88 protein-coding genes, 3 pseudogenes and 1 other annotated feature (1 of these 92 running past the window's edge) are annotated in these 103015 nt (G+C 64.3%); of the genes and pseudogenes, 45 read left to right on the top strand and 46 right to left on the bottom strand.

Translation table 11 applies throughout. The features are described 5' to 3' along the window. A protein-coding gene (locus tag G473_RS0100230) for an NADP-dependent oxidoreductase (RefSeq protein WP_035704765.1) crosses the window boundary here: on the top strand, nt 1-169 show its 3' portion. It extends 854 nt beyond the left edge of the window; the window shows 169 of its 1023 coding nt (coding positions 855-1023); its start codon lies off the left edge, out of view; it ends in the stop codon at nt 167-169. Between the two features lie 8 nt (nt 170-177). Beyond that, the gene (locus tag G473_RS28800; RefSeq protein ID WP_051329713.1) at nt 178-570 is read left to right on the top strand and encodes a YciI family protein; all 393 of its coding nucleotides are present in this window, start codon (nt 178-180) and stop codon (nt 568-570) included. A 77-nt stretch (nt 571-647) separates the two neighbouring features. On the opposite strand, the gene G473_RS28805 is transcribed toward G473_RS28800, so the two are convergent. Continuing rightward, nucleotides 648-1913 carry a hypothetical protein gene (locus G473_RS28805; RefSeq protein WP_154667197.1) on the bottom strand — a complete coding sequence of 422 codons (1266 nt, stop codon included), beginning with the start codon at nt 1911-1913 and terminating at the stop codon, nt 648-650. A 235-nt stretch (nt 1914-2148) separates the two neighbouring features. On the opposite strand from G473_RS28805, the gene G473_RS0100245 reads away from it, so the two are divergent. Beyond that, nucleotides 2149-6819, top strand: coding sequence for a molybdopterin cofactor-binding domain-containing protein (locus G473_RS0100245; protein ID WP_084437532.1), 4671 nt, complete (start codon nt 2149-2151; stop codon nt 6817-6819). A 35-nt stretch (nt 6820-6854) separates the two neighbouring features. Next, nucleotides 6855-8324 carry a hypothetical protein gene (locus tag G473_RS24275; protein ID WP_051329714.1) on the top strand — a complete coding sequence of 490 codons (1470 nt, stop codon included), beginning with the start codon at nt 6855-6857 and terminating at the stop codon, nt 8322-8324. A 95-nt stretch (nt 8325-8419) separates the two neighbouring features. Here the strand turns inward: G473_RS24275 and G473_RS0100255 are convergent, their stop codons facing one another. Both G473_RS0100255 and G473_RS0100260 read right to left on the bottom strand, forming a co-directional pair. Further along, nucleotides 8420-9316, bottom strand: coding sequence for a LysR family transcriptional regulator (locus G473_RS0100255; protein ID WP_029011453.1), 897 nt, complete (start codon nt 9314-9316; stop codon nt 8420-8422). Nucleotides 9317-9442: 126 nt separating this feature from the next. Next, nucleotides 9443-10129, bottom strand: coding sequence for a hypothetical protein (locus G473_RS0100260; RefSeq protein WP_029011454.1), 687 nt, complete (start codon nt 10127-10129; stop codon nt 9443-9445). Nucleotides 10130-10379: 250 nt separating this feature from the next. Between G473_RS0100260 and G473_RS0100265 the strand changes: the two genes are divergently transcribed. Both G473_RS0100265 and G473_RS0100270 read left to right on the top strand, forming a co-directional pair. Continuing rightward, nucleotides 10380-11609 (top strand): class I SAM-dependent methyltransferase, encoded by a 1230-nt coding sequence (locus G473_RS0100265; protein ID WP_210163187.1) that lies wholly within the window; start codon nt 10380-10382, stop codon nt 11607-11609. Beyond that, nucleotides 11609-11962: a hypothetical protein gene (locus tag G473_RS0100270; RefSeq protein WP_029011456.1), complete on the top strand. Its 354-nt coding sequence runs from the start codon at nt 11609-11611 to the stop codon at nt 11960-11962. The genes G473_RS0100265 and G473_RS0100270 overlap by 1 nt, the downstream gene beginning before the upstream one ends. Before the next feature lie 228 nt (nt 11963-12190). On the opposite strand, the gene G473_RS24280 is transcribed toward G473_RS0100270, so the two are convergent. Then, the gene (locus tag G473_RS24280) at nt 12191-13162 is read right to left on the bottom strand and encodes a UDP-glucuronic acid decarboxylase family protein (protein WP_035704767.1); all 972 of its coding nucleotides are present in this window, start codon (nt 13160-13162) and stop codon (nt 12191-12193) included. 293 nt (nt 13163-13455) lie between these two features. Here G473_RS24280 and galE point away from each other — a divergent pair, with 293 nt between their 5' ends. Continuing rightward, the gene (galE, locus tag G473_RS0100280; RefSeq protein ID WP_029011457.1) at nt 13456-14460 is read left to right on the top strand and encodes a UDP-glucose 4-epimerase GalE; all 1005 of its coding nucleotides are present in this window, start codon (nt 13456-13458) and stop codon (nt 14458-14460) included. Nucleotides 14461-14530: 70 nt separating this feature from the next. Here galE and G473_RS0100285 read toward each other — a convergent pair whose 3' ends face one another. Next, on the bottom strand, nt 14531-14905 hold the full coding sequence (locus G473_RS0100285; RefSeq protein WP_029011458.1) for a winged helix-turn-helix transcriptional regulator: 375 nt from the start codon (nt 14903-14905) through the stop codon (nt 14531-14533). 122 nt (nt 14906-15027) lie between these two features. Here G473_RS0100285 and G473_RS0100290 point away from each other — a divergent pair, with 122 nt between their 5' ends. Further along, a complete protein-coding gene (locus tag G473_RS0100290; protein WP_029011459.1) occupies nt 15028-16041 on the top strand; it encodes a zinc-binding alcohol dehydrogenase family protein in 1014 nt (337 codons plus the stop codon). 49 nt (nt 16042-16090) lie between these two features. On the opposite strand, the gene G473_RS0100295 is transcribed toward G473_RS0100290, so the two are convergent. Next, nucleotides 16091-16975, bottom strand: coding sequence for an SDR family oxidoreductase (locus G473_RS0100295; RefSeq protein ID WP_029011460.1), 885 nt, complete (start codon nt 16973-16975; stop codon nt 16091-16093). Between the two features lie 94 nt (nt 16976-17069). Here G473_RS0100295 and G473_RS0100300 point away from each other — a divergent pair, with 94 nt between their 5' ends. Further along, on the top strand, nt 17070-17891 hold the full coding sequence (locus G473_RS0100300) for a helix-turn-helix transcriptional regulator (RefSeq protein ID WP_029011461.1): 822 nt from the start codon (nt 17070-17072) through the stop codon (nt 17889-17891). Here G473_RS0100300 and G473_RS0100305 read toward each other — a convergent pair whose 3' ends face one another. The 6 genes from G473_RS0100305 to G473_RS0100330 all read right to left on the bottom strand — a co-directional run bounded on the left by G473_RS0100305 (nt 17892) and on the right by G473_RS0100330 (nt 22793). Next, nucleotides 17892-18215, bottom strand: coding sequence for a hypothetical protein (locus G473_RS0100305; protein WP_029011462.1), 324 nt, complete (start codon nt 18213-18215; stop codon nt 17892-17894). 78 nt (nt 18216-18293) lie between these two features. Then, entirely contained in the window at nt 18294-19067 is a 774-nt protein-coding gene (locus G473_RS0100310; RefSeq protein WP_210163188.1) for a cyclase family protein, read from the bottom strand. 5 nt (nt 19068-19072) lie between these two features. Continuing rightward, nucleotides 19073-19393: a 2Fe-2S iron-sulfur cluster-binding protein gene (locus G473_RS24285; protein WP_154667198.1), complete on the bottom strand. Its 321-nt coding sequence runs from the start codon at nt 19391-19393 to the stop codon at nt 19073-19075. Between the two features lie 195 nt (nt 19394-19588). Then, nucleotides 19589-20752, bottom strand: coding sequence for an alpha/beta hydrolase family protein (locus G473_RS0100320; RefSeq protein WP_029011464.1), 1164 nt, complete (start codon nt 20750-20752; stop codon nt 19589-19591). Between the two features lie 2 nt (nt 20753-20754). Continuing rightward, nucleotides 20755-21657 (bottom strand): VOC family protein, encoded by a 903-nt coding sequence (locus G473_RS0100325; protein ID WP_029011465.1) that lies wholly within the window; start codon nt 21655-21657, stop codon nt 20755-20757. 14 nt (nt 21658-21671) lie between these two features. Beyond that, nucleotides 21672-22793, bottom strand: a complete 1122-nt coding sequence (locus G473_RS0100330; RefSeq protein ID WP_245579958.1) for an FAD-dependent oxidoreductase — start codon at nt 22791-22793, stop codon at nt 21672-21674. A gap of 740 nt (nt 22794-23533) precedes the next feature. Between G473_RS0100330 and G473_RS0100335 the strand changes: the two genes are divergently transcribed. Further along, nucleotides 23534-24913: a M20/M25/M40 family metallo-hydrolase gene (locus G473_RS0100335; protein ID WP_210163189.1), complete on the top strand. Its 1380-nt coding sequence runs from the start codon at nt 23534-23536 to the stop codon at nt 24911-24913. Here the strand turns inward: G473_RS0100335 and G473_RS0100340 are convergent, their stop codons facing one another. Further along, complete coding sequence (locus G473_RS0100340) at nt 24914-25765, bottom strand: HpcH/HpaI aldolase/citrate lyase family protein (RefSeq protein ID WP_035704771.1); 852 nt, start codon at nt 25763-25765, stop codon at nt 24914-24916. It abuts the gene before it with no gap. Between the two features lie 116 nt (nt 25766-25881). Between G473_RS0100340 and G473_RS0100345 the strand changes: the two genes are divergently transcribed. Then, on the top strand, nt 25882-27054 hold the full coding sequence (locus G473_RS0100345; protein ID WP_029011469.1) for an acetyl-CoA C-acetyltransferase: 1173 nt from the start codon (nt 25882-25884) through the stop codon (nt 27052-27054). Nucleotides 27055-27082: 28 nt separating this feature from the next. Here G473_RS0100345 and G473_RS0100350 read toward each other — a convergent pair whose 3' ends face one another. The 13 genes from G473_RS0100350 to G473_RS0100410 all read right to left on the bottom strand — a co-directional run bounded on the left by G473_RS0100350 (nt 27083) and on the right by G473_RS0100410 (nt 42524). After that, nucleotides 27083-29251: a xanthine dehydrogenase family protein molybdopterin-binding subunit gene (locus tag G473_RS0100350; RefSeq protein WP_029011470.1), complete on the bottom strand. Its 2169-nt coding sequence runs from the start codon at nt 29249-29251 to the stop codon at nt 27083-27085. After that, a complete protein-coding gene (locus tag G473_RS24290; protein ID WP_035704774.1) occupies nt 29248-29709 on the bottom strand; it encodes a (2Fe-2S)-binding protein in 462 nt (153 codons plus the stop codon). Before G473_RS24290 ends, G473_RS0100350 begins: the two co-directional genes overlap by 4 nt. Before the next feature lie 70 nt (nt 29710-29779). After that, nucleotides 29780-31465 (bottom strand): acyl-CoA dehydrogenase family protein, encoded by a 1686-nt coding sequence (locus G473_RS0100360; protein ID WP_029011471.1) that lies wholly within the window; start codon nt 31463-31465, stop codon nt 29780-29782. Between the two features lie 3 nt (nt 31466-31468). Beyond that, nucleotides 31469-32356 carry an enoyl-CoA hydratase gene (locus G473_RS0100365; RefSeq protein ID WP_029011472.1) on the bottom strand — a complete coding sequence of 296 codons (888 nt, stop codon included), beginning with the start codon at nt 32354-32356 and terminating at the stop codon, nt 31469-31471. A 200-nt stretch (nt 32357-32556) separates the two neighbouring features. After that, nucleotides 32557-33339, bottom strand: a complete 783-nt coding sequence (locus tag G473_RS0100370; protein WP_029011473.1) for an SDR family NAD(P)-dependent oxidoreductase — start codon at nt 33337-33339, stop codon at nt 32557-32559. 29 nt (nt 33340-33368) lie between these two features. After that, a complete protein-coding gene (locus tag G473_RS0100375; RefSeq protein WP_029011474.1) occupies nt 33369-34601 on the bottom strand; it encodes a CaiB/BaiF CoA transferase family protein in 1233 nt (410 codons plus the stop codon). Between the two features lie 2 nt (nt 34602-34603). Then, nucleotides 34604-35800: an acetyl-CoA C-acetyltransferase gene (locus G473_RS0100380; RefSeq protein ID WP_029011475.1), complete on the bottom strand. Its 1197-nt coding sequence runs from the start codon at nt 35798-35800 to the stop codon at nt 34604-34606. A gap of 148 nt (nt 35801-35948) precedes the next feature. After that, complete coding sequence (locus tag G473_RS0100385) at nt 35949-37097, bottom strand: acyl-CoA dehydrogenase family protein (RefSeq protein WP_029011476.1); 1149 nt, start codon at nt 37095-37097, stop codon at nt 35949-35951. Nucleotides 37098-37113: 16 nt separating this feature from the next. Beyond that, nucleotides 37114-37950: an HTD2 family dehydratase gene (locus tag G473_RS0100390; RefSeq protein WP_029011477.1), complete on the bottom strand. Its 837-nt coding sequence runs from the start codon at nt 37948-37950 to the stop codon at nt 37114-37116. Beyond that, nucleotides 37947-39176 carry a CoA transferase gene (locus G473_RS0100395; RefSeq protein ID WP_029011478.1) on the bottom strand — a complete coding sequence of 410 codons (1230 nt, stop codon included), beginning with the start codon at nt 39174-39176 and terminating at the stop codon, nt 37947-37949. The genes G473_RS0100390 and G473_RS0100395 overlap by 4 nt, the downstream gene beginning before the upstream one ends. Nucleotides 39177-39180: 4 nt before the next feature. Then, on the bottom strand, nt 39181-40182 hold the full coding sequence (locus G473_RS0100400) for an NADP-dependent oxidoreductase (protein WP_029011479.1): 1002 nt from the start codon (nt 40180-40182) through the stop codon (nt 39181-39183). A gap of 17 nt (nt 40183-40199) precedes the next feature. Then, nucleotides 40200-41318: an acyl-CoA dehydrogenase family protein gene (locus G473_RS0100405; RefSeq protein ID WP_029011480.1), complete on the bottom strand. Its 1119-nt coding sequence runs from the start codon at nt 41316-41318 to the stop codon at nt 40200-40202. A 24-nt stretch (nt 41319-41342) separates the two neighbouring features. Further along, the gene (locus tag G473_RS0100410; protein WP_035704778.1) at nt 41343-42524 is read right to left on the bottom strand and encodes an acyl-CoA dehydrogenase family protein; all 1182 of its coding nucleotides are present in this window, start codon (nt 42522-42524) and stop codon (nt 41343-41345) included. A gap of 393 nt (nt 42525-42917) precedes the next feature. On the opposite strand from G473_RS0100410, the gene G473_RS24295 reads away from it, so the two are divergent. From G473_RS24295 to G473_RS0100435, 5 genes are all read left to right on the top strand, one after another. Next, nucleotides 42918-43667: a TetR/AcrR family transcriptional regulator gene (locus G473_RS24295; RefSeq protein WP_210163190.1), complete on the top strand. Its 750-nt coding sequence runs from the start codon at nt 42918-42920 to the stop codon at nt 43665-43667. Nucleotides 43668-43785: 118 nt separating this feature from the next. Beyond that, complete coding sequence (locus G473_RS0100420; protein WP_051329717.1) at nt 43786-44607, top strand: enoyl-CoA hydratase/isomerase family protein; 822 nt, start codon at nt 43786-43788, stop codon at nt 44605-44607. Nucleotides 44608-44637: 30 nt separating this feature from the next. Then, nucleotides 44638-45270, top strand: a complete 633-nt coding sequence (locus G473_RS0100425; protein ID WP_029011483.1) for a flavin reductase family protein — start codon at nt 44638-44640, stop codon at nt 45268-45270. 62 nt (nt 45271-45332) lie between these two features. Further along, on the top strand, nt 45333-47417 hold the full coding sequence (locus G473_RS24300; protein WP_084437536.1) for a PQQ-dependent dehydrogenase, methanol/ethanol family: 2085 nt from the start codon (nt 45333-45335) through the stop codon (nt 47415-47417). Continuing rightward, nucleotides 47404-49482 carry a 3-hydroxyacyl-CoA dehydrogenase NAD-binding domain-containing protein gene (locus G473_RS0100435; RefSeq protein ID WP_029011484.1) on the top strand — a complete coding sequence of 693 codons (2079 nt, stop codon included), beginning with the start codon at nt 47404-47406 and terminating at the stop codon, nt 49480-49482. The genes G473_RS24300 and G473_RS0100435 overlap by 14 nt, the downstream gene beginning before the upstream one ends. 155 nt (nt 49483-49637) lie before the next feature. On the opposite strand, the gene G473_RS0100440 is transcribed toward G473_RS0100435, so the two are convergent. Both G473_RS0100440 and G473_RS24305 read right to left on the bottom strand, forming a co-directional pair. Continuing rightward, nucleotides 49638-52490 carry a TonB-dependent receptor domain-containing protein gene (locus tag G473_RS0100440; RefSeq protein ID WP_029011485.1) on the bottom strand — a complete coding sequence of 951 codons (2853 nt, stop codon included), beginning with the start codon at nt 52488-52490 and terminating at the stop codon, nt 49638-49640. Nucleotides 52491-52696: 206 nt separating this feature from the next. Continuing rightward, the gene (locus tag G473_RS24305; protein WP_210163191.1) at nt 52697-54259 is read right to left on the bottom strand and encodes a carboxylesterase/lipase family protein; all 1563 of its coding nucleotides are present in this window, start codon (nt 54257-54259) and stop codon (nt 52697-52699) included. A gap of 197 nt (nt 54260-54456) precedes the next feature. Between G473_RS24305 and G473_RS0100450 the strand changes: the two genes are divergently transcribed. Genes G473_RS0100450 through G473_RS0100465 form a run of 4 tightly spaced genes read left to right on the top strand, consistent with a single transcriptional unit; the run spans nt 54457 to nt 59144 of the window. Further along, the gene (locus G473_RS0100450) at nt 54457-56526 is read left to right on the top strand and encodes a PQQ-dependent dehydrogenase, methanol/ethanol family (protein WP_210163192.1); all 2070 of its coding nucleotides are present in this window, start codon (nt 54457-54459) and stop codon (nt 56524-56526) included. 22 nt (nt 56527-56548) lie between these two features. Beyond that, complete coding sequence (locus G473_RS0100455; RefSeq protein WP_029011487.1) at nt 56549-57694, top strand: thiolase family protein; 1146 nt, start codon at nt 56549-56551, stop codon at nt 57692-57694. 1 nt (nt 57695) lies between these two features. Beyond that, the gene (locus tag G473_RS0100460; protein ID WP_029011488.1) at nt 57696-58106 is read left to right on the top strand and encodes a Zn-ribbon domain-containing OB-fold protein; all 411 of its coding nucleotides are present in this window, start codon (nt 57696-57698) and stop codon (nt 58104-58106) included. Nucleotides 58107-58118: 12 nt separating this feature from the next. After that, on the top strand, nt 58119-59144 hold the full coding sequence (locus G473_RS0100465; protein ID WP_029011489.1) for an SMP-30/gluconolactonase/LRE family protein: 1026 nt from the start codon (nt 58119-58121) through the stop codon (nt 59142-59144). Here the strand turns inward: G473_RS0100465 and G473_RS0100470 are convergent. From G473_RS0100470 to G473_RS0100485, 4 genes are all read right to left on the bottom strand, one after another. Then, complete coding sequence (locus G473_RS0100470) at nt 59132-60451, bottom strand: MFS transporter (RefSeq protein ID WP_051329718.1); 1320 nt, start codon at nt 60449-60451, stop codon at nt 59132-59134. The two genes, G473_RS0100465 and G473_RS0100470, sit on opposite strands and share 13 nt — an antisense overlap. A gap of 84 nt (nt 60452-60535) precedes the next feature. Beyond that, nucleotides 60536-60856, bottom strand: a complete 321-nt coding sequence (locus tag G473_RS0100475) for a 2Fe-2S iron-sulfur cluster-binding protein (protein WP_029011491.1) — start codon at nt 60854-60856, stop codon at nt 60536-60538. Nucleotides 60857-60859: 3 nt separating this feature from the next. Further along, the gene (locus G473_RS0100480) at nt 60860-61066 is read right to left on the bottom strand and encodes a ferredoxin (protein ID WP_029011492.1); all 207 of its coding nucleotides are present in this window, start codon (nt 61064-61066) and stop codon (nt 60860-60862) included. A 3-nt stretch (nt 61067-61069) separates the two neighbouring features. Continuing rightward, on the bottom strand, nt 61070-62290 hold the full coding sequence (locus tag G473_RS0100485) for a cytochrome P450 (protein ID WP_029011493.1): 1221 nt from the start codon (nt 62288-62290) through the stop codon (nt 61070-61072). A gap of 181 nt (nt 62291-62471) precedes the next feature. On the opposite strand from G473_RS0100485, the gene G473_RS0100490 reads away from it, so the two are divergent. Continuing rightward, entirely contained in the window at nt 62472-63032 is a 561-nt protein-coding gene (locus G473_RS0100490; protein ID WP_029011494.1) for a TetR/AcrR family transcriptional regulator, read from the top strand. A 30-nt stretch (nt 63033-63062) separates the two neighbouring features. On the opposite strand, the gene G473_RS0100495 is transcribed toward G473_RS0100490, so the two are convergent. The 9 genes from G473_RS0100495 to G473_RS0100535 form a co-directional block, all read right to left on the bottom strand. Then, the gene (locus tag G473_RS0100495) at nt 63063-64040 is read right to left on the bottom strand and encodes an NADPH:quinone oxidoreductase family protein (RefSeq protein ID WP_029011495.1); all 978 of its coding nucleotides are present in this window, start codon (nt 64038-64040) and stop codon (nt 63063-63065) included. Between the two features lie 5 nt (nt 64041-64045). Next, complete coding sequence (locus G473_RS0100500) at nt 64046-64699, bottom strand: nuclear transport factor 2 family protein (protein WP_210163193.1); 654 nt, start codon at nt 64697-64699, stop codon at nt 64046-64048. Between the two features lie 32 nt (nt 64700-64731). After that, nucleotides 64732-65736 carry an LLM class flavin-dependent oxidoreductase gene (locus tag G473_RS0100505; protein WP_029011497.1) on the bottom strand — a complete coding sequence of 335 codons (1005 nt, stop codon included), beginning with the start codon at nt 65734-65736 and terminating at the stop codon, nt 64732-64734. A 60-nt stretch (nt 65737-65796) separates the two neighbouring features. Beyond that, on the bottom strand, nt 65797-68190 hold the full coding sequence (locus G473_RS0100510) for a CaiB/BaiF CoA-transferase family protein (protein WP_029011498.1): 2394 nt from the start codon (nt 68188-68190) through the stop codon (nt 65797-65799). Between the two features lie 100 nt (nt 68191-68290). Then, nucleotides 68291-69835, bottom strand: coding sequence for an AMP-binding protein (locus G473_RS0100515; protein WP_029011499.1), 1545 nt, complete (start codon nt 69833-69835; stop codon nt 68291-68293). A gap of 11 nt (nt 69836-69846) precedes the next feature. Beyond that, nucleotides 69847-71232 carry an MFS transporter gene (locus G473_RS0100520; protein WP_084437538.1) on the bottom strand — a complete coding sequence of 462 codons (1386 nt, stop codon included), beginning with the start codon at nt 71230-71232 and terminating at the stop codon, nt 69847-69849. A gap of 74 nt (nt 71233-71306) precedes the next feature. After that, nucleotides 71307-72533 carry an acyl-CoA dehydrogenase family protein gene (locus tag G473_RS0100525; RefSeq protein WP_029011501.1) on the bottom strand — a complete coding sequence of 409 codons (1227 nt, stop codon included), beginning with the start codon at nt 72531-72533 and terminating at the stop codon, nt 71307-71309. 28 nt (nt 72534-72561) lie between these two features. Continuing rightward, nucleotides 72562-73296: an SDR family NAD(P)-dependent oxidoreductase gene (locus G473_RS0100530; RefSeq protein ID WP_029011502.1), complete on the bottom strand. Its 735-nt coding sequence runs from the start codon at nt 73294-73296 to the stop codon at nt 72562-72564. 36 nt (nt 73297-73332) lie between these two features. Next, nucleotides 73333-74316: a phosphotransferase family protein gene (locus G473_RS0100535; RefSeq protein ID WP_281169903.1), complete on the bottom strand. Its 984-nt coding sequence runs from the start codon at nt 74314-74316 to the stop codon at nt 73333-73335. Between the two features lie 116 nt (nt 74317-74432). Between G473_RS0100535 and G473_RS24310 the strand changes: the two genes are divergently transcribed. The 9 genes and pseudogenes from G473_RS24310 to G473_RS31150 all read left to right on the top strand — a co-directional run. Next, nucleotides 74433-75134, top strand: a complete 702-nt coding sequence (locus G473_RS24310) for a helix-turn-helix domain-containing protein (RefSeq protein WP_051329719.1) — start codon at nt 74433-74435, stop codon at nt 75132-75134. Between the two features lie 62 nt (nt 75135-75196). Next, complete coding sequence (gene cofH / locus G473_RS0100545; protein WP_245579959.1) at nt 75197-77641, top strand: 5-amino-6-(D-ribitylamino)uracil--L-tyrosine 4-hydroxyphenyl transferase CofH; 2445 nt, start codon at nt 75197-75199, stop codon at nt 77639-77641. After that, the gene (gene npdG / locus G473_RS0100550; RefSeq protein ID WP_029011505.1) at nt 77631-78326 is read left to right on the top strand and encodes an NADPH-dependent F420 reductase; all 696 of its coding nucleotides are present in this window, start codon (nt 77631-77633) and stop codon (nt 78324-78326) included. Before cofH ends, npdG begins: the two co-directional genes overlap by 11 nt. 4 nt (nt 78327-78330) lie before the next feature. Continuing rightward, the gene (gene cofE / locus G473_RS0100555; protein ID WP_035704783.1) at nt 78331-79092 is read left to right on the top strand and encodes a coenzyme F420-0:L-glutamate ligase; all 762 of its coding nucleotides are present in this window, start codon (nt 78331-78333) and stop codon (nt 79090-79092) included. Next, nucleotides 79089-80030: a 2-phospho-L-lactate transferase gene (gene cofD / locus G473_RS0100560; RefSeq protein ID WP_029011507.1), complete on the top strand. Its 942-nt coding sequence runs from the start codon at nt 79089-79091 to the stop codon at nt 80028-80030. The genes cofE and cofD overlap by 4 nt, the downstream gene beginning before the upstream one ends. A gap of 13 nt (nt 80031-80043) precedes the next feature. Next, the gene (cofC, locus tag G473_RS24315; RefSeq protein ID WP_051329720.1) at nt 80044-80664 is read left to right on the top strand and encodes a 2-phospho-L-lactate guanylyltransferase; all 621 of its coding nucleotides are present in this window, start codon (nt 80044-80046) and stop codon (nt 80662-80664) included. A 555-nt stretch (nt 80665-81219) separates the two neighbouring features. Then, nucleotides 81220-81501, top strand: coding sequence for a ribbon-helix-helix domain-containing protein (locus G473_RS0100575; protein ID WP_210163195.1), 282 nt, complete (start codon nt 81220-81222; stop codon nt 81499-81501). Continuing rightward, nucleotides 81498-81878 carry a PIN domain-containing protein gene (locus tag G473_RS0100580; RefSeq protein ID WP_029011509.1) on the top strand — a complete coding sequence of 127 codons (381 nt, stop codon included), beginning with the start codon at nt 81498-81500 and terminating at the stop codon, nt 81876-81878. Before G473_RS0100575 ends, G473_RS0100580 begins: the two co-directional genes overlap by 4 nt. Nucleotides 81879-81972: 94 nt before the next feature. Further along, a pseudogene (locus tag G473_RS31150) lies at nt 81973-82312 on the top strand (transposase); the annotation flags it as partial. Here G473_RS31150 and G473_RS30605 read toward each other — a convergent pair. Continuing rightward, a complete protein-coding gene (locus G473_RS30605) occupies nt 82306-82521 on the bottom strand; it encodes a hypothetical protein (RefSeq protein WP_161630923.1) in 216 nt (71 codons plus the stop codon). The pseudogene G473_RS31150 and the gene G473_RS30605 overlap by 7 nt on opposite strands. A 57-nt stretch (nt 82522-82578) precedes the next feature. Between G473_RS30605 and G473_RS31130 the strand changes: the two genes are divergently transcribed. Further along, complete coding sequence (locus tag G473_RS31130; RefSeq protein WP_342665638.1) at nt 82579-82731, top strand: 2Fe-2S iron-sulfur cluster-binding protein; 153 nt, start codon at nt 82579-82581, stop codon at nt 82729-82731. Nucleotides 82732-82949: 218 nt separating this feature from the next. On the opposite strand, the gene G473_RS31155 is transcribed toward G473_RS31130, so the two are convergent. The 4 genes from G473_RS31155 to G473_RS0100600 all read right to left on the bottom strand — a co-directional run bounded on the left by G473_RS31155 (nt 82950) and on the right by G473_RS0100600 (nt 84285). After that, complete coding sequence (locus G473_RS31155) at nt 82950-83192, bottom strand: alpha/beta fold hydrolase (protein WP_425411540.1); 243 nt, start codon at nt 83190-83192, stop codon at nt 82950-82952. Between the two features lie 48 nt (nt 83193-83240). Next, nucleotides 83241-83474, bottom strand: coding sequence for a hypothetical protein (locus tag G473_RS0100590; protein WP_029011510.1), 234 nt, complete (start codon nt 83472-83474; stop codon nt 83241-83243). Nucleotides 83475-83497: 23 nt separating this feature from the next. Continuing rightward, entirely contained in the window at nt 83498-83947 is a 450-nt protein-coding gene (locus G473_RS0100595; RefSeq protein ID WP_029011511.1) for a hydantoinase/oxoprolinase family protein, read from the bottom strand. A gap of 119 nt (nt 83948-84066) precedes the next feature. After that, complete coding sequence (locus G473_RS0100600) at nt 84067-84285, bottom strand: hypothetical protein (RefSeq protein ID WP_029011512.1); 219 nt, start codon at nt 84283-84285, stop codon at nt 84067-84069. Nucleotides 84286-84709: 424 nt separating this feature from the next. Here G473_RS0100600 and G473_RS0100605 point away from each other — a divergent pair, with 424 nt between their 5' ends. The 14 genes and pseudogenes from G473_RS0100605 to G473_RS29735 all read left to right on the top strand — a co-directional run. After that, complete coding sequence (locus G473_RS0100605) at nt 84710-85402, top strand: HlyD family secretion protein (RefSeq protein ID WP_154667199.1); 693 nt, start codon at nt 84710-84712, stop codon at nt 85400-85402. A gap of 51 nt (nt 85403-85453) precedes the next feature. Further along, nucleotides 85454-85984: a hypothetical protein gene (locus G473_RS0100610; protein WP_029011514.1), complete on the top strand. Its 531-nt coding sequence runs from the start codon at nt 85454-85456 to the stop codon at nt 85982-85984. Nucleotides 85985-86019: 35 nt separating this feature from the next. Beyond that, entirely contained in the window at nt 86020-87048 is a 1029-nt protein-coding gene (locus G473_RS0100615; protein ID WP_029011515.1) for a vWA domain-containing protein, read from the top strand. Between the two features lie 40 nt (nt 87049-87088). Further along, nucleotides 87089-88240 carry a S1 family peptidase gene (locus tag G473_RS28810; protein WP_029011516.1) on the top strand — a complete coding sequence of 384 codons (1152 nt, stop codon included), beginning with the start codon at nt 87089-87091 and terminating at the stop codon, nt 88238-88240. Nucleotides 88241-88244: 4 nt separating this feature from the next. Next, entirely contained in the window at nt 88245-89555 is a 1311-nt protein-coding gene (locus G473_RS0100625) for a hypothetical protein (RefSeq protein ID WP_029011517.1), read from the top strand. A 46-nt stretch (nt 89556-89601) separates the two neighbouring features. After that, complete coding sequence (locus G473_RS0100630) at nt 89602-92607, top strand: virulence factor SrfB (RefSeq protein WP_029011518.1); 3006 nt, start codon at nt 89602-89604, stop codon at nt 92605-92607. 14 nt (nt 92608-92621) lie between these two features. Then, nucleotides 92622-95291, top strand: coding sequence for a virulence factor SrfC family protein (locus tag G473_RS0100635; protein WP_029011519.1), 2670 nt, complete (start codon nt 92622-92624; stop codon nt 95289-95291). A gap of 9 nt (nt 95292-95300) precedes the next feature. Further along, nucleotides 95301-96395, top strand: a complete 1095-nt coding sequence (locus G473_RS30810; RefSeq protein ID WP_029011520.1) for a hypothetical protein — start codon at nt 95301-95303, stop codon at nt 96393-96395. A gap of 16 nt (nt 96396-96411) precedes the next feature. After that, nucleotides 96412-98403: a vWA domain-containing protein gene (locus tag G473_RS0100645; RefSeq protein ID WP_029011521.1), complete on the top strand. Its 1992-nt coding sequence runs from the start codon at nt 96412-96414 to the stop codon at nt 98401-98403. After that, complete coding sequence (locus G473_RS24330) at nt 98400-99176, top strand: ABC transporter ATP-binding protein (protein ID WP_051329721.1); 777 nt, start codon at nt 98400-98402, stop codon at nt 99174-99176. Before G473_RS0100645 ends, G473_RS24330 begins: the two co-directional genes overlap by 4 nt. Further along, the gene (locus G473_RS0100655) at nt 99173-100378 is read left to right on the top strand and encodes an FtsX-like permease family protein (protein WP_029011522.1); all 1206 of its coding nucleotides are present in this window, start codon (nt 99173-99175) and stop codon (nt 100376-100378) included. Before G473_RS24330 ends, G473_RS0100655 begins: the two co-directional genes overlap by 4 nt. Then, entirely contained in the window at nt 100368-101906 is a 1539-nt protein-coding gene (locus G473_RS28815) for a formylglycine-generating enzyme family protein (RefSeq protein WP_051329722.1), read from the top strand. Before G473_RS0100655 ends, G473_RS28815 begins: the two co-directional genes overlap by 11 nt. A 104-nt stretch (nt 101907-102010) precedes the next feature. Further along, nucleotides 102011-102286: pseudogene (locus G473_RS29730) on the top strand (helix-turn-helix domain-containing protein); the annotation flags it as partial. 59 nt (nt 102287-102345) lie between these two features. After that, nucleotides 102346-103015, top strand: a pseudogene (locus tag G473_RS29735) (IS3 family transposase); the annotation flags it as partial. Next, nucleotides 102627-102743, top strand: a sequence feature (AL1L pseudoknot). Its footprint overlaps the pseudogene before it by 117 nt.

Consider the following 103015-nt stretch of genomic DNA (forward strand, 5'->3'; position numbering starts at 1 on the left):
CGATTACTGGAACGAGATCGACACGTTCCGCCGCCGTGTGGCCCCGCTGGTCCGTGACGGCCAGATCATCGTGCGGGAGGAACCGGTCAACGGTCTGGCCGCCGCACCTGAAGCCCTGGTCCGCCTGATGGCGGGCGGCAATTTCGGCAAAATGGTCCTCAACCCGTGAGCGAGAACATGAGCAACACGTGCCCCGTCGTTCCCCGCCTGGAAAGCACAACCTTCCTGGTGCTGGCCTATGACATCGCCGACACGGCCCAGGCGCTGAAGCTGCGCGATGATTTCATGGAAGGCCATCTGTCCCATACGGAAGCAAACTGGACCCGGTATGTCACCGCCGGCCCGATGCGGACCGATGACGGCCAGGGTTTTGTCGGCTCCATGTTCCTGGTCCGCGGCACGGACAAGGCGGATGTGGAGACCCTGATGAAGGGTGATCCCTATTTCCGCTGCGGTCTTTATGGCCGGGTGGAGATTGTGCCCGCCGTTGCCGCCATCGGCACTGCCATCGGTGGCCGCATCTGGACCGATGCCGCCCGGTTGAAGAGCAACGCCGGGGCCAAGGCCTGACCTTCTCTCTGGCGGGGGTTCAGGCCCCCGCCAGGGTCGCGGCTTATGCCAACGGACATAATTTCCAGCCACGGATATTATTGCCAGAAGGCCGGGCAGGTGCTGGGCAGACTGGCGGTCGGGATATGTTCACAGCTATTGGCGAAGGTCAGGTTGCCATCCTTATCGGTCGAGAGCGTCCAGACCGTGTCGTAATCCGTATAGGACCAAGCCGGCAGTTGGGCCGCAGCCTGCGGATTTTTGTAAACCGACGCGAACAGGATCTTCACCGCCTTTTCGATATTCCCATGCTCCCACCCGACCAGAATGGTGGCGCCGCTGGCGCTATGCTGGAAATAGGGTGACGCGCGGTCGAATAAGGCACGGGCCAGATCTTCGGGATCATTCCACTGGAATGGCGCCAGCGTCAGCGACAATTCGCTTTGAATGGCAAAGGGCGACACGGTCAGCGTCGGCCTTATATAGGAACAGGCGCTACCGCAATTGATCAGTCCCGCCGGGTTGGACGTGAAGATATAGTCCGGCCGACGCTTCATGATCCGCATCAGCAGCTCATTAGCGCCCAGAGCCCGCCACTGGCCCTGGCAGACATAGTTGCCATTTTCGAAACTGTCGGTCGGGTGCGCCTCCACATGGCGGATCAGATGCACTGTTTGCGACGTATAGGGCTTAAGGCCCGGCGGGGCCGGCGCCTTCACCGTGACAGCGGCGCTGGGGCAGCTTTTGCTCAAGGGTGGCAAGGGGATCGCCGGGTAATTGGGATTGGGACCGATCCCGTCATCATAGACGCCCAGGCTCAAAGGCAACCGGTCGCCGGCCAGAACCAGATAATCCGTGCCATCAGGCAGCGGGGCGCCAGACCCGCCAAGCGCCAGGGCCAGTTCCCCGATCACGGCGGCAGGGGCTGCCAGGATATAGGTGCCGCGCGGCTGGTTGCCCATGATGGTCGCCACCAGTGCCGCCGAGGAATTATAGGCCGATGGATTCCCCGTCTGGACCGAGGTGACATTGATGGCCCGGTCGGTCAGGAGCGCGTAGGGCTGGATGCTCTGCAGCGGCGCCATGTCATTGGTGTCGGCTGTGCTGGTCAGCGCGTAGATTGCCTGAAGCTGACCATCCTTGCCCGTGGTCAGCCCTTTCAGCATCTGACCGAATCGCAATGAATGGTTGAGGCCGACAACGGACAGATTGTTCGTCTTCTGGCTGGCCGGCGGCACCTCAAACGACGGCACCAGCACGAAATTCCAGTCATTAGCGTTCAACGCCGGCGTTGCGGATTGCGCCATCCCTTGCTGTGGCCAGAACAGCATGAGCGCCAGAACGGCCATAAGCACCCTTTTCATCGCCTGTCCCCTTTGCCCCTGGGCTGTGACGTGCGCCGGCACACCACAATGTGCAGGCACTTAAAACTTCATATTATTCTATCCAAGGTGGCATATGACCCCTTTCCGTCTCCATAAAAAAGTGTATAGGTTTAATAGTTTTTCTCTATTTAATCGTTTGCCGGACATAACATATCCCTTCCGGCGCATCCTTAACGGTCACCGCAACCCCCACGGAACCGGAGCTTTTACCGCCATGGACTCCATTCTCCCCGCACAGCCCCCCTCGGAAGCCGCCGATACCCCCGACATGGTGCGGTTTTTCCTGAATGGTCAGCAGGTCATCGTGCCGGCGCCATCACCGGATTTGCTGCTGATTGATTTCCTGCGCTCCCCCGCTGTGGGCCTGATCGGGCCGAAAAAGCCGTGCGGCCAGGGTGGTTGCGGCGGCTGCACAGTGATCCTGTCGCAATGGAACGGGGAGGCGGAGAAGGTCGAACATGCGGCCATTAATTCCTGCCTGCGACCTGTGGTGGCGCTGGACGGGCTGGCCGTAACGACGATCGAGGGCACCGGCTCCGTCCGCCGGCCCAACCCGGCGCATCTGGCCCACAGCCCCACTTTCGGTCGTGCGGGTGTTCCGCTGGACCAGTATATCCCGGCGCCGGTCGTCAGCGACGCGCAGGAGGAATCGGCCGAAAAGCGTGATGCCGTTCTGGAAAGCGTGGCAGAAGCGGCGAAGGAAGGGCATTGCGGCCCCGGCTGCGGCCATGCCGGCCACCATCACGACATGAATGTGCTGCTGCGGGAGGAAGTGCCGGAGCCGCCGTCGGAAATGAGCCATATGGGCATGAACCCGGTGGCGTGGCGTCTGGCGATGAATAACGGCACCCAGTGCGGCTATTGCACGGTGGGCTTTGTGATGAACATGTCGGAATTCATCACCAACAACCCCAAGGCGACGAAGCGGGAGATTGAGGGGGCGCTGGACGGCAACCTGTGCCGCTGCACCGGCTATCGCGCCATCCTGACCGGTATGAAGACCTTCGCGTCCGACTGGACGAAGGAGGATGAAGAACACCGGATGAAATGCAAGGCCGACCCGGAAACGCTGGCCCAGCGCCCGACCGGCCCCCTGGTCATCCCCTTCCCGCCGGAAGCGCGCCTGCCGCCGGAGGGGGTGAATGTTGCGGCTGATGGCCGGATCTGGCTGTCCCCGCCAGACCTGGATGCCCTCGCCGCCGCCTGGCAGAAGCACAGCGCGGACAAGCCCCGGCTGGTTGCCGGCAATACCAGCTATGGCGTCTATAAGGAGGAATATCAGGCGGCCAAGGTTCTGCTGAACCTGCATCTGATCAAGGAGTTGCGGGAAACCGCCGTGGTCGGGGAGGTTGACCTGACCGTGCCCGCCGGCATGGATTATACCGCCCTGATCGACCTGCTGGGCGCTGTCATGGAAAAACGGGGGGAGGTGCCGCCCGTCCCGCCCGACCAGCCTTTGCCCACCGCCCTGTCCCCCCTGGGCGCGCTGCGCTTCATGGCGGAACGCACCGCCGGACGCATCGTGCGCAACGCCGCCAGCCTGGGCGGCAACACGATGATGATGCTGGCGCATATCGCCGCTGGCACAGGCTCCCCCTTCCCGTCCGATCTGGCAACGGCCCTGGTCGCCGCCGATGTATCGGTTGATCTGGTGGATCTTGCCGTCAGCCCTGTGGCTGTGCGCACTGCGAAACTGGCCGATCTGGTGGATGCATGCGTGTCCGATGCCGACCTGCCCGGCCGCCTGCTGCTGCTGCGCTACCGCATCCCGTATGGGACAAAAAACGACCTGCTGCTGCCGCAGAAAGTGGCGCTGCGGGAAGTGAATTCCCACACCATCGTCAATGGCACCAGCCGTTTTCTGATGGGGGCGGACCGGGTGGTGACAGAGGCCGTGCTGGTTTATGGCGGGATCGCGCCCTATCCCTGGCGTGCGGCCAATACAGAAGCGGCGATGCAGGGTCAGGTGCTGCAACTGACCGATGCGCCGCGCTATGTCGCCATCCTGGAAGAAGAAGTCCGGGCTGAACTGGCGCGGTGGGAGCCGCGTATGGCCGGCCTGCCGGATGAGGGTTTCACCAATGAATACCGCATCCAGCTTGCGTTAAGCTTCCTCTATAAAAGCATCATCAATACCCTGAACACGCTGGATGCGCCGGTACCGGAAAGTTTGCGCAGCACGGGTGACATTACCTGGGGCCGCTGGCCCGTGAGTTTTGGCACCCAATCCTATGTGATCCAGGAATGGAAACGCCCCGTCTCCCAGCCTTATATCAAATATATGGCGATGGAGCAGGCCAACGGGCAGGTCCATTACACCCATGAAATTCCGCTGCCGCCGCGCAGTGTCAATGCCTCCTTCATCCAGAGCGGTCGGGCATTGGCAAGCTGGTATTTCTCCCTGCCGGGCAGCACGGAGAAGATCACGCCGGAGCAGTTGCGCGACCATCTTGATGTTATTTTCCCTGACTTTATCGACCTGATCACTGCCGACAACATCCCCAAAGGCGGCATCAACCTGCAGGGTATGGGCATGGACCAGCCCGTCTTTGCCACCGGCGATCAAGTGGATTATGTCGGCCAGTCGCTGGCGCTGGCCTGTGCCGGGGATGCGGAACAAGCGGCCGCCATCGCACAATATGTTGAGGATAATTGCGTCACCTATGGTCCGGTTACGGTGCCCAAGGACGCACCGGACTGGTGGTCGCGTCCCATCCTGTCGTTGGAAGAAGCAATCCGTGTCGGCAGCATCTATCCGGACTGGCCGCAGACCGCCCCTTATGTCTCCCATATCTGGAAGATCACCCGGCCCGGCAGTAACCTGAGCTGGGCGGAACTGGCCCGCGACCCGCTGAACCGGGAAGCCTTCACCCAGTCGGTGAGCCTGAACGGCACCTCCTGCATGCTGGTGGGCCATGCCCAGCAGGCCGGCGGGCAGATCCATTTCTATATGGAGCCACAGGCCGCCGTGGCGGAGCCAGCCGATGGCCGCCGCCTGACCATGCGGCCTTCCACCCAAAGCCCCATGGAAATGCACCAGAGCACGGCCATGGCCATTGGTGCCCAGTATAATGCCGTGGAAGTGGTGGTGCCGCCGGTTGGCGGCGGTTTTGGTGGCAAGACGGAACAGGCACGCTTCGTCACCGCCGCTGCGGCCGTTGCCGCCTACGCCATCAAGCGCCCGGTGCGCCTGACCCTGACGCGGGAACAGGATACCGGCATGATCGGCAAGCGGCATGCCTATTACGGCCAATATCAGGTCGCCATCGACACAGGCGCACAGAACCCGGATACCAAAGGCATGATCCGGGGTCTGTTGAACCGGATGTGGGGCGATGGCGGCGCCTTCTATGATTGCAGTTTCATCGTCTCCAACTGCATCCAGACCCGCGCCGATGCAGCCTATATGGTGCCTAACTTCGAAAGCCAGATCGACGTTTGCCGCACCAATACCGCACCCAGCACGGCCTTCCGCGCCTTTGGTGATATCCAGGGCAAGATCATCGTGGAAAGCGCCATCGACGATGCCGCCTTTGCCATCGGCATGCGGGCGGAGGATGTTCGGGAAAAGAACCTCTATGCCCAGGGCGATGTGACGCCCTTCGGGCAGGCCCTGTCTTACTGCTATATCCGCGATGTGTGGAAATATCTGAAGGACACGGCCAAGTTCGAAGAACGCTACGCCGCCGTGCAGGAATTCAACCGCGCCAACCGCTGGCGCAAGCGCGGCATCGCCATGATGCCGGTCAAGTACGGTTCCGGTTACAACCTCGCCATGCTGGAACAAGCGGCCGCTCTGATTTCTATCTATCAGGGCGACGGCACCATCATGATCCACCAGAGCGGGGTGGAGATGGGCCAGGGGCTGTTGACCCAAATGCGCCAGATCGCGGCCTATATCCTGGATGTGCCGCTGGACATGATCCTGGTGCAAGCGGCCCGCACCGATGTGATGCCCAACCCCACCAGCACCGGTGGCTCCACCGGCACCGCCTATAATGGCGAGGCGGTGAAGCGCCTGTGCCAGCAGATGCGTGCCCGCCTGCAGACCTTCGCCGATGATATGCGAGACGAGAACGGTCCTGACTGGTGCAAGCAGCAGGGCATCAATTACTGGGACTTCCCCGAAGAAGGCTGGAAGGCGGTGGTGACCACTGCCACCGGCACTGGCCGCATCTGGCAGAAGCTGGTGGCGCTGGCTTATCAATACCGGGTGGGGCTGACGGCAACCTTTACCGCCCCCATTGCCGGCGGCGACACGCCGGTGCCGGCGCTTACCTACAAGCCCGTGGATGATCAGCCGGTCATCCCCAATTACCACACCACCGGGGCCGGTGGCGGCGCCTTCGATAATTTCGTCGGCTTCACCTATTCCGGCGCCTGCACGGTGGTGGAGGTGGATATCCTGACCGGTGAGACGAAGATCCTGTCCAGCGATCTTGTCTATGACATGGGATGGAGCCTGAACCCGGCCATCGATATCGGTCAGGTGGAAGGCGCCTTTGTCCAGGGCATCGGCTATGTCACCTCCGAGATGCTGGTGTTTGAACGGGATGGCGATGAGAAGGGCCGCCTCAACACGCTGAATACCTGGACCTACAAGCCGCCGGCCATCACCTCCATCCCGCTGGAACTGAACACCCATCTGTTCCCGCGCAACCTGACCAATGTGCCGGTCAGCCCGACCGACGGTGTGCTGTCCTCCAAGGAAGTGGGCGAGCCGCCGCTGGTCCTGGCCACCACCGTGTTCCTGGCCATCAAATCGGCGATCCGTGCGTCCCGCCTGGAGCGGGGCCTGCCGGGCCTGTTCCGGCTGGATGCGCCGGCCACGGTGCAGGAGGTGCGGCGCGCCGCCGAAGTCCGCGCCACCGACTTGTCCGCCTGAAGCAAGAAACAGAAATCAACGGAAGGATTTGAGAGATGTCATCGTTCACCCCGCCAAAACCGCGTTCCGCCTTCTCCCTCTCCCGCTTGCTGATCAGTGGTGGGTTGGCCCTGGGCCTGTTCGCTTCCGGCGCTGCAGCCCAGACTTCCTGCCCCGAACTGTCGAAGAAGTATCAGGGTCCGGAATACGTCAAGAATAGGATGGATATGGCGACCTCGCCGGAATCTTATGAACGGCCGGGCAGCACCTTCCCGGATTTCGGCTATATGGTCTCCCCGTCTGAGTATTATCAATGCTGGTCCAGCCAGCCTTTGTTCGAGCTGAAGACCGATTTCCCGAAGACCAAGCCGAAAGAGCTGCCGAGCTTCATGAAGATCGACTTCAAGAAGAATCCGCAAGAATACATCATGGCGGTTCGGGATTATGCCTTTGAAGGCAACCTGCCGAACTGGAACCCGTTCGAGAACAAGGTCCGCAACTGGTACCATATTCCCTGGCTGCACCCGACCAGCCCCAATGGCGGCTATCCCCCCAATGGCGGGACGGAAGGCTTCCACGGCCTGATCAAAGAAGCGCCCGTCAGTCCCGGCCAGCTTGGTCCCCACCAGTTGGGGCAGAACGGCAATTACTCCGTCTATGCCATCACGCTCATCAATGAGCAGGCTGGCTATACGATGCATCAGATGTGGAAGGACCCGCTGAACCCCGATCCGCGCGCCACCGACAAGCGGTATGGCGGCGGCTTCCCGGAGGGCACGGTGTTTGCCAAGCTGCTGTTCACCGATGCGCCGAAATATCCCGACACCCTGCCCTTCATGGAAAACCCGCTGACCTGGCTGGCCTATATCACGCCGGATTTCTGGAATACGGCGCAGCGGCAGGTGGGCGAAGTGCATCTGTTGCAGATGGATATCGCCGTGCGTGACAGCCGCGCATCGGAGACCGGCTGGGTGTTCGGCACCTTTGTCTATAACGGCCAGCTCAACAACCCGAACAAGTTCTACAATCTGGTGCCGGTCGGCATCATGTGGGGCAACGATCCGCAGGACCGGACCAACAAGACCAACCCGTTCCCGCCCACCGAAACGGTCGTCAATCCCAACCTGAAAGAGACGATCATCTTCGCCAGCAAGGATCTGCCGCCGCAGCATCTGGGCTGGAATGGTCGTCTGAACGGTCCGGCTGATCTGAACACCACCTCCTGCATGTCTTGTCACAATGCTGCGCAATATCCGGCCATCACCGCCCTGGTGCCGCCGGGTGCCGTACCCGATGGCGGCGTGGCACCGCCGGCCAATGGGGGTTCGGAAGAATGGATGAAGTGGTTCCAGAATATTCCGGCCGGGACCTCCATGGACCCGCGCGCCTATTCCACCGACTTCTCCTTCCAGGTGGCCATCGCGCTGACCAACTTCTATGCCGCCAAGGGTGCCGCCTTCAACGGCATGTGGGCGGATGATTATGTCGTTGGCGTGAAGGAAATCTCCCGCGGCGCCAAGGACTGATATCAATCCGCCTGAAGGTTGACCTTTAGGCGGATTGGAGGGCGGCGTGAGCCAAGGGCGGGGATGCCACCATCCCCGCCTGCCCCCCTCTCAGGTCAGATCGCGGCGTTCAACCGCCGCGATTCTTCCGTCAGGATGTCGATAAGGCTGGTCTCAAATGTCGAAGCGGCGGCACGACGCCGGCGCATGACGATCAGCGGCGTCATCCACGCCCCATCTGCCAGATCGCGGCCCATCAGGCCGGTGGCGCCCCCAACCATGGACCGGGGCAAGATCGCCAGCAGGTCGGTCCCGATCAGGATCGACAGGCCGAACAGGATGGAAGATGACGTGATGCGCGGCTTGATCGGGGCGACACCCTTTTCCGCGAAATGGCGGTCGATCCGCTGATCCAGCCCGTCCGGCATCGGACCATAAATCCAATCGCCCGCCGCCAGATCGGCCAGACTTTCCGCCCGGCTCAACAGCGGGTGGCCTTGCCGACCGGCCACCACCCACCGTTCCTGACCCAACTCAGTCGTCACAATCTGGGCATCGCTGACAGCGGCACTGGTGGTGACGGCCAGATCAATCTCCCCCGCCAGCAACATGCGGGTGAAACTGGGCTCTACCCCTGCTTCCACCCGCAGATGCAGCCGGGGAAACAGACGCTGCAAGCGGGGAATGGCCTGCCTGCCGATGCCGGCGGCAGCGGCCGGGCTGACACCCAGCGCCAGTTGGGTGCTGCTGCGCCCCAGCGCCACATCCAGATCCCGGCGGAACTGACCCATCTCCCCCAGGATGGAACGGGCGCGGGTCAATAGTGCTTCCCCCATCCGGGTCAGCCGGACGCCCTTGGGCGTACGCTCCAGCAGCATGACCCCCAGTTCATCCTCCAGCCGGGCCAGACTTTTGGACAAGGCCTGCTGGCTCAACCCTTTCTGCCGCGCCGCCAGGGTCATGCTGCCGGTATCGACAACGGCCAGGAAATATTCCAGATCGCGCAGTTCCATCAGGATCGTTCCAACACCCGTGCCGTGGCACCCGGCCCCCTGGCCCAGCCTCACGGGCCGCATCTTCAGGCAAGGGGCGACCGGTTTCCAGCACCATTGCCCCTTGCCCTGAAACCGGGGAGCCAATCAGAACGGTTTCACCGTGCCCAGGAAGGCCATGGTGATGATACCCCCCCAATAGAGGTAGGCCAGCTTGCGGCCGAAAGCGAGCGCCCGGTCCAGTTTCCCTTCCAGTTCTGGCGAAGGCCCATTTGCTTCCAGCCGTTTGAAGATGACGATCCAGTCCCGCATGATGTAGCGCAGCAGCAGGCCGATGATCAGCAGGCCGGAGAAGATGGTTACCTTGGCGGCATACCAGCCGGCGGAGAACGGGCCGCCCGTGATCAGGCTGTAGAGGCCGACACAGAACAAAGCCGGGATCACGACATAGCGGATCGCCTCATCCGTTTTCGTCAGCACCATGTAGAAGGGTGATTTGCGCTTGAAGAAAGCAGTCACCACCAGCGCCACCCAGGCGGCGGTGAAAATCCACATCCCGACCAGCCAATTGCCACCCAGCGGCTGCACGCCGAGATTATATCCCATATGCAGGCCCAGCGGCAGCAGCAGCACAATACCGGTACGCGGCAGCACGTCGATCCGATAGGCGGTTTCCATATGCCGCTTGCGTTCCGCAAGGCTCAAGGCCGGGTTGGTGAGCGGACGGGAAGCGTTGAACACCCCCCATTCGCCCCCCAGCCAATATGCCATGGCAATGATATGCGCCCAGCGCAGCATCAGATGCTCATCCAGATACATGCCCATGAAATCCATAGCCCGATGCCCCTTCTGTCCATTTTTCCGCAACCGGTTTTCCGGTTGATATGGGGCAGAGTGCGGGGGGCGGAGACAGCCGACATTGATCCAAATCAATTATGTCCGGACAATTAAATGTCGCTGTTTAGACACAAATCGAATTTGTGCAGATTGACAATTGGGTGTGCTGGAATGAACAAAACCAGCCGTAAGCTCAGGGTCGAAGGGCGCTTATGCCCCCGAAATAATAGAACAGCGGAGAACGATCATGGATGGCTCGGGTAAGCCTGTGATGGATCGCGGAGAGGCGCTGCTGGCCGCCTATGATGGCCCGCCCGATTATCGTGTTGTTGGCCAGCACGGCATCTTCCCGGAAATGACGCATGATGAGATCGAGCGTTTCAATTTCCTGGCCCATATGAACCGCCATCTGGCCAGCCGGGTCATGCCGGCGGTGAAGACAGCGTTTGAGACGCGGATCGCACCGGGTGCCGCATTCAACACCCGCCATGATGTGCGCCGCGCCCTGATCCAGGACCCTTATTGGCAGGTCTGGTCGGCACTGCGCCGCAATACGATGGAAATGCGCCAGCAGGCCGGCCGCTGGGTGGCGCTGCGTCAACGCGAGGAACTGGCCGCGCGGGCCGCCGCGCTGACAGAAGGCGATCCGCGCCTGCAGCTTGATCCGTCGCTGGAACTGCCGCGCTATGTGGCCGCCATCGACCATCATTGCATGCCCGGCAGCTACCATACCGAATATGGCCCCGGCGATGTCGCCAATGCCGCCAATTATGATAGCGGCCTGTTCGCCACCACCGGCGGCATGCTGGGGCAATGGTCCGATGGCGGCGGGCAGGCGGTGGCGCGCTGGGTGGCGCGCAACCTGCCCGATTTCAAGCCCAAGCGCATCCTGGATATGGGCTGCGGGCTCGGCCACAATGTCCTGCCGCTGGCCCAGGCCTTCCCCGATGCTGAAGTGATCGGCGTCGATGTCGGTGCGCCCATGCTGCGCTATGGTCTGGCCCGCGCCAAAAGCCTGGGCGTGGAGAATGTGCGCTTCGTCCAGGCCAATGTGGAGAGCTTGCCGCAGTTCGCCGATGGCAGCTTCGACTGGGTGCAGACGACCATGTTCCTGCACGAAACCAGCTACAGCTCCATGCAGCGCATCTTCAAGGAAACCCATCGTCTGCTGGCGCCGGGCGGCATCGTGCTGCATGTCGAGCAGCCGCAATATTCCCCGGAAATGCCGCTGTTTGAACAGGCGATGCGTGACTGGGACGCCTTCTACAATGCAGAGCCGTTCTGGACCAAGATGCACGAGGCGGACCTGGACGCCTGGATGGTGCAGGCCGGTTTCGCCAAGGAAAGCCTGATCCATGGCGGCGTGACGGCGGTGGTGGACAAAGCTGTCTTCCCCGATGCCGCCGATGATAATGGCGAAGATTATGGCCGTAAGGCCGCCTGGCACGTCGTGGGTGCCCGCAAGGAGGTTACGTAATGTCGATCCAACAGGCCCTGGCCGGCGCATCGGCCAAACCCACGGGCAAGCGCCCGCAATTCCTGAATAACTGGGAGGCCGAACGCGCTATGGCCATTGCCATGACGCTGGCCGGGGAACTGGCGGTCACGCGCCAGCGGCTGGACACGCTGGAACGTGTCCTGACCGCCAAGGGCATCCTGACCCGGGAGGAAATCGAAAGCTTCGTTCCGACCAAGGCAGAAGCTGCCGAACGCGGCCTTTGGAACCAGGAATTCATCGCCCGCGTGCTGCGCGTCGTGCAGCAGGAGGCCGAGGCCATGTCCATCAAGGATGAAAGCAGCGAAGCCATTGCTGACGAGTTGGCCCAGTAACCGGTAAACGGTCTGGCTACCATTGAAATAAGTGCAACAAGCCGGCGGGCCATCATCCGCCGGCTTGTTTTTTGTCGCGCGCATCCATCGGTCCATCGGCTCAAGCCGGAAAGTGCGGGGGCTACTGCCCAAAGTGGATATAGACCCGTCTGCCAGCGGCCTCAAAGATCATGGCCGTACAGATTGCCAGGCACCCTTATGGCCTGTGCCCGCCAGGGCGACCGTGTCTTAGGGGGAAACCAGCGCCTGTTTGAAATAATTGATGGTCGCGGACAGGCCATCATCAAGCCCGACCTCCGGCTGCCACCCCAGCAAGGTGTAAGCACGCATGATATCCGGCCGGCGCCGGGGCGGATCATCCTGCGGCAGGGGCAGATGAACCAGCCGGGACAGGGCGCCTGTTTTCCGCAAGACCTGATCCGCCAGGTCCAGGATGGTAATTTCCACAGGATTACCCAGATTGACGGGCTGCCCTGGATTGGGCGTTACCGCCATCAATGCCACAAGTCCCTTTATCAGGTCCGACACATAGCAGAAGGAACGGGTCTGGGTGCCTGTGCCATAAATGGTCAAATCCTGCCCCCGCAATGCCTGACAGATCAGGTTGGAAACAATCCGGCCATCATTTTCCAACATGCGCGGACCATAGGTATTGAAGATGCGGGCAACACGGGCATCCGCCCGCCCATGCCGCAACATGTCGAAGGACAATGTCTCCGCAGCGCGCTTGCCTTCATCATAACAGGCACGGGGGCCCGTACAGTTGACATTGCCACGATATTCTTCGGTCTGAGGGTGCTGTTCGGGGTCGCCATAGACCTCGCTGGTCGATGCCAACAGGAATCGGGCCCCCTTGGCCTCAGCCAGGGTCAGGAGATTCCGCGTCCCCACGACGCAGGTCATCATGGTGTGGACCGGATCCGCCTGATAAAGCGGCGGGGAGGCCGCACATGCAAGATTATATATTTCATCCACGGGACCATCGATCTGCAACGGATCAATGACATCCTGTTCTATCAGGGAAAAAAGAGGATTGCCGCTCAGCCGTTCCACATTGTGCCGGGTGCCTGTCAGAAAATTATCGACGCAGATCACCCTGTCTCCTTGCCGGAGCAGGAAGTCGCAAAGATGGGAACCGACAAAGCCAGCCCCTCCCGCCACAACGACCGTGTGGCTGCGCTCCTGTCCGGATGACCTCATCAACCCTTACCTTTTCCTGCAAAGACAGTTGACTTCAGATAGCCCGGCAGATGGACAGCTTGCAATCAGTCTCCCGCCCCAGACGACCGGAACATGCGTCAAGGCGGACCGGCCCCAAGTGATGTTCCAGCCCCCTCATGGCGAACGCGCATCAACCCCAACCTCTCTCGAGCCCCTGATCCCACGGAATTTCCTTGCCTGCGCCGTCACAGTGATCGAAGAAGCAATGCACATGAGGACGGTGCGCCACTGAAGGCGCAGGACATGCATAACAATAGTCAGGGGAATTGATCATGGTTGCACCCAAGGTTGTCGTCACAGGCGGCGCCGGGTTTATTGGTAGTCACACCTGCAAGGCCCTGGCTGGGGCCGGCTTCCTGCCGGTCACTGTGGATAATCTTTCAAATGGCGTCGCAGAAGCGGTGAAATGGGGTCCCCTGGAAGTGGGGTCGCTGGAAGATCCCGGCTTTCTGGATGATGTTTTCCGTCGGCACAAGCCGGTTGCGGTACTGCATTTCGCAGCTTCCATCGAAGCTGGCGAGTCCATGAAAGTGCCGGCCAAATTTTATCGCAACAATGTTGCCGGCACGATGGCATTGACGGAAGCGATGGCCCGGGCTGGCATTTCGGTGCTGATCTTCTCTTCCACCGCTGCCGTTTACGGCAATAGCGAGGTGATGCCGATCACTGAGGCCCTTCCCCTGCTGCCGGTCAATCCCTATGGCCGCAGCAAGCTGATGTCGGAGACGATCCTGGCCGATCTGGCAGCAACGACCGATCTGCGCTTCACGACATTGCGCTATTTCAATGCCTCTGGCGCCGATCCGGAAGGGGATCTGGGGGAAAATCACCAGCCGGAAACACATCTGATCCCGTTGGTGCTGCAAGCCGCCTATGGCATCCGCCCCAGCATCAAAATCTTTGGCAACGATTACGATACCCCGGACGGTACCTGCATCCGCGATTACATCCATGTCAGCGATTTGGCCCATGCCCATCTGCTGGCACTGCGCCGGCTGCTGGGCGGCGGTGACAGTGCCCAGATGAACCTGGGCACTGGCAAAGGCTTCTCCGTGCGGGAGATCGTGAAGACCACCGCAGCCGTTACCGGCCGGCAGATCAATGCCATTGACGAGGCTCGCCGCCCCGGCGACCCGGCGGTACTGGTCGCCGATGCCGCAATGGCACGTCAGGTGCTGGGCTGGACACCCCGTTTCACCGATGTCCAGGACCATATCCGGCACGCTGCCGGCTGGATGGAACGGAAAATGGCTCAGCCGGAAGTGCTGACCGCCTGACCGGTGGACCAACCGCTCCTGGCCCCTCCATGATAGTGAATAGAGGGGCCAGGGCTGGCGTGAATGGCTTTCACGCTCCCTCACGGGGATCATGGCCTTCTGGCTTGCCATACAGGCCGATATGCGTATCACCCCAGGCTTTCAGCGCCCGCAATATCGGCTCCATGCTCCGGCCCAGATCGGACAGGGAATATTCCACCTTGGGCGGCACCTGGGCATAGACCGTGCGGGTAACAAGCCCGTCTTCCTCCATCTCCCGCAACTGGTTGGTCAGCATGCGGGGTGTACAATTCTGCACATGCCGGCGGATTTCGTTGAACCGCAGCGTGCCGGACAGCAGATGCCAGAGGATGATGGATTTCCATTTGCCATCGATCAGGCCAATGGCCGCTTCCACCGAACAGCCGGGCGTGCAGTCGAAACGGGAATGGCGGACCTTGGCCATTTCAGTACCTTTTTGATACTAAGTATATTTTATAGCACTATATGCTATCTTTGTGCGTATTGCACAAGATCGGCTATAGGCGCAAATCCTATGCATCGCAATGACGCAACGGAGCAAGCGCCATGAAGGCCATTGGCTACAAGATTCCCGGCCCCATCGACCGTCCCGACGCGCTGGTGGATATCGATCTGCCCCGTCCGGAAGCGACAGGCCATGACATTCTGGTCGAGGTGGCTGCCATCTCGGTCAATCCTGTGGATACCAAGGTCCGGCGCAACGCCACCCCGCCGGAAGGTGAATATCGTGTGTTGGGGTGGGACGCGGTGGGCACGGTTGTGGCCATGGGTGATGCCGTCACCGGCTTTTCCGTTGGTGACGCGGTCTTCTATGCCGGCTCCCTGACGCGGCCCGGCGCCAACAGCCAGTTCCATCTGGTCGATAGCCGGATCGTGGGTCGCAAGCCAGCCAGCTTGACCAATGCGGAGGCAGCGGCCCTGCCCCTGACGGCGATCACCGCCTGGGAAATGCTGTTTGACCGGATTGATATCCGCCGCCCGGTGCCAGGTGCCGCCAATGCCATCCTGATCATCGGCGGGGCCGGGGGTGTCGGTTCCATCACCATACAGCTTGTCCGCGCCCTGACCGACCTGACCGTGATCGCCACCGCGTCGCGCCCGGAAACCCAAGCCTGGGTGAAGGAATTGGGCGCCCATCATGTCATCGACCATGCCAAGCCGCTGGCAGCACAGGTGGAAGCACTGGGTATCGGCGCGCCCGCTTTCGTTTTCTCCACCACTGAAACCCACCGCCATCTGGCAGAGGTGCAGGCCTTGATCGCCCCGCAGGGCCGCTTCGGCCTGATCGACGATCCGGAAAATCTGGATATTATGGGGTTCAAGCGCAAAGCCGTGTCGATCCATTGGGAACTGATGTTCACCCGCCCAATCTTCGGCACGCCGGACATGGATGAACAGGGCAAGCTGTTGAACCAGGTGGCCGATCTGGTGGATGCCGGTCGCATCCGCACAACGCTGACCGAAACGCTCTCCCCCATCAACGCCGCCACGCTGAAACAGGCCCATGCGCTGATTGAAAGCGGCAAGGCACGGGGCAAGATCGTGATTGAAGGATTCTGATGCAGGCCGTTCCGGGTGGGAAGCCTCCCACCCGGAACGGCACCACCGCTCAAAAGCCCCCGTAATAATCGCGGTTTGCAATATCGGCCAGCAGGTCCGGTCCCATCGGTTGCCAGCCCAACCCTTGGCGGGTTTGGGCGCTTGATCCCGGCATGTCGGCGCCCGCGAACTCCGCAAACCAGCCAAAATGCTCCCGCCCACGCGACAGAACGGGAAGCCCCAGCTTGCAGCCAATGGCTTCGGCGATGTCCCGGAAGGGAACCGCTTCTTCGCCGATGGCATGATAGGTCGCCGCCAGCCCCTCCTTTTCCAGGGCCAGCCGATAGAGCCGGGCAGCGTCGCCAACATGCACCGCGGGCCACCGGTTCAAGCCCTCATCAATATAAGCCGACACACCGGTCTTCCGGGCCAGATTGATGAGGATCGGCACAAAACCATGTGTCTCCCCAACCCCATGCACGGAAGCGGCCAGCCGGACCGTGGCAGCCCGCACGCCCAGTGCCGCCAGTTCGCGTGCTGCAAGTTCCGATCTGCGGGGATATGACGGACCCGACAGGGGGGCATCCCCCTCCACCGCCAGCCGGCCCGGCGCAATCATCGCCATGCCGGAGGTGACGAGGAAGGGCTTGTCGGTGCCCTTCAGCACCTCACCCATCGCCTCAATGGCGCGGCGATCCTGGGCCGCATTCTCCGCAAAACGGGAAAAATCATGGTTGAAGGCCAGGTGAATGGTCGCGTCCGTCTCCCGCACGGCCCCCTGCAGCAGGTCCAGATCATCAAGGGTGCCGTGCAACACAGCAGCACCCCTCTGGCCAAGCCGTGCGGCCTTGTCCGCTGACCGGGCAAGGCCCAACACCTGATGGCCATAGTCCAGCAACTCCGCCACGACCGCCCTGCCAACCCAACCGGTCGCTCCTGTTATAAATACGCGCATCACAATGTCTCCAGTTATGTGAAGACCATCAATACCCACCGCGCTATACTGTTAAAGTCGAGACATTATACAGGTATAAGGTTTAACAGGATCAATGGCCGACACGTCCCTGGGAACCTATCTGCGCGACAAGCGGGCACGACTAGACCCGGCGGCACTGGGCTATGGCAGCGGCCGGCGGCGCACCCCCGGTCTGCGCCGGGAGGAGGTGGCGCAACGCGCCCATATCAGCCCCACCTGGTATAGCTGGCTGGAACAGGGGCGCGGCGGCGCCCCTTCGGCAGAGGTGCTGGATCGTATCGCCCGTGCCCTGATGCTGACGGATGTGGAACGGGACCATCTTTTTTTGCTGGGCTTGGGCCGGCTGCCAGACGTTCGCTACCGGCCATCGGGCGATGTGTCCCCCCGTTTGCAGCGTGTACTGGACGCCATGGAAACCAGCCCCGCCCTGGTCCGGACTGTCCGCTGGGATGTCGTGGCCTGGAACCGCGCAGCGGCGTTGATGCTCTGTGATTATGGGCTGTTACCACCACAAGAGCGGAATATCCTGCGCCTGGTCTTCCTTGATCCACGGTCCAGAGCCCATAATCAGGATTGGGAGGCCGTGGCCCGCTTTGTTGTCGGTGCTTTCCGCGCCGACATCGCCCGGGCCGGCGCCCAGGAAGAATTAGCGCCTTTCGTGCAGGAAATGTGCAGCCGTAGCGCGGATTTCACCCGTCTTTGGCAGAATGGCGATGTCCATGGCTTTGGCGAGGGGGTGAAGCATCTGCGCCACCCGGTCCTGGGCGCCATCGCCATCGAATATTCCGCCTTCACCGTGGATGGAAGGCCGGACCTGACCCTGCTGATCTATAACCCCATGAGCCGCGAGGATGCCGACCGAATCCGGTCGCTGCTGCCGCTGCCTTTACCATGATTACCGGCAGCGATAGGGATCGGTACGGGGCAGCCGTGCCCGACGGCACAGGGCGCGGCTAGTGATGAAATCACGTAACAAGCGGGGAACAGCGTCGGGCCGGGTCCACCTGATATTCAGCCGGACCTGCCGGCATTCCATCGCCACTTCACGGCCATTCTCATACCGGTGCTGTTCATATTCAGTCATCATGTCCAGCAAAGCATAGTCGAACGGTCTGCCCTCCATCACAGCAACAAAGCCAGCATGGAAAGCATGATGAGAGACTGTCGGCCGGGCCTTGCGCCAGGAATCCGCCCCCCGGAAACTGTCATTCAGTGACATGATTGATGACGCCGATAAAGTTACGTTATAACGTTTTATCGGCTAGCACTCACAGGATCAAGTGCCTTTCGCTGCACCTCACTCCGGCATGATCGCCACGGCGCGGGTCCATCCGGCGGACCCTGCCCGCACCTTGACGGGGAAGCAGGCGACGGTAAAGCCATGCGGCGGCAGGCTTTCCAGGTTGGACAGCTTTTCCATGTGGCAATAGCCGACATCCTTGCCGACATAATGGCCTTCCCAGATCAGCGACGCATCACCGGTTTCCTTGAACTTGGCCGCCGTAAAGGGGAAGGGTGCATCCCAGCTCCAGCCATCAATGCCGGTGACGCGCACGCCGCGCTCCACCAGATACAGCGTCGCTTCCCGTCCCATGCCGCAGCCCTTGGCCAGGAAATTCGGCTGGCCATAGGCGGCACCGGCCGCCGTGTTCACCAGCACGATATCCAGCGGTTGCAGCACATGGCCGATGCGGGCCAGCTCGGCTTCCACCTCTGCCGCCGTGACGACATGGCCATCGGGCAGATGGCGGAAATCCAGCTTCACACCGGGGCGAAAACACCAGTCCAGCGGCACCTCATCGATGGTAATGGCGCGTTTGCCGCCATCCATCGTGGAATGGTAATGCCAGGGCGCATCCATATGGGTGCCGTTATGGGTGGTCAGCTCCACCCATTCCGCCGCCGGGCCTTCGCCATCGGGCAGTTGGTCGACCGTCAGGCCGGGGAACATCTGGCAATATTCCGCCGCCCCTTCGGCATGGCTGGCATAGCGGATTTTCGGCCGCATGAAAGGCGGGTCCGCCGGCACGTCATTTTCCAGATGCACGGAAAGATCAATGATACGGGGCACGGGTTTCACCTTGGTTTGATGATGGCGACAGACAGCGGGCCTGGCGGGTGGGTCTGGCAGGCCAGCCGGATGGCAGGATCGGTGATGGCAAGCTGGCGCCGCAACTGCGCCTCCCGCTCCCCCATCGGGCCGGGATCGCCATCCACCACCCGCACCCTGCAGGTACCACAAATACAACCACCCCCGCACAGGGCGGTGATTGTATCACGGCCGGCGGGGGTGATGGCTTGAAGCAGATTCTGGCCGGGGTAAAGGGCCAACGTTTTCGGCGGGCCGGTTTCGGGGAGGATGGTCAGGCTGGGCATGGGGGGAGTGGGGGTTTCCATGGCCTGCCCTTCTCAGGTTTTCATTACAGACAGTGCCACCCCTTCTACCGTCACCCCGGTGCCAAGCCGGGGTCCAGTTTCGTAGAGCGAAGCGCCTTTGGCCCCTGGACCCCGGCCGCAGCATGGGTGACGGTGGTGAAGCGGCTATGAATCACAAACATTAAGCCTGGAGACATTCAAGAAGACAGCCCCCCCTTACCCCAGCCGTCCCCCCAGCGTATCGGCGAACCAGTCGGCGATGTAGTCACGACCGAACGACATGTTATCCGCACCGACATGCTCCACCCCGCCTTCACGTTCGGTGAAGATTTTCAGCTCACGCCGGGGGGAATTCACCAGCTGGTCATAGGTCTGGTGGGCGTAATCAAGCGCGATCTGCCGGTCCTTGGCGCCATGGGTCACCAGGAACGGCACCTTGATCCGGTCCAGCACGCCATTCAGATGCATCCCTTCGGCCTTGGCCAGGAAATCATCCATATCCTGGGCCCCAAACACCCAGCGCACATGGCCCCAATAATGCGGCACCGGGTTTTCGCCTTCCCGCTTCAGGCGCTTTTGCTGCACTTCGCGCCAATCATGGTTGGCACCCCAGACGGCGCCGCTGGCAAAGCGCGGTTCAAACGCCACGGCGCGCGGGGTGAAATAACCACCCAGCGAAATGCCGACCATGCCGATCCGGTCGGCAATCACATCGGGCCGGGCGGCCAGATAATCGAACACGGGCGTGGCCCAGCGTTCGGTTTCATGCGTGGCGTACAGGTTGTTGGCGCGCAGCGCTTCGCCCGTGCCAGGCTGGTCGATGCAGAGCGTGGAAATGCCGCGCTTGGCCAGCGCGTGCGGCAGCCAGGACCAGAACAGCAGCTCCTTGCAGCTGTCCAGACCATTGACATACAGCACGCAAGGGGCCGGGCCATCCACGCCCTCCGCGTGCGTGAACAAGGCCGGGATGAAGCTGTCACCAAAGGGGATTTCCACCCGCGTGCAGTTTTCCCGCGCCAGGGCCGTGCCTTTACGGAAGGCGTTCTGGCCCTTGGCAAAGGTCTCCGCCCGGCCGGGATGGCCATGGCCCTGCATCCGCTCGGCGGTGATGTAATAGAGCGAGGCGCGTTGCAGCTTGGCCCCGGCAGAAAAGGCGCGGCCCCGCGCCTCGTCTTCTTCCGCCAGCCCGACCAGCTTGTCCGCCATGGCCACCCATTGGGCCAGGAACTGGCCGGTGCCGGCATCTTCGCCCCGTGCCGCCGCCTCCAGCAGCGGGCGGCACATATCCTCAATCTCGCCGATCCGCGCACCGCTTTCCAGGGCGATATTGACCGAGAGATTCCAGATGTAATTGTTGGGGAAATATTGGAACAGCGCCATGATCAGACCTCCACCGCCTGGAACAGGCCGGCATCCGGGGCCGGGTGTGGCATGGTCTGCGGGCCGCCGCTGCCGGCACCCCACTGGTCCATCACATCCGGGCTGGGCACATGCACCGTGGCCACCCAGGTTTCCTCATCCACCCGTTCCAGCTCGGCGGTATATTCCACCGCGAAACCGGCCGGCGTGGTGAAATAGCTGAACGTGTTGTTGCCGGCGGTGTGGCGGCCGGGGCCCCAGCGCAGATCAACCTCCTTGCGCTTCAGCTTGCCGACGCCGCGCATCATCGCATCCATGTCGGCCATGTCATAGGCAACATGGTTCAGGCAGGGCGGGCCGGGCAGGATGGCGATGCGGTGGTGCCATTCATTGCAGCGCAGGAAGCACATGAAATCGCCCAGCCAGTCCGACACGCGGAAGCCCAGCACATCACAGAAGAAAGCCACCATGCCCTTGTGATCGGGCGAATGCAGCACGATGTGGCTGATCTTTTCCGGCAGCGCTTCCTTGGCAGCCACAGGCCGCGACGGCCCCCGCTCCACCCCGGCAGACACTTCGAACGTCATGCCATCCTTGCCGAAGAAGCGGAAACCATAGCCGCCACCAAAGGAGGTCAGCGCGCGCGGGGCAAAGATGATGCGACAACCGGCGGCGACCACCTTGTCATGCAGCGCATCCACATCGGCGTTGCTGTCAGCAGCCAGCGCGATCACATCAATCCGGGCGACATCCGCCGGGCGCAGCCGCACCACATACAGTTCCGGGTGGCCTTCCGTGGCGAAATAGACCAGGCCATCCTTATCCGCCACTTCACGCAGGCCCCACTTATCCCGGTAAAAAGCGCGCTCAGCATCAAGATCGGTAACGGCATAGCCAACATAACGGATATCAGTAACGCGGGTCATCGCGGGGGATCCCCTTAAAGCGGTTGGGCCAGCGCGGCCATGGTGGCGTTCATCAGGCGGGGATGTTCCTCGCTGTGAACGCCGCTCTGTTCGATCTCACCCAGGCGGATAGAATTGTTCACGACCAGCGCCGCACGGTCCTGACGGCGGGTCATGAAGGCGGCGAAGGCAGCGCCCAGGCTGTCATTCTTGGCCAGCTCATCCCCCAGCACCACGGCATCTTCGATCGCCATGCCGGCACCAGAGGCCAGATGCGGGGTGGTAGCGTGGGCGGCATCACCGATCAGGATGGCGCGGCCCGTGTGCCAGGGGCCGGGCAGCAGCAGTGCCTCCAGCGGGCGGAAATTCACCACCGACTGGTCAGTGATGGCGTCGCGCACATAGCCGATGGAGCCAGCAAACCCTTGCAACCGCTGGCGCAGCAGGTCGGGCAGGTCGGCTTCAGCATGGCGGGTGTTGGGGGCAATCGTTTCCAGCGCGAACAGATACATCTGGTCGGGCGAGCAGGGATTGACCCCTGCCTTGATCGGCGCACCCAGATACATTTCCACGCCTGTCACACTGTCTGGCCGGGCGGTGGTGACGCGCCAGCAGGCCTGGCCGGTAAAGCGCGGCTTGGGCGCATCGGGGAACAGCAGCCCACGGGTGCGGGAATAGATGCCATCGGCACCGATCAGCAGATCGTAACGGCCCTGGCTGCCATCGCTGAAAGTGACATCCACCCCTTCGGCATCCTGCTTGATGGCATCCACCATCACGCCCAGGCGCACAGTGGCGGCAGCGGCGCGGGTGCGGCTGGCCAGGATCTCATGCAGCACCGGGCGCATGATGCCGCCATCCGCTGGCAGGTCAGGGGCCACCGGCGGGCTTGTCACCTCCCCGATCGGGTGGCCGGTGGGGGTAAACAGCCGCGTGTTGCTGGCGCAATAACCCACACGACGAAAATCGTCCAGAATGCCCAGATGCTGGAAAACGCGCATGGTGGGGCCGGTGATGGAAATGCCGGCACCATAGACGCGCCAAGCCGGATCCCGATCAATCACATCCACAGCGATACCCAGGCGCGACAGCACCAGGGTCGCCGACATGCCGGCGATACCGCCGCCGATAACAAGCGCATTGCGGATCAAAGCCACAGCTATTTTCCTCCCGGATCAGTCCGTCTACCTAAGGATCGAAACGGATTGTCCGTCTGCTGCCCGCCGATGGCGGCGGGTCATTATTATGGGGTGGTTTATCGGGGTGCCCCGCGACGGAACCCCATGACACCAACCATACGGCCTGCAAACTAATCACCAAAACCGTTTGTACGGATACAAGGGATCGGTCTCACCGATAGGTTGACGCCGATGGAGGGGGCTCCTTATTCCGATTTTCCTCAAGCGCCGACGTCGCCATCCGACGACTTGTGTCTTCCAAGTGTGCATAGAATGCGCTGTCAGGAGCGGGGTATGCCTAGCCCCCTGACCCGCCCGGAAACCGTTCCGCGAACCGGTGGATCGCGCGCCATAGCCAAGCAAGGTTCTCCGGACGCCCCCTTCATTGATCCAACAGTTGCCCGGCACTACTGCCTACGCTCTAGGCAGGGAGGTGTGCCAAGTCGAGAATGCCGACGCCGGTTACGCCGCCCTTCGGCGACGGTGCCGCAAGCGTGCCATACAGGTGATTTTGCAAGCTGGGGCGGCTACAAGCGACGAGTCATCGAGGCTTATCAAAAGCCGGCATCCCGATCCCCGGAAGGTCCGGCATTTCGCCAGGGAGGCGAACAGGTGGACATGGGTGAGTCCAAATGGGATATTGCACCAATGTGCAATATCTGACGGGGCAGACCATGCCATGCAGACCGTTCGTCGTCATTACGACCGCAGGATTTCTATTGCTGTCACCCTTCGCGGCGATGGCGGGTGAGGCGCCGCCGCCCTTGCGGCCTGACCAGTCGACGTTCATCGATATCTATCGTGAACTGGTTGAAACCGACACCAGCCACGTCACGGGTGACTGCACCTTGGCCGCCAATCGCATGCTGACCAGGCTGCGTACGGCAGGCTTCGGCCCCGGGCAGGCTGATCTGTTCGTGCCAGACGGGCATCCCAAGGATGGTGGGCTGGTGGCCCGGCTGGAAGGAACGGATGTGACGGCACCCGCCATGCTGTTGGTCGATCATATCGACGTGGTGGCGGCCCGGCGGGAGGATTGGCCGCGCGATCCCTACAAGCTGGTGCAGGAGGATGGTTACTTCATCGGGCGCGGCGTCATCGATGACAAAGCCCTGTCGGCCATATGGGTGGACAGCCTGATCCGGCTGAAGGCAGAAGGCTTTCGCCCCCGCCGCGCCATCAAGATCGCGCTCACCTGCGGAGAGGAGAGTGGCGAGGCCGTCAATGGCGTGAAGTGGTTGCTGGAAAACCGGCGCGATGCGGTGGAAGCCGGCGTGGCCTTCAACGAGGGCGGCTATGGCATGACCGATGCGGATGGCAAGCCGCAGGCGCTATATCTGGCCGTGGGGGAAAAACACTCCCAGACCTTCGTGATCGAGGCAGTCAATCCCGGCGGTCACAGTTCCCGCCCCCGTGCCGACAATGCCATATATGACCTGTCTCTGGCCCTGTTGCGCATCCGCGACCTGAATTTTCCCATACGGATGACGGATGCCAACCGCACCTATTTCGACCGGATGGGCCTTGTCGTTGGTGGCGAGTTGGGGACGAAGATGCGCCTGCTGGCCCAAGGCAAGGCCGATACTGCCACCATCGCCGCCGTGACGGCCCACCCGGTACACAACGCCACCCTGCGCACCACCTGCGTGGCCACCACATTGGACGGCGGACATGCTGAGAACGCCCTGCCGCAGCGGGCGCGCGCCCATATCCAATGCCGCCTGTTTCCCGGCGACAGTGTGGCGGAAACGGAGAAGTTGCTGCGCGACGCCATCGGCGATACCAAGGTGGAATTGTCGCGCGTGGGTGAGGCTGGTGTGGTGGCCGTGCCGCCGCCGCTTGATCCTGCTATCGTGGAGCCGGCGGAAGCGGTGGCGCGGGAGCTGTTTCCGGGCCTGCCGCTGATCCCGACCCTGCTGACCGCCGGTACCGATGGGCGCTATCTCAGTGCTGCCGGCATTCCCACCTATGGCATTCCCGGCATCCTGCTGGATGCGGACGGCAATGGCGCTCATGGCGTGAATGAGCGTATCCGGGTACGCAGCGTCATGGAGGGGCGCGACTATCTCTACGCCCTGATAAAGCGCTACGCCCGCTGATCAGGACCGGGCGTGCGCCAGCAGGGCGCGAGCCCGCAGCACCACGGGCAGGTCGATCATTGCCCCATCCAGCGTGGTCACCGCCGCCTGGGCGTTGTCCCAGGCGGCCAGAATGCGCCGGGCCAAATCCAGTTCCGCTGGCGTCGGCTGGAACGCCTGGGAGGCGGCGCGGACCTGATTGGGATGGATGCACAGCGCACCGGTGACGCCATATTCCGCCCCCTTCATCGCCGCCGCGACGCAGGCATCCACATCACGAAACTGCGCGATGGACAGCGGCACCGCCAGGGCCATGCGCCCATGGGTGGCGGCCGCCAACGCCACTTGCCGGCTGGGCAGGTCCAGCAGCGCCGGGGTCGGCGCCACGCCCATGGAAGCGGCGAAATCCTCCGGCCCCAGGGCCAGGCCGATGACGCGGGGACAGGCGGCCAGGGCAGACGCCACCGCCAGGCCAGCCGGGCTTTCTACCAGCACGACCAGGCCAGTATGTCCGGGCGGCAGGCCGCGTTCGGCCTCCAGTTCGCCCATGATGTCGGACAGCACCGTCAGGCGGGCCACATCCTCCATCTTTGGCACCATCACCGCCCGCACGTTGGGACCGATGGCGGCCTTCAGATCCTCCAAGGCCGCCAACCAACCGGCATTGATACGCACCACAACCGCCGGCCCGGCAGCGGCAATCGCTGCCGCGGCCTCTTGAATAACGGCGCGGGCCACAGATTTGGCCGCGGGCGCCACGCCGTCCTCCAGGTCCAGGATCACGGCATCGGCGCCAGACGCAGCCGCCTTGCTCCGCCGCATCTCGTCATCGGCCGGCACGAACAGCAGCGAGCGCCAACGGATTGACAGCATGGGGATGGCCCCTCCCAGAGCGTTCATTTAATTCATTTGGATAATGCGCTTGACGAGAGATGGCGGCAATGAAATTGTATCCGGCAACGCAATTTTAAAAGCCAAAACGAGGAACCATGTCCGAGGCGTTCATCACCGCCGTGGCGCGCAGCGCCGGCGGCAAACGGGGGGGACGGCTGGCCGGCTGGCATCCCACAGATCTGGCCGGCGCGGTGCTGCAGGGCCTGGTGGAACGATCGGGCGTGGACCCCGGCGCGATTGAGGATGTGATCATGGGCTGCGCCTGTCCCGGCGGGGAGCAAGGCGCCAATATCGGCCGCTATGCCGCCCTGTCGGCCGGCCTGCCGGAAAGCGTGCCGGGCACCACGGTGGATCGCCAGTGCGGGTCGTCGCAGCAGGCACTGCATTTCGCGGCCGCGACGGTGATGACCGGTCAGATGGATGTGGTGATCGCGGCGGGCGTGGAAAGCATGACGCGCGTACCCATGGGCCTGCCCTGGACCCTGCCGGCCCAGCATGGCTATGGCACCTATCGTAGCCCTGGCCTGGAGGCACGGTATCCCGACACCCCCTTCAGCCAGTTCAAGGGCGCGGAGATGCTGGCGGCGAAATATGGCTTCACCCGCGACGATTTGGACCGCTACGCCTTGGAAAGCCACAAGCGCGCGGCAGCCGCTACTGGGGCCGGGTATTTCAAGGGGGAGATCGTGCCCCTGACCGTCACCCTGCCCGATGGCACCACATTGATCCATGAGGCCGACGAGGGCATCCGCGCCGAGGCGACCCTGGAAGGCATCGGGTCGGTCAAGCTGTTACAGGAGGGCGGGTGCATTTCCGCCGCCAATGCCAGCCAGATCTGTGACGGGGCCGCCGCCCTGCTGGTGGTCAACGAAGCCGGACTGAAGCGCCTGGGCACAAAGCCGCTGGCCCGCATCCATACGATGACCGTGCTGGGCCATGACCCGGTGATCATGCTGGAAGCCCCCATCCCGGCCACGGAGAAGGCACTGAAAAAGGCCGGCCTGCGCCTGGACGAGATCGACCTTTACGAGGTGAACGAGGCGTTCGCGCCCGTACCCCTGGCTTGGGCCAAGGTGCTGGGTGCCGATCCGTCGCGCCTGAATGTGCATGGCGGCGCCATCGCCCTGGGCCACCCACTGGGCGGCAGCGGCGCCAAGCTGATGACGACCCTGGTCAGCGCGCTGCACACCCATGGCAAGCGCTACGGCCTGCAGACCATGTGCGAGGCGGGCGGCATGGCCAATGTGACGATCATCGAACGACTGTGATCATGGCGGGGGCTCCGCCCCCCCCTCTTTACGCCCTGACCAGCGGCAAGGCCGTCACCGGCTTGCCCGTCAGGGCCAGCAGGGCATTGGCCACCGCCGGGCCGATGACGGGTGTGCCCGGTTCCCCCACCCCAGTGGGGGGCTTGTCGGATGGCAGGATATGCACCGCCACCGCCGGCGCCTCGTTCATGCGCAGCACGCGGTAGGTGTCGAAATTCGTGGTTTCGACCACACCATCCACAATCTTCACCTCACCGAACAGGCTGTAGGACAAGCCATACATCAGGCCGCCCTCCATCTGTGCCCGCACCTGATCGGGGGAAACGGCGATGCCGCAATCCACGGCCACGGTGACGCGCCGGACGCGCGGTTCACCATCGACCAGTGACACTTCCGCGACATTGGCAACGGTGGAACCAAAGCAATGATGCACGGCCAGCCCGCGAGCCCAGCCGGGCTCCAGGTCCGTGCCCCAGCCGGATTTCTCCAGCGCCAGTTCCAGCACGGCCAGATGGCTGTCAGCCCCGGCGCGGCGATAAAGCTCGCGGCGGTAATCGGCGGGGTCGATGCCGGCCTTGCGGGCCAGTTGGTCGACCATGTGTTCCATCGCCATGGCCGTATGCGTGGCACCGACGGAACGCAGCCACAGTACCGGAATGCGGCTGGGCGGGTGATAGACCTTGGCATCGACGGCGGGCGTAGCCTTCAGGTACGGGCTGTCGATTGTCCCCTCCACCCCGTGCTTTTCCACGCCCTCCTGGACGGCGGCGGCAAAGGGCGTGCTGGTCAGGATGGAAGCGGTGACCAGCCGATGTTCCCAAGCGGCGGGATAGCCATCCTTGTCCAGCGCCACGCGGGCATGGTGATGGGTCAGCGGCCGATAATAGCCGGCGGCCATGTCATCTTCACGTGTCCAGACCAGCTTGACCGGGGTGAAGCCTCCCACGGCACGGGCAATCTCCACCGCCTCACGCTGATAGTCCGACGTGGCGACGGAGCGGCGACCGAAGCTGCCGCCGGCCGGCAGGGTGATGATCTCCACCTCCTCCGGCGTACCGCCCAGCAGCTTGGCGATGTTGCGCTGATCCACCGTATGGTTCTGCGTACCGAAGCTGAGGCGGCAGCGCGTGCCATCGACCTGCGCCACACAATTCATCGGCTCCATCGTCGCATGGGCCAGGAACGGCAGGGCGAGATCCATCGATATGATCTTGTCGCCCTTGCCCAGCAGGGCCGCTGCATCGCCATGGGTGACGAAGGGTGCAAACGGTGCCTCGCGCCCGCCCGCCGCCATCTCCTGGTACTCGGCCTGGATGGCGTCCGATGAGCGCATTTCCGCTGCCGTATCGTCCCACTCCACCACCAATGCATCGCGGCCCTGGCGGGCGGCATAGGTATCTCTGGCCACCACCGCGACACCGCTGGAAACGGCCACGACATGCACCACGCCCGGCACCGCCTTTGCCGCCGCATCGTCAAACCGTGCGACCTTGCCGCCAAAGCGCGGGGAATGGGCGACCATGGCGACCAACTGGCCGGGCAACTGCACATCCTGGGTAAAGATAGCCTTGCCCGTGGACTTGGCTGCCGCGTCCAGGCGCGTGGCGCACTCCGTCCCGATCAAGCGGAAATCTGCCGGCTGCTTCAGCACAGGCTCGGCTGGCGGCACCAGGCGGGCGGCCGCCGTGATGAAATCACCGAAACCGGCACTGCGGTTTGAGGCGGCATGGGCGATCACCCCATCGCGCACCGACACTTCGCCGACCGGCACGCCCCATTCGGCCGCCGCCGCCTGCACCAGCACCGCACGCGCGGCGGCACCGGTGCGGCGCAGTTCCAGCCAACTGTCACTGATGGAAGCGGAACCGCCGGTGATTTGCAATTTGAAAGAGGGCCGGGCGAAACGGGTCGGATCGGCCGGCGCGGTTTCCACCTTCACCTTTGACCAGTCGGCGTCCAGTTCGTCGGCCACCAGGGCCGCCATACCGCTCTGTGCGCCCTGGCCCAGTTCGGAGAATTTGGCGATCACAGTAACGGTGCCGTCGGAGCCGATGCGCAGGAAAGGGCCAAACTCGGCCAATGCGGCTTCCGTCTTCTGGGTATCGGGCCACATCCGTCCGATCATCAGGGCACCGCCGCCGACCGCCAAGACGGTACCGAACAGAATGGTACGGCGGCTGGGTTTGAACGCGCTCATGCCGGTCCCCCTTCACCCAGGCCGGCGGCATCCTTGATGGCGGCCCTGATACGGTTATAGGTGCCGCAGCGGCAGATATTGCCAGACATGGCATCGGTGATCTGTTCATCGCTGGGCTTGGGCGTCTCTGTCAGCAGGGCAACGGCCGCCATGATCTGGCCCGACTGGCAATAGCCGCATTGCGGAACATTGTGGCGCTGCCAGGCCTGCTGCAAGGGATGGTCACCGCCCAGCCCCTCAATGGTGGTGATCTTCATCCCCTCTACGCTGTCCAGCGGGGTGACGCAGGCGCGGATGGGCGTGCCGTCGGCCAGCACGGTACAGGCCCCGCACTGGGCCATGCCACAGCCATATTTGGTGCCGGTCAGGTTCAGATGGTCACGGATGACCCAGAGCAGCGGGGTATCCGCCGCTGCCGCCAGCGTCACATCCCGGCCATTGATATGCAGCACCGCCATCCGGCTGCTCCTCTTTCAGTGCCTCAGGCGCCGGCGCCGCCGCAACGACGTCCTACGCTCCCCAAACGCTCTAATTCCCGCCATCCAGCAGACGCCTTGCGATCACCTGCGCCTGGATTTCACCTGCCCCCTCGAAGATATTGAGGATGCGGGCATCGGCCAGCAACCGGCTGACGGCATATTCCATGGCAAAGCCGTTGCCGCCATGGATCTGCAAGGCATTGTCCGCCGCCGCCCAGGCCACGCGTGCTGCCACCAGCTTGGCCATCCCGGCTTCCAGGTCGCAGCGCTTGCCGCCATCCTTCTGCCGGGCCGCGAAATAGGTAAGCTGCCGCACGCCCAGCAATTCCGCGGCCATCATCGCCAGCTTGTTGGCCACACGCGGGAATTCGATGATGGGCCGGCCGAACTGGATACGATCCAGCGCATAGGACAGGCCGGTTTCCAGCCCCGCCTGCGCCACGCCCACGGCGCGGGCCGCCGTCTGGATGCGGGCACTCTCGAACGTGGCCATCAGCTGCTTGAAGCCCTGGCCCTCCACCCCACCCAGCAGGTTGGCACGATCGACACGAAACCCGTCGAAGCCGATCTCGTACTCCTTCATGCCGCGATAGCCGATGACGCCGATCTCCCCGCCGCTCATGCCCTGCGCCGGGAAGGGATCGGCCTCCGTCCCGCGCGGCTTGGGCGCCAGCAGCATGGACAGACCGCGATAATCCGTCGTCGCCGGGTCGGTACGGACCAGCAGGGTCATCACATCGGCCCGGGCGGCATGGGTGATCCAGGTCTTGTTGCCTGTCACCACATAATCGCCGCCCTCGATCACGGCGCGGGTGCGCAAGGCCCCCAGGTCGGAACCGGTATTGGGCTCGGTGAACACCGCCGTGGGCAGGATTTCGGCGGACGCGATCTTGGGCAGCCATTCCTGCTTCTGCGCTTCGGTGCCACCGCACAGGATCAGTTCGCCCGCGATCTCCGACCGTGTGGCCAGGGAGCCTACGCCGATCCAGGCGCGCGACAATTCCTCCGACACCACGCACATGGCGGTCTTGCCCATGCCATGGCCGCCATATTCCTCCGGAATGGTCAGGCCGAACACGCCCATGGCGCCCAACTCCTCCACCAGACCGATGGGGATCAACTCATCCTTCAGGTGCCAGTCATGGGCAAAGGGGGCGATCTTCTCCTCTCCAAAGACGTGGAACTGGTCGCGGACCATCTCCATCGTCTCGTCCAGACCCGTGCGTTCCAGTGTCGGGCGGCCACGCGCGGCGACCAGCAGTTCGGCAATGCGGGTCTTCACCCCCTGGGTGGCACTCCGCGTCAACCTGACCAGGACCGGTTCCTGCAACAAAGCCAGAGTGGCAGGATCGTCGGCCAGATCGGATGCCCGGATCACCTCCCCCTGATTCATGGGGATGCCGCCGGAAAGCTGGGCCGCATATTCGGCGAACAGCAATTGTGACAGCAGCGCCTCGGTCTCGCCGAACAATCCATCCCCGTCCAGCCGTTCCGCCCAGCCGGCCACCTGATTCAACAGTTCGGCATAGGCGCAGAACCAGCCATAGCCATGGACGATATGCTGTTCCAGGTCAGCCAGCCGCCGGTCAACCTTGCCGCCCACAGCGATGCGGGCCAGCACGGGTGCCCGCACCGCTGCCACGAATGCCTGCACTACCGTCGCCGCATCGCGCAACAACAGGGGAAGATTGGGCAGGACCAGGGGTTCATTCTTTACATTTGCCGGAATGGCCATGGCTCAAACCTTCCCCCCCTCGCCGGCCGCTGCCTTGTTGGCAGCCGACATGGCTTTAGCCCCCATGCTCATCACCAGATTGCCGGTGACCAGTTGGTTATGGGCATGGGCCAGGTGATGCATGTGGAACAGCGCATCCATGGAGGTGCGCTTGCCCCTTATATTCTCCACGAAATTCATCGACTGCTTGGCCAGGGCCATGCCGAAGGCCGGATGGGCCGCCAGTTCGGTGGCGATGGCGGCTGTCTGGCTTTCCAGTTCGGCACGCGGTACCACGCGGTTGATCAGGCCCAGATCGTAGGCCCGCTGCGCCGGCATACGCAGGCCCAGCATGATGAATTCCCGCGCAATGCGGGGCGGCAGGTCGAACATGTGGGCCGAATATTCCACGCCCGGCACGCCCATGCGCACCACCGGATCCTGGAAATAGGCATCGTCCGACGCCACGATCATGTCGCAGATCATGGCCAGCATCACGCCACCGGCGATACACGCTCCCTGGACCATGGCGATGGTCGGCTTCGGGACTTCCTGCCAGCGGCGGCACAGGCCCAGATAAGCGTCCTGTTCCAGCACATATTGCCCTTCCGCCCCCTCCCGCGTCAGGTGGTCGCCCCACAGATGCACCCGCTCACGCGGCAGATGCCGGTCCTTAGCCGGCGTGCCCAGATCATGCCCGGCGGAAAAATGCTTGCCCTGCCCACCCAGCACGATGGCGCGCACGCCGTCATCCTCCACGGCGCGGCGGAAACAATCGTCAAGCTGGTTCAACAGCCGGTAATTCTGCGCATTGCCGCATTCCGGCCGCACCAGCCAGATCCAGGCGACCGCGTCCTTGACCTCATACTTGACGAACATTTCCGTCGGGGTGCTTTCCGATTGGCTTTCCATGTCCCCGTCCTCTTCGGCATTAATTGCACTGTAGTGCAAATTTAAAGTCAAGCCAAGCCCAACCCGAAGGGCTTTCCCCTCTGCCGTCCCTGTAAAAATTCATGCAAAACTTGTGGGCACCGTTGATGCCACCCTATCACCCTCACCCCAGCAATGGCTGGGGGAAGGGTTGGGATTGGCCCCACAGCACAAATCAACCTTTAACGCGGCGCCATGCGGATGGCGCCATCCAGGCGGATATTCTCGCCATTCAGATAGGTGTTGCCGATGATCGACAGGGCCAGGGCCGCATATTCCTCCGCCTTGCCGAAACGCTTGGGGAACGGCACGCTGGCGGCCAGCGACTGTTTCACGGCGTCCGCCGCCCGGCTCATCAGCGGCGTATCAAAGATGCCGGGCAGGATGCCATTGACGCGGATGCCGTCATTCATCAGGTCGCGGGCCACAGTCAGGGTCAGGGATGTGATCCCACCCTTGGATGCCGCATAGGCCGCCTGACCGATCTGCCCGTCCTGGGCTGCCACGCTGCTGGTATTGATGACCACGCCGCGCTCGCCATCCTCCAGCGGTTCCAGGCTCAGCATACCCTGCGCGGATTTGGCGACGCAGCGGAAGGTGCCGACCAGATTGATCTGGATGATGCGGTCAAAGGCATCGATGGGAAAATGCTTCGTTTCGCCCGTGGCCTTGTCCCGGCTGGCCGTCTTCACAACATTGCCGGTACCGGCACAATTGACCAGGATGCGTTCCTGCCCATGGGCCGCGCGGGCCTTGGCGAAGCCGGCATCAACGCCCGCCTCGTCCGTCACATTCACCGCGCAATAGACACCACCGATCTCCGTCGCCAGCGCCTCACCCGTTTCGGCATTCATGTCGAAAATCGCGACCTTCACGCCCAGGGCGGCCAGGGCGCGGGCTGTGGCGGCACCCAGGCCGGAAGCGCCACCGGTGACGATGGCGGCGATGTCGTTACCCAGCTTCATGTTCCATTCCTCCCGTGGCCGGTCGCTGTTCAACCGTGACCGGCAATGATCCCGGCCTGTTCCAGCAGATCCAGTTCGTTTCCGCCCATACCCAGCCAGTCGGCCAGCGCGCTCATCGTGTGTTCACCCAGGCGCGGCGGCGGACGGTCGAAGCGCGCCGGCGTGGCCGACAGCTTGGCCGGATAGGCGACCGACGGCACCGGCACGCCGTCGGCCCGCTGGAACCGGTGGACGGTGCCGCGCGCTTCCACGAACGGGTCCTGGAACACCTGCCCGATATCATTGACGGGACCGGCCGGCACGCCGCGCGCCGGGAACTGCGCCATCAGGTCGGCCACCTTGAAGCCGCCGATGATCTCCTGCAGCAGCGGTTCCAGCACGGCACGGTTGATCACCCGCCTGGCATTGGTGTCAAAGCGTGGGTCGGTGGCCAGCTCCGGCACGCCCAGCACGGCGCACAGGGCGGCATACTGTCCGTTATTGCCGACGGCGACGACGATGGGGCCGTCTGCCGCATCGAACACCCGGTAAGGCACGACGGTCGGGTGGGCATTGCCCAGCCGCCCCGGCGGCTTGCCGCCCACCAGATAGGACAGAGCCTGGTTCGCCAGCATGGATATCTGCGTGTCCAGCAGGGAACAATCGATCAACTGCCCCTCCCCCGTCTTCTCCGCATGGCGCAGGGCCATCAGGATGCTGACAGTGGCATATATGCCCGTCGATACGTCGGCCATGGCGACGCCGGGCTTGATCGGCGGGCCCTCCTTCTCGCCGGTGATGCTCATCATCCCGCCCATGGCCTGGGCCACGAAATCATATCCGGGCCGGTCGGCATAGGGCCCATCCTGTCCGAAGCCGGTGATGGAGCAATAGACCAGCCTGGAATTGACCGCCCTCAGGCTTTCATAATCCAGCCCGTATTTCTTCAGGCCGCCGACCTTGAAATTCTCCACCAGGATGTCCGCCTGCGCCGCCAGCCGCCGCACCAGCGCCTGACCTTCGGCCGTCGCCAGATTGATGGCGACGGATCGCTTGTTGCGGTTGCAGGACAGGTAATAGGCGCTTTCCCCCGCACCGTCCCAGCCCTCCTCACGCGGCAGGTCGGGCGGGCCCCAGCTTCGCGTGTCGTCGCCAACGCGCGGCGCCTCGATCTTCATCACATCGGCGCCGAAATCGGCCAGAATCTGGGTACACCAGGGCCCGGCCAGCACCCGTGACAGGTCCAGCACCTTGACCCCGGCCAGGACGGCTTGCCCACTCATCCTCACGCCCTCTCGAAGATCGCCGCCAGCCCCTGGCCGCCGCCGATGCACATGGTCTCCAGCCCATAGCGGCCGTCACGCCGGTGCAGCTCTCGCAGCAGATTGGCCAGGATACGGCCGCCGGTGGCGCCAATTGGATGGCCCAGCGAGATGCCGGAACCGTTGACATTCAGCTTGTCGCGGTCGTCCCAGCCCCAGCCCTTCAGGCAGGCCAGCACCTGCGGCGCGAACGCCTCGTTCAACTCGACCAGATCGATATCCTTCCAGCCCAGGCCAGTGCGGGCGAACAGCCGCTCCACCGCCGGCACCGGGCCGATGCCCATGCGCGACGGTTCGCATCCTGCCGCCGCCCAGCTATGGAACCAGGCCATCGGCTCCAGCCCCAGTTCGGCCAGCTTGTCCTCCGCCACCACCAGACAGGCGGCAGCGGCGTCATTCTGCTGGCTGGCATTGCCGGCGGTGACGATGCCGCCCTTCTCGATGGGCCGCAGCGCGCCCAGCGTCTCCATCGACGCGTCGGGACGGTAGCCCTCATCATGGGCGAACAGGATGGGATCGCCCTTCTTCTGCGGGATCGGCACGGGCACCAGTTCGTCGGCGAAGCGGTTCTCGGCCCAGGCCTTCGTCGCGCGCTGGTGACTCATCACGGCAAACTCATCCGCCTGCTCGCGGGTGATGCCATAATCCCTGGCCAGATTTTCCGCCGTCTCGATCATGCCGCTGATCACGCCGAACCGGGCGATGGGCTGCGACATCACCCGGCCACGGGTCAGCCGGTCATGCAGGGTGACGGAGCCGGAGCGCGCACCCCGGCGCATGTCGGTCGAGTAGTACTCGACATTGCTCATGCTCTCCACGCCGCCGGCGATCACCACGTCCGCCGCCCCGGTCTGCACCATCATGGCGGCATCGATCACCGATTGCAGGCCGCTGCCACAGCGCCGGTCCAGCTGATAACCCGGAATGCGGATGGGCAGGTCAGCGGCCAGCGCCGACCAGCGGGCGATACAGGCCGCCTCGCCATTGCCGTACCCTTGCGCGAAGACGACATCGTCGATGCGCTCCGGGTCCAGCTTCGTGCGCTCCACCAGCGCCTTGATGATGACGGCACCCAGATCGCCGGCCTGGATATTGGCCAACGATCCGTTGAACTTGCCCACCGCCGTGCGCAGCGGGGAAACGATAGCGGCTCTGCGCATGATATAGTTCCTTCCGACCCTACACCCCGTCTCGGTGATCGTGGCCGATCACCGACCTCAATCGCCGGCGCCACCATCCGGTGGCTTGGCTACACGGCACGTGCCGCGCGGCGGCAGTCGCCGCCGGACCAGTCCCTGGGGACTGGTCTCATACCTCCGCGCCGCGCAGCATCTCGCGGGCGATGATGATCTGCTGGATCTGGGACGTGCCCTCGTAGATGCGCAGCAGCCGGACGTCGCGGTAGAAGCGCTCCACCTTGTATTCGGCCATGTAGCCGGCACCGCCATGGATCTGCACCGCCCGGTCGGCCACCCGGCCCACCGCCTCGGTGGAGAAATATTTCAGGACGGAGCAATCCAGGCTGACCTTCTCGCCTGCATCGAAACGGGCGGCGACCGACCGCATCAGCGCCTCGGTGGTCAGCGTGTCGACCTTGCTGTCGGCCAGCAGCGCCTGGACAAGCTGGAAATCGGCGATGCGCTGGCCGAACTGCTTGCGTTCCATGGCATAGCGCAGGCTCATCTCCACCAGCCGGTCGCACATGCCCAGCGCCACGGCGGCGATATGGATGCGGCCGCGATCCAGCACCTTCATCGCCGTCTTGAAACCACGGCCCGGCACGCCGCCGATGATGTTGGCGACCGGCACCAGCACATCGTCAAAGATGACGTCGCAGGTCAACGCCCCCTTCTGGCCCATCTTCTTATCCGGCTTGCCCAGGCTGATTCCGGCCGTGTCGGCGGGCACGATAAAGGCGGAAATGCCGCCGGCCCCCTTCACATCCGGCTCGGTACGGGCCATCAGGGTGAACATGCTGGCACGCGGGGCATTGGTGATGTAGCGCTTAGTGCCGTTGATGCGGTAGAAATCGCCCTCACGCACGGCCGTGGTGCGCAACGACGCCGCGTCGGACCCGGCCTCCGGCTCCGTCAGGGCAAAGCTGGCGACGGCCTCCCCGGCAGCCAGACGCGGCAGCCATTCGCGCTTCTGTTCCTCGGTTCCGTCCATGACGATGCCCTGGGAACCGATGCCCACCGTGGTGCCGATCACCGACCGGAAGACCACCGACGCGCGGGTCAGCTCGCGAATGATCGCTGCTTCCTCACTCATGGTCAGGCCCAGGCCACCATGTTCCTCCGGCACTGACAGGCCGAACAGGCCCAGTTCACGCATTTCCCGGATGATCTCGTCGGGCACGGCATCATCATGCTCCACCCGGTCTTCCGCCGGGATCAGCCGCTCATCGACGAAGCGGCGCACCGTGCCGCGCAGAAGGTCGAAGGTCTCGATATCCATGGGATGCTTTCCCGTTTCAGCTTGCCGCCGTGGCGGTCATGGCGATGGTGCCGTCGCAGCGGACAGCCTGGACGAAGCCCGGCTCCGCCCCCGGCGATAAAAGAATGGGCTGGTTGGCGAACAGGGGTGCCGCCGCGCGAAAGCCGAAGCGGCGCAAGGGCACCCCGGCCTGTTCCGTCGCCAGACCGCAAAGCCGCGCCGCCGTGAATGGCCCATGCACGACGAGATCGGGATACCCTTCCTCATCACGGGCATAGGGCAGATCGTAATGAATGCGGTGGCTGTTGAAGGTGACGGCGGAGAAGCGGAACAGCTCCACCGGACCCGGCCGCCAGACCCGGTCCACCACGCTGACCCGCAGCCGCGTCTCCTCGATCGGCGCCACGCGGTCACCGGCGGGACGATAGACGATGGTCTGGCGCTCCCGCACCTTCACGTCGCCATCCTGCGCGATCTCCCGATCAACCTCGACAAACACCAGATCACCACTGCGACCAGGCTTGTGCCGGACATCGGCGATGGTGGCGGTCAGGGTCGCCGGGCGGGCCAGGATCAACGCCTCGCCGAATTCCATGCTGGCCGCCGCAAACATGCGCCTTGCCAGACTGACCGGCGGCAGAAACCCGCCGCGCAACGGGTGCCCGTCCGGGCCGATACGGCCGGCGGCAGCCACGGGCAGGAAAAAGGCCCAATGGGCCAGCGGGGGCTGGCGCTGCTCTACCCCCAGATCCTCGCCCAACGTCGCTGCATAGCGGCGCAGGGCTTCGGCATCAAGGGTTTCTGTACGGATTTCGCTGCGGCCGATCCAACCGCGCCAATGGTCCAGTTCGTGCGTTTCGACGGTGCTGGTCATGTGCTCTTCTCCACACCGGCGACAATGCCATCATCATGCAGCCGACCGATCTCCCCACTGCCCAGGCCCAGCAGCTCGGCCAGCACCTCGTCGGTATGCTGGCCCAGACGCGGGGCGGGCGTCAGGGGAAGACGGTCCGCGCCCGTCAGCGTGGCGGCGGGGCCGGACGCGGCATAGCGCTGGCCGCTGGGATGCGACAGGGTCTGAAAGATGGGGTTGGCCGTGAACAGGCGCCGATCCCCGGTGACAGCCTGATGCAGTGTCTGATACCGGCCCCAGGTGACGCCGCTGGCATCGAAGGCAGGGGCCAATTGCGCCAGCGTGCCTTTGCCGATGGCCGCTTCGAACAGCGGAAACAGGCGCTGCCGGTGCAGGAAGCGCTGTCCCTCGTCGGCGGTGAAGGACACGCCCAGTTCCGCCTCAATCGCCGCCACCGCCGACCCCAGCGACAGGACCTTCAACAGGCCCGTCCATTGGCGGGGGGTGATGGCCACGACCATGACCCGTTCGCCGTCGGATGTCAGGAAATCACGGCCGAAGGCGCCGAACAGATCATTGCCCATGCGCGGCCGGTCACCGCCGGCGGCCAGCACCTCCGCCACCGCCCCGATATGCGAAAGGCTGGAGGCGACAAGGTCGGACAGCGGGATGCGGATTTCGCGGCCCGCACCGCTGCGCCGCCGGTCCCTCTCCGCCGCCAGCAGGGCGAAGGCGGCATAGGCCCCGCCCAGCAGGTCCCAGGCCGGCAGCACATGGTTGACCGGGCCTGTCCCTTCCACCGGCCCCGTCATCAGGGGCAGGCCGGAGGCGGCGTTGACGGTATAATCCACGGCCGGCGCGCCATCAGCCCACCCCATGACGCGGGCACAGATGATATCGGCCCGCCGTGCCCGCAGCGCGTCAAAGGACAGGAACCCGTCGGCCGGATAATTGGTCAGGAACAGGCCGGCATCCTCACCCGGTGCGGTGGCCAGCGCCAGCGCCAGTTCCCGCCCTTGCGGGCTGGACAGGTTGATCGCGATGGATTTCTTGCCCTTGTTCAGCCCTTCCCAATAAAGGCTGCTGCCATTGTCCGCCACGGGCCAGCGGCGGAAATCGGGCCCGCCGCCGATGTTATCGAAGCGGATGACCTCCGCGCCCAGTTGCGCCAGATGCAATCCGCAGGACGGGCCGGCGATGAAGGCGGAGCCCTCGACGACGCGCAGACCCTTCAGGATATCGTACATGGCGTCAGATCCTCACCAGCACGCGGCCGAGATTGTCGCCACCGAACAGGCTGAAGAACGCGTCCAGTGCATGATCGATGCCGTCATGCACCGTCTCCGCCGCATGGATCAGGCCGGCCTGATACCATTGCGTCGCATCGCGCAGGAACTGTTCTTCCAGATGCAGGTAGTTCAGGACGATGAAGCCCTGCAGGCGCAGGCCCTTTACCACCACCTGGGTCAGGTTACGCGGGGCCGCCGACGGTTCGGTGGCATTATATTGGGAGATCATGCCGCACAGGGCGAAGCGCCCGCCTGGATTGGCAATGGCGATGGCCGCCTGCAAATGGTCGCCGCCGACATTATCGAAATAGATGTCGATGCCGCCCTTCGCCTCACGCGCCAGGGCCTTGGTCAGGCTGGGTTCGGCCTTGTAATCAATGACCCCATCCAGTTTCAGCGTATCGCGCAGGAAGGCCGTCTTCAGCGGGCCACCGGCTGCACCGATGACCTTGTTGCCCTTCAGTTTGGCGATCTGGCAGACGACGGACCCGACACCGCCAGACGCGGCCGACACGAAGACCGTGTCGCCCTCGCGCATTTGCGCGATGTGCAACAGGCCGGTATAGGCCGTCAGACCCGTCATGCCGGCAAAGCCCAGATAGGCCTGTTCGGGCAGAATGGAACAGTCGCGCTTCTTTAGCGCCTCGGCCGGGGCGTTGAACAGCTCCCGCCAGCCCAGGCGCGACCAGACCACATCACCGGGGGCGAAGTCGGGATGGTTGGATTGTTCCACCACGCCGGTGGCCGGCCCTTCCATGGGCGCGCCCAGGGTGAAAGGGGCGACATAGCTTTTCGTCTCCCCCATGCGGCCGCGCATGGCGGGATCAACTGCCATCCAGCGGTTGCGCACCTGGACCTCACCCGGGCCGGGTGGGGGCACCGTTACGGTGGCCAGCTCGAAATTTTCCTGCACCGGCGCGCCCACGGGGCGACTGATCAGGCGGATTTCACGCGAAAGGCTCATGTTCTGGTCCTTCCGTCTCAATAGCCGCAGAGGCGGGCATAGCGTTCACGGTGGAAGGCGGCGTTGCCAAAGCTCATATCCGCCACCCGCGCCCGCTTCAGATAGAAACCGGCATCATGTTCGTCGGTCATGCCGATGCCGCCATGCAGTTGGATCATCTCCGTCGCCATGCGGCGCAGCGTGTCGCCGGCCAGCGCCTTGGCCAGGGATGCCAGGACGGGGATGTCGTCCCCATCCTCATCCAAGGCGGCCAGCGCCGCCTCCACCGCCGACCTTGTCAGTTCCAACTCGGCATAAAGGTTGGCGGCGCGGTGCTGCAGGGCTTGGAACTGGCCGATGATGCGGCCGAACTGCTTGCGGGTCTTCAGATAGTCCAGCGTCGTCTCAAACGCCTGCACCGCCGCCCCCAGCATTTCCGCCGCTTGGCAGATACAGGCGCGATCAAGCACCCGGTCCAGCACCCCCTGCCCTTCACCGGGCGGGGACAGCAGGGCGTCGGGCCCCACCGCGACATTGTCGAAACTCAAGATGGCGGCACCGCGCGGCAGTACCTCTCGCAGGGCGCGGCGATCAAGACCGGCAGCATCACCATCGACCAGGAACAGGGCCACACCATCGGTGGTGCGAGCCGGGACGATGAACAGGCCCGCCGCCATGCCAAACGGCACCGGTCGCTTCACGCCCGACAAACGCCAGCCGTCGCCGTCGCGTTCAGCCGCCAACGCCACCTGGCGCTGCGGATGGCGTCGATCCTCATCCAGCGCCAGCACGGCGACCAACTCACCACTGGCGAGGGCGGGCAAAAAGCGTTCCTGTTGTGCTGCGTTGCCGGCCAGCCGTAAAGCGCCCACCGCCGCCACGGCGCTGTCGATCAGCGGTGAAGGCAGCAGCGTGCGGCCCAGCCGTTCAACGATCAGGCCTAAGCTGAGATGGCCGAAATCGCTGCCACCGAATTCCTCGGGCACCAGGATGCCGGTCCAGCCCATTTCCGCCATTTCGGCATAAAGGTCCGGATCGAACCCCGTCTGCCCATCCAATTCACGCAGTCGCCGCAGCGCGGTGACGGGCGCACGGTCGAGCGCCCATGCTTCCGCCCCATCGCGCAGCATGCGTTGTTCCTCGTTGAGGACAGCCATCGGCCCCTCCTCCTGGTGTTCTTGTTATTGGTAATCGGGCAGGTTCAAGACCCGCTTCGCCGTGATGTTGTTCTGAATCTCGAAGCTGCCGCCATAGATCGAATAGGCCTTGCTGTGCAGCCAGGCTCGCGTGGCCTCCAACTCGTCGGGCTCGAACCCGCCGCCCTCCCAGCCCAGGCCACGGTTGCCCAGGATTTCCACGATCAGTTCGCCCCGTTCCTGCGACACGTCCGATCCCAGATTCTTCACCGCCGACAAGGCGGGGGAGGTGCCGGTGCCGGCCTTCGCCTCCCTGGCTGCGCGTTGGAAGGTTTGCGAGTAAGCGCGCGAGCGCATGGAATTCAAGATCAGGCGGCGGCGCAGGTCGGGATCGGCGATGCGGCCATCCGCATCCTCCCCGATATAGCGCTTGGCGAGTGGCGCCAGACTGGGCGCCTCCGCCCTGTTGCCAGCCAGACTGTCGCGCTCGAACTGCAACAGGCGCTTGGCGACGGCCCAGCCCTGGTTGACGCCGCCCACGATATTCTCCTTCGGCACCTGCACATCGGTCAGGAACACTTCGGCGAAATGGGTGGTGCCGGATATCAGGGTGATGGGCCGTGCCTCCACCCCGGGACTGGACATGTCGATCAAAAGGAAGCTGATGCCCGCCTGCTTGCGGCTGGTATCAGTACGAACCAGGCAGAAGCACCAATGGGCATGATTGGCACCCGAGGTCCAGATCTTCTGGCCATTGACCAGCCAATGATCCCCCTGGTCGATGCATTTGGTCTGGAGGGATGCCAGGTCGGACCCGGCGCCGGGTTCGGAGAAACCCTGGCACCAGCGTACCGTCCCCTTGGCGATGCCCGGCAGAAAGCGCAGCTTCTGTTCGTCATCGGCATATTCCAGCAGGGTCGGACCCAGCATCATCATGCCGTAGCTGCGATTGGGGTTGAAGGCGCCGATGCGCGCCATTTCCTGGTTGATCACCGCCTCATGCGCACGGGTCAGACCGGCGCCACCATATTCCGGGGCCCAGGTCACGGCACCCCAGCCCTTGTCCGCGATTCGACGCAGCCAAAGCTGGAAATCCGCATCGGCGTCGGCCAGCGCGCCGTCATTGTGATAGGGCTGCGGGTTCTTATAGGCGAGTGAAGCCGGAAAGTTGGCCTTAAGCCATTCGGCGACTTCTGCTCTAAACCCCTGCTCCACATCGTCTGCCATATCAGCCAACTGTCCCGTTACGCCCCGAGAGGGATGTGGTTCCGGCGATGCCGCGATCCGTGCCGCTGGCCCCGCCAACGGGGGCCGCGTCGCTGTCAAGCCACGGACCTTTATCGCTTCTGATGCCTTTGACCTTAATTCAGCCAGACGGTGTTTGCACGACAAAAATTGCATCACAGGTTATTATGTTGGGCGCGACGGGCATACGTGACGGCATGACAGGCCCCTTCGCGATGCAACGGTATGCCAGCAAGTCCGGGCTGCCCGCCGCAGAATGTCCTGCCTTCCAGCCTCATCCAAACTTTTACAGACGTGCAATGTTGTCATATAGATGAAGCCTTCCCTATGCTCGAGGGCAAGGCAGCGGCCAGTTTGGTTAAGGAGTAAGTGCCCGTGTCGCGGATCGAACCGGAAAAGGTCCTGGTCTATTCCAGCCCCGCCATTCATGCGCGCCGCCGCCGCATCTTGGAGGAAACCCGCAAGCTGATCGCCGAACGCGGCCTGATCGGCTTCAGCATGGATGAGATCTGCAAGCGCGCCGACGTGTCCAAGCGCACGCTCTACAACGCGTTCCAGACCAAGGAACGCATGATCGCCATGGCGATTCATGAATATTTTGAACGCTATATCTCCCGCCTGCCCTATTCCAGCCCGGCCGGCACGTTGCAGCGCAATGTCGAGCGCATGGTGTTCGTGATCCAGCGCAACCGGCAGATCCGCAATTACATCAGTGCGATCATGTCGATCTATTTCAGCCTGGATGCCGATAGCGACATCTGGACGACCATGCACTCCATGGCCGTTACCCCCAATCTGCAATGGATTGAGGCGCTGAAGGCACGCCGCCAGCTACAGCCCTGGATTGATGCGCAGCGGCTGGCCGATGATGTGGTGCGCTTTGAATATGCCATCATCTATGATTGGTGCCGTGGCCATATCGCCGACGACGCGGTGATCCCGCATTTATTGACCACCTGCCTGACACTGATGTCCGGTGCCACGCGCGGCGCAGCGCGCAAGGAGATCGAGGCGGTGCTGGACGATATCCGGGAAGGCAGGCTGCCGCTGGCTGCCACTTCCGCCGGCACGCCCGCCACCACATCGCCACCAGCGGAGCCGGAACTGACCGACGAAGTCGTGTAGAGGCAATCTCTTTAATTTTAACCTTCACTGCAATATTAGACATGGTATAGTCCGCTGGATCGACGAGGCAGCGCGTGTTTGTCGCCGCCATCCGTCCCCCTCCATCCAGCGGAATGCCATGACAGAACAGGCGAAGACCCTACAGACCGGCACCGCGCGGCTGCTGGCGGAAAGCAGACCGGACGGTGTCCTGCATGTCACCCTGAACCGCCCGGAAGCGCGCAACGCCGTCTCCTTCGAGATGTGGGAAGGCTTCTCATCCCTGCTGGATCAGGTGGAGCGGGAAACCCCACCCCGTGCCATCGTCCTGACCGGGGCCGGGGACTATTTCTCCTTCGGTGGCGATCTCAAGGTACCGCCCAACCGGGGTGAAGGGGCGCTGGCTACGGCGGCGCGCCTGGAATGGGGCCAGCGCATCATTACCCGCCTGCGCCGCCTGCCCGTGCCGGTGATTGCCGCGGTGGAAGGCGGGGCCTATGGCATCGGCTGGAGCCTGGTGATGGCCTGCGACATGGTGTTCGCCGCCGACAATGCCGCCTTCGGTGCCCCCTTCGTCAATTATGGCCTGACGCCCGATGGCGGGGCCGCCTGGTTCCTGACCCAGCAATTGGGCCGCTACCGCGCGGCGGAACTGATCTTCTCCGCCCGGTCCATGCCGGTGGCGGAGGCTGCGTCTGTCGGGCTGGTCAGCCGCATCTGCCCTGCCGGCACGGTGGCGGCAGAGGCGCTGGCCTTTGCCGCTGGCATCGGCCAGGGCAACCGCCATGCGGTGGAACTGACCAAGCGGCTTTTGCATGGCGCGCAGACGGGTGACCTGGAGACCAGCCACGCCATGGAACTGGTCTATTGCGCCCGCCTGCAGGACGGACCGGAGCTGCGCCAGGCGCGGGAGGCATTCGCCGCCAAACGCGCGGCCGCCAACGCCGCCAAGCAAGGCTGACCATCCCTTCACGCGGATAAAGGGTTCATCATGCAATTCGACATGCGCAGCCTGCCGCTTCTGGCGCGCTACAAGATCCTGAATTCCACGGTGACGCCGCGCCCCATCGCCTGGGTCACGACGGTATCGCGCGACGGGGTGCGCAATGCCGCACCCTACAGCTTCTTCAACGCCGTGGGCGACGACCCGCCGCTGCTGGTCCTGGGTTTGTTGAAGCATCCCGTCACCGGCCTGATGAAGGACACAGCCCGCAACATCATGGAGACCGGCGACTATGTCGTGAACCTTGTGTGCGAGGATGATGCCGAGCGCATGGTTCAGTGCAGCGTCGACGCGCCCGCCGAACTGGATGAAATCCTCTATGCCGGAGTGGAGACGGCCGACAGCGTTCTGGTGAAGCCGCCGCGCATCGCCAGCAGCCCGGTGAGCTTCGAATGCCACAAACATTCCGCCATCGATATCGGCCGCCAGACCATCGTGCTGGGTGAGATCCTGATGACCCATATCCAGGACCGCTTCGTGCTGGATGCGGCCAAACAATATGTCGATACGCCCGCCATGAAGCTGATCGGGCGCACCCATGGCAGCGGCTGGTACGTGCGCAACAGCGACGCGTTCAAGCTGGAACGGCCGGCCTACGATCCGTCGCGCCAACAGGGGTAGCCGCCCGCGACCGCAAAACAGACGCCGCCCATCCCAAGAGGCGGCCACCAGGGAAGAAGCCCATGTCGATGCCTTTCCGCCGGCCGCTGCTGGCCGCCGCGTTATTGCTGACCGTGGCCGCGATGCCGTTGCAGGCCGCACCGCCGGGGGCCGACTGGCCCGGCTATGGCGGCCCGGACGAGAACCATTACAGCCCGCTGGCCCAGATCAATGAAGGCAATATAAACCGGCTCAAACTGGCCTGGTATCATGATATCGACGTCCCGCCCTCCAGCTTCACTGCCCCCATCGCGGTGGACGGCGTGCTGTATTTCGCAGCCGGCCATGCCGTTATCCATGCCATGGATGCAGCTACGGGCAAGCTGCTCTGGCGTTATGATCCGGAAGCCTGGAAGCAGGCGGGACAGAAGCTGCGCGGCGCCTGGGGCATCCGTGGCATCGCTTATGACCAGGGCCGCATCTTCACCGGCACCATCGACGGTCGCCTGATCGCCATCGACGCCCGCACCGGCAAGCCGGAATGGAGCGTCATGACGGTGGAGAAGGAGGACGAGCGCTATGTCACCGGCGCGCCCTGGGTGTTCAACGGCAAGGTAGTGATCGGCCATGGCGGCGCGGATTTCGCGCCCATCCGTGGCTATGTCACGGCTTACGACCAGAAGACCGGCAAGCAACTCTGGCGCTTCCACACCGTCCCCGGCGACCCCGCCAAAGGGTTCGAGAACAAGGCCATGGAGATGGCCGCCAAGACCTGGACGGGCGAATGGTGGAAATATGGCGGCGGCGGCACGGTATGGAATACCATGGCCTACGACCCCAAATTCAACCGGCTCTATATCGGCACAGGCAACGGGTCACCATGGAACCAGAAGATCCGCAGTCCCGGCGGCGGCGACAATCTGTTCCTCTGTTCCATCGTCGCCCTGGATGCCGACACGGGCGCGTATGTCTGGCACTACCAGACCAATCCGGGGGAAACCTGGGACTATAATTCCTCGATGGATATCGAGCTGGCGGAGCTGGAGATCGACGGCAAGCGTCGGCCGGTCATCCTGCACGCGCCCAAGAACGGCTTTTTCTATGTCATCGACCGGGAAACGGGAAAGCTGATCTCGGCGGAGAAGATCGTGAAGGTCAATTGGGCCGACCGGATCGATATCGAAACCGGCCGCCCTGTGGAGAACCCGGCCGCCCGGTACCCCGATGGCAAGCCGGCGCTGGTTTTCCCCTCCCCCTTCGGCGCCCATAATGTGGAGGCCATGTCCTTCAACCCGAAGACGGGGCTGGTCTATATTCCGGTGATGGAGCGCGGGCAGGTCTATGTCGACCCGCCGGGCGACCTGTCGCAATGGCGCCATTCCGGCGGCCAGCGCCTGTCCACCGGTACCGGCGCCCCGCCGGACGCCATGCAGCCTCCGCCGCCGACCAGCGCGCTCCTGGCCTGGAATCCTGTGACACAGAAGGAAGCCTGGCGATTGCCGTTAAAGGGTGCGCGCAATGGCGCCACCGCGACCACCGCCGGCAATCTGGTGATGCAGGGCCGTGCTGTGGGCCGCTTCGACATCCTGGCTGCCAACAATGGCAGGACAGTCTGGTCCTTCGACGCCCAGACCGCTGTGCAGGCCCAACCCATCACCTACATGGCCAAGGGCAAGCAGTACATCACGGTCATCGCCGGTGCCCGCTATCCCGGGGCCATCGGTCTGGACCGGGAATGGAATTATCATGATCAGCAATGGCGGGTGCTGACCTTCGCGCTGGAAGGCAAGGCCACCCTGCCGCCCCGGCCGGCGCCGATGGACATGCCGCTGATCGAAACTGACCGGATCGATCCGGCGCTGGCCACGGCCGGGCGCACCACCTATGCCCAGCGCTGCTCCATCTGCCATGGTCCGGCCGCCCGTTCCGGCGGCGCCGCACCCGACCTGCTGCGGTCCCCCATTGTCGGCGATGGCGACAGCTTCAAGACCGTCCTGCATGACGGCGTGCTGCGTGAGCGCGGGATGCCCGATTTCCCCGAACTGAGCGATGGCGAGCTGGAAGGCTTGCGCCATTACATCCATCAACGCGCGCGGGAGGAAGCGGCAATCGATGCCGGTACCCTGACCCGCCCGCCCGCCAGCAGAGGCAGCAATGAAGGTCAATGAGGTCACCGATCTGGATGTTGACGGCCCCATCGCCGTCATCACCATCCATTCCCCGCCTGTCAACGCCCTGTCCGCCGCCGTGCGCCAGGGCATCGCTGCCGCCTTCAACCAGGCTGTCGCCGACCCGGCCGTGATGGCCCTGGTGCTGATCTGCGAAGGCCGCACCTTCTTTGCCGGCGCCGACATCACGGAATTCGGCAAGCCACCGGTGGAGCCGACCCTGCGGCAATTGCAGGTGATCGTGGAGAATGCGCCCAAGCCTGTGATCGCAGCCATCCATGGCACGGCGTTGGGCGGCGGGCTGGAACTGGCGCTGGTGGCGCATTACCGGGTGGCGGTGCCATCGGCCAAATGCGGGTTGCCGGAGGTGAATATCGGCCTTCTACCCGGTGCCGGCGGCACCCAGCGCCTGCCCCGCATCGTCGGCGTGGAGAAGGCCCTGGAGCTGGTGACCAGCGGGCGCCATGTGTCCGCCAAGGAGGCCCACGCCATGGGCCTGCTGGATGCGCTGGTGACAGAGGGGGCGTTGCGCCAGGGCGCTATCGCCTTCGCCACCCAGGTGCTGAGCGAGAAGCGCGCCCTGCGCAAAGTCCGCGACCTGAATGAGAAGCTGGAGGAGGCGCGACGGGATCCCAGCCTGTTCGACCGGTTTCGCGCCGCCAACAAGGCCAAGTTCCGCGGATATCTGGCACCGGAGTACAATATCCGCGCCGTGGAGGGGAGCCTGTCCCTGCCGTTCGATCAGGGCCTGGACAATGAGCGGGCCCTGTTCAACCATCTGATGGAAGACAGCCAGTCGGCGGCCCTGCGCCATGTGTTCTTCGCCGAGCGTCAGGCCGCCAAGGTGGATGGTCTGCCCGCCGACACAGCCACCCTGCCCATCGCAAAGGTCGGCGTCATCGGGGCCGGCACCATGGGTGGCGGCATCGCCATGAACTTCCTGAATGCCGGGCTGCCCGTCACCATCGTGGAGACGAAGCCGGAGGCGCTGGAGCGTGGCATCGCCATCATCCGTAAGAATTACGAGAACACCGCCCGCAAAGGCAAGCTGACGGAAGAGGCTCTGGAAAAGCGCATGGGTCTGCTGACCGGATCGTTGGACCTGGCCGATCTGGGCGATTGCGATCTGGTGATTGAGGCGGTGTTCGAGCAGATGGACGTCAAGAAGGACGTCTTCGCGCGGCTGGACAAGGTGGCCAAGCCGGGTGCCATCCTGGCCACCAACACCTCCTACCTGGACGTGGAACAGATTGCGGCGGCCACGGGCCGGCCCGATCATGTGCTGGGCCTGCATTTCTTCTCCCCCGCCAATGTCATGCGGCTGCTGGAGATCGTGCGGACGAAGGATACCGCCGCCCCCGTCCTGGCCACAGCGGTGAAGCTGGCACGCACCATCGACAAGATCGGCGTGGTGGTCGGCAACGGCTATGGCTTCGTCGGCAATCGCATCCTGGCCGCGCGCAATATCCAGGCCGACCGGCTGGTGCTGGAAGGCGCCAGTCCGGCGGATGTGGACCGCATCCTTTATGATTTCGGCTTCACCATGGGCCATTTCCGCATGCGCGATCTGGTGGGCCTGGATGTGGGCTGGAACCGCGCCACCAGTGCGTCGGCCACTGTCCGGGAAATCCTGAATGAAAGGGGCCGACATGGGCAGAAATCGGGCGGCGGCTATTATGATTACGATGCCGACCGCAACGCCACCCTGTCCCCGGTCGCACAACAGGTCATTGCTGATGTCGCCGCCCGCGACGGCATCACGCGGCGCACCATCGACGATGCGGAGATCAGGGACCGGCTGCTGCTGGCCATGGTAAATGAAGGGGCCAAGATCCTGGCCGATGGCATTGCCACCCGCGCGTCAGACATCGATATCGTCTGGGTCACGGGCTATGGCTGGCCGAAATACCGGGGCGGACCGATGTTCTGGGCCGATCTGCAGGGCCTGCCGGCGGTCGCCGCACGGTTGAGGGAATTGGCCGCCGCCCATGGCGACAGTCTGGCCCCCGCCCCCCTTCTGGAAAAACTGGCCTCCGAAGGCAAGGGCTTCAAGGACTTCCGCTGAGAAAGCGTCTCTTCTTCAGCCGCCGCTCCAGATGACATCGGAGCGGCGGCTTTTTCATGTCCCGATCCCAAAAAAACCCGGTGGCAGAGCCACCGGGGGAAGTGAGTTTGCTGGGAGGAGCCGGGACTATCAGGTATCCCCCCAGCCTTCACCGATCAGAACTTGGCGCGTACACCAACGGTGTAGGCACGACCGACAGTGTCATACAAGGAGATGATTGTCGGCAAGTTCAGACCGGGAATGGTGCCCGGAACCAGCGGCGGATCACGGTCGAACAGGTTGTTCGCTGTCAGGAACAGTTCGGTCTCCGCGCCGAAGGCCTGGGTCCGATAGGTGACGGTGGCATCGGTGTACCAGACGGCACTCTGCTTGGCGCCGTTGTAGTTCTGGTTCGGCTCCTGACTGCCCAGGGCCCATTTGCCGATATATTGTTCAGAGACGAAGATGTTGAAATCACCGATATCGTAGGAAACGTTCAGCGTGCCGCGCCATTTCGGCCGGGCGATCGGCTGGTTGGCGCTGCTGCCATAGCCTGCGAAATCATAGACCGGAGCCGTAGCGGACTGCTGCGTCTTGTATTCGTCCAGATAGGAGGCGTAGAGGCGCAGGGTCAGGTCGCCGGGCCCTGCTTCCGTGCGGTAGGTGGCGTCGAAATCGATGCCGCTTGTGCGCAGGAAGGCGATATTGGCCGGCGCCAGACGGACACTGGTGGGGAACGCCGTGGCACTGGGCCGGGTGATCAGGGCGCATTCCGGCGCCGTGCCGCCGCTGGCCTGACAGTTGGTGACCATCTGGATCGGGGTCAGGCTGCCGATGGCACCGTCGATCTTCAGGCGGAAATAATCCACCGACAGGCTGAAGCCCGGCAGGAAGGACGGGGTCAGCACGCCACCGATGGAGAAGGTGTCCGCTTCTTCCGGCTTCAGGCCGGTATTGCCGCCACTGATCTGCGGCACATTGGCGGTGATGCCGCTGACCGGGTCGACAAGGGTACCAATGGCCGACTGGTCACCGGCGTAAAGGTCGAACAGGGTGGGGGCCCGGATATCGCGCGACCGGGTGGTACGCAGCAGGAAATCATCCACCGGCCTCCAGGTGGCGCCCAGCTTCCAGGTCTCGACCCGGCCGCTGGTGCTGTAATCGGTGATGCGGCCGGCGGCGTTGATGTCCAGGCTCTTGGCGAAAGCCATGTCACTCAGCACCGGCACATTCACCTCAAGGAAGCCTTCCTTGACATTCACGTCACCGGCGGCCTCACCGACATTGGTCAGCCAGTAAAACAGGGCCGAGGAGGGAACGCCCTGCACACCGTTGAAATAGGCCGCGCGTTCCGCCGCCGTGTCCAGCAGGGCCGGGTTGGCATTGCTGGTCAGCTTCAGCTTCTGTGTGCGGTATTCAGCACCGAACGCCACATCGACCGTACCAGCGGGCAGTTCAAACAGGGAACCCTGCATGGCGGCGGAAACCATGTGCTGGGTGATCGCCGCATCGTAGGACGAGGTGCCCGTGGCATAGGCGTAGCCGTCCGGCGTCGACAGGGCGGCACCTTCGCCCATAATGTTCAACGGTTTACAGTCAGCGAAGCGCTGGCGGACGGCCGCGTCGGGGCTCAGCGTTGCACGGCACACGATGTTGCCCGAACCGTCGCGCACCGCGTCGATGGCGGCGTAGGCATTGCGCCAGTTGAACAGGCCGCTCTGATCCACGCCATGCTTGGACTTGCCATAGACATAACCGGCATTCCAGTGCCAGTCGGACCCAAAGTCACCTTCGAACCCGGCATTGGCCGTGTAATAATCTGTACGTTCCTTAGTATGCGGCTTGGGGGCATAGGAATTATAGGCCCCCACGCTGATGGAATTGGCGCCCGCCGCCGTCAACTGCGCACGCTGCGCATTGGTCAGATTCAGATAGGGATTGTCCAGATAGATGGTTGCCGATGTCGGCGGCACGAAGCTGTTGGCCAGCGACGAATAGGACAGGTCGCTGCGCGTGAAACCGCCCTGGGCATGGAACCGCACATCCGGGGTCACGTCGAAATCGAAACGCTGGAATATCTGCTGCGTCTTCAGTGGCGCCACAGCGGTCACGTCATAGGGGATCGTATAGCCATCACCGCCGACGAAATAGGACGGCGTGCCCGTGGCGGTGCCGTTGTTGAAGGCGGTCAGGGTGCCGTCGGGCAGGAAACGTTGGTTCGCCAGCGGACCACTGAGAATCTTGCCGCCGTTGGCAGCGGTGTTCTGCGTAACGCCCTTGTAGATGACATAAGGATTGGCAGCCGAGCCGGGCGTGCCGGCGCCAGCATTCTTGCCAGCATAGATATAGCCCTGGGTGGCGATGTCACGGTCATTACGCAGCATGCCCTTGTTGTCATACTGCTCGGCGCTCAACAGCCAATGGCCGCGCCCTTCGAAAAGGTCAGTGCCAAAGGCCGCACCCACACGGTAATTCTCGTTGTCCCCCTGCTCAGAAATGCCGTACTGCGCCTGGACCTTCGCGCCGTTGAACTTGCGGTTCAGCACGAAGTTGACCACACCGGCCACGGCGTCGGAACCATAGGCGGCAGACGCGCCGGCGGTCACCACATCCACACGCTCGATCAGCATGTTGGGGATGACATTGGTATCGACGTCGCCGCGAAAGGTGGTGGGCGGAACGCGGATACCGTCGAACAGGATAAGGGTGCGGTTACCACCGACGCCGCGCAGGTTCAGGATGTTGCCGTGCGAGGCGCTATTGGCGAAATTGTGCGTGGACCGCGCCGGGCTGCTGGACAGTTGGAACTGCGGCAGCTTGTTCAGGGCGTCGGGAATGCTGGACGGCGTCGCCTTGGCCAGATCAGCCACGGGGGCCACGGTGACCGGGGTCGGAGCTGTGTAGCCGTCCCGCGTGATGCGGGAACCGGTGACCACGATCTCTTCCAGCGTGTCCTGCGCCATGGCGGGGGCTGCGAGGAACACCGTGCTGGCGCTCATCAGCAGGGAGCCGACGATGCGTGCTTTCATTGTTTTACCTCCCCAGGGGTTTATTACACGGTAGTGCATTTTTTTGGAAATTAAGCGCCAGCAAAAATTGCCTGTCAATGCAATTTTATGCTGAGGCAATACATCCCCCTGCATGCAGGAGATATCTCAAGAAGGCGCAGATGAACACCCCGCGCGCTGGTCGTGGGTCAAGGCGCCTTCGATAACTGGAACTGCCGGACGAAAGGTCAGCGGGACAGGGTTTCCCCCGTCTCGGCACTCCATTTCGCGTACCAGGGTACAAGCTGGGTGGCCCGGAAGCCTGAGACCCCTGCCGTCTGGTCAGCGATGACGAGCGGTGATGCGCTTTCAAGGTTGAAACGGGGCCAAACCGGCAGGCCTGTACCGTTGGGATCGCCCGTGCGGATGAAGTTCAGGAAATAGCCCTGCATCATGCGGGCGATCTCTGCGTCCTTCCCCTGCACTGGCCCGCCGTCCCTGTCGCCCTCCGGTGCGAAAATATAGGGCATGTCCCCGCAATGCGGGACGCCTGCCACCTTGCCGCGCTGCTCTTGCGCAACATAGTCGAAATGGTAGCCATAGGCAGGCTGGCCAGTGCGGGACGCCAGCCCCGCCATGCCCATGGCAGCAGAAGTGAAGATGAAATCCGTCTGCACCTGCCGTAGCATTTCCTTGTCGTCCAGGGTGCCATAGGCCGGTTTAAGCGCGTCCATCTTGATCGCGAACCTTTCCTCCAGCACCTTGGCGTCAAAGCCCATCAGGCCAAAGACGCTGGCTTCATTGCTGGTCGATCCGCTGATGATCGGCACCCGCGCCATCTCGCCCCGCGCGAAGGTCACGGAGAGTTGGCGGTTCAGCAGCTTGCCATCGATGATGGCGCCGAATTCGGGAGGGCCCTGGTCGCCAGCCAGCACCTGGTCTGGGGTCAAGGCGCGCAGCTTGGCCAGGGCGGCGGCATCGCTGCCTTCCACCCCGACGCGCCGGGCAAAGGCCAGGCCCTGCTGTTGCGCCACCTCCATGGTACGGGTTGCATTGAAGAAGCCACCACCCGAATGGATCGAGGCGCGATGGAACAAGCCGCGCGGCACCGGTGATGCGGTCAGGGCATTGACCGCCGATCCGCCGGCCGAGCAGCCAAGGATGGTGACATTGTCGGGATCACCACCGAACTTGGCGATGTTACGCCTCACCCATTGCAAGGATGCGATCAGGTCCGACAGCCAGTAATTGCCGACTACGCCGTCCTTGGCGTCTGCCGCCAACGCCGGATGGGCGAAGAAACCCATGCGACCGATACGGTAATTGGGCGACACCAGCACCACGCCCTGATCCACCAGGGCCGGCAGGCCCTTATCCATCAGGTAGCGATTGGAGCCGACAAAATAGGCGCCGCCATGGATGGACACAAGCACTGGCAGCTTACTGCCCGCCGATAGGTCCGGGCTGGCGACGTTCAGCGTCAGGCAGTCCTCGCTCTGCGCCGGGGCGTCGGTGGCACCCGGCGGCACCGGCTGGGTGCAGATGGCACCAAATTTTGTGGCGTCACGCACCCCCTCCCATGGGGCGGCGGGGGCGGCAGCCTGCCAGCGCAGCAGGCCGACAGGCGGTGCGGCAAAGGGAATGCCCTTGAATATGCCGCCCTTCCCGTGCGTCTCACCACGCAGCTTACCCAGATCGGTATCGACAACCGGTGCGGTATCGGCACGGACGGCCGCGACCGACATTGGAAGGAAAAGTCCCAGCAGCGCCAGGGCGGAAACACCCTGTCGCAGGCGGCGTGGAAACTCCATAGTCGCCCTCCCAATTTTTACCTGCTATGTATTTTTCACTGGGGTAACATGCACAAAATTGCCTGTCAATGCAATTTTGGAGAATTGTTTCGACAGATGTTGATCGTGTCGACGCCACAAATGGTTTCGTTTGACAGTCACCAAATGTTGCACGATAGTGCAGAAAATAAGCGAAAGCACCAGGAGGAACGTTGAGAATGTCCGGCAAGAATTTCGGCAGGCTTTTCAATCGTCGGGCGCGATGGGCAATGGCCAGCGCCTGTGCGCTGACCCTGGGGCTGGCCCCGATCCAGCCGGCCTTCTCTGCCGGCAAAGCCGATAATGGTGCCAACTGGTCCGCCTTCGGCCGCACCGACACCGAAGACCATTTCAGCCCGCTGACCCAGATCAACGACAAGAACATCGCCCGCCTGGGCTTGGCCTGGTCGCATGATCTGGAAACGTTCGATAGCTATACGGCACCGCTGGCCGTGGATGGGGTGATCTATTTCGCCGTCGGACATTCCATCCTGCACGCCATGGACGCCCGCAATGGCGAGGTGCTGTGGACCTATGATCCCGAGGTGGCCAAGCATGCCGGTGCCCGCATGCGCGCCGGCTGGGGCGTGCGCGGCATCGCCTATAAGGATGGTGTGGTCTATACCGGCACCCGCGATGGTCGCCTGCTGGCCGTCAACGCCAAGGATGGCACGCTGCTCTGGAGTGTGGAGACGCTGGACGAGGCGGAAGGCGGCTATATCACCGGTCCGCCCTGGATCGCCGGCGACAATGTCGTCATCGGCTTCGGCGGCGCTGATTACAGCCCCGTGCGCGGCTATGTCACCGCCTATAATGTGAAGACCGGCAAGAAGGCCTGGCGGTTCCATATCGTGCCCGGTGACCCGGCCAAGGGGTTCGAGAACAAGGCCATGGAGATGGCCGCCAAGACCTGGACCGGGGAATGGTGGAAGTTTGGCGGCGGTGGCACCGTCTATCACGCCATGGCCTATGACAAGCAGTTCAACCGCATCTATCTGGGTACCGGCAATGGCTGGCCCTGGAACCAGAAAATCCGCAGCCCCGGCGGCGGCGACAATCTGTTCCTCTCCTCCATCGTGGCACTGGATGCCACAACGGGGGAGTATGTCTGGCACTATCAGACCGATCCCGGCAATACCTGGGACTTCAACAATGCCATGGATATTCAGCTCACCGAGCTGACGATCGACGGGCAGAAGCGGCCCGTCCTGATCCATGCGCCCAAGAACGGCTTCTTCTATGTGCTGGACCGGCGCGACGGCAAGCTGCTGTCGGCGGAGAAATTCGCCAAGGCCAACTGGGCGGACAAGATCGACCTGGAGACGGGCCGCCCGGTGATCAATCCCGAAGCCCGCTTCCCCGATGGCAAACCCTTCGTCATGTATCCGCTGCCGCTCGGCGCGCATGGGGTACAGTCCATGTCCTACAGCCCGAAAACGGGCCTGACCTATATCCCGGTGACGGAGGGGGGCCGCGTCTTCGTCGATCCGCCGAACCTGGCCAACTGGCAGTACAAGCCTGGCATGTTCGTGAATACGGGCCTGGGCGCACCGCCGCCCGACATCAAGGTGCCGCCGCCAACCAGCGCCCTGCTGGCCTGGGACGTGGCCAAGGCCAAGCCCGCCTGGCGGGTGGAACTGACCGGATTGCAGAATGGCGGCACCATCGCGACCGCCGGCAATCTGGTATTCCAGGGCGATAATCAGGGCAAGTTCAACGCCTATGCCGCCGATGACGGGCGCAAGCTCTGGTCCTTCGATGCCCAGAATGGCATCCTGGGCAATGCCATCACCTACAAAGCCGGCGGCAAGCAATATGTCACGATCCTCACCGGCTGGCGCAGCAGCTTTGCCGGCAAGCCCAACTGGGATTACGAACAGCAGCGCCGTCGTGTGCTGACCTTCGTCCTGGATGGCAAGGCCATACTGCCGCCAGCCGACCGCACCGACATCCCCGTGCTGGACGACGCGTCCTTCACCATCGATCCGGACAAGGCCAAGATCGGTGCCGGGGTCTATAATTCAAGCTGCGTCATCTGCCATGGCGCTGGCATGGTGGCCGGCGGGGCCGCCCCCGACCTGCGCAAATCCAGCATGCCCATGGATGCCGACACGTTCCGCGCCGTGGTCCATGACGGCATCCTGATGGAACGTGGCATGCCCAATTTCGACATCCTGAGCGATGGAGAAATTGAAGGCCTGCGCCACTATATCCGCCAGCGGGCCCGCGAAACTGTGGTCGCCAAGTAACCCCGACAGGAGGACCCTCCCCGTGCAAGGATCGAAGGTCGCCATCACCGGGGTCGCGGAGACCCCGATGGTGCGCTCCAGCCCGCATAGCCTGCTGAAGCTTGAAACTGACGCCTGCTTTGCCGCCATCGAAGATGCCGGCCTGCAGGTGCGGGATATCGACGGCATCGTCTGCAATCGCAACACCCACAGCGCCGATGAGATCGGTTTCGCCCTGGGCTTGGAACGGCGGCCCTTCACCGCCGTCACCGATACGGTGGGCGGCACCGCGCCGGCAGGCCAGGCCCTGGTGCTGGCGCAACTGGCGATCGAGGCGGGGTTGGCCCGCCATGTGCTGGTCCCCTACGCCTTCCAGGCCACACGACCAGGCGGTCCTTATGGCTTTCATTCGCGCGAGCCGCTGAAAGCAGACCTGGAAATGCCGGTAGGTTACTTCGGCCAGGCCTCTTATTTCGCCATGATGGCCAACCGCTACGCCCATGAACATGGGCTGACGGAGGAGGAACTGGCGGCGGTGTCCATCACCTATCGCCGCTGGGCAATGTTGAACCCCGCAGCGCAGAAGCGCGAACCGCTGGATCTGGACGCCTATCGCCAGTCGCCCATGATCTCCACCCCGCTGCGGGTGGCCGATTGCTGCCTGATGACCGATGCCGGGGCCGCCTATATCGTCAGCGCCGTCGACCGGGCACGCGACATGCCGCATCCGGTGGTCACCGTGGCCGGGGTCGGCATGGACACCAACCGCTGGCCGCAATCGGTGGTGTTCACGCAGAAGCCCGATATCCTTGACTATCCCGCCCGGCAATCGGCCGCGGACGCCTATGCCATGGCCGGGGTCGCAGCCAAAGACCTGGATTTAGCCCAGATCTATGACGGGTTCAGCATCTCGGCCCTGTTGCAGACCGAAATGCTGGGCCTGTGCGGGACAGGCGAAGGCGGGCGCTTCTATCTGGACGGCCATGGCCTGCCCGGCGGGCGTTTACCTATCAATACCAGCGGCGGCCATCTGGCTGGCGGCTATCTGCCCGGCATCACCCTGCTGGTGGAGGGCGTGCGGCAGTTGCGCGGGGCACGCGGCGAGGGTCAGGTGAAGGATGCGCGCCTTTGCGCCGTCACCGGCCTGGGCGGCAATTCCCATTCCACCACCATCCTGGCGAGGGACTGACATGGGCATCCCGATCCACCCTCCCCGCTTCGAAAGCGACCTACTGAAGCCCTTCTATGACGGGCTGGCAGCGGGTGAGTTGCGCCTGACCTTCAGCACGACCACGGGGGAGCCCGTCTGGTACCCGCCGGAGATCGTGCCGGGCGACCCGGCGGCGAAACTGGAATGGCGCAAAGTGTCACCCGTCGGTACGGTCTACAGCTTCACCACCATCACCCGCAGCCTGCTGCCCGGCGACCATAAGGCGGAAGTGCCGTTCACAGTCGTGCTGTTCTGTTCCGATGACGCGCCCCATGCCCGCGTGCCGGGTCTGTTCGTGGGCGAGGGTCCGGCCGCCTGCGGTATGCGGGTGCGGCTGTCGCCCGTGCAGGCGGGGGATCATATCGTCGCCGGCTTCGCGCCGGTGGAATAGGGAGGAAGCGTCATGCATCGCCGCACCCTGATCCGGTCGCTGGGCGCGGCCGGAATTGCCCTCTCTCTGCCCGGTTGCGCCCTGAAGCCCCAGGCCAACACCCTGGCAGTGGCCGATTTCCAGACCATCGTGACCGGGCTGGACAAGGCGGAAGGCATCGCCATCGCCGATGATGGCCGCCTCTACCTCTCCAACGGCAAGTCGGCCATCCTGGTCCGGGAAGTGGACGGAACGCTCCGCCCTGTCGGGACACCGTCGGGGGTCAATGGCGTGGCGCTGGACCGGCAAGGCCGGGTGATCCTGGCGAATTTCGGCCTGCTGACCAACTCACCCGGCTCCCTGCAGCGCCTGGACCCGGCAACGGGGGCCCTGGAAACGCTTGCGGACGCCGTTGACGGGCGGCGGCTGGTGGCCTCCAACTTCCCTGTCCTGGCCCGCGATGGCAGCATCTATTGCACCCACAGCACCTGGTCGGAACCGGCAAGGATCGGCACGACCATCCCCGCCGGCTTCGTCTATCGCGTGACGCCGGACGGCGCGGTCGATCTGGTGGCAGGCGGCCTGCGCGGGGCCAATGGCTGCTGCCTGGACAGGGGAGAGAAATACCTCTATGTCGCGCTGACCGCAGCCGGTCGCATCGTGCGCCTGCCACGACGTAAGGATAGCAGCCTGGGGCCCGCAGAGGATTTCGGCCCTGTGCTGGGGGACGTGACGCCCGATGCCATGTTCCAGGATATCCTGAAGCTGGATGCGGCAGCCCAGGCGAAACTGGGCTATCCGGACGGGCTGGCCTTCGATGCGGTCGGCAATCTCTGGGTCACCCTGCCCTTTGCCAACAAGCTGGTCATGCTGACCCCGACCGGCAAGGTGGTGGAGATGCTGCACGATCCCGCCGGCACGCTGCTGAACCGCCCCACCAACCTGGCGTGGGGCGGGCCGGGGCGGCGGGACCTGCATGTCGTTTCCCGTGGCACCGGCAGTATCATCCGGGTGCGGACGGCGGTGGCGGGTTTGGCGCTGGCGCATCAGGCTGGGTGATCGCCCAGCCGCCGCAGCATCGCCCCGCGCCCACTGGCCAACATCCCCACCGCCGGCAACAGCAGCAACGGTACCGTCAGCAGCAGCGACAGCCCCACCTGCCGCTCGTCCCCCAGCAGCTTGTCGGTGATGAAGCCAACCATGGCCGGACCCAGCGCCATGGCGATCAGGCCGGTGACCACTACATAAAGCGCCGATACCCGACCGCGCAGGGTGGGCGGTGTCACCACCTGGGTGATGGCCGGCCCCATGCTGGCCGTGGACAGGACGCAAGCCATGAACAGGGTGAACAGAACCACCGACACCCAAGCATCAGGCACCAGCACCGAGGCGACGGCACAGGGTGCCGCCAGCAGCACGGTCACCACGCACCAGAACAGGTGCGCGTCACGCCGACCGCGCTTGAACATCCTGTCCACCACCCAGCCATGCAGCGGCAGGGTTGCCGCCCCCACGATCTGCGCCACACCCAGCACCATCCCCACCTGCGCCGGTGCCCAACCATGGATGCGGATGAAATAGGTGGGCATCCAGAGCTGAAAACCGATGGTCACGGCATAGGTGGTGCCAAAGCCCAGGAAGATTGCCGCATAGAGCCGCTTATGGTCGCGCAGAAAGGCGATGGCCGGACCATAGCCGATGGCAGCGGGCCGACTGCGCCGCGCAGGTTCTTTGAACAGGAACACCAGCAAGGCCAGCACCACCCCCGGCAAGCCGGTGACGATGAACACGAATTGCCAGGGCTGCACTGTCCCCAGCAGCGGCAGGTGCACCGGCCCCGCCGCCATGGCCATGGCAACGATGGGGCCCCCCAGCAGGAAAACGATGCCGGCCCCCATCACCCCGCCCATGACGAAGATCGACATGGCCAGCGACACCCGATGCGGCGGGAAACTGTCGCCGATGATGGAATAACTGCCGGTCCCAAAGCCCGACTGCCCCGCCCCCACACCGGCCCGGGCCACGAACAGCTCCCCGAACCCGCGCGCCAGCCCGCAGGCCGTGGCTGCCACACTCCACAGGGTGATGGCACCATACAGCACCAGCCGCCGGCTGAACCGGTCCAGCCCGACACCTACGGGAATGGCGCACAGGCAGAACAGCAGCGCGAAGGCTGGGCCTTGCAACAGGCTGATCTGGAAATCGGAAAGTCCCAGATCGCGCTTCATCGGCTCCACCAGCAGCGCGATGATGTAACGATCGGTCAGCGACAGGATATAAAGCGCGAACAGCACCGCCACCGTCACCCAGCCTGTGGCAGGACTGGGATAGGCGGCACTGTCCGGCCCGGTTTGGGTCCGGTCCATGGGATATCCTTATGAAGACGCTGTTTTCGGCGCCTCCTTCTCCGTCATCCCGGCTTGCGCCGGGATAGCGGGAGGAAGGTCCGATCAGAACTGCCGCGCCGGCAGGCCAAGCACCAACCCGTCCAGCGCAGGCTGGACGCGGATCTGACAGGACAGGCGGCTTTCCGCCCGCGGATCGATGGCCATTTCCAGCATGGCCAGTTCGGTATCCGTTGGCGGCGGCAGTGCCCCAACCCAGGCCGGATCGACATAGACATGGCAGGTGGCGCACGCCATAGCCCCGCCGCAATCGCCCAGGATACCGTCCAGCCCGTCGGCCACCGCCCCTGCCATCGCCGACCAGCCGTCGGGAATTTCCACTGTCTCACGCGTGCCGTCGGGCGCCACGAAATGCACCTTTGCCATGGCTCACCCCGCATCCGGCTGATCGACTATGAACAGCGCGCGTTCGGGGCAGGATCGCACCCCGCGCTGGGCCAGCGCCTCCTGTCCCGCCGGCACTTCAATATCGCCCGGCAGGATATAGCCGGCATCGTCCAACTGGAAAATCTCTGGCGCCAGGGCATAGCAGCGGGCATGGCCCTGGCAGATATTCGGCTTCACGCTGATGCGCATTCCTCAGCCCTCCCAATCCAGCACGACATTCTCGATCCCGAACACATGCCCGCCATAGGTCAGCGGCGCGGTACCCGGCTTGATGCGGAAATGCGGGATGCGGGCCAGGAATTCCTCCAGCCCGATGATCAGTTCGCGCCGCGCCAGATGGGAGCCCAGGCAGCGATGCGGGCCATAGGCGAAAGCCGTGTGGCGATTATTGTCGCGGGCCAGATCAATGCGTTCCGGATCGGGAAACTCCGCCGGGTCGCGGTTGGCGATCATGGTGGGACAGGAAACAAGGTCGCCCGCCTTGATCAGGATGCCGTCGAAATCATAATCCTTCACGGCCGTGCGCAGCATCTGCACCGTGGAATAGGCGCGGAAGAACTCCTCCACCGCCGGCTTGATCAGATCACGATCCTCGCGCAGGCGCTGCTGGTCTTGCCCATGCTTGGCCAGATGGCAGAGGTCGAAACCCAAGGCGGCCGCCACCGTGTCCAGCCCCGCCTCGAACAGCAGCACGGCGATGCCCAGGATTTCCTTGTCGGTCAGGGGCCGGTCCTTGATCCTGGCCTGTAACAGGAACCCGACGAAATCATCAGCCGGCTCCCGCTTGCGCTGCTCCAGCAGCCCGCGCATGAAATCCACGACGGTGCGCATGGCCGCCAGCCGCTTTTCCAGCGTGCCGTGGAACTGATCGTCAGCCCAGCCCAGGAACTCATCCCGGCGGTCATCCGACACGCCCAGGAACTGTAAAAACACGCCCACGGCAAAGGGGAAGGCGAAATCATTCATGACCTCGCAACTGCCTTTTTCCTTGAACCCCTCGATCAGGCGCACCGCGCGTTCGCGGGCACCGGCCTCCATCGCGTCCACCCGCTTGGGCGACAGAAGCGGGTTCAGCAAGGCGCGATAGGCCTGGTGGTCGGGCGGGTCCACCTCCAGCGGCACCATGGGCAAATCCTCGCCCAGCGCGGCCTTGAAGATGCCCCGGTAGCTGGAAAAGGTTTCCGGGTTTTGCAGAATACGTCGCTGGTCGTCGGCACGGGTGATGACCCAGGTGCCGCGCCCGTCATAGGTATTGGCCGGCGCAAAGAAGACCGGCGGCCCGCTGTAATGCACAAAACTGAGTGCTGCCTGCGGATTGCCATTGGGCGTGGGTGCCATGCCCGGCGATCTGAAATAGCTGAAATCCCGTACCAGGCCCGGCGGCACATGGTCGGGGATGGCGTGCGGCTGCATCGCATCCTCCTGCTTGTCGGCGGCCTTGCGTGGCCGCTCCTCCCTGACCCGAACTATGAATATAAAACATTCGTTGTACAACGCATGTTTTTGCACCGGTGAGCATTTTTACACAGGACTTCACACATGCCTTGCCCGCTTGTTAGAACAAGCGTCGCAGAACAGGGGAAGGACAAGGCCGATGCCCGTCGCCGTTGACAGTGACCAGCGCCGCACGGATGTCGCCGGCGCCGCCGCCGACCTGATCATCGAGGGCGGGTTGAACGCGGTCACCTTCCGCAACCTGGCGGCCCGGCTGGGCTGCAGCACCACCGTCATCAGCCATTATTTCCGCGACCGCAATGCGGTGCTGATGGCCACTTATCAATATAATTTCGACCAAGCCGTGGCCTTGCGTGAGCAGGCCCTGGCGGGACTGCCGGCCGATCCCGTGCAGGCGGTGGAGGAATTGCTGCCGGTGGGGCCGCAACAGCGACGGCACTGGATCGTCTGGCAGTGCTTCTGGACGGCGGCCCTGTTCGAGCCCGGCCTGCTGGCCGAGCATCGCCAGGGGCTGGCCGGCACGCGCGACCGGCTGCGTGATCATTTCACGGCATCGGGGGAGGCGCCCGCGGCAGCAACGCGGCGGGCGGAGGATATCTGTACCGCGCTTTACGGCATCGCCATGCAGGCGGTGTTCGACCAGGATTACTGGAACGAGGCCCGCCAACGCGCTGCATTCCGGCGGGCGGCAGGGAGATAGGGATCGGTCTTCGGGTTCCTCACCAGCGTTCTACCCCGCCGTTACCACCACCTTGCCCACGGCCTTGCGATCCATCACCCAGCGGATGGCCTCCGGTGTCTCGGCCAGCGTGAAGCGGCGGCTGACATGCGGGCGCAGCTTGCCCTGGACATACCAGTCGAACAGCGTTGCCATATTCGCCAGATGCGCCGCCGGCTCATGCTTGGTGAAGGCACCCCAGAACACGCCGATGGCGGCCGATCCTTTGACCAACGGCAGGTTCAGCGGCAGGGACGGGATCTGCCCGCCGGCGAAGCCGACGATCAGGTGCCTGCCATTCCAGCCCAAGGTGCGGAACGCCGCTTCGGCCAACGTGTCGCCCACGGGGTCCAGCACCACATCGACCCCGCGATCACCGGTCAGGGCTTTCACGGCCTGCTTCAGATCCTGGCTTACATAATTCACGCCCTCATCTGCACCCCGCGATCGGGCCAGATCCAGCTTTTCCGCCGTCGATGCGGCGGCGATGACGCGGGCCCCCATCAGCTTGGCCAGTTCCACCGCACACAGGCCAACCCCGCCGGCTGCGCCCAGCACCAGCACCGTTTCCCCGACTTGCAACCCGGCCCGCTGCTTCAGCCCGTAAAAGGCCGTGCCATAGACCATGGTGAAGCCGGCAGCCACATCGAAGGGCATGGCATCGGGAATGGCCAGCACCCGCTCTGCCCGCACCACGATCTGTTCGGCGAAGCCACCCTGGAAGGTGATTGCCGCCACACGGTCGCCGACCTGGAACCCGATGACACCGGGGCCCACGGCATCAATCACACCAGCCACTTCGCTGCCCGGACTGAAGGGCAGCGGCGGCTGGATCTGGTAACGGTTCTGGATGATCAGGCTGTCGGGGAAATTCACACCCGCCGCCCGCATGGCGATGCGCACCTCCCCGGCACCCGGTTCCGGCGCGGGCCGCTCCAGCAGACGCAGGGCTTCGGGTGGGCCATGTTCGGTGCAGATGACGGCCTTCATGTCACTCACCGCCCGGACTGAAACAGGGCGCGCAACTGGTAATAGGGATCGTCCGGCGCGCGCATGCTGTGCTGACCGGCGGGCCAGTCGGCATAGGGCTTGGTGGCCGGCAGCACGAAGGACAGGTCGCTGATGCCCCGGCGCTGGATGATCTTCCACACGCCGTTGCGGCGTTCATGCCGGTCGATATAGCGGCCCTGGAAGAAGGCATCCTCCTCCCCCTCCCCCGACTTCGCCGTGCGGCGATGCTGGGCCAGGTAATAGCATTCGGAGAAGCCGCGATCGCCATCCACCTCCACCGACACGTTGGAGATATGATGGGCCGTGTATTTCAGCGGCTGTACGATCTTCAGCGCGAAATCGACAAAGGCGGTGGAGGTGCCGTCGAAGCCACCATGCTTATGGGTGGATTCCGGCCAGAAACAGGCGCGCAACGCCGCCTCATCAAACCTGTCATTGGCACGGGCATAGGCAAGCAGCAGTTCGGAAATCTGGTGCTGGCTCTCCAGCCGGTCCAGCCGCGACAGCACATCCTTGTCGGTCTTGGCAGCCGCATTTCCGGCCACAGCCCCGGCGGCGGCCAGCCCGACCGGCAGGGCCAGCAGGCTGCGCAACCCCTGGCGCCGGTTTTGTGCGGGCATGGTGTCGTTACTGTTCATTGTCGGCACTCCTCCCATTCAGGCTTTCTGCTTCACCCGCGCGGTGCGCGGACCAGTCCGTCGGCCACCAGGCGCGGATGCACCTTCTCTCCGAACAGGCGCAGGCTCTTCCAGGACAGTTCCGGGTCCAGTCCGCCCAGCAGGGCATGGAATGTCACCTGGCTGTCGGGCCCCAGCCCCTTGATCAGGGCGTAGCATTCGTCGGGTGTAACGACCTTGATGTTGGGCATGGCGCGCAGCGCGTCCAACGAGGTCGCCTCCGCATAGCGGGTCTCGCCCGTACCACGCTCCTTGGCCCATTCGGCATAGGTGTTGGTGGCATAGGCAATGTGCGGCGCCAGCAGCGGCCAGTCGCGGTCGGGATCGTCGCTGACATAAAGGAAGCTGGGACCCGGCTTCAGCAACTGTTCCGGCGGCGGGAATCCGGCCTTCTCGCGTTCGGCCTTGTAAATCTCGAACAGGTCGGGATGGCCGGGGAAATACTGGTACCCGGCCTTGGCGGCGCGGATGGCCGACTTGTCGGTGGACCCGCCCATATAGACCTTGGGCCCGCCCGGACGCACCGGCTTGGGTGTCACCCGCACCGTGCGGCCATCATACTCAAACGGCTCTCCCGTCCAGGCCTTGGCCAGCGTCTCCATCGTGTTGTTCATGATGGACAGCCGCTTGGTGATGTCGCGGCCGAACATCTCGAACTCGTGCGGGCGATAGCCCATGCCGGCCGTGAACACGATGCGGCCGTTGGAGATATTGTCCAGCACGGCCAGATCTTCGGCCAGCCGCAGCGGATCGTGCAGCGTCACCACCAGGGCCGACAGATGAACGAGAATGTCTTTCGTGGCACCGAAGACGGCACCCGCCAGCACCATGGAGGACGGGCAATAGCCATGTTCGGCGCCGTGATGCTCGGCCAGGAACACCTGATCGAACCCCTGGCGGTCGGCCCAGGCCGCCTGCTCGATGGCGGCGCGGTAAAGGGCCGGGTGCGGCGCGCCGAACGGCGGGCTGTTCATGTCGTAACGGAGATTGAGTTCCACCTGGATGTCTCCCTGGTCTTTATGCTTCAGCGTTCAGGCCCGCACGCGGGCATTTGCCGGTTAAGCCCGCACGCGGGCAGTGGCCCGCTGGTTGCCGTCAGCGGTTACGGCGATGCCGCGACCGATCAGATCGTCGATCTCTTCCGCGCTGTATCCGGCTTCGGCCAGGATGGCGCGCGTATGTTCACCCAGGCGCGGGGCCGGGCCGCGCGCCAGACCGGGCGTGACACTCAGCCGGTTGAACAGGCCCAGCTCACGGATATGGCCATACATGGAATTATGATGCTCCAGCACCCGGTTGCTGTTCAGCGCCCAGTCCTGCCACAGCATCTCCTGTACCCAGGAATTCAGCCGCGCCACCTCGCACGGCGCGCCCGCGGCGCCCAGCCTTGCCACTGCTTCATCCGTCGTCAGGCTGGCGAAGAACGGCGTCAGGATGGCCAGCAGCGCGGCATCGTTGCTGCTGCGGTCGCGCGGGGTGGTGAAGCGGGGATCGCTCGCCAGTTCCGGTCGACCAATGGCCTGGACCAAGGCCGAGAAGCGCTGGTCATCGCGGCAGGAAATGCACAGCCAGCCCTCATCCTTGGTCCGATACAGCCGGTCCAGGGCGTTGAAACCCATCTGCCCCTGATCCAGGCGCATGCCATAGACGGGCCGGCGGTCGGCATCCAGGAAATGCTCCGACGTGGTCCAGAGGCTGGAATGCAATTGCGGGCATTCCATGTAATCACCCTTGCCCGTGCGGTGGCGATGTTCAACGGCCATCAACACGGCGGCAGCCCCCAGGAAGCCGTTATTGTAATCCTCATTGCCGAATACCGACCGGGTGGGCGGATTGCCCTCCCCCCCGCCTTCACACAGCAGGCCGGTCCAGCCGCTGACCAGGGGGGCGAAGCTTTTCAACAGCGATTTCGGGCCTTTGGAGCCATATCCCGGCAGATAGGCATAGATCAGCTTGGGATTGATCTTCGCCATGTCGGCATAGCCGATGCCCAGCTTGTCGGCCTTGCCGGGCCGCAGATTGTGCATCATCACGTCAGCCCCGGCGATCAGCTTGTGCGCCGCCGCCAGACCCTCCGCCGTTTTCAGGTTCAGCACGATATCGCGCTTGCCGCGCTGCGCCGCATCGAACACGTCGGGCAGCGGGCGCATCTGGTCGCCTTCCGGCGTCTCCACCTTGATGACATCAGCGCCTAAGTCCGACATCAGCCGCCCGGCAAAGCCACAGGCGAAGAAGGAGCTGAAATCCAGGATGCGCAGGCCCTCCAGGGCGTGGCGCAAGGGCTTGCCACCGCTTGCTGCCGGTTGCGCGGGCCGGGCCAGGAATGCCGCCAGCTTGTCATTATCCGCCCCCACCGCCGGGGCCGGCACCGGCATCACGCTGGCAATATTGGCAAAGCGCACGGCAGGGGCCGCCTGGTGAATGGTGCCGAAATCCGGGTCGGGCAATTCGATACGCTGGCCCACAAACTCCACCTGATCGTCCAGCAACACTTCCGCCGGTTCCAGCACCGGCAGGGCCGCGACATCGGCAGCATGGAACAGGCGCAGCCATTCATCGCGCGGCTTCGCCTTGAACGCCTCGAAAATATCGACGCGGGCGGCCTGGTATTCGTCATCTTCCAGCGGTATGGCCATTTCCGGACCCTTGATCGCCTTGATCCGGTCGCCGAAGCCCAGAATGTCCATGGCCGCCTTGAAGGCACCGGCCCCGCCGGTATGCATCTGCAGGTACAGGCCGTCGCCGCACTGGAACATGGCGGTGACCAGACGCACCTTGCCGAACCGGTCGATGGCGCCGCTGTCCCCCTTCTTGATGTAGGAGATACCATCCTCCTGCCACCAGTTATTCATGGGCGATTGGGCCAGCATCGCGTCCAGCAGCGAGGCCTCCACCTTCTGGCCCCTGCCTGTCACCCGTTGCGCACGCAGGGCCGACAGCGAACCGATAACGGCCAGGAAGGCCTGACCGTAATGCAGCGCCGGATGGCCCAGATAGACGGGACCGGACCGGAAGGAACTGCCCTTGTCCACCATGGTACCCAGCAATGCTGCCGCCAGCCCTTCGCCGTAGGGACGACCGGCGAAGGGCGTATCGTCGCCATAGGCGGTCAGGGCGCAGACGACAAGGCCCGGACAATCCTTCGCAAGGCTCTCCTGGTCCAGGCCCAGCGCCGCTGCCTCCGCCGTTTCCAGCGAATGGATGAACAGGTCGGCGCTGCGCAGCAGGCCCAGCAATTTGGCGCGGTCGCCCGCAACCCGAATGTCCAATTCCACGGAGCGCTTGCTGCGATCCCAGGATTTGCGGGTTAAATCATGGGCGAAAAAGGCCCCGCCATGGGGCTCCACCTTCAGCACCTCGGCCCCGTGATCGGCCAGCAACATGCTGGCGATGGCACCTGGCATCACCGTCGATGCGTCCACAACGAAAAGGCTCTCCAACGGGCCGGCCATGTCGCTTTCTCCCCAAGAATTTCAAAGGGAAACCCGTTGATCCGGTTTCCATCGTTCTTTGCCTAACTTTTGCACAGTAGTGCAATATTGGCAAACCCTTTCAACCCCCGATCATGCGGTCGGTGGGCCAATAGCGGCGCTTCAGTTCCCGTTTGTTGATCTTGCCCATCACGTTGCGGCCGATATCATCCACGAACTCGTAACTGCGCGGGCATTTGTAGCCGGCAAGATGCTGGCGGCAGAAAAGGTTCAGCGCATCGGCGCCAGGCGGGTTGGCGGGATCGGCGGCGATGACCAGGGCCTTCACCTCCTCCCCCATCTCCTTGTTAGGGGCGCCGATGACGGCCACATCGGCCACGCCGGGGTGCTGTAACAGCACCTGCTCCGTCTCCGCCGGATAGATGTTGACGCCGCCGCTGACGATCATGTCGGACACGCGGTCGGTGATGAAGACGAACCCTTCCTCATCGATATAACCGACCTCGCCCAGGGTGAAGACGCCCGGCGCGATATGGGCCTGGGCGGTCTTTTCCGGATCATTGTGATAGATGATGCCGCGCCCCGTCGTATCGCGGAAATAAAGCTGGCCGACCTGATTGGGCCCCAGTTCCCGCATATCCTTGCCGATGATCACCACCTGAAAGGGCGGGACCGCAGGGCCGACAGAGCCGGGCTTGCGCATCCAGTCTACGGAATTGATCATGTTGGTAGTACCGGCCTCGGTGCCACCATAGGCTTCCACCAGCACCGGCCCGAACCAGTCGATCATGCGTTGCTTCACATCGCGCGGACAGGCGGCCCCGGTATGGGCCAGCCGCTTGACCGACGACACATCGTATCGGGCCTTCACCTCGTCCGGCAGCGCCAACAGGCGGGAAAAATGGGTGGGCACCATCACTGAATTGGCGATGGCATGGGTCTGGATGGTACGCAGCACGGTTTCCGGGTCAAACCCTTCCATGGTCACCAGCCCCATGCCGCCCAACATGGACCGGACCATGGTCAGCGGACCGGTATGGTACAGCGGACCGGCGACGACACCGGGGCCAGCCGGCAGCAGGGACGCCCGCTGGCGCAGGATAGCGACCAGATCGGCGATGCTGGCGGCAGGCGGGAAATAGGCGGGCGGCGTCTCCGTCGCCTTGGGCCGGCCGGTGGTGCCCGACGTGTAATGCAGGTGTGGCACGGGCCGCAGGTCGGTCGGCGGCTCGGCCTGCGATGCAGCGTCCAGCCAGTCCTCCCAAAGGGTCAAGCCCGGCAGGGAGGGGCAGCGCCAGCCGATGACGGTACCGATGCCCGCCTTGGATGCTGCTTCCAACCCGGCCTTGGCATTTTCCGGCCCTACGAACAGCACGGAGGCACCGCTGTCGGTCAGGATATAGACCAGTTCATCCACGGTCAGATGGAAGTTCGCGGGCACGGCTGAAACGCCGGCCAGCACCGTGCCGGCATAGGCCAGCACGGCATCGGCACTGTTGGCGGCATAGATGGCGGCGCGACGTTCACGCGGATAATCCAGGGACAGCAGCGCATTGGTCACCCGGTTCAGCGCCCGGTCCAGCGCCGTCCAGTCATACCGCACCCGTTCATCGGCCAGCGCCAGCCCGTCCAGGGGCAGCGCATCGGCAGGTTTAACCAGGGACATTGGTCCTCTCCTCAAGGGGTCTGTGCGTTGGCGCCGGCCGCTGCACTCTCCGCCCGCAGCACAGCGGGGGCGAGGTAGCGCAGGGCAGCGCGCATGGCGATGAAGGCCACGACGAAACAGGATACGACGACGATCATCATCGAAGAGCCGATACGCGCCTCGTCCTGGAACACGAAATCGGTGATGGCTCCCACCATGGCAGGTCCGGCACCCAGGCCCAGGATGGTGAAGCAGAACAGGAAGCCGGCGATCAGGCGGCCGCGCACCATATTGGGCGCCAGCAGCGCCACGATGGAGGAGACATAGATCATGAAGGGCACGGTGGCGAACTGCACGATGCAGTACAGCACCAGGAACAGCCAGGCATTGCCGGTCAGGAACATGAAAAGGGCGGCAGGACCGGTGATCAGCAGCAGCCAGCTATAGAAGCGCAGATGCGCATCCTTCATGCCGCGCCCAAACAGATAATCGACGACCCGGCCGTTCACCACCAGCGACACCGCGGCGATGATGTTCATCAGGCTCAGCGCCGGGCCATATTGCAGCGGCGTCCAGCCGAAGGCGCGACCGATATATGTTGGAATCCAGGAGGTCAGCGTATAGCCGACGATGGCCAGCCCGGAAAAACTGACCAGCATCAGGGAAACCAACTGCCAGTTCGCCCGAACGAAGGCGGTCAGCGGACCGCCACCCTGGGCCCGGGCCTTGGCCGCCATGGCGGTCACGCCCGCCGCCTCCCGGCGCGGCGGCTCGCGGAAAGTGAAGACGGCCAGCGCCAGCAGGAAGCCCGGCAGGCCCACCATGATCATGACCAGATGCCAGGCCGCCGCCTCGCCCAGAAAGGGCCAGTCAGTGCCGTCCAGCGTGACGGCATAGGCGATGGCCAGCCCACCCAGGCCGAAAGCGGCCGCCGACCCGACCTTGCCCGCCATCTGGAAGACGGACGTGGCCAGCGTCAGCTTGTTGCGCGGAAACTCATCGGCCAGCAGGGAATAGGCAGCGGGCAGTAAAGCCGCCTCCCCGATACCCACCGCGATACGGGCCAGCAGCAAGGCCTCGAACGAGCGGGCAAAACCGGTGGCCACCGTGGCCGCCGCCCACAGGGTGACGCCAAAAAACACCACCCAGCGTCGCGCATAGCGGTCTACGGCCCAGCCCAGCGGGATACCGAACACGGCATAGAACACGGCGAAGGCCGGACCCAGCAGCAAGCTGATCTGGAAATCAGACAGCAACAGGTCCGCCTTGATAGGCCCGACCAGCATCGACAGGATCAGCCGGTCCAGCCAGGAGAAGACATAGAGGCCGAACAGCACGGCCACCATCCACCAACTGTTGAAGCCGACGTCCCGCGCATCCGCGGCCTTCACGGGCGTGCCCGTCACATCCTGCGCCATATCCGGTTTCCTCCCATTGCACTACCTGCTATCACCGGCCTGTTCTTATTGTTGCCGGTCCAAGCGCCGCCTGCTCACCGTAGCGGTTTACTGTTGTATTCTGCGATCTTGAGTTTGCCGAGTTGGGCCATATGCACCTCGTCCGGACCGTCGGTCAGGCGGACATAGCGGTTGGTCAGGAAAAGCTGGGCCACGGGCGTATCACCGCTGACCCCCATGCCGCCATGGGCCTGGATGGCGCGGTCGCCCACCGTCTGCGCCATCTGCGGCGCCACGATCTTGATGGCGGCGATCAAATCCTTGGCCACCTTGTTGCCATAGCGATCCATGGCATCGGCCGCCTTCAAGGTCAGCAGCCGGGCCATCTCGATCTCACAGAACGACTTGGCGACGTCCTGGCGGATGCTGCCCTGTTCGGAAAGCTTGCGGCCATAGGCGACGCGGTTATCCACCCGGTGCGCCATATGTTCCAGCATACGCTGCGCCTGCCCGATGGAGCGCATGCAATGATGGATGCGACCGGGGCCCAGGCGCCCTTGAGCGATCTCGAACCCCCGCCCTTCCCCCAGCACCAGATTTTCCTTGGGCACCCGCACGTCGGTGAAGCGCAGTTCGGCATGGCCGCCCGGCGAATGGTAGGTGCCGAACACGGACAATGGCCGCACAATCTCCACCCCCGGCGTATCGCGCGGCACCAGGATCATCGAATGGCGCTGATGTTTCGGCCCGTCCGACAGGGTTCGGCCCAACACGATCAGCAGTTTGCAATCGGGATGCATCACGCCGGAAATCCACCATTTCCGGCCATTGATCACGTAGTCATCACCATCAGGCAGGATGGTGGTGGCGATGTTGGTAGCGTCGGACGAAGCGACATCCGGCTCCGTCATCACATAGGCCGACCGGATGGCACCATCCAGCAAGGGCCTCAGCCAGCGTTCCTGCTGCGCGGGCGTGCCATACTTGGCCAGCACTTCCATGTTGCCGGTATCAGGCGCATTGCAGTTGAAGAATTCCGAACTGGCCGACACCCGGCCCATGATCTCCGCCAGCGGCGCATATTCCAGGTTGGTCAGGCCGGGGCTCCAGGCGCCATATTCATGCGGCAGGAACAGGTTCCACAGGCCGGCCTCACGCGCCTTCTGCTTTATCGCATCGGCCCCCGGCCAGGGCTGCCACAGCGTGGCCGGGTCCTGCAGCCATTTCTCCCGCTCCTTCTCGATCGGGTAGATATGCTGGTCCATGAAGGATTCCAGCCGGGCGATCAGGTCCTTGACCTTGTCGGAATGCTCGAAATTCATCTGTTTTCTCCTGCGCGGCGGCCGCTCCTCAGAGCGTCAGGCCGCCATCGACGATCAGGGTCTGGCCGGTGACGTAGGATGCCATGGGCGATGCCAGGAACAGGGCCACGCCGGCCATGTCCTCCGGCAGGCCGAACCGGCCCAGCGGGATCTTGGAAAGGGCGCGCTCGCGTCGCTGCGGATGCTCCGTTGTCACCTTGGTCAGCTTGGTGTCGACAAGGCCGGGGGCGAAGCCGTTGACGCGGATACCCTGCGGCGCCCAGGCCTGTCCCAGCGTCTTGACCAGGCTGACGGCGCCGGCCTTGGACGCGGCATAGGCCGGGTTGCCCATGACGGCGGTGAAACCGGCCACGGAACTGACCACGATGACATTTCCCTTCGCCGCCGCCAGGGCGGCTTCGAACCGCTGGGCACAGTGCAGAACGCTGTCGACATTGATGGCCATCACCTTGTCCCAGCCCTCTCGGCTGAATTCCTGGCGGCGGTACAGAACCGTGCCCTGCGACAGGACCAGCACGTCCAGTTGTGCGAACGGGTCGGGCGCGGCGGCAATGGCGTCGGGATCGCCGACATCGACCTGGGTGTAACCCAGCCCTGTCAGGTCCGACCCCTCCACCCCGTCATAATCCGATGCTGCCGCACGCGTGCCCCAGACATGCACCAGAGCGCCGCGGGCGCGGAAGGCCTGGGCGATGCCGTTGCCGATGCCGCTGGACCCACCGACGACCAGCACATTCCTGCCCGTGAAATCCGTATCGTTCATGTTCCACCCCTTTGGGCCGCACCTCTTGCGGGCGCGTCAGCCGATCCAATTCAAGGCGCGCTGGAACAGGCGCACGGCCCGTCCATGCAGCTTCTCGCCCGTTTCAATGGGTGCTTTCCCGGCGCAGGCGCGGGCGTAGCTGCCTTCCAGCAGGATGCCCAGCTTGTAGCAGGCCAGGACCCGGTACCAGCCGATGGCGGACAGGTCCCGGTCGCTGTGCGCCGCGTAATGGGCCACCAGTTCATCACCCGTAGGAAAACCGATCCAGGGCTGCACCGACACCGTGCCCGCCTCCCCCGGTTCCGGCCATGTCGCCAGCAGCCAGCCCAGATCGATCAGCGGATCGCCGATCGTGGCCAGTTCCCAGTCGATGATCGCCGCCAGTTCCGGCCCATCGGACCGGACCATGACATTGCCCAGATGATAATCGCCATGCAGGATGCCGGGCCGTGCGTCGCCGGGCCGGTTACCTTCCAGCCAGGCCGCCACTGCCGCCACGCCCGGCAGGCCGCCCGGCCCCGGCCACCTATGGAAAGCCTTGTAGCCATCCAGTTGCGTCCCCCAGCGCGACACTTGGCGTTCCAGGAACTTCTCCGGCTTCCCGAAGCCGTCCAGGCCCAGGGCCGTCGGGTCCAGCATGCCCAGGGCGGCGATCCCTTCCACCAGGGCCAGCCCCATCCGGTGCTGAACCCCGGCATTCTCCGCATGAAGCGCCGGTAGGCCCGCCGCCGGGTTGAAGCCGTCCACCGGCTCCATCAGATAGAAGACGGCACCCAGGACACTTTCATCATCGCAGGCCGCGATTAGGCCGGGATGCGGCACGCCCGTTCCCGCCAACGCAGCCAGTACCCGTGCTTCCCGCCGCATCGTCTCGTTCGAATTCACCCGCACATGCATTGGTGGGCGGCGCAGCACAAAGGCGCGTCCATCCAGGGTGAAGCGCAATAGGATGTTCTGGGTCCCCCCGGTCAGAGGTACGCAATCCTTGACGGGACCGCGCCCAAGCCCTTGGCGCCCCATCCATTCCGCGAGTGCGAAAAGGTCTTGTACGGCCTCCACTTCGCGGCTCCTCCCGTGATTAATTCAATTGGATAATGCGATTGACGTAGATTTTTGGCAATGGTATTTTTGCACTCATGGTTAGATTAGACACAAAACAACCCAGCCTTGCCGCCGACCAGTTGAAGCTGGTCGCCCGCCGCCTGTTTGCCGAACGGGGGGTGGATGGCGTGACGGTGCGGGAGATCGCGATGGCCGCCGGTCAGAAGAACCATGGCGCCGTCGGCTATCATTTCGGGTCGAAGGAAGCGCTGGTCCGGGACATCATCCTGGACGGCGCCATCCTGATCGACCAGCGGCGCAACGCCGCCCTTGATATGTTGGAGGCCGATGGCGGCCCCCGCACGATCCGGCAAGTGGTCGAGGTGCTGGTCCAGTCCTCCGTGAATATGGGGGAGGATGGCGATGCAGAGGGGACCTATATCCGCTTCGTCACCATGCTGGGCATGACGCACCGGGACCTGTTCATCGATGCCCTGCAGGGCAAGTGGAATTCGGGTTACCTGCGCTGTCTGGACCATCTGCGCCGGCTGATGCCACCCATGCCGGCGGCGATGAAGAACCAACGCTTCATCTTCATGGGCGCCGCCCTGGGCAGCGTGCTGTCGATGCGGGAGGCGGCATTGACCGATACGGTGCGCGACCATCCCGTCTGGCGGTCGTCCACGGTCATCCCGCATTTCGTCCTGTCGCTGACAGCCCTGCTGGAAGCGCCGGCGGTAGAGGAGACGGCCGTTCTGAACGGCCATGCGGGCGACGTGCCGGCGATTGCCGGCTGATCAGCAAAAATACCGAACAAGACGGGCGCATAGTCCGCACGCCATCACCAGGGAGGTCGCGAGTGACGCACACCAGCCTGTCCGATCCGTGGAGGACCGTCGACGATGCGGCCCTTCGCCGCCAATTGCTGGACGGAGCCCTGCCGGACCTGATGGCGCATGCCGAGGCGCTGTGCCTGTCGGGCCATGGGCGGATCGTCAGCTATTCGCGCAAGGTCTTTATCCCGCTGACCCAGCTATGCCGCGACCTTTGCCATTACTGCACCTTCTCCCGCGTACCGGGACGCGGCCAGAAGGCCTATCTGACGCCGGACGAAGTGCTGGCCATTGCGCGCGACGGCCAGCGGGCCGGCTGTACCGAGGCGCTGTTCACGCTGGGGGAAAAGCCGGAACTGCGCCATGCGGTGGCGCGCGACGAGTTGGCCCGGATGGGCCATGACAGTACGCTCTCCTATCTCACCGCCATGTGCGCGCTGGTGTTGAAGGAGACGGGGCTGCTGCCGCATGTCAATGCCGGCACCATGCAAGCCGATGAGATGGCAGCACTGCGCCATGTCTCCGTCTCCCAAGGCCTGATGCTGGAAACGATTTCCGACCGGCTGGGCGAAAAGGGGGGGCCGCATTACCGCTCCCCGGACAAGGTGCCGGTCCGGCGGCTGGAGACCATCCGGCTGGCCGGCGAACTGGCCGTGCCGTTCACCAGCGGCATCCTGATCGGCATTGGCGAGACGCGGGAGGAACGGATCGACGCGCTGCTGGCGCTGCGCGACCTGCATCGCCAATACGGTCATATCCAGGAAATCATCGTTCAGAATTTCCGGGCCAAACCGCGCACGCCCATGGCCGGGCACCCGGAACCGGACATAGGCGAATTGCTGTGGACCATCGCCTGTGCCCGCCTGATCCTGGGGCCAGAGATGAACATCCAGGCCCCGCCCAACCTGTCCAGTGCGGATTATCCCCGCCTGCTGACGGCCGGGATCAATGATTGGGGGGGTATCTCCCCCGTCACGCCCGACCATGTGAACCCGGAGGCGCCCTGGCCGGCCATCGAACGGCTGCGCGCCGCCACGGCCACCCAGGGCCGGTTGCTGGTGCCGCGCCTGCCGGTCTATCCCCGCTATGCGCTGGACAGTACCCGCTGGCAGGAACCCGCCCTCGCCACCCTGGTCCGCCAGGGCATGGACGCCGAAGGCTTCGCCCGCGACGATGATTGGTGCCCCGGTTCCACCATCACCCCGCGCGTGCGCCCGCCCGTCCCCGGTCTGGCCCCCGATGCCGGTCTGGCCGCCCTGCTGGACCGCGCCATCGCTGGAGAGATACTGGGCGAGGCGGACATCACCCGCCTGTTCGCGGCCCGCGATGGGGAGGTTGAACAGGTCTGCAATGCCGCCGATGCCCTGCGCCGCATGGTCAATGGCGACAAAGTCACCTATGTCGTGAACCGCAACATCAACTACACCAATATATGCACCTACAAATGCGGCTTCTGTGCCTTTTCCAAGGGCAGCACGGAAGACCATCTGCGGGGCAAGCCCTATGACCTGGACCAGGGGGAGGTGCTGCGCCGCGTGGCCGAAGCCGCCGCCCGCGGCGCCACGGAGGTCTGCCTGCAGGGCGGCATCCACCCGCATTATACGGGCGACACCTATCTGACCCTGGCGCGTGCCATCCGCACCGCCGCACCCGACATGCATATCCACGCCTTCTCCGCCCTGGAAGTGTCGCAGGGGGCCGCCACGTTGGGCCTGCCCGTCCGCGATTTCCTGGCAAGGCTGAAGGCGGCGGGCCTGTCCACCCTGCCCGGCACGGCGGCGGAGGTGCTGGATGATGAGGTGCGGGACATCATCTGCCCCGACAAGCTGTCCACCGCCGAATGGCTGGACGTGATCGGCACGGCGCATGAGTTGGGCCTGCCCACCACGGCCACCATCATGTTCGGCCATGTCGACCAGCCAGTCCACTGGGCCCGCCACCTGATCCGCATCCGCGACTTGCAGCGCCGCACGGGCGGCTTCACGGAATTCGTGCCCCTGCCGTTTGTGCATATGGAAGCACCCATGGCGCTGCGCGGTCGCACCCGCAAAGGCCCGACCTTCCGCGAGGTGCGGCTGATGCATGCGGTGGCCCGGCTGGTGCTGCATCCGCATATCGCCAATATCCAGTTGTCCTGGGTGAAGCTGGGCCCGGCCGGCGCCCATATCGTGCTGGATGGCGGCGTCAACGATCTCGGCGGCACCTTGATGGATGAAAGCATCTCTCGTGCCGCCGGCACCCGCCATGGCCAGGAAATGCCACCGGAAGCCATGGAGGATCTGATCCTCAGCGCCGGCCGCACCCCGCGCCAGCGCACCACCCTTTACGGCCCCGTCGATGCCGCCATGCAGGCACAGGGCCGGGGTGCGGCACCCTTGTCCCCCCTGGTGCTGACCCCGCCACGCAAATCAGAAAACAAGCGGCCACAGGCCGAACAGGTGAGGAAAGAGAGCGTTTGCCATGCCGAATGATACCCATCCCCCCGCATCCCGCCCGACCATCGCCGTCCTGGGCGGCACCGGTAAGGAAGGCAGCGGGCTGGCCCTGCGCTGGGCCAATGCCGGTTACCCCGTGATCATCGGCAGCCGGTCGGCCGAGCGCGCCCAAGAGGCGGCGGCGGAGATCAACACCTTGCTGGGCCGCGACGCCGCCCGGGGTGCCGCAAACACCGATGCCGCCGCCCAGGCCGCGATCATCGTATTGACTGTGCCGTTCGCCGCCCAGAAATCGACGGTGGAGGAGGTGCGTGCGCAGTTGGAGGGCAAGATCCTGGTCGATGTCACCGTCCCGCTGGTACCGCCCAAGGTCAACCGCGTGCAACTGCCCGATGGCGGTTCGGCGGTGGAGGCGGTGCAGACGCTGCTGGGACCGGGGGTGAAGGTGGTGTCCGCCTTCCAGAACATCTCGGCCCACCATCTGAAGAAGCTGGACCATGTCATCGATTGCGACGTGCTGGTCTGCGCCGATGACAAGGATGCCGCCGATCAGGTGATCGAACTGGCAAAGTCCGCCGGGCTTGGCGCATGGTATGGCGGTGTGCTGGCAAATTCCGTGGTGGCAGAGGGTTTGACATCGGTGCTGATCGCGCTCAACCAACGGTACAAGGTGCCGGCTGCCGGCATCCGCATCACCGGCGTGCCCCGGCCGGAAGCTTGATCACATGGCCGGCCTGACCCTCACCGCCCCCGCCTTCCCGCACATGGTCGCACCGGGCGACGATCTGGCCGGCCTGATCGCCGGTGCGCTGGCCGACGAGGGTCTGGTGCTCCAGCCGGACGATGTGCTGGTGCTGGCGCAGAAGATTGTGTCGAAGGCGGAGGGGCGGCTGGTCCGGTTGGCCGATGTCACTCCGTCGCCGCGCGCCGTGGAATTGGCCGAACTGACCGCCAAGGATGCGCGGCTGGTGGAACTGGTACTGTCGGAAGCCCAGGAAGTGGTGCGGGCAAGGCGCGGCGTCATCATCGTGCGCCATCGCCTGGGCATGGTGCTGGCCAATGCCGGCATTGACCAGTCCAACGTGGCACAGGACGGCGACGGCACCGCCCTGCTGCTGCCCATCGATCCGGATGCCAGTTGCACAGCGTTGCGCAACCGGCTGGCCGCCCTGACCGGCGTGGCACCCGCCGTGATGATCGTGGACAGCGTCGGTCGTGCCTGGCGTAACGGCACCATCGGGACCGCCATCGGCATCGCCGGGGCACCGGGTCTGGCCGATCTTCGCGGTCGGCCAGACCTGTTCCATCGTCCGCTGATGACGACGGAGGTCGGCTTCGCGGATGAGGTCGCGGCCGCCGCCTCCCTGCTGATGGGGCAGGCGGCGGAAGGACGACCGCTGGTGCTGGTACGCGGGCTGGCCCTTGCGCGCCGGGATGGCAGTGCCGCCGAACTGATCCGTCCGTTGCAACAGGACATGTTCCGATGAAGCCTGGACATTATCTGGCCCTGGCGGGTGGCGTGGGCGGGGCGCGGCTGGCCGCCGGGCTGGCCCGCGCCCTGCCGGCCGGGCACCTGACCGTCGCCGTCAATACCGGTGACGATTTCGACCATGTCGGCCTGCATATCGCGCCCGACATCGACACCGTCACCTACACGCTGGCCGGCATCAACAATGCCGAGCAGGGATGGGGCATCGGTGGCGAAAGCTGGGCCACCATGAACGCCCTGAAGCGGTTGGGCGGGCCGGACTGGTTCCTGCTGGGCGACCAGGATCTGGCGACCCATATCCTGCGCACCCAGCGATTGCGCGCCGGCGAAACCCTGTCCGCGATCACTGCGGACTTCGCCGCCCGCCTGGGTATCAACCAGACCATCGTGCCGATGTCCGACGATCCAGTGCGCAGCATCGTGGAAACGGATGAGGGCGCCCTGCCCTTCCAGGAATATTTCGTCCGCCGTCGCTGCGAACCACGCTTCCTGTCGATCCGGTTCGACGGGGTGGAAAAGGCAAGGCCCGCCGCCGGCCTTCTGGCGGCCCTGGATGACCCTCTCCTGGCCGGCATCATCCTCTGCCCCTCCAACCCCGTCCTGTCGGTGCGCCCCATCCTCAGCCTGCCCGGCATTGCCGAACGGCTGCGGGATCACCGCGTGCCGGTGGTTGCCGTCTCCCCGTTCATCGGCGCCAAAGCCGTAAAGGGGCCTGCGGGAAAGATTTTCGCCGAACTGGGGCTGGAGCCGACGCCGTCAGGGCTGGTTTCATGCTATGAAGGGCTGATCGGCGGGCTGGTCATCGACCACGCCGATGCGCAGGCCGCCTGCCCTGTCCGCCGCCATGTGACCGGCACGTTGATGCGCGACAGCAGTGACCAGACGCGGCTGGCCCGCACAGTCCTGGACTTTGCCATGGCCCTGCATAAGGGATGAGGGAGGGTGACCGATGAAAATCAACATCATCATCCCCGTCCGCGCCCTGCATGACGGCAAGCGCCGCCTCAGCCCCGCCTTGTCCGCAACCGAGCGGCGGGCCCTGACCGGCTGGTTCTTCTCCCGCACCGTTGCAGTGGCCCGGTTGGTGCTGCCGGCATCTGACATCATTCTGGTCAGTGCCGCCCCTGACCTGCTTGCATATGGTCGTGCCGGGGGCCTGCATACCGTGGCGGAGGCCAATCCCGGCAACCTCAACGCCGCCCTGCGCTTGGGCGCGGCTGCGGCCCGGCAGAACGGCGCGGATGCCACGCTCACCGTGAGTTGCGACCTGCCATTCCTGGAACGAAACGATCTGGAGGCGATGATCGCCACGGCCCGCCCGGGTGCGGTAACCATCGCCCCTGATCGGTCCGGAACCGGAACCAATGCCATGCTGGTCGCCCCCATCGGCGGCATCCCGTTCCTTTACGGGCAGAACAGCTTCACCGCCCACAGCGCCGCCGCCAAGGCCGCCGACCTTCAATGGACCATCCTGCGCCGCCGCGGTTTTGCCTGCGACATCGATCTGCCGGCAGACCTGGATAGCCTCGGCTTCATGAAGAATGATGGGCATAGGGTCGCGGCAGAATAGGGGGCTGGCCCAAATGCCATTCTTTGGCTGACATACCGCAGCCCCTGCTCCCGCACCATGAACGCAACGCCAATGCCGAACGGGTCTGGCGGACGAACTGGCAACCCGCTGAGAGGTCCAAGGCGCTGTCTTCGAATACATCAACGGCTTCTATAACCCGCGCCGAAAACACTCAGCCCTCGGCTGGAAAACACCCGTGGTCTCCAAACAGAGGGCAGCCTAGCCAGTGGAATAACACAGGCTACCGTCGCACTGATTTCGCCGGGAATTGCAGCACTGGATGGCGCCCCACTGACTGTTAGAGATCAAGAGGTGGCGGTGATGCCGGGCGCGACTGAAGAGCTGATCATCGGCATGAGCCTTATTGGACGGCTGGACGTGGTCTTCAAACGCAACGGTGAGGTTTATGCAACTGGTGACCAGCCGTAGCCGCTGCGATCGCTGACCGTATGGGTACGTAGATAGGAACCGGTCAGATGAAAGACCACAAGGTGAGTAAACAATGGCGGTTCCCCGCAACTGAACGGTAAGTACGTCCTTGGCCCTGCCAGCCACATGATGCACGTACCGACGCTTGCATCGATGTTGATATTGATGTATTTATTCATCAAATATGATGAGGAACCTTCTGTGCGAACCACGATTTCGGTTGACGATACGCTCTATGAGCAGGCGCTGGAATTCGCCGATCCGGAGGTGTCCAGTGCGTCGGACCTCGTGCGCGAGGCGATCAAGGTCTATGTGCGAGTGCAGGCTGCGAAACGCTTGGCAGCCCTAGGCGGTTCGGTTCCGGCCATGCAGGGCATTCCCCGGCGCAGGGACCCTGTGCCCCAATGAACGTGCTTATCGACACTTCGGTTTGGGTAGACCATTTTAGAAATGGAAATTCTGTCTTGGTCGAACTGATTGAGGCGGACTTGGCTCTAGTTCATCCCATGGTGACGGCCGAGCTAGCATGTGGGACGCCGCCACAACCACGCGCGATCACCTTGCGCAGCATCGACGTGCTGCGACCATGCAAGCAAGCCACTCTTCGCGAGGTCATCGATTTCATCGAACGCGAGCGCCTCTACGGCAAGGGGTGCGGGTTGGTCGATATGTGCCTGTTGGCCTCAACGTTGATCACCCCCAGCGCCAAACTGTGGACACTTGACAAACGCCTAGCAGAAATCGCCAGCGAGTTCGGTGCGGGCTTTCAACCGGTAAAGCATTAGAGCGGGATGAGATCAGGTTGAATCGTAAGGGGACTCCCAACGGTGCGGGAATGTGATTCAAGGTTTCCGGCGTGATTGATGGAGGCTGGAAGCGATGGGACGCCCCTATTCGATGGATCTTCGTGAACGTGTTGTGGCTGCGGTGGAGCAGGAAGGCCTTTCGCGGCACCAGGCAGCGGCCCGATTTGGCGTTGGGGTCAGCACGGCGATTAATTCGCTTAACCGTGTTGCGCAAACCGGCAGCGTTGCGCCGGGCCAGATGGGCGGCCATAAGCCCACGGCGATTTCCGGAGCACCGGGACTGGCTGCTGATCCGCTGCAAGAGCGGGCCGTTCACGTTGCGCGGTCTTGTTCGGGAACTGGCGGATCGAGACCTGAAGGTTGACTATCGCTCGGTCTGGGAGTTCGTACATGCCGAGAAACTGAGTTATAAAAACTTTGGGCAATTCGGATCGAGTTTTGCTGGTGTAATCGGCGCAGATGACCGGACAGCCATCCGCGCAAGGCCGATAGCAGCAGAACCACACCAAGCTTGGCAAATTAACCACGCCTCTGGAAACCAGTCGCCCAATAAGGCAAGCGCCATCCCCATTCCCGGCACGAAGATGCCGACATGAAAATACGTATCAATGGAACGGTTCACGGTGTCTTGGTTGAACCTGACACCCCGCTCTTATGAAGATTGCGCGACACGCGGGATATGACCGGCACGAAATATGGGTGCGGTGTAGCCCAATGCGGCGCGTGCGCCGTGCTGAGCGACGGCGAGCCGACACGATCATGCCAGTTCCCGGTGGAGAGTGCGACCGGCACCCGCACCCTGCCCCGGTCCAAGTCCAGGCGGCCAGCCTAATCAGGGGCGCCAGTTGGAAATGGTTCTCTCTGCCGTCACCCCGGCCTTCTCCGGGTGACGGTGAAGGTTGATCCACCCTAAGCCTTGACCGTCTCTAATCTCTTATAAACGTCAATTCCTGCTATCCGCTTTTTAGCGATGATAAAGGCCGGGTCCATAGGAGCCGGGCCCCACCCCGCGGTCAGGTCAGGAACAAGTCTATCTGCGTGGAGACATCCTCAATCTCCTGAAACAGGAAGGCGTGGCCGGCATCGGGATAAAGGATCAGCTTGGCGTCTGGCGCCCGGTGCAGCACACCCGGCCAGGATGAGATAGCCTTGACCTGCGCCATGAAGGCGGCGGACAAGGTGTGGAAAATCCAGCGCCCACTGTTGAGCCACCACGCCTCCCAATGACCAGCCCAGCAGATCGACCGGTGCCAGCCCCAGGCCCCGGATCACGTCGGCGGCCACCGCAGCCATGCCGGCATACTTTCCGGCACCTGTCCGCCGGAATGGCCGATACCGGCGCTATCGAAGCAGCATCGGAGCGGCCATGAAATCAGCATCGCCCTTCCGCAGCTCATCAAGCTTGCTGAAACCGGTGACGGAACTGAAGGAGAAATAATCGCCCTCGAAATCCAGCTTAGCCGACACGTCCCAGATTTCGCGCTCGTCGGACTGGCGGGGGTCGTTGACGAAATAGCCGGGCTTGAAATCGTTCCAATCGGCCGTGGTCACCACCTCCGCCGACAGGCCGCCCAACTTGTCCTTGCCGTAGCTGCCACTTAGGTCCAGCGTCCAGGCATCCGGAAATTGGTGCGCACGCCGCCGATATAATTGGCGGTTGTCGTCTCCCGCGGGAAATTGTTCAACAGGAGGCCGATATCCGATGTCGTGCCGGCAATATCCACGACAATGGCCTCGGTCAGCCCGGTCAGGAAGGCGGCGCCCCGGATGCTGTTGGTCGGCCCCGCAGCACAGGTCAGGATGGGATAGCGCATCGCCATCTCGGTAGAGATCAGCGTGCCGTGATTCTGGCTGATATAGATGGGCGCATTGATCGACAGGTCGGCGAAGGCCTGCACGAAGGAGGTGACGACCCGCCGGGCCAGAGGCGAGAGGGGGGCGTTGACGAACTGGGTGGTGCTGGCCAGCACCTGCTGGCCGCCCATGATCACCACATCGGTGTTCGTTCCCCCGACATCGATGCCGAGCCTGACCTGTCCCTGGCCCAATTGCCGCGCCCCTCTCCATGCCCCGACCGTCAGCGCGGCATGAGGCCATTTCCATGGGGCAAAGCTTATCAGCGGGGTAGGCGCGCGGCGGTATGGCGGTGCCGGGTAGATTAGCCCGATCAAGGATAGCAGCCGGCTTCCCGTTCCACTGTGTGAAGGCAGCAGCGGCGGCCCGGCGGGCAAGCCGCCACCGCCGCTTCCGCGCCGAAGGCCCGGATGGTGGACAGACCGCACAGCCGATCCATCGGCAGACCATTCATGCCACCGACCGCCGTCAACTGTTCTTCGTTGGCCTTCCTGGCCTGAATGCCGATCAGCGCCATGAACAGCGGAATCAACGGTGCGGCGCCAGCAGGATCAGGCCAGCCGCCCAGGAAGCCAGGCCACGACCAGGAGAAGCGCCGGACAGCCCAGCATCAAACGCTAGCGCACGGGCACATAGCGTTGCAGATAGGGCGTGACGGCATGATGCCTTCTTCCTGGAAAGCGCCTTTGGGAGCGATCCGCGGGATGTTCGCTTTGGAAGCATTTAGTTTCCAAATTGGTTCTACCCGCTGGCCAAAGGCTTATATCCTGCTTGTCCGGCCACTTTCCCGCCATCATCGTACGATAAAGAAACACCCACCAATGAATATATCCCTTATTTTCTGTACACTATCCTTATGGATAATTCCGGATTGCAATGTCTCGAAATTGCGTGCAACTTTTCATCATAAAATTCTAGGCCCGATGTCTATTTCAATAACATGAAAGGTGTGTTCCATGCCCCTCAATCGTGTTGGCGTTCTGGCAATGGCCCTCTCCGTTGCCCTCATGTCTGGATGTGCGACGCGGGGTGGTGGCGGAAATGCCAATATGACGCCGGATCAGCAGGTGTTGAACGATTACACTAAGGATTATACGGTGCAGGCCACGATCCTCGGTGCGCTGGGCGGCTGCGCCCTGGGGCTTCTGGCCAGCCGCAACAAGGCAGAAGGTTGCGCCGGTGGCGCCTTGGCAGGGGGCATTGCCGCGGGGACGGCAGGATATTTCCTGGCTCGAAACCAGGCTGCCGCCGGTTCTCAGGCTTCCGACATCGCCCTGGAGCAGGAACGGGTGGACAGCTCGGTGACGCAGGCGCAGGCCGCGGCCGATGCGGCGACGCGCATCGCCGACCAGGCGGAGACGGAGTTGCAGGCGTTGCGCGCCAATGTCGCCGCCGGTGTCACGACAAAGGATGTGCTGGAGCGGCGGCTGGCCCAGGCCCGGACGGATCAGGAAGCCCTTACCAAGACCGTTAAGAAGCTGGACGACCATATCAAATCGGCTAATGCCGCGCTGGAGAACCCGAAGTTGGACACCTCGTCGAAGACCTACCTGGCCGGGCGGCGGCAGGAGCTGGAGGTGGCCCGCGCCAAGGTCAAGCAGGATGAGGAGCGTGTGGCCGCCCTGATCCTGGCCGCACCCATGAGCTGATGAGGAAGTCACCGGCATCGCGCGCTGGGTAAGGGCCGGGGGGGGATGGTTATGCGTGGATTGATCCTGATTTTGGGTGGTGCCATGATGGTGGCGGCGTTGGGCGGATGCGCCACCACCGCGGCAGAATGCGACCCGAACAAAGTGCGCAATGTGCTGGATTCCCTGGGGTGCGAGGTTTCCGGTGGCTTCAAGGCCCATCTTGCCCAGGCCCGGTCCGATCTGGAGGGGCGGCGCCAGGAATTGCTGGCGATTGAACAATCGGCTGCGGTTGCCCAGGCCCGTCAGACCCGCTTGGCCACCGACCTGGAAGCCCGCCGCCGGGAACGGGAAAGCCAGCAGCGGGGTCTGGACCGCCTGCAACTGATGCTGTCCGGGCTTGAAACGCACAATGACCGCGACCGGGCACGGGTAACGGCCATGCAGGAACAATTGTCCCAGGCCCGCGCCGAACTGGCCCGGCTCAACGACCCCGCCCTGACGCCCCAGGCCATCGCGGAGGAGGAAGCGCGGCTGAATGCGCGCCGTGCAGCCCTGGAGGAGGCGTTACGGCTGCAGACCGAACGGGTACTGCAGGAGTGATCGGGGCTGGCGGGGGAAGGCCGGTGGAACGGGAGATGCCTGGGGTGGATGATCGGCGCGACCGGATGCTGCTGCTGGCGGCTTGTGCCATCTTGCTGGTGCTGGTTGTCTTCATCGGGTGGCTGACGTTGCGCGCCTGCGGATTGAACCTGCCCTGGCCCGGTGGGGGCGTTTCCTTCTGTCCGGCCCAGACGGTGGTGGAAGGCGTCGCGCAAGATGACGCGCAAGCTGCACGGCTGGCGGCGCAAATAGCCGAGCTGGCGGCCCTGGAACGCCAGCTCGCCCTGGCGCCGGTTTGCCCGGCGGCGGCGGCACCAACCATGCCGCAACAGCGGGCCGCAGCACCACCCCCTGCCCCTGAGCGTCCTGTGTGCGCCATGCCCAACAGCGATCGGGTCGTGCTGGTGCTGGATGTCTCGCGGAGCATGGCGGTTTCCCATCTGGTGGATGCCGCCCAGGAACGCCGTATGCTGCAACTGACCGATATCCCGCCCCTGATGCGGATCCTTATGGGGACGGAACAGGAATATCAGGCGCTGACGGCAGCCATCGACGCCACGCCTGGGCAGTCGCGGATCAGCGTTGCCCAGGCGGCACTGACAGAACTGACACGGCTAGCGGAACCGGAGGTCACGATCGACCTGGTTAGTTTCGCCGCCTGCGGGCAGCCAGAGCATCATGGCAGTTTTGCCGCGGCTCAACGCGATCAGCTCCGGCAATCGATTGCCGATATGGCGCTCAAGCCCGAAACGGCGTTGAGCGGAGCGTTGAGGGCCCTGCCTGGCATCGCGCCGCCGACACCGGGGGGCGGCCCCATCAATGTGGTGCTGGTGTCCGACGGGTACGACACCTGTGGCGGTGATACCTGCGCCACTGCGAAAGCGCTCGCGCAGAGCAGGCCGGACCTGAAGGTCAGTGTCGTCGCTGTCAGCCAGCAGATCGAGGAATTGCGCTGCATTGCCCGTGCAACCGGTGGCCATTACGTGGCGCCCACCGACCTTCCCCGTCTGGCCGCCGCCGTGCGGGCTGCCGCCGGACAGGCGCGGACGGAGGACTGTGAATGATGCCGGCAGGCGGGATGTCGTTCAGTGAGGGGAAACAGGCATGACAGCCGATGAGCGCCACAATTCCACCGGCGGTGGTGACAATGCGGCCAGGACCCTGTTGGTGGTGGAACGCCGGCGGAGCTGGCTGGCACCGCTTGTGGCCCTGGTAATTGCCCTTGTGGTCCTGCTGATCCTGTTGATCCCGGGTGTGCTGGTCTATCCCGATCCTGGCGTGGCCGTCCGTTCGGGGCCTGCCGTGTCGCCCGACGCCGTGGCAGACAGCAACCGGGCACTGGCTGACCGCATCGCTGAGTTGCGGCGATTGCTGGATGCACGCGTCTGTGTGGCGGAAGCCGGGAAGTACCAGCTTCCCGATGGGTCGACAGCGCCGGCCATGCCGCCGCCGGCCCTGTCGGCGGTGCCTGATCAGGTGACGCCGGAGGGGCAGCCTTTCGCCGGCAGCCTGCTGGATCTGCTGGACCGCTCCACCGTGCTTGTCCTGCAGGTGGGACCGGATGAGAGCCTTCTGGGGAACGGGACGGGCATCTATGTGGCGCAGGGGGCCGTGCTGACCAATCAGCATGTGGTGGCCGGTCCGCCGGGCAGCCGCCTGATCGTCGTCGGCCGGACGGGCGGGGTGTCCGAAGCGACCGTGCGCGGCACGACGCGCGGCTCCGAAGCGGGGGAACCCGATTTCGCCCTGCTGGCCGTGGCGCGTCCGGACCCCCAGGCCCTTCCGCTTGACTTCGCACCACCTGTGAGCCGGTTGTCCGGCGTGGTTGCCGCCGGCTTTCCGGGTCTTGTGATGGAAAGTGACGAGGATTTCCGCCGGCTTCTGTCGGGCGATACCTCCAACCCGCCGGCGCCGGCCGTCACGGAGGGGGTTGTTACGGCCATCCAGGCGCAGGATGGCGCCAGCCTGATTTTGCACACGGCCCAGATCACGCCGGGCAACAGCGGCGGCCCGCTGGTGGATCGTTGCGGCCGGCTGGTCGGGGTGAACACCTTCATCCGCGCGCAAGAAGTGGGGCGCATGAATTATGCCCTGTCGGCCGGCGATGCCACGACCTTCCTGCGCGATCAGGGTGTCACACCACGCGTGCTGGATAATGCATGCATCCCGGCGCCGTTGACGGAACCGGCCGCCCCCGCGAGAGGTGCCAGCGCGCCGGACGCTGCGCCCCCCGACGCTCCAGCCCAAGGCGAATAGCACCATGGAACGTCGGCTTCTTTGCGAAACCACTTTGCAGGGACTGCGTCCTGCCGGGGCTGGTGGCGGGCGGGTGATCGAAACCTGGGAGCAACTCGACCAGTATATACGCCGCAACCTGGGTGACGCAGCGGCCGATCTTCTGGCCGAACCGGTGATGGGCCATGGTGCGCAGATAAGCTGGTTCGGTCCGGCCGGTGGAAATGTCGTTCCGTTCCGCGACCTGGACGATACAGCGCGTGCTGACCTTCTAGCCCGGTTGCAGGAAACGGTGGCCCAGATCCGTGATCAGGCCGACCGGCTGTCCACCGCCGGAACCGGGCCCACCCACGCCATGGGAGAGGCTCTCTCCAAGGCGCTGAAGCTGCCACCACCGGTGGAGGATCAGCTTTTCAGCGTCGGTGGCCGGCCCGTCCTGATCAACTGGGGTATCGAGTTGGAGGGGCCGCCGCCTGAACGGGAGCCGCTGGCCGAATTTCTGCGGGCCGTCCCCCCGCCTCTTGATGAGACATCAGCATCCGATCCGCCGTCCCCACCAGATGAGCCCGCCGATACCGAGCCCGCGGATGCGGCAGAGAGACAACCGGTTGTCTCTCTGCCGTTAGAAGCGGTGCCCGTGCTGGTCGTGCATGGCACGGGCTGGGGCTGGTTGTGGCTGCTTTTGCTGCCTTTGCTGGCGCTGATTTTCTATTTGTTGCTGGCCGGCTGTGCCCTGCGGCCCTGGCTGCCGGGCTATTGCCCCGTGCCGGCATCGGCCGTGACACAGCAGGAGGAACAGCAGGAAAATCTGCTGGCCGAACTGGCGCAGTTGGAACAGCGCCTGGCCCAGGCCCCCCGATGTGCGCCGGCGGAACCGGCCCTGCCGCCGCCCGAACCATCATCGCCAGCGCCGGCGCCCCCCCCGCCATCGCAGGCGCAGGACGCGGAATTTGATCGCCGGATGGAGGAAGCCGGCGCGAAGGAAGGCGACCTGACCATCACCTTGATCTGGGATACGACGTCTGATCTGGACCTTTACGTCATCTGCCCGGACGGGACGGAAATCGATTTCCGCCGAAAAACCGCCTGTGGCGGGCAGTTGGACGTCGATGCCAATGTCCGCGACCCCGTGCCCAACCCGGTGGAGAATGTCTATTTCGCCGGCGACGCGTGGCAGCCCGGAAACTATGCCGTGCGCGTGGCCAATGCCAAGCGGCGCGGCAGCAGCACGGACCGGTTTGAAGTGCGTGTGAAGAAGGGCGAGGATGTGCAGATTTACCAGGGTACGGTCAACGACCAGCAGGTGGTGGATGTCACCGTGGTGACGATGCCATGACCGGCAATCGCGCCATGACCGGAAGGATGAGGAGTGCTGGCATCGCATGCTGAAGGATCTTTTCCGCTGGCCCCGCGGCAGCGTCGTCACCTTGATGCCGAATTCCGGCATCCAGTTCCTGGATTTCGGGATGACGGCGGCCTTTGCCTCCAGCATCAAGATGAGCTTCCATGCCGAGACCGTACCGGGGGAGAAAGACCCCGACGGTCGCCCCCGGGAGGTTCTGCACCGTGTCGACTATGACGAGGAGAAGCAGCCCCAGATCCGCGATCCGCGGACCGGCAGGATGGTGTCCGTAGATGAGGAAACGGTGTTCACCGTGCGCGGGGAGCAGGCATTGGCGCAACTGGCCGGCCAATGGTATCCGGCCCCCGTACTGCGTTTGCGCGACACGGGCGAATTTGCGGATGGGCCGTTCAATTGGGCGCGCCTGCACATCACGCCGCTGACGGAACCGGACAGGGACGGCAATGCCTGGCGCGTGACCCTGGCCCTGGACACCCTGCTGGCGGAACCGCCGGGCGATGGGCGCTATGTCATGCCCGAACCGCGTGATGCGGAGGGGATCACCCTGTTCGGGCTGGCCACGGACATGGATGACGTAAACCAGTTCCTGCGTCTGGACTGGGTACGCGGTTGGCTGCATGAAGGGTTCCTGACTGCGGAAAGCGCGCGGCGCAACGGCGCGCCGGTGACACTGGATGATCTGCCCAACCCGACCCTGTGCCTGGCGCAACACATCACCGTTCTGGCAGCGCTGGGGGCCGGATCGGAACCGGGGCAGCGTGCGGACCAGCCGCAGGGGCCGGTCGTGCCCCGCCTGCGGTTCCTGAACGAACGCCCCTATCACCACGACCTGAAACCGATCCCTGTCAACCTGGTGATCGATATCGGCAACAGCCGGACTTGTGGCATCCTGATCGAGGAGGGGCAGGAATCCGGGCAGCGCCTGGATATCAGCCAGGCCTATCGGCTGGAACTGCGCGACCTGTCCAACCCGGCCCATGTCTATGCCGATCCGTTCGAAAGTCGCGTGGAGTTCCATCCCACGCATTTCAATCTGGGGGCCTATTCCCGCATGGCCGGCCGGCCCGTGCGGGATGCTTTCTGGTGGCCCACGCCGGTGCGTGTGGGGCCGGAGGCGGTATGGCTGTCCTCGCTGACCGACGGCACACATGGGCGCAGCGGCCTGTCCAGCCCTAAGCGCTATCTCTGGGACCGGCAGGAACGGCCGGCCCCCTGGGTGAACAATCCGGCGCGCGTGCCCGTGGGTGAACGGCCGCCGCCCATCAAGGGACCGATCCCCAGCCGCCTGACCCAGCGTGGCACGCTGGTGCGTAACAATGATGTGCCGGGCATGAAGCCGGCCTATTCCCGCAGCACGCTTTACATGCTGATGCTGACGGAACTGCTGGCCCATGCCCTGTCACAGATCAACGCGCCGGCCACGCGGGCAAACCTGCCGCGCAGCGACGAGCCGCGGGAACTGCGCCGCATCATCCTGACCATCCCGTCGGCCACGCCCGTGGCCGAACAGCGTATCCTGAAACGGCTGGTGCGCACGGGTGTCGACCTGCTGTGGCAGGTGATGGGTTGGGACCGGAACGAACCGCTGCACCGCCGGCCGGAGGTGAAGCAGGATTGGGACGAGGCGACAGCCACCCATCTGGTCTATCTGTTCAATGAGATCACGCAGAAGCTGCAGACCGCACCGCGCGACTTCTTTCGCCTGATGTCACGCGGCGGCGGAGACCCGTCGCGGCCAACCCTGCGCGTGGCCAGTATGGATATGGGGGGCGGCACGACCGACCTGATGATCATCCAGCATGAGGTGACGGACAATGACCGCACCATCCTGCCGCGCCAGCTTTTCCGGGAAGGGTTCCGGCTGGCGGGCGAGGATGTGCTGAAGCAGATCATCGAGGATGAGATCCTGCCCTGCCTGGCCCGTGACCTGACGGCGGCGGGCATGGTGCAACCTGCCCATTTCCTGGCAGGCCGCTTCTCTGGCGACCGGGAAGGAATGGCCCAGCAGGAACGCACGCTGCGTGCCCTGTTCGTGGGTCAGGTGCTGCGCCCGGCCGCCCTGGCCCTTCTTGCCGCCTATGAGGCGCAGGGCGGCGCAAAGGCGGACGAGGCGCTGACCATTCCGCTGATCCGTGCCGGGGGTGGCGGGTGCCGTGCCGCCGTCCGCGATTATCTGGAACAGCCGGCCCGGCGTGCCGGTGCGGCGGGCTTCAGCCTGGATCAGGTGGTGATCCGCACCCGCCGCGATCATCTGGAAGGAACCATCGCGGGCGTGGTGCGGCCGATGCTGACCGACCTGTGCGATGTGGTGCGGGCCTTCGACTGCGATGTGCTGCTGTTGTCGGGCCGGCCGTCGCGGCTGCCCGTCATCCGTGACATCGTCATCGGGCAGGTTCCCGTGCCGCCCGGCCGCGTGATCGGCATGGACAGTTTCGATGTCGGGAACTGGTATCCGTTCCATTCGCCGGGTTTCCGGATCGAGGATCCGAAAACCACCGCAGCGGTCGGCGCCATGCTATGCCAGGTATGCGAAGGGCAGGTGGAGGGGTTGCTGGTCCGGGCCAGCGAGATCCGCATCAGGTCCACGGCCAACCATATCGGCGTGCTGGAACGCAACGACATGCTGTCCAACCAGCGGCTGGCGTTCCGGGATATCGACCTGGATGGCGCAGGGCGCAAGCTCAGCGAGCCGTTCAGCCTGACGCCGCCATCCTTCATCGGCTATCGCCAGCTTCCCCTGGAACGCTGGAAGACCACGCCGCTGGCTTTCCTGGACCTGAAGAACCCGCAACAGGCAACAGGCTTGCGCATGCCCCTTCAGGTGCGTCTGCGCGTGCAGGATGATAATGGCGCGGAAGACATCACCGACAACGAGGAATTTGTGATCGAGGAAGCGCGCGATGGCAACGGTCAGGTGATCACCGACCTGTTGCGGCTGACCCTGCAGACCCTGCGGGTTGAGCGTGACCAAGAAGCCGGTTATTGGCTGGACAGCGGTGTTCTGGCCCTGCATTGGCCGGATTGAGGGGGGAAGCGCAAATGGTGCGTGAGGAAGACCAGCAGCTTGCCACAACCTGTCACACCCTGGCCGATGCCGCCAGGGAAGCCCTGGAATGGTCTGCGAACAGCACCCGGCGCCTGGGGCCCTTGCGCGCCGGGATCGATCGTAGCCTGAAACGCCACCTGATGGAGGCAGACCGGCTGGCACGCGCGGCTGAACGTCCCATGTCGGCCGCCGTGTTCGGTGCCAGCCAGGCGGGCAAGTCCTTCCTGATCGGCAAGTTCATCACCCCGCCCCACCGCACCGCACTCGCCCTGTTCGGCAGCGGCGCGGAACAGGAGCGGCTGGATTTCCTGACCCAGGTCAACCCGCAGGGTGGAAAGGAGACGACGGGTCTGGTCACGCGCTTCTCCCTGCGGCCAGAGGAGGTGCCGGCGGGGTTTCCGGTCGTGCTGCGGCTGGTGCGCGAGGTGGATCTGGTCAAGATCCTGGTCAACAGCTTCGTGTTCGACCTGTCGGCCCTGCCCGACGATCCGGACCTGTTGAGCCCTGCCGCAATGGAGGCACATCTGGCCCGGCTGGAGGGAATGGCGGGCGCGGTGGCGCTGCCCGGCTTCCGGTTCGAAGATGTGCTGGACCTGCAGGATTACCTGCGCGGTTTCACCCCCACCCATCCCCTTGTACAGAACCGAGAGCTGGCCGACGGGTACTGGTCGGCGCTGGAGGGGCTGCTGCCGCGCCTGTCCGCCGACGCGCGGCTGGAGGCATTGTCGCCCCTTTGGGGCCGCCTGCCGGAATTTAACGACCTTTTCCGCGAATTGCGCGGCGCGCTGGAGCTGTTGGGTCATGCCACCACGGTTTATGCGCCCCTGTCGGCCATCCGTGATACCAGCGCGGGTATCCTGCATGTCGACCGCATCTATGAACTGGCGGAAATGACAGGGCCGGGGTCGCGGATGGTGACCATCTGCACCGCGCCGGGCCGCACCGTGATGTTGCGGCAGCCCGTGATCACCGCATTGACGGCGGAACTGCGCATCACGCTGGACCGGGCGCCCTGGCCGTTCCTGGAACATACCGACCTGCTGGATTTCCCCGGCGCCCGCTCACGCGAGGGGTCCAGTCCCGACCGTTGCCTGCGCCGCACGGCCGAGCGGCCGGGGCAGGAGAAGCCGCCGCGCGAACTCTGTTTCCTGCGTGGCAAGGTGGCGGTCCTGTTCGACAATTACGTCACCGAACTCGATCTCAACACCATGATGCTGTGCGTCCCCGACGGCAATTTGGAAATCCGCAAGCTGCCGGAACTGGTGGAAGGCTGGATTGCGCGCACCCATGGGGACACGCCACAGAAACGGGCGGGCCGGCCGACCAGCCTGTTGCTGTGCATGACGAAGTGCGACCGTATCTTCGACCTGTCGGCCGGCGGCAATCTGGAACAGCAGATCGAGAACCGCTTCCGCACCAATTTCGACGAGTTCCCCGGATGGACCACGGAATGGCATCCGGGCCGAGCCTTCACCAACACCTTCCTGCTGCGCAATCCCAAGGCGCTGGAACAGCACGGGCAGTTCCGCTATGGCGGCGTGGCGGCGGCCGGAACCGTCCGCGACGAAGAAGGTTTCACCCCGGATTTCGAGACGCGCATCCTGCCGGCCTTCCGGCGTGCGATGGGGGAAAGCCCGCTGGTGCGCCGGCATGTGGCCAATCCGGCGGCCGCCGTCGATGCCCTGCTGGGCCTGAATGATGGCGGCACGACAGCCCTGGCTGAGGCGCTGGCGCCTGTCTGCCAGCCCGACCTGAAATACCGCCAGATCCGCCCGCAGGCCCAGGCGCTGGCCAATGCCCTGCTGGAACTGCTGGAAGGCTGGTACGAGCGGGAGGATGTGGAGGAACGGGTACGCCAGCGCCAGGAACGCGCCATGGGGGCCATCCGCGCCTTTGCCGCGGCGGGCCGGGCCGTGGGCCTGCTGGTGCATGAGCTGGGGGTGGAGGAGGCACCGCTGCGACGGGCCTATATGCAGTTTCTGCGCCGGGACAGGGTAGCGGATACCGGGGAAGTTTCGCCACCCTCCTCCGGCGGCGGCGATTTCGGCCTGGATCTGGCGGAACTGGGACTGGCCCCGCCGCCGGCCGCGGGCGCCAGGGCCAAGTCCCCGGCCCTGCGCTTCGGGGAACGCGCCGTCGCCCGATGGCTGGAGCGGTTGGCCGACAAGACGGAGGATATGGCCGTCAGCGTGCGCACGGGCCTGCCCGGCCCCGCCCTTCAGACCTTTGCCGAGGAAATGGGCATCGCCGCCCGGCGGCTGGGGCTGATGGAAGCCATCGATCGCCATACGGAGAAGGTGACAGCCTATCGCCAGCCGCCGGGTCCCACAGCGGCGGCCGTGGCCCTGGGTTCGGCCATGCTGATCAATGATTTCGTGGCCGATTGCGGCCGGTCGCTGCTGGCATCCACCGCTACTGACCCCGCGCAGGTGGCCGACGCGCGGGCCGCCTTCACCCGGCCGCCGCGCGTGGATCCGGGCGGCCGGCCCGACCTGCCGGAGGCGGAGGATGAATTGAGCCAGATGCGCCGCCGCTATGGCACGCAATGGGCGCGCGCCTTCCTGGCCATGACGCGGGAAAATGCCGGCTCCGCCGGCGGGCAACTGGTCGATATCGCCCAGAACGCGAAGCTGGGTCGCATCCTGTCCAGCCTGCGGGTGTAAGGTGACGGCATGATGATCCCCTTTGAGATCCGCAACGACCGGAAGCAGCCAGGAAGCGGCATCGCCGAACTGGTGGTGCCGCGCGCAGCCGGGCGCGGCACCGGCATCCTTCAGCTTGTCATCATGCAGGCGGACGAGGAGGAGCCCTTTCTGGGGCCTAACGGCTGGCAGGCAGGGTCCTTCGTCTGGCGATCGGGCCACGCCTTCTCGCATGATGGCGATCTGCTGGTGCCCGTTGGGCCGTTGGTCACGGCGTTGATCGAGGATTATACGCCGCTGCTGGTCCGGTTGCCCGATCTTGCCCTGGAAGGCCGGTTGATGTGGAGCGGGATCACCCCACCGCCCAGCATGAAGGCGAGCCGGGCCGATCCGGGGGTTGATGCCGCCAATTCCTTCCCTGGCGGCGCACCGCCGCCGGCTGCAACACCAGCCCCCGTTCCCCCGCCCCTGCCAATGCCGCCGGAACCGCCGGTGCCCCCACCAGCCCCGGAACCCGACCCGGTAACGCCCCCCGTGGCGCCCGCGATACCGGACGAACCGTCCGTACCGGTGGAGCCCGAGCCCGCAGATCCGACAACAGAGGGCACCCCCGACTCCACCCCGCCGGCACAGGAAACGCCACGACCGCCGCGGCGCGGCCTGATCTGGGGTCTGGCCGCCTTGCTGCTGGTTGCCGGCCTGGCGCTGGCCTATTGGCTCACCACCGGGGGGGCGGATACCGGCATGGCCGGCGATGTCGGTCCGGCCATGCCGCCCGGTCTGGCCGAACGGCATGCCGCCGCCGTGGCCGCGGCAGAGGCCGGGCGTTTCGACGAGGCCAGCACGCTTTTCCATACGCTGGAGCGGGAGGGCTACGGCCCCAGCCTGCGCTTTCTGGCTGAAGCCAAGGACAGCCTGGACTTCACGCCCGGCCTGTTCAGCGCGCCCAACGACATGGACGCGCTGGTCCTGTACGAGCGGGCCTGCGTAGCGCGCGAGACAGAGGTGCCCGCCGTGCTGGATCGGCTGGAGGCTGCCCTGCGGACCCGGGAAGAGCAGGGCGACATCGTGGCGCGACAATTGCTGAACCTGCGTCTGCCGACCGTCCGGCAAAGCTGTGAATGAACGGGGAGAATGGCTGATGTCCCGATACCTGCGGCCCTTGCTGGTGATGCTGTTTCTGGTCTGGCCGTCCGTACCGCCAGCCATCGCCGCCTATCAGCCGCTGACGGTCGAGGGCGTGCCGGGCCTGTCCCAGCGGGTGTTGACCCGGCCGAATGCGAGGCTGCTGCCGGCTGCCGGCGGGACCGGTGGCACCGTCCTGGACGTGTTCAGCCATTTCTATGTGTTCGAGCGGCGGGATGTGGGCGGGCAAGTCTGGCTGCAGGTCGGCCCCGATGCGCGCCGGGCCCCTACGGGCTGGATTGCGGAGATGGCGACGGTGCCTTGGAAACAGGCGGTGGTGCTGGCCTTCAACCAGACCGTCCGCCGCCCGCCTGCCCTGTTCTTCCAGGATCGGGCCTCGCTGGACCGGGTGCTGGGCGACACGGCGCGGGCCGAACGGGTTGCCAACCTGCTGTCACAGGCCCGTGTCGGGCGGATCGATCCCGGTACGGGTCTGGCGGCGATGGAGCCGCAGGGCCGTGTTCCAGATTTTGCCAGCCGTTTCTACATGCTGCCAATCCTGGACTGGCAGAATGTCACCGTTCCCAACACCCCGCCCAGCCGGCGCGACCGCAAGGTGCTGGAGGTAGCCACCCTGGTCGCACCGGGCAATCCGTCCGCACCGCCGCCCCCCGATCCCGAAGCATTGCGCAACATGCGCTATGGCGTGGTTTTCGTGATTGATACGACAAAGTCGATGCAGCCCTATATCGACCGCACCCGTCAGATGGTACGGTCGATCGTGGGCCAGTTGCGCAATTCCCCCGCCGGGAACCGCATCAGCTTTGGCCTTGTGGGCTATCGTGACAGTCTGCGCGACCGGCCGGGGCTGGACTATGTCAGCAAGGTGTTCCATCCGCTGGAAAGGTCCTTCAACGCCGGCGCATTCCAGTCGGCCATCGACGGGATGAAGGAGGCGAGCGTCAGCTCCGTCGGCTTTGCCGAGGATGGAATCGCCGGCGTCAACACGGCCCTGGCCATGCCGGGATGGGATGATTTCGGCGCGCGCTTCATCGTGCTGATCACCGATGCCCCCGTCCGCGGGGCCGGGGATGATCGCAGCGAGACGGGAATGGAGCCCGACCACATTGCCACCAAGGCCGGGGCGCAAGACCGGCTGACCGCCATCTTCACCATCCTTCTGAAAACGCCGGAGGGGCAGGAGTATCATCGCCGGGCCGAGATGCAACTGGACAAGCTGGCCCGGTTCAACCCCACAGGCCGCAGCTATTTCCATCCCGTGGCCGATGGTGATGTGGACCGGTTCGGGACCGTGATCGACGGGATCGGCCGCGATGTGCTGGCCATCGGTGAACTGGCCGCCAGCGGGCGGACGGCGCAGGCCGATAGCACCCGGCAGGGGGGGCAGCAGGTGGCGGAGGCGGGATACGCGATGCAGCTTGCCTGGCTGGCCAATCAGCGCAACCAGACGGCTCCGGAGATCCAGCGCGGCTGGACGGCTGATTTCGACATGGCCGACCCGCAGGCGCGCGGCGCCTTCGATATCCATGTGCTGTTGACGCGCGCTCAGTTGAACCAGCTTTACCAAGCGCTGGGCGCCATCGAGAAGGCGGCCACCGCCCGGCTGGACGCGCCGGGCGGCCGGGACAGCTTCTTCACCCTGCTGCGTCAGGTGCTGGCGACGGCGCAGAGCGATCCGGCCAGTCTGGACAGCCTAGATGGCGGCCTGTCGGCGCGGCTGCCCGGTGATAGCGAACTGACCAGCATGAAGGATATGGTCAAGAGTATTGTCACGGCCCTGCCCTATAACAGCCCCATCCTGCGCCATACGCCGGAAACGCTGAACGCGCTCAGCCCTACGCTGATCCATGACATGTTGAACAATATCCGCGGGTTGCGCAGCCTTTACCGGGAATTTTTCCGGGATGAAGGCCGGTGGATCAGCCTCAATGCCGGCGCCGGGATCGATGAACGGGTCTATCCGCTGCCCCTGGATCTGCTGCCGTGACGGCAGGTGTAGTGCTGGAGGTCCGTGAACTGACCGCGCGGCGGGCGGATGCGGAACGCCGTTTTGAACTGCACGTGCCGTCGCTGTTGCTGTCGGCGGGACAAAGGGTGGCGGTGGTGGCGCCGAGCGGCAGCGGCAAGTCGACCCTGCTGGACACCATCGCCTGCGCCCGTGCCCCCGACCATGCCGCCTGCTTCACGCTTCATGAACCGGGCGGGGTTCTGTCCGATGGGACGGCACAAGACGGGTTGGTGGATGTGCTGGCAGCATGGCGCCGCCGGTCGGAAAGCGGGCTGGCGCGGATACGCGCCCGCCTGATGGGCTATGTCCATCAGCGTGGCGGACTGTTTGGCTTCCTGACGGTTGCGGAGAATATCGGCCTTGCCTTGCGGCTGGCTGGCATCCACGACCCCGGTCGGGCCGGCCTGCTGGCCGGTCAGTTGGGCATTGCCGACCTGATGGACACGCTGCCCGCTGCGCTGTCGGTGGGGCAGCGGCAGCGGGTGGCCATCGCCCGCGCCCTGGCCCATCGCCCTCCCCTGGTCCTGGCCGACGAGCCGACGGCCGCCCTGGACCCCGACCGTGCGCGCGATGTCATGGCGGCCCTCTGCGACATGGCGGACCAGCATGGCACGGCCCTGCTGGTGGCCAGCCATGACCGCCCGCTGCTGGAACGGTTTGGCTTCACCTTGTTGACCATTCAGACGCAGGTGCCGGCCGGTACCCGCCTGCGGGCCCTGGTCACACCCCTGTCGGGGGAGGGGATGGCATGATTGGACCGGGTCTCAGCCTGCGTGACATGGCCCATGACCGTATCGACCTGCTGACGCGCGTCTTTGCCCTGGCGGCCGTGCTGCTGCCTTTGCTGGTTCTTTACAGCCTGCGCCATGGCGTCATCGCCACCATGGTTCAGGAGATGTCGGCCGATCCCCGCAATCGCCAGATCCAATTGCGGCAGGTTGTATCGCTGGACCCGTCCTTCCTGGATGGCCTGCGGGCCGATCCGCGGGTTGCATTCGTCGTGGGCACAGCATCTCCCATCGCGGGAACGCTGGATTTTGAACTGGCGGGAGACGGTGTCGTGCCGCGGGCCAGCGCCCTGGCCATGGCCAGTGGTCCTGGCGACCCGCTTCTGGGGGGACATCCCCCGCCCGGCCGGGGGGAGGTGGTGCTGACCCCGTCGCTGGCGGCACGCCTGGGGGGGGTGCAGGCCGGCGACCGGATCGAGTTGAATCTGCTGCGCCAACCGCGCGAGGGCGAAGCCGAATTGCTGGAACTGCCGCTGACGGTCGCCACGGTTCTGGATCGTGCGGCCTGGGCGGAAGACGGGGCGCTGCTGGACCAGACATTGATGTGGGGTCTGGAACATTGGCAGGATTTCAACGCCGTGCCGGCATTCGGCTGGCCAGGGCGAACGGATGGGTCGCCTTTCGTGCTGCGTAATTTCCGGCTTTATGCGCGCGACATGCCGGCCCTGCGCGGGCTTCTGGGCGATCTGGAGAATGGGGGCCTGAATGTGGCCGCAGACCGGCTGGGGGATTACGAGCGGGTCCTGGCGCTGGATCGGGCGCTGGGGCTGGTCTTCCTGGTGGTAGCGGGCAGCACGGCTGCGGGGCTGATGGTCTCCCTGTCGGCAACCTTATGGGCCGGTGTGCTGCGCAAGCGGCGGACCTTGAGCCTGCTGCGTCTGCACGGGCTGCCGGCTGGTCAGACCATGCTGTTTCCCGTCATCCAGGCTCTGGGCGTGGCAGTGATGGGCTGGGCCCTGGCCGTCATGCTTTATGGCGTGGTGTCGGCTCTGCTCAATCTGGCCTTGCGGGACCGGCTGGTGGCGGGGGGACAGGCCAGCCTGCTGACCGGCTGGCATCTGCTGGCCGCGCTGGGACTGACCCTGGCCCTGGCGCTTGCGGCATCCGCCCTGGCCGCCTGGCGCGTGGCCCGCATCGAACCTGGGGAGGGGTTGCATGATTCATAAGCAGGAAGGCGCCCTTGTAGCACTGCTGCTGGCGTTGTGGATGGTTCCTGTGCCGCCGGCCAGCGCGGCTGGCTGGCCCGCCGATCATGCCGATCCGCGGCCGGCGCCGGGGGATGTGGCACTGCCCATGCCCTGCGGCGGGCAGATGGTTTTCCGGCGGGTGGAAACGTTCGGTCCGGCCAACTGGCTGGCCGACCAGAAGGTCCGGCTGGGTACCGGTGATCCCGATCTGGGTTTCCGCGAGGATTTACGTTTCGATCATGTCGTAGGCGGGCTCAGCACGGGCGGCAAGCCCGACCGCCGCCACTTTCTCATGGGCAAGTACGAGGTGTCAGTCGCGCAATATGCCGCCGTGATGGCGGGATGCGATGCACTGCCGGCGCAGGGCGGCCTGCCGAAGGATGATGCCGGCTGGTTCGACGCCATCGACTTCACCCGCCGTTACAACGAATGGCTGCTGGCCAACCACAAGGACAAGCTGCCTGTGGAAGATGGTGCCCGCGGCTTCATCCGCCTGCCGACGGAAGTGGAGTGGGAGTTCGCTGCCCGCGGTGGCAACCGGGTCCAGCCCGCGCAGGAGGTGGCCCGCACCTTTCCCATGGAGGGGCCGCTGGCCGATTATGTCGCCCATGCTGACCCCCGCTCCTGCGATGGCATGACCCAGTTCATCGGCTCGCTGAAGCCCAACCCGCTGGGCCTGCACGACATGCTGGGCAATGTCGCGGAAATCGTGATGGACCCCTATCGCTCCACCGCGCAGGGCCGTCTGCATGGTCAGGTGGGTGGCTTTGTCGTGCGGGGCGGTTCCTGCCTGACATCGGCCAATGATGTCCGCACGGCGGAACGGCACGAGGAGCCGTTCTTCGCGGCAGACACGGGTGGGGTGCGGCGCCCGCCTTTCACGGGTTTTCGTGTGATGGTGGGCATACAGGTCGCCACCAGCCAGTCCCGCATCGATGCCCTGAAGGCCGACGCCAGGCGCGGTGCGCAGGCCGCTGCACCCGCGGCGGCTGCAGACCTGCCGGCCGCCGCCCGTGCCCTGGCCGTCCAGGCACCCACCCCGGCCATGGCCGACAGCCTGAACCGGCTGGCCTCTGAAATCGGGGCGGAAATGCGCCGCCGGACGGAGATCGAGGCCGATGGCGCCCGCATGGCCGTGCGCAGCGCCGCCATGCTGATGCGCGGCTATCGTGACGAGATGAAGCAGGTCGATGGGTTGGAACAGCAACTGAAACTGATGGGCGCTGAACTCCGGGCGCGGGGGGAGGAAACGCGGGACGCCTATATCCGCCGCGCCCAGATCACGGGCGAGGCCTATCTGTCGCATCTGGTCAGTGCTACGGAAACCTTCGGGGCCGCAGCGTTGCGCCAGCAATTGCCACAGGTGGAGGCGGCACTGGACTTCCCGGGGGCGGAGGGGCTGCGGGCCATGACGCGCCGCTTCGTGCAGCATGCGCAGACCTATCAGCAGAAGCGGCCGGCCGACCTTTCGCCTCTGCTTGCCGATTGCCGCCGACCGTTGGAATAATACCAAGCCGCCGGGGAAGTGACTGTCGTCGTGAGATTGGGGATTCTCCTTGTACCGCCGCTGCGATTCCCTAATCGAGCGTTTATTTGACGTTGGGCGGAGCAATATCTGCGGCAATCAAGATACGCGAGCGGGTTCGGACGCGGCGTCGGGAGGCGGTAGGGAGCCGGGATGCGAACGTGGCTCGGCGTCTTTTGGCGCTGGCTCTGATCGCAGAAGGCAGGACGCGGGAGGATGCGGCGGCGGCCGGCATGGACCGCCAAACGCTGCGGGAATGGGTGCATCGCTATAATGCGGAGGGGGCAGCCGGCCTGGCTGATCGCCAATCGAAGGGCCGGTTGCCTATGCTGTCCGCGGAGCAACTGGAAGAACGGGCCAACTGAGTCTGAACCGCGCCGGGATTGTCGGCGGCTCCAACTCCTGAGAGGATGGGGCTACGATGAGCAAGACAACGAACAAGTTTTCAGTTGAGGTGCGCGAGCGGGCTGTTCGGCTGGTGGTGGATCACGAGAAGGATCATCCGTCGCGATGGGCAGCGGTGTCGTCCGTGGCGTCCAAGATCGGCTGTTCGGCGCATACGCTGAATGAGTGGGTCAAGAAAGCGGAGGCGGAAAGCGGCAGCCGTGCCGGCGTTCCGCTGGATGTGCTGGAGAAACTGAAGGCGCAGGAACGGGAGATCCGGGAGTTGCGCCAGGCGAATGAAATCCTGCGCAAGGCCTCGGCTTATTTCGCGATGGCGGAGCTCGACCGCCGACCGAAATGATGTTGGGCTTCGTTGAAGCCCACCGGCGGGAATACGGGATCGAGCCAATCTGCAGGGTATTGCCGATTGCCCCCTCCACCGTGCGACGGCACACGGCACGTGCGAGTGATCCGGCCAAACTACCGGCGCGGGCACAGCGCGATATCGGCCTGAAGGCCGATATCCGGCGGGTGTTTGATGAGAATTTCCAGGTCTATGGGGTCCGCAAAGTGTGGCGGCAGTTGCAGCGGGAGGGCGTGCAGGTGGCACGCTGCACGGTCGCGCGGCTGATGCGGGAGATGGGCCTGCGCGGCGCCATCCGGGGCAAGCCGGTGAAAACTACCATTGCTGACAAGGCTTTACCCTG

Source organism: Niveispirillum irakense DSM 11586, assembly GCF_000429645.1.
Taxonomy (GTDB): Bacteria; Pseudomonadota; Alphaproteobacteria; order Azospirillales; family Azospirillaceae; genus Niveispirillum; species Niveispirillum irakense.

Coding starts and splice junctions, on each gene's coding strand:
- G473_RS28800 (WP_051329713.1), top strand. CDS start 178: ATGAGCAACACGTGCCCCGTCGTTCCCCGCCTGGAAAGCACAACCTTC.
- G473_RS28805 (WP_154667197.1), bottom strand. CDS start 1,913: ATGAAAAGGGTGCTTATGGCCGTTCTGGCGCTCATGCTGTTCTGGCCA.
- G473_RS0100245 (WP_084437532.1), top strand. CDS start 2,149: ATGGACTCCATTCTCCCCGCACAGCCCCCCTCGGAAGCCGCCGATACC.
- G473_RS24275 (WP_051329714.1), top strand. CDS start 6,855: ATGTCATCGTTCACCCCGCCAAAACCGCGTTCCGCCTTCTCCCTCTCC.
- G473_RS0100255 (WP_029011453.1), bottom strand. CDS start 9,316: ATGGAACTGCGCGATCTGGAATATTTCCTGGCCGTTGTCGATACCGGC.
- G473_RS0100260 (WP_029011454.1), bottom strand. CDS start 10,129: ATGGATTTCATGGGCATGTATCTGGATGAGCATCTGATGCTGCGCTGG.
- G473_RS0100265 (WP_210163187.1), top strand. CDS start 10,380: ATGGATGGCTCGGGTAAGCCTGTGATGGATCGCGGAGAGGCGCTGCTG.
- G473_RS0100270 (WP_029011456.1), top strand. CDS start 11,609: ATGTCGATCCAACAGGCCCTGGCCGGCGCATCGGCCAAACCCACGGGC.
- G473_RS24280 (WP_035704767.1), bottom strand. CDS start 13,162: ATGAGGTCATCCGGACAGGAGCGCAGCCACACGGTCGTTGTGGCGGGA.
- galE (WP_029011457.1), top strand. CDS start 13,456: ATGGTTGCACCCAAGGTTGTCGTCACAGGCGGCGCCGGGTTTATTGGT.
- G473_RS0100285 (WP_029011458.1), bottom strand. CDS start 14,905: ATGGCCAAGGTCCGCCATTCCCGTTTCGACTGCACGCCCGGCTGTTCG.
- G473_RS0100290 (WP_029011459.1), top strand. CDS start 15,028: ATGAAGGCCATTGGCTACAAGATTCCCGGCCCCATCGACCGTCCCGAC.
- G473_RS0100295 (WP_029011460.1), bottom strand. CDS start 16,975: ATGCGCGTATTTATAACAGGAGCGACCGGTTGGGTTGGCAGGGCGGTC.
- G473_RS0100300 (WP_029011461.1), top strand. CDS start 17,070: ATGGCCGACACGTCCCTGGGAACCTATCTGCGCGACAAGCGGGCACGA.
- G473_RS0100305 (WP_029011462.1), bottom strand. CDS start 18,215: ATGTCACTGAATGACAGTTTCCGGGGGGCGGATTCCTGGCGCAAGGCC.
- G473_RS24285 (WP_154667198.1), bottom strand. CDS start 19,393: ATGGAAACCCCCACTCCCCCCATGCCCAGCCTGACCATCCTCCCCGAA.
- G473_RS0100320 (WP_029011464.1), bottom strand. CDS start 20,752: ATGGCGCTGTTCCAATATTTCCCCAACAATTACATCTGGAATCTCTCG.
- G473_RS0100325 (WP_029011465.1), bottom strand. CDS start 21,657: ATGACCCGCGTTACTGATATCCGTTATGTTGGCTATGCCGTTACCGAT.
- G473_RS0100340 (WP_035704771.1), bottom strand. CDS start 25,765: ATGCTGTCAATCCGTTGGCGCTCGCTGCTGTTCGTGCCGGCCGATGAC.
- G473_RS0100345 (WP_029011469.1), top strand. CDS start 25,882: ATGTCCGAGGCGTTCATCACCGCCGTGGCGCGCAGCGCCGGCGGCAAA.
- G473_RS0100350 (WP_029011470.1), bottom strand. CDS start 29,251: ATGAGCGCGTTCAAACCCAGCCGCCGTACCATTCTGTTCGGTACCGTC.
- G473_RS24290 (WP_035704774.1), bottom strand. CDS start 29,709: ATGGCGGTGCTGCATATCAATGGCCGGGATGTGACGCTGGCGGCAGCG.
- G473_RS0100360 (WP_029011471.1), bottom strand. CDS start 31,465: ATGGCCATTCCGGCAAATGTAAAGAATGAACCCCTGGTCCTGCCCAAT.
- G473_RS0100365 (WP_029011472.1), bottom strand. CDS start 32,356: ATGGAAAGCCAATCGGAAAGCACCCCGACGGAAATGTTCGTCAAGTAT.
- G473_RS0100370 (WP_029011473.1), bottom strand. CDS start 33,339: ATGAAGCTGGGTAACGACATCGCCGCCATCGTCACCGGTGGCGCTTCC.
- G473_RS0100375 (WP_029011474.1), bottom strand. CDS start 34,601: ATGAGTGGGCAAGCCGTCCTGGCCGGGGTCAAGGTGCTGGACCTGTCA.
- G473_RS0100380 (WP_029011475.1), bottom strand. CDS start 35,800: ATGCGCAGAGCCGCTATCGTTTCCCCGCTGCGCACGGCGGTGGGCAAG.
- G473_RS0100385 (WP_029011476.1), bottom strand. CDS start 37,097: ATGGATATCGAGACCTTCGACCTTCTGCGCGGCACGGTGCGCCGCTTC.
- G473_RS0100390 (WP_029011477.1), bottom strand. CDS start 37,950: ATGACCAGCACCGTCGAAACGCACGAACTGGACCATTGGCGCGGTTGG.
- G473_RS0100395 (WP_029011478.1), bottom strand. CDS start 39,176: ATGTACGATATCCTGAAGGGTCTGCGCGTCGTCGAGGGCTCCGCCTTC.
- G473_RS0100400 (WP_029011479.1), bottom strand. CDS start 40,182: ATGAGCCTTTCGCGTGAAATCCGCCTGATCAGTCGCCCCGTGGGCGCG.
- G473_RS0100405 (WP_029011480.1), bottom strand. CDS start 41,318: ATGGCTGTCCTCAACGAGGAACAACGCATGCTGCGCGATGGGGCGGAA.
- G473_RS0100410 (WP_035704778.1), bottom strand. CDS start 42,524: ATGGCAGACGATGTGGAGCAGGGGTTTAGAGCAGAAGTCGCCGAATGG.
- G473_RS0100420 (WP_051329717.1), top strand. CDS start 43,786: ATGACAGAACAGGCGAAGACCCTACAGACCGGCACCGCGCGGCTGCTG.
- G473_RS0100425 (WP_029011483.1), top strand. CDS start 44,638: ATGCAATTCGACATGCGCAGCCTGCCGCTTCTGGCGCGCTACAAGATC.
- G473_RS24300 (WP_084437536.1), top strand. CDS start 45,333: ATGTCGATGCCTTTCCGCCGGCCGCTGCTGGCCGCCGCGTTATTGCTG.
- G473_RS0100435 (WP_029011484.1), top strand. CDS start 47,404: ATGAAGGTCAATGAGGTCACCGATCTGGATGTTGACGGCCCCATCGCC.
- G473_RS0100440 (WP_029011485.1), bottom strand. CDS start 52,490: ATGAAAGCACGCATCGTCGGCTCCCTGCTGATGAGCGCCAGCACGGTG.
- G473_RS24305 (WP_210163191.1), bottom strand. CDS start 54,259: ATGGAGTTTCCACGCCGCCTGCGACAGGGTGTTTCCGCCCTGGCGCTG.
- G473_RS0100450 (WP_210163192.1), top strand. CDS start 54,457: ATGTCCGGCAAGAATTTCGGCAGGCTTTTCAATCGTCGGGCGCGATGG.
- G473_RS0100460 (WP_029011488.1), top strand. CDS start 57,696: ATGGGCATCCCGATCCACCCTCCCCGCTTCGAAAGCGACCTACTGAAG.
- G473_RS0100465 (WP_029011489.1), top strand. CDS start 58,119: ATGCATCGCCGCACCCTGATCCGGTCGCTGGGCGCGGCCGGAATTGCC.
- G473_RS0100470 (WP_051329718.1), bottom strand. CDS start 60,451: ATGGACCGGACCCAAACCGGGCCGGACAGTGCCGCCTATCCCAGTCCT.
- G473_RS0100475 (WP_029011491.1), bottom strand. CDS start 60,856: ATGGCAAAGGTGCATTTCGTGGCGCCCGACGGCACGCGTGAGACAGTG.
- G473_RS0100480 (WP_029011492.1), bottom strand. CDS start 61,066: ATGCGCATCAGCGTGAAGCCGAATATCTGCCAGGGCCATGCCCGCTGC.
- G473_RS0100485 (WP_029011493.1), bottom strand. CDS start 62,290: ATGCAGCCGCACGCCATCCCCGACCATGTGCCGCCGGGCCTGGTACGG.
- G473_RS0100490 (WP_029011494.1), top strand. CDS start 62,472: ATGCCCGTCGCCGTTGACAGTGACCAGCGCCGCACGGATGTCGCCGGC.
- G473_RS0100495 (WP_029011495.1), bottom strand. CDS start 64,040: ATGAAGGCCGTCATCTGCACCGAACATGGCCCACCCGAAGCCCTGCGT.
- G473_RS0100500 (WP_210163193.1), bottom strand. CDS start 64,699: ATGAACAGTAACGACACCATGCCCGCACAAAACCGGCGCCAGGGGTTG.
- G473_RS0100510 (WP_029011498.1), bottom strand. CDS start 68,190: ATGGCCGGCCCGTTGGAGAGCCTTTTCGTTGTGGACGCATCGACGGTG.
- G473_RS0100515 (WP_029011499.1), bottom strand. CDS start 69,835: ATGTCCCTGGTTAAACCTGCCGATGCGCTGCCCCTGGACGGGCTGGCG.
- G473_RS0100520 (WP_084437538.1), bottom strand. CDS start 71,232: ATGGCGCAGGATGTGACGGGCACGCCCGTGAAGGCCGCGGATGCGCGG.
- G473_RS0100525 (WP_029011501.1), bottom strand. CDS start 72,533: ATGAATTTCGAGCATTCCGACAAGGTCAAGGACCTGATCGCCCGGCTG.
- G473_RS0100530 (WP_029011502.1), bottom strand. CDS start 73,296: ATGAACGATACGGATTTCACGGGCAGGAATGTGCTGGTCGTCGGTGGG.
- G473_RS0100535 (WP_281169903.1), bottom strand. CDS start 74,316: ATGGGGCGCCAAGGGCTTGGGCGCGGTCCCGTCAAGGATTGCGTACCT.
- G473_RS24310 (WP_051329719.1), top strand. CDS start 74,433: ATGGTTAGATTAGACACAAAACAACCCAGCCTTGCCGCCGACCAGTTG.
- npdG (WP_029011505.1), top strand. CDS start 77,631: ATGCCGAATGATACCCATCCCCCCGCATCCCGCCCGACCATCGCCGTC.
- cofE (WP_035704783.1), top strand. CDS start 78,331: ATGGCCGGCCTGACCCTCACCGCCCCCGCCTTCCCGCACATGGTCGCA.
- cofD (WP_029011507.1), top strand. CDS start 79,089: ATGAAGCCTGGACATTATCTGGCCCTGGCGGGTGGCGTGGGCGGGGCG.
- cofC (WP_051329720.1), top strand. CDS start 80,044: ATGAAAATCAACATCATCATCCCCGTCCGCGCCCTGCATGACGGCAAG.
- G473_RS0100575 (WP_210163195.1), top strand. CDS start 81,220: ATGATGCACGTACCGACGCTTGCATCGATGTTGATATTGATGTATTTA.
- G473_RS0100580 (WP_029011509.1), top strand. CDS start 81,498: ATGAACGTGCTTATCGACACTTCGGTTTGGGTAGACCATTTTAGAAAT.
- G473_RS31130 (WP_342665638.1), top strand. CDS start 82,579: ATGACCGGCACGAAATATGGGTGCGGTGTAGCCCAATGCGGCGCGTGC.
- G473_RS31155 (WP_425411540.1), bottom strand. CDS start 83,192: ATGGCTGCGGTGGCCGCCGACGTGATCCGGGGCCTGGGGCTGGCACCG.
- G473_RS0100605 (WP_154667199.1), top strand. CDS start 84,710: ATGCCCCTCAATCGTGTTGGCGTTCTGGCAATGGCCCTCTCCGTTGCC.
- G473_RS0100610 (WP_029011514.1), top strand. CDS start 85,454: ATGCGTGGATTGATCCTGATTTTGGGTGGTGCCATGATGGTGGCGGCG.
- G473_RS0100615 (WP_029011515.1), top strand. CDS start 86,020: ATGCCTGGGGTGGATGATCGGCGCGACCGGATGCTGCTGCTGGCGGCT.
- G473_RS28810 (WP_029011516.1), top strand. CDS start 87,089: ATGACAGCCGATGAGCGCCACAATTCCACCGGCGGTGGTGACAATGCG.
- G473_RS0100625 (WP_029011517.1), top strand. CDS start 88,245: ATGGAACGTCGGCTTCTTTGCGAAACCACTTTGCAGGGACTGCGTCCT.
- G473_RS0100630 (WP_029011518.1), top strand. CDS start 89,602: ATGCTGAAGGATCTTTTCCGCTGGCCCCGCGGCAGCGTCGTCACCTTG.
- G473_RS0100635 (WP_029011519.1), top strand. CDS start 92,622: ATGGTGCGTGAGGAAGACCAGCAGCTTGCCACAACCTGTCACACCCTG.
- G473_RS30810 (WP_029011520.1), top strand. CDS start 95,301: ATGATGATCCCCTTTGAGATCCGCAACGACCGGAAGCAGCCAGGAAGC.
- G473_RS0100645 (WP_029011521.1), top strand. CDS start 96,412: ATGTCCCGATACCTGCGGCCCTTGCTGGTGATGCTGTTTCTGGTCTGG.
- G473_RS0100655 (WP_029011522.1), top strand. CDS start 99,173: ATGATTGGACCGGGTCTCAGCCTGCGTGACATGGCCCATGACCGTATC.
- G473_RS28815 (WP_051329722.1), top strand. CDS start 100,368: ATGATTCATAAGCAGGAAGGCGCCCTTGTAGCACTGCTGCTGGCGTTG.